The following is a 115,343-nucleotide window of genomic DNA, read 5'->3' on the forward strand; positions in this document are numbered from 1 at the left end:
TAGAAAAACAACTAATAGAATAAAATAATTTTATATTTTTAAACTACTTTTTAGACACCTTTTTGAGTTCATTTATACTGCTCACTTTTATCCAGAATTAGGTGCTCACTTTATCCAGAATATCCAGATATTGAATCTGTATAATCATATAAACTGAATAAACCTTGTTTTAAGAATGACTTTAGCAAGGTTTGTTTTTTGTGTATCTTTAATTCGAAAAGTTAAGTTTCTTTAACTGTAATAAATGGTAATTTTAAATAGAATCTTCTCAAAAGAATTATTTTGTATATTTGCTATGAGCTAACGGAAACACGTTGAAAAGCAAAGCAATAAGCACCGTTACCAAATCGTTACCTGACTTCTTTGATTATCTCTATAAAAGCTTAGTATTCAATCGATACGGCTTTTTCCTGAAAACTTTAAAATAAAAAAATAATATATGGCAAATTGTATACTCTGTTCTGCAGAATTAAAATTTATGAATACCCCAACATTCGGCTCTGGAAAATTAAATGATGGCAATATTGTTTGCATAAATTGTTTTAAAAAAATAAACGATGTAGATCCAAAAGTCGCATTTAAACTTAAAAATCATTCTTTAAATGATATTCAAAATTTATTTAATAAAAAGATAAATGAAAGTGAACAAACTTATTCGCGTCTTGATGATATTAAAAAGCAAATACAACAATTAAAAATAAGTAATTCTGTAAGCATTCTAGGTAGGAGAGAAATAAATGAGCTTCCAGAAATATTGGCACAAACTGAAATAATCGACAACATTGTACAAGGGACGTACAATAACGGTCAGGGTATTTTGGTATCAACAAATAGAAGATTAATATTTATTGATAAAGGAATTTTATACGGATTAAAAGTAGAAGATTTCCCTTTAGACAAAATCAGTACTATACAATATGAGACGGGTTTTCTGTTAGGAGGAATTAAAATTCATACATCCGGAAATATTGCTAAAATAGAAAATGTAGAAAAATCGATAGCAAGAAGCTTTTCTGAATTTGTCAGAGACAAACTCTCTCAGCAAAAAGAAATTTCAACTATTAGTATTTCAGAGCCTGATATTTTAGATCAAATTGAAAAACTAGCAAACTTGAAGAAAAAGGAATATTGTCTGAAGATGAATTTAATGAACAAAAGAAAAAACTTCTTGAAAAACTATGAATTTATTTTTAACAAATGATATTTAAACAAAAAGCTATAACCTGCCAATGGCGAAGTTTTTTATTTAATATTATTGCAAAATACGATTTACCTGTGAAAAGGTTCTTTGATAATAAGCTTCTTTCGTTGATGAAATCATAACTCCTCCGTGAGTGGAAGAATGAACAAATTTAATTTCTCCATCTGCTACTTCTACTACCATTCCAACATGATTGATTTGGCGTCGTCCGTTAGTTTTAAAGAAAATTAAATCTCCTTTTTGTGCTTCGTCAGTATCTACTTTAGTACCAATTCTGGATTGTTCGATAGAACTTCTTGGCAACTTAATGTCAAAATTGTTAAAGGTACAAATCATTAAACCTGAACAATCAAAACCGGCTTTTGTGGTTCCGCCTGATCTGTAACGCGTTCCTATATTCTCGGTTGCATTCATAATCAATTGATTGACTAATTCAGAATGATTGCTTACTCTAAATATTGTGGTTGTGTCTTTTCTAATTTCTGAATTATCGGCGACCTGAGTTGGCGATGATGAATTATTTTCTAATTGAGGAGTTGTGTTTAATACCTGTGCAGCATCAGCTTTTTCTTTTGATGTATTTATTTTCAATACATAACCTACCGGCAACTTTCCTTTTATAAATGGATTTTGTCGTTCCAGTTCGGCAACAGTTAGACCATATCTTTTAGCAATAGCAAATTTTGTTTCTTTTGGCTGCACTTCAACAACTATATCAACATTGTTGTTAGCGGATACTATTTCAGGTTTTAAATCACCGGTTGCAGTTGCATTTTCTGAAGTTACAACAGCTTTTTCAGCAATCTGAGTATTTAATGCTTGCGCTATATCTGCTTTTTCTTTTGAAGTTTTAATTTTCAAAACATATCCTACCGGTAACTTTCCTTTGATATACGGATTTTGACGCTCCAGTTCTGCAACTGTTATTCCGTATTTTTTAGCAATAAGATATTTTGTTTCTTTTGGTTTTACTTCAACTACAACCTCAACATCTGTTGAAGAAATTAGTTCTGGCTTTTCTATATTCTGATTTTTCGTTGTAGATTGAGTCGAGGCAATAGTATTAGAGGCAATATTAAGCTTCTGCCCTATTTTTAAACCATCATTTTCTAAAGCGGGGTTAGCTTTTTTTAAATCCTCAACAGTGACATTGTATTTTTTTGAAATGGACCAAAGTGTTTCTTTTTCCTGTACTTCGTGAATATCTGAATTTAATGTTGTTGCGGGAATTGTACTTGCAACTGCTTCAGTTTTTTTTGTTGTGGATTTTTTATTGGTATTCGGAATGAGTAAAACCGAATTTAATTTTAAAACTTTGGGAGCGTCGGGGTTGGCTTCCTCAATATCTTTGGTTTTTACGCCATATTTTTTAGCAATTACAGATAGGTTTTCTCCTTTTGATATTTTGTGCCTGATAAACTTTTCCTGAGAAAAAACGCCGACACTGAAAAAAAACAACACTATAATTAATCTGACAACCATACCTATTAAAGTTTTAATGAATACTTCTTTAAGTTTAAATAATATAACTTTTAGCCTGAATGATATAAACTAAAGAAATGTAAATATATTATATAAAAAGCGAATTTAACTTTTTTAAGTAAAAGACACACGTTTTTTAACAACTAATTTACCTCAACTTAACCAGGTCAATTTAAAAAACAACGCAAACACTTTGAAAATATGCATTTTAAGAATTAGTTTACTGGCTTTAAACAAAACTAACTTTAAACAGAAAAAGTATTGAAAATCATTTTTATTTTGAGTTTAAAAGAAAACAAATGTTGAAGTGGTCGAAAAATAATCTTGTAATGAAAACGATTGTCCTAGCCCAGATAGTAACGATATCCTTTTGTGGCGGGGTTCGCCATAAAAGATATAGTGTATAGCTGGATTAGCTTCTAATAAAAAACGCCCTGTTTTCACAGAGCGTTTTTAGTATAATCGAAATCTTAAAGATTAAGCTTTTCCTGCAGCAATTAAGTTTAATGCTGAACCTGCAACGAACCAGCCAATTTGTCCGGCGTTGTAAGTATGGTTTGCTAAAATAATATCTTTTGTACCATCTGCGTGAACGAACTCTAATGTTAATGGTTTTCCCGGAGCGAACTCGGTTAAATCAGTAAAATTAATGGTATCGTTTTCCTGAATTTTATCGTAATCTGATTCAGTAGCAAAAGTTAATCCTAAAAGACCTTGCTTTTTAAGGTTTGTTTCGTGGATACGAGCAAAAGATTTTACTAATACCGCTTTAACTCCTAAGAAACGTGGTTCCATTGCAGCATGCTCACGTGATGAACCTTCACCATAATTGTGATCTCCCACAACTATAGATGGAACTCCAGCCGCTTTGTATGCACGAGCTACAGCAGGAACTGCGTCGTAAGTGCCAGTTAATTGATTTTTAACAGAGTTTGTTTTTTGGTTGAATGCATTTACGGCACCAATCAACATATTGTTAGAAATATTATCTAAATGTCCGCGGAAACGCAACCATGGTCCTGCCATAGAAATGTGATCCGTTGTACATTTTCCGAATGCTTTGATTAATAATTTTGCATCTGTTATGTTTTTACCATCCCAAGCATCAAACGGAGCTAATAATTGCAAACGTTCTGATGCTGGATCTACAGCAACCTGAACTCCTGAACCATCTGCAGCCGGAGCCTGAAAGCCCGGATCTTCTGCATCGAAACCTTTTGGAGGCAATTCGTCTCCTGTTGGAGCATCTAACATTACTTCTTCTCCATCTTCGTTGATCAAAGTATCTGTTAACGGATTGAAACTTAAATCACCTGCAATAGCCATAGCTGTCACCAATTCCGGAGAACCTACAAAAGCTAAAGTATTTGGGTTACCATCTGCACGTTTTGAAAAGTTACGGTTAAAAGAGTGAACGATTGTATTTCTTTCTTCTTTTTCTGCTCCTTCTCTGTCCCACATACCAATACATGGTCCGCAGGCATTTGCAAAAACTGTAGCTCCAATTTTTTCAAAAGTATCAATAAATCCGTCTCTTTCAATTGTATAACGAACTACTTCAGAACCTGGAGTAATTGTAAACTGAGATTTAGTTTTTAAGTTTTTAGCGCTTACTTGTCTCGCTAAAGAGGCTGCACGAGCAATATCTTCGTAAGATGAGTTGGTACAAGAACCTATTAAACCTACCTGAATTTGTAATGGCCAGTTATTTTTGATTGCTTCTTCTTTCATTTTAGAAATTGGAGTAGCTAAATCCGGCGTAAAAGGACCGTTTAAATGTGGCTCTAATTCAGTTAAATTGATTTCGATTACTTGATCAAAATATTGTTCCGGATTTGCGTAAACTTCCGGATCTCCTGTTAAATAAGGAGCTACTTTATCAGCTGCATCAGCAACATCTGCTCTATTTGTAGAACGCAGGTAACGGCTCATTGAATCATCATAACCAAAAGTTGAAGTTGTTGCTCCAATTTCAGCACCCATGTTACAAATAGTTCCTTTACCGGTACATGACATTGAAGTTGCACCTTCGCCAAAATATTCAACAATTGCACCTGTACCACCTTTTACAGTAAGAATACCGGCAACTTTAAGGATAACATCTTTAGGAGCAGTCCAGCCTGATAATTTACCAGTTAGTTTTACTCCAATTAATTTAGGGAATTTTAATTCCCAAGCCATACCAGACATAACGTCTACAGCATCAGCTCCACCCACACCAATAGCGACCATTCCTAATCCACCTGCGTTTACAGTATGAGAATCGGTACCAATCATCATTCCTCCGGGAAATGCATAATTTTCAAGTACTACCTGATGAATAATTCCTGCTCCCGGTTTCCAGAAACCAATTCCGTATTTATTAGAAACTGATGACAAGAAGTCGAAAACTTCATTACTTTGTGTTTTTGCTCTCGCCAAATCGGTTACAGCATCTACTTTTGCCTGAATTAAGTGATCACAGTGTACCGTTGTAGGAACTGCAACTGTTTTTTTCCCAGCGTGCATAAATTGTAATAATGCCATTTGAGCTGTTGCATCCTGACATGCTACACGATCTGGTGCAAAATCAACATAATCAACTCCTCTTCCAAACGCCTTAGACGGATTTCCATCCCAAAGGTGATTGTACAAAATTTTCTCTGTTAAAGTAAGTGGACGACCAACAATCTCGCGTGCTTTATCAACACGACCAGGCATGTTTTCATACACTTTTTTAATCATTTCTATATCAAATGCCATATCTCTTAATTTAATTATTATACATTATAACTTGTTAGAAGCCTAATTAAAAAGTGCTTTCTAACAGTTTGTGAGAAGGTGCAAATCTGGTTAAATGAATTCCTTCTACTGCAGCTACATATTCCTCTATTGTAGGTGTTCTTCCAAGTATTGTAGATAATACTACAACCGGTGTAGAAGAAAGTAATGATTCTCCTTTTTTACCTTCTGTATCTTCTACAACTCTCCCTTGAAAAAGACGAGTTGAAGTTGCCATTACAGTATCTCCTTTTGCAGCTTTTTCCTGATTACCCATACAAAGGTTACATCCCGGACGCTCTAAATATAACATGTTTTCGTATTCTGTACGTGCTGCACCTTTTGGAGCATTATCGTCAAATTCGAAACCTGAGTATTTTTGTAAAACTTCCCAGTCACCTTCGGCTTTAAGTTCGTCAACGATGTTATAAGTTGGCGGCGCTACTACAAGCGGTGCTTTGAACACAACCTGACCTTGCTGATCTTCTATATTTTTAAGCATTTGAGCCAGAATTTTCATGTCGCCTTTGTGAACCATACATGAACCGATGAATCCAAGATCTACTTTTTTCTCTCCTCCATAAAAAGATAAAGGTCTTATGGTATCGTGAGTATATCTTTTAGAAACATCAGCATTGTTTACATCAGGGTCAGCAATCATAGGCTCAATAATCTGATCAAGATCAATAACTACTTCAGCATAATATTTAGCGTTTGAATCCGGAGTTAAAGCTGGTTTTTCAGCAGATTTAATCTCTGCAATTCTTTTATCTGCTTTATTAATTAATCCCTGAAGAACTTGTTTTTGATTGTCCATTCCTTTGTCGATCATGATCTGGATTCTGCCTTTTGCAATCTCCAATGATTCAATCAAAGTATCATCTTCAGAAATACAGATAGAAGCTTTTGCTTTCATTTCTGCAGTCCAGTCTGTAAACGTAAATGCCTGATCAGCAGTAAGAGTTCCAATGTGAACTTCAATAATTCTGCCCTGAAATACATTTTCTCCACCAAACTTTTTAAGCATTTGAGATTGTGTTGCGTGAACCACATCACGAAAATCCATATAGCTTTTCATTTCTCCTTTAAATGTCACTTTAACAGATTCAGGAATTGGCATTGAAGCTTCACCTGTAGCAAGTGCAAGAGCAACTGTTCCTGAGTCAGCACCAAAAGCAACACCTTTTGACATTCTTGTATGCGAGTCACCACCAATAATGATAGCCCACTCGTCTATTGTGATATCGTTTAAAACTTTGTGAATTACGTCTGTCATTGCATGATAAACTCCTTTAGGGTCACGTGCAGTGATTAGACCAAAGTTGTTCATGAAGTTCATTAATTTCGGAATATTTGCCTGAGCTTTTTTATCCCATACCGAAGCTGTGTGACAACCAGATTGGTATGCACCATCAACGATTGGCGATATTACTGTAGCAGCCATAGATTCTAATTCCTGAGCAGTCATAAGACCGGTCGTGTCTTGTGAACCTACGATGTTAACTTCTACACGAACATCTGAGCCAGCGTGTAATACTTTACCCGGAGCGATACCAACAGCATTTTTATTGAAGATTTTTTCTACTGCTGTAAGACCTTGCCCTTCAATAGTAATTTCTTTTGACGGAGCAAATACAAGAGGAGCTTCAATATCTAAAATTTTAGCTGCTAATGTTTGAAGTTTTTTACCAAATACAATTGCGTATGATCCGCCGGCTTTGATAAATTCCATTTTTTGAGGCGTGAAAGCTTTAGAAATATCTATTAGCTCCTGATCGCCATTATAAAGTTTTTTTGTCTTAGTATTTATTGTAAGTACAGTTCCTGTAGCAACAGAATATGTTTCTTCAAGGACAGGATCACCGCTTTCATTACGAATAACATTACCATCTGAATCCAGTTTTTTAACCCAGTTTTGAAGATCTAAACCAATACCACCTGTAACGTCAACAGTAGTTAGGAAAATTGGAGAAATACCGTTTGTACCTGCAACAATTGGAGCAATATTAACGAATGGAATATATGGGCTGGCTTGTTTACCAGACCAAAGAGCCACGTTATTTACTCCTGACATTCTTGAAGATCCAACTCCCATTGTACCTTTTTCTGCAATTAACATCACACTTTTGTCAGGATGTTGTACTTGCAGCATCTTGATTTCGTCTTGTGCTTTAGGCGTGATCATGCATTTACCGTGAAGTTCACGGTCAGAACGTGAGTGTGCCTGATTTCCCGGAGAAAGCAAATCTGTCGAAATGTCTCCTTCACCAGCGATATAAGTCACTACTTTAATTTCTTCAACAACATCCGGAAGTTTAGTAAAAAACTCCGCTTGTGCGTAACTTTCAATAATTTCTATAGCAACTGCATTACCATTTTTAAAGGCTTCTTTTAAACGGTCTGTATCTGCCTCATAAAGGTAAACCTGTGTTTTAAGAACCTCCCCTGCTTCTTTTGCAATAGCTGCATCTTCACCAAGAGCTAAATCTAGTAATACTTCAATTGAAGGTCCACCCTTCATATGTGATAATAACTCAAAAGCAAAAGCAGGTGTGATTTCACTTACTACTTGTGTTCCAAGTATAATTTCTTTTAAAAACTTAGCCTTTTCACCGGCAGCACTTGTCGTTCCCGGTATAGTATTGTAGATAAAGTACTTAATAGAATCTTCTCTATATTCGTTCTCTAAATCTTTAATTTGTTCAATAATTACGCTTAATAAATCAGCGCCATCAATAGGTTTTGGATGAAGTCCCTGAGCTTTACGTTCTTCAATCTCTTTAATATAATCTGCATAAATATTATTCATAATAGAAAGTCTTTTTTTTTAATGTTAAAAGCAGATTTAAGAAAGATCTTTTGTTCTGCCGTTTTTTGTTTACCAGTTTGCTTAAATTACAATAATGCCGTTAAGCCGTTACAATTTGAAATGCAACACGATCTGGAGCAAATTCAACATAATTTACACCTCTATTAAAAGTTTGAGAAGGCATTAAATGCCATAGGTGATTGTCTAAAAAATTTTCTATTAAAGCAAGTGAACGACGAATCAAATCGTGTGCTTTATCGACACGGGTTGTCTTATTTTCGTACACTTTTTTAATCATTTTGATATCAAAAGTCATAGCAATTAGGTATTTTATTTTTTTTGTACGCAAATTTACGTATTAATGCCGACAATTAAAAAAAATATAATAGAAGTCGCCTTTTCAAAAATTATTATTGTTAAAAAACGATTTTGACTGCTTGTTTTTGCCAAAATATCAGTTTTGTATTAAAAAAATGAATTATTAGTATTTTAAAATCTTTTCTTTAACAAAGTCGGAATTTGATGTTATAAATGAAGTCGGATTTTACTTCGTTTTTAACTAAGAACCTTTCTAAATTAGCTTCTATAACGTTATAGTTTATCAAATTTTACCTTATACGTTACAAAAAGCCATTTACGATTTCACTCTTATTTATAACATTTAAAATAAATGAAATAAAAAACTTGTAATTCATTTTTTCTTATAACTTTGCAATTCAAAGTACTTTTTAAATAAATTATAATCATGAAATACAAATCAGATTTTTTAGAATATTATATTCAAAAGCCCGGAGTTATATTTAGTTTTATAATAACGATCTTTAGCAGCATTTTGCTAGTTGGGACTCTTATCTCAAAAAAGCTTCACTTTGACTATTTTATATTTATTGCATTATTAGGTCTGATATTTGAATTTATTTATGGTGTTGGTCTTTCTTTTGTAATTCTTAGAAAAAAAGAAAAATACGTTCATTTAACTCCTTTCCTGATTACAAACTGGCTGATTGGGTGTTTCTGTTTAAATGCCTTTTTCCCCCTTTTTTATGATTTACCAATATGGGTTTATCTCGCAACTCTTGCCTTTTGTCTGTCTAATTTTCTGATCTACAGAAATTCAGATGAAAATCGCGAAACCAGTATTTCTTACTTTATTAACGGTTTGTCGTTTGCCATTATCGTGTATTTTACGATTTACTTACTCTCCCTTATGCCATTTTCATTTGTAGCAATTTTAGCCTTAGGATTGGGCTTTTATGGTTTAGTTCCCGCTCTTGTTCTGATAATTCATATCGTAACAATTATGAGACATTTGAACAGAAACAGAATCAATTACATTTCGTTTGGTGCAGGATTTTTGATGATAATAATTGGTCTGACCGTTTTTACAATTGGCCTAAGCATCGAAAGCAGAAAAATAGCTCAAAGTGTTAGAATACAATCATTTGATCACAATAATGAACTACCTAATTATATTGCAATTTCGCAGCGTTTAAAACCTAATTTTTTTAATGAAATTCTGCTAAAAAAAGATATCGTTTACATTCCGATTCATGATATACTTACATACAGAGGTTTTGACTCTTTTGGCAGTAAACAATACAATGAAAGAAAAATAAATAACCCTATTGTTTCTATTGCTTATTTATTTTGTCAGGATCTTAATTTAGATGATGATGATAGAATAAATATTTTAAAGTCAAACTTTGATAAACGATTAGAAGCCGAAGAACAATTATGGAGCGGTGAAAATTTGATTACCAAAAATATTAAGGAAGATGTAAAAGTATATCCGGAGGCGCGTTTGGCTTATACCGAAATCTCAATGAAAATTGAATGTACCGAAGATTCCCGAAGAGATCAGGAAGCTATTTACTCTTTTCAATTGCCAGAAGGTTCCGTTGCAACTTCACTCTCATTATGGGTGAACGGAATTGAACGAAAAGGTGTTTTGACTACCAAAGAAAAAGCCAAAGCGGCATACAAACAAATTGTTGGAGTCGAAAGCCGTGATCCATCATTAATGCAATGGAAAGAAGGAAACAAAGTCGTAGTAAGGGTTTTTCCTATAAACCGTGAGAATCCGCGAACATTTAAATGTGGTTTTACAACTCCGCTAAAAGTCGAAGACAATGAAATGAAATACCAAAGTCTCTCTATAAAAGGTCCTAACATTTCTAATGCTGAAACTATTTCAAGAATTCAGATGGCTGGAAACACAAACATTACAACCAGTAAAGATTTTGAGCTTAAAAAGAACTTTTACATCAATAAATCAAAAGGTTTAGACAATTGGGAAGCTATTATACCCTTAAACAAGGCGCTGCCATCAACATCATTTGCATGGAAAAATAAAGTTTATGAAGTTAAGGACATTCAAAAAATAATTATTCCGTTTACACCTTCAGAGATTATTTTAGATTTAAACAGCAGCTGGACGACCAAACAAATTGAATCTTTTGTCGAATTAAACAAACAAAACGTATTTGTTTATGTAAATGATGAGAAGAAGGAAATTAATAAAGAGAACTTCAGGGCTATTGAGCAGGAATTTGAAGATTTACATTATTCTTTATTACCGCTTTATAAGATCTCTGAAAATAGTTTGATAATTACAAAATGCGGAACGTTTTCTGCTAATTTTGAAGAACTTGAGGATTCTGATTATTTAAAAAACATTAAAGCAGAAACGAAACAAAGAAACTTAAAAGTGATTAATATTTCTTCAGATATAAATCCGTTCTGGCAAACTGCGAAGGAACAAAAATACATAACATATTTTCAGACGAGTTTAAAAAACAGTTTGAAATTGATTGAACAGAAGCGGTTTATTTTATTCAAAACCGATACGAATGCTGTAAATATTGAACCTGCAAATATTTCTATTGTAGAAAGTCCGCAAAACAATAGTTTAAAAAGTAATGGACCAAATCATATTTACAGAATGTACGCTTTTGGAAAAGTCCTTGAAGAGCAGGTTAAAATTCAAAATGATAGTTTATCCCAAAATCAATATGTTGAATTAGCAAAAGATGCCAATATTGTAACACCAATTTCATCATTAATCGTTCTTGAAACAGATGAAGACTATAAAAAGAACGGCATCGAAAAAAATGTAGATACTTTAGGGAATGCATCAATCAATAATGACGGCGCAGTTCCTGAACCACACGAATGGTTATTGATTATTTTGGGATCAACAATCCTTTTATTTTATTACAGAAAAAATAAAAATCAAACTAGTTAATGGAAAGATTTTTAACGCTGCATAAAAAAGCACTGATTTTGTTTGCTTTAGTTTGCCTATTGGCACTAAACTATCCTATTATAATAACAGCATTAGACAGTAATCTTTTCGGAATTATATTCTCAATAGTATTATTTATTATTGGGGGCAGAAAAACGAATCTTAAAATGAGTTATCCGCTTTTAGCAATATTGATTATTTTAGAATATATCAGCTTTCAACTACATACTAAATCGGTACATTTTTTGGCTTTATCAATATTAGTCTGTTTTGTTTATTATAGTTTTACCAGAAAGTTTTCGTTCATTGCTTTTATCTGCGTTATATTATTCTCTTCTATATTTAATACTTTTTTTAATTATTTAACGGTCGAAATTAAGCAGACACTCTGTTATGGTGTGTATTTAAGTTTAAAAAATTTCATTCCGATTACTAAAATTGAAGGCGTTAATTTTTATATCAATAATGCCAAAATTACGATCGATACTGCTTGTATGGGATTATCGATGTTTAAAACCGGATTACTTTTTGGAGCATTTTTATTAACATTCGAAGAACGAAAACAACAAAAGTATTTCAATATCAAACAAATTTCTTTATTCTGTATTTTGATAATTACATTGAATATTATTTCGAATTATTTCAGAATCATAACTTTAATATTATTTGATTGTACTAAAGAAAATACTTTACATTATACTATTGGATTACTTTGTTTTGTGTTTTATCAGATACTACCAATCTTATATTTAATTCGTTTTTTCAAACCAAAAAAAGAAGAATTAATAAACACTAATTCGTCAAAATTTGCCATTGTATCGATTATAACAGGATTTGCAATAGTATTGATGACAAGTTTCGAAATTAAAAAAGAACAACAACACAACTTACTTGAAAATCTGGATCACTCCTATAATATTCAGAAAGGAAGCTGGATCAATTCCGAAGTTTTTAAAATTGCAACACCAGAAAAACTTATCTATATTAAAACTCCTGCACACAATCCTTTGATTTGTTGGACTGGGACTGGTTATAAAATTATTGAATCAAAAATTATAAGCCGAAATAATGAAAAAATATCATTCGTGAAAATGGAAAAAAATGGCGTTCAATATTTCTCTTATTGGTGGTATGAATGTGATAATAAAAAATACACTTCGCTGGTTGAAGTTCTTTTGATAAAACTTTTTTACAATAAATCTGCCCGATTGATAAACGAAACAAGCAGAACAAAATTGACATAAAAAAAGCCTGATAATACAACATTATCAGGCTTTTTTTTCAATTCATTATTTTTTTACATCAGTTTCTGAATGATAATCTCTTCTGTGATTCCTTCAGCATCTGCTTTATAATTTTTAATAATTCTATGGCGTAAAATTCCGGTTGCAACTGCTTTAACATCTTCAATATCTGGTGAAAATTTACCATTGAAAGCGGCATGAGCTTTCGCAGCCAAAATTAAATTTTGTGATGCTCTTGGTCCCGCTCCCCAATCTAAATAATTCTTGACAAATTCATTAGACAATGCATTGTCCGGACGCGTTTTACTTACTAAAGTTACCGCATATTCAATCACATTATCTGCAACAGGAATTCTACGAATCAAATGCTGAAAATCGATAATTTCCTGCGCCGTAAACAGCGGATTAATAGTTGTTTTAACGTCTGACGTTGTTCGTTTCACCACCTGAACTTCTTCTTCAAATGTTGGATATTCCAGTTTAATGGCAAACATAAAACGGTCTAATTGTGCTTCCGGCAACGGATAAGTTCCCTCCTGCTCAATGGGGTTTTGGGTTGCTAATACAAAATAAGGTAAATCTAATTTATAGTTTTGTCCCGCAATTGTAACGGAACGTTCCTGCATTGCTTCAAGTAAAGCTGCTTGCGTTTTAGGCGGCGTTCTATTGATTTCATCAGCTAAAATAATGTTTGAAAAAATTGGTCCTTTGATGAATTTAAATTGTCTGTTTTCATCTAAAATCTCACTTCCTAAAATATCCGATGGCATTAAATCCGGTGTAAACTGAATTCTTTTAAAATCTAAACCTAAAGCAAGTGCAAGAGTATTTATCATTAAGGTTTTTGCCAAACCTGGAACACCTATTAAAAGTGCGTGTCCACCAGAAAAGATACAAAGTAAAATTTGGTCGACAACTTCATCCTGGCCTACAATGATTTTTGCTATTTCGGTTTTTAATTCATTTCTTTTTTGAACTAAATTATGAATTGCTGCTACGTCAGACATTTAGATATGTTTTTTAAATTGAAAAGAGTTAGCTTTATGAATTCATAAAACTAACTCTTTTTATTTATTTAATAAAAATTATTTTTTCAACCAGTTGTATACAAAATTACAATCTCTATACTCTCCAATAATTTTAATGTAAGTATCTTTTATTTTTGTATCAAACCATTTTGCAATTGTACTGATTTGTTTTTCTTTTAATGCTAATTCTTTAATTTTAGTATAATCTTTAGCATAATCAGCAGTATGTGAATCGATTCTATTGGTGATCGTAATTAACTTGTATGTTTTTTTACCTTTATCGTCAGTATTTAAAAGAGGCTGTGAAACTTCATTATCTGCAAGGTTTGATACTTGACTGTATAATGTCGGGTCCATTTTAGTCAACTCAAAACGTGTATCCTGAGTATTAGGATTTACTAAAGTTCCTCCGTTTGCTCTTGTTTCTTTTTCATCAGATTCTGTTCTTGCAGCTTCAGCAAAAGTTATTTCTTTGTTTACTATTTTATTTCTAATATTAATAATTCTTTCTTTAGCATCTTTCAATGCAGTTTCAGAAACTGTAGGTGCAATTAATATATGACGTAATTCTACTTCCTGACCTTTGATTTTTTCAACAATAATAATATGGTATCCAAAAGTAGTTTTAAAAGGTTCTGAAACTTCGCCTTCTCCTAAACTAAAAGCCACATCTTTAAACTCTTTTACAAAAGGAGTTTTTCTTGTCATTTTATAAAAACCTCCGTTTGGCGAAGATCCCGGATCTTGTGAATATAGTACTGCTTTTGTTGCAAAACTAGAGCCTTCAAGAACATCTTTTCTAATAGCGTTTAATCTGTCTTTTACCTTTTGTTCATCTTCTGCAGAAACTTTAGGCTCCACAACTATTTGCGCCACTTCCATTTCAGCTCCAAAAGTTGGCAATTCGTCTTTTGGTATTTTTTTAAAGAAATTACGAACTTCTTCCGGTGTAATTTCTACAGCATCAACAATTTTCTTAGTCATTTCTGATGCTAATTTTTGCTCTTTTAAGATATCGGCAAAATAAGTTTTAAACTCTTCTACTGAATTTTTTTTATAATAAGCAACTACTTTATTGATGTCTCCCACTTGCTGAATCATATAATTCAATCTGTCGTCCATCATACTTCTTACTTCGGCATCACTTACAACAATACTATCCTGAATTGCCTGGTGCGCATACAACTTATCTTCTAATAGCTTACCAAGCATCTGGCATCTTGTAATATCTTTTGTAGAACCTCCCTGAGCAGTAATTTCTAAATATCCTTTATCAATATCTGAATCTAAAACAATATAATCTCCAACTGTAGCAATAATACCATCAATTTTTTGCTTTTGACCTGAAGGAATTTCAACTGGTTTTTTAATCACAGTATCTTTAATAATTTCCTGAGCTGAGATAATTGAGGTGAAAAAAAATAAAAAACACATTGTTAACATTAACTTGTAATCAATTGTTTTTAACTGTAATTTTTTTAATAACATTATTTTAAATTTAATTTGAATGTAAAGATCTTGCTTTAGAATTTCGGTTTAAACTACAATCATTTTAAAATGCATTTTCAATTTATTTAATGGAAAATACTAAATAATTAAGATCTAGTTCTTTTTAACTTATAACGAACAAAAATAACAATTCAATTACATAATACAACTATCGTCTATACTATTAACAAAAAATTATATGGAACGCAGTTAAATTTATTGAAAGCGACCTAATTATAAGAGATTATCTTCTCTAAAAACATATGATTTCCTATTCAAAAAACTTTAACAGAGAAGAATTTGTGACTTTTCTAATTCAATTTCAAACCATTCACTTACAATCAAATAAAAAAAGTTATTAATACTACAACGTTTTCGTGATATAAATATTTTCTTATAAAAAACAATCAAATAAAAAATTACATACTTTCGATTAATAATTGATAATTTATTGGTGTTTAAATTGCGAATAGTTCTTTTTTAAATCAAATAAATATCAAATTATAAACTTTATTATCTAACCGTAAACCAAATCTAATTATGAAAAAACCTATTGTTAAGATTTTTCTGCTTGCAGCAATGACATCATTTATTTGTTCATGCTCCCAAAATGAATCAAACGAAGTAGATCCAAAAGCTGAAAGTCAGGAATTTAAAATCATTAATGTTACGAATCACGACGGAAAACCTTTTAGCACAGGAATTTCTAATTCATCAACAACAGGAAAATATGTTGACAATCCCGGCGGCGGCGTAATGATGCAAGCCTTTTATTGGGATGTTCCTGCCGGAGGAAATTGGTGGAATACTGTAAGCGGAAAAGTTACTGCATGGTCAAATGCGGGAATTGGATCGATATGGCTTCCTCCTGCTTCCAAAGCTCAAAATGGGGCATTTTCTATGGGATATGATCCAACAGATTATTTTGATTTTGGAGATTATAATCAAAATGGTTCTGTAGAAACCAGATTTGGTTCAAAAACCGAATTAGTTAGTTTAATTACAAATGCACACGCAGAAAACCTTAAAATATATGCTGATATTGTAATTAATCATAATAGCGGTGGACAATCAGAAGCGAATCCATTTACAGGAACAAGTACCTGGACTAATTTTACAGGAATAGCTTCGGGAAAATTCAAACGTACTTATAATGATTTCTATAAAAACAGCTACGGAAATAATGACGAGGGAGCTTTTGGAGGATTTCCGGATTTGTGCCATCAAGTTCCTAACGTACAAGATTGGTTGTGGTTAAGAGCTGACGGAGTTGGTAAATATTATAAAAATACAATGAAATTTGATGGCTGGAGATTTGACTACGTAAAAGGTTTTGCTCCGTGGGTTATAAATTCATGGAATGCAAATGTAGGCGGATTTTCGGTTGGGGAATATTGGGACGCTAATGTAAATACGCTTGAATGGTGGGCAAATAATGCTAATAGTTCTGTTTTTGATTTTGCTTGTTATTATAAAATGAATGATGCTTTTGATGGAAATAATCTTGCATTATTAAACGACGACATGATGTGGAAGAGAAATCCATATAAAGCGGTAACTTTTGTGACCAATCATGATACTGATGAAATCTCAAATAAATTATTGGCCTATTCTTATATTTTAACCCACGAAGGATATCCAACAATATTTTATAGAGATTATGAGGAATGGCTTGATAAAAACAAATTAAACAATTTGATTTGGATTCATAATAATAAAGCTACCGGAACAACTTCAATATTATATTCTGATAATGATGAATATGTAGCCAGAAGAAATGGATATAATGGAAATCCCGGATTGGTAGTTTACATCAACAATTCAAGTTCCTGGCAGGAAAGATGGGTGGAGACTAATTGGGCAAATACTCAAATTAAGGATTTTACAGGAAACTCAACTTGGGTTCCAATCACGCAAGGAGATAAATGGGTAAAAATTCAATGTCCGCCTAAAGGATATACTGTTTGGTCGATTAACCAATAATTACAAATTTTTATAAATTCTAAGGCTGTTCTAATAAAACAGCCTTTTTTTGATCTTAATCTAAATTTAATAAAACAAAAGAGTTCCTAATTTACGAAGTGAATATTTTTATTAAGCCGTAATTAATAGTACTTTTGCAACCTATTTATACGAAATATGAGCTTTTTAAAAGAAATACAACGCAGAAGAACATTTGGAATTATATCGCATCCCGATGCCGGTAAAACAACATTAACCGAAAAATTATTGTTGTTTGGAGGGGCTATTCAGGAAGCTGGTGCTGTAAAAAACAATAAAATTAAAAAAGGAGCAACAAGTGATTTCATGGAAATCGAACGCCAAAGGGGTATTTCGGTTTCAACATCTGTACTTGCTTTTAATTATCAGGATAAAAAAATCAATATTCTTGACACACCCGGTCACAAGGATTTTGCCGAAGATACTTTTAGAACTTTAACTGCTGTTGATAGTGTTATTGTTGTTATTGACGTTGCAAAAGGGGTCGAGGAACAAACGGAAAAATTAGTGGCAGTTTGTAGAATGAGAAACATTCCGATGATTGTTTTCATCAATAAATTAGACCGTGAAGGAAAAGATGCTTTTGACTTAATGGATGAAGTGGAACAAAAACTTGGATTAACAGTTACGCCTTTAAGTTTTCCTATTGGAATGGGTTATGACTTTCAGGGAATTTATAATCTTTGGGAACAAAACATCAATCTTTTTAGTGGAGACAGTCGCAAAAACATCGAAGAAACTATCGCTTTTTCAGATGTTAAAAGCCCTGAATTAGAAAAAATAATTGGTCAAAAACCAGCGGATAGATTACGTGAAGAATTAGAATTAATTGATGAAGTTTATCCAAAATTTGATCGTCAGGATTATTTAGACGGAAAATTACAACCCGTATTTTTTGGTTCGGCTTTAAATAATTTTGGAGTTCGTGAACTGTTAGATTGTTTCGTGAGCATTGCACCATCTCCAAGAGCTAAAGATTCTGAAACTCGTTTAGTTGATCCTACTGAAGAAAAAATGAGTGGTTTTGTATTTAAAATCCATGCTAATATGGATCCAAAACACCGGGACCGTTTAGCATTTATAAAAATTGTATCGGGAACTTTTGAAAGAAACAAACCATATTACCACGTTCGTCAAAAGAAAAACTTAAAATTTTCAAGTCCGAATGCATTCTTCGCTGAGAAAAAAGAAATCGTTGACATTTCTTATCCTGGTGATATTGTTGGTTTGCATGATACCGGAAATTTCAAAATTGGTGATACTTTAACCGAAGGAGAAATAATGAGTTTCAAAGGAATTCCAAGTTTCTCTCCGGAGCACTTTAGATACATTAATAATGCTGATCCTATGAAAGCCAAACAATTGGATAAGGGAATCGATCAGTTAATGGATGAAGGTGTAGCACAGTTATTTACTTTAGAAATGAATAACCGTAAAATCATCGGAACTGTTGGTGCGCTTCAATATGAGGTTATTCAATACCGATTAGAACATGAATATGGCGCAAAATGTACGTATGAGAACTTCCCTGTTCATAAAGCGTGTTGGGTAAAGCCTGACGATGCAAAAAATGAGCAATTCAAAGAATTCAGACGAATTAAACAAAAATTCTTAGCTCATGATAAATACGGTCAACTAGTTTTTCTAGCTGATTCTGACTTTACAATTCAAATGACACAAAGTAAATATCCAACTGTGAAGTTATTTTTTACTTCAGAATTTGATTAAAACTTTTAATAAAAAATGCCAGCTTTAAGTTGGCATTTTTGTTTAGAATACATCCTCATTATAAAAACAAACTGCAAAGAAATTGACTTTTAAATCATTCTCTTTGCAGTTTTAAATTTTCTTTATTTTTTAAAATTCAAAATAATTGAATTTTAATTTTTAATCAATTTTACAGTTTTCGACTGATTGTTTTCATTCGTTATCTTTAAAAGATAAATTCCGTTTGGAATACTTCCTAAATTTAATGCAGTCGTTCCTGAATTTACTTTTTGTGTCTGGATCGTTTTTCCTAATATATCAAATAATACAGCTGTTCCATTAGTATCACTATTGATAAAAAATGCACTGCTGGATGGATTAGGGTAAACTTTTAAACTTGAAGCGAATTCTTGATTATGGTCGCCAACACTAAGAGTTGTACAAGTACTTCCTGTTTGAATAATTGAACCAGTTATCCAGTTAGAAGTTCCTGCAGATAAATCAAAATCTGCTAATGCGCCGTCATTTCCATTTCCACTTGAATCTGTCAAGGTTGAAACTGCTGAATTATCTCCTCCTTGAACTCCTTGATTGAATTTATAATAATTTATTAATCCCGGTTGAGCTCCTGATAATTCGCAATTCATATTGTTCTGGATTTCAGCCAGAGTTAAAACTTTATTCCAAATACGAACTTCATCTATTGCACCATTAAATAAATTTTGTCCCGGATCAAATGCTCCAATCATTACCAGACTTCCTATAAAGGCAGGTACATTATTATTTTCATCAATAGCAACACCATTTTTATATAATATCATTGTAGTAGTGGCTAAATCATAAGTTACAGCAACATGATACCAAGTATCTGCATTTAATTGTTCACTATCTTCTACTGCTTTATAATTTCCATTATGTCCAGAAGACAATACACCACCAGGTACATAAATTGCATGTTCGCCATCTACGCTGCCACCTGAAATAATATTATTTACAGGTGAAAAATTATTTATTTTTATCCAGGCTTCTTTTGTATAAGTCGCAGGCATGCTATTAGGGAGTTCTACATAACCTCCCTGAAACTCTAAGGAAGTACCATTAAGATCAACAATATTTACCTCTACCTCAGTACGTAAGCTTTCACAAGATAAGGTTTGAGAAACATAATACAATCCCGTTGATAAAGGAGTTGTAACATCTAAAGGAGTACCACCAACAGCATCAGCGTACCATTTTATGTCAGTTCCTGTTGCTACCAAATCAGAAACTTTTGTATTGATATTTAATTTTTGAGGTGACGCTACTGAGGCTTCAGGAGTTACACATGGAATACCCACAGTACTTATAAGTTTAGGAATATTTAATGCGACAAGGACACCATCAATTCTAAAAGTATAGGTTACACCTGCTTTAATAAATGCAGTAGGCTTTAAGCTAAATTCTTGTTCAGTAAATTTACCCTGACTAGCAGGTAAACCTACAAAACTATTAGAATCTGCACTGAAAAATAGTCCAGGAACAAATGAGCCAGGATCTCCTGTTGCTAATTGCTGGGTAGTAGCGGTTTCATGAGCTACATCTGGACTAACTTCGAAAATAAATGGAGAATTTTGAATTGTAATGCCCTGCCAACTACTTCCGTTATTATCTGAAAATTGAATTTTCGAACTGAGGCCTAAAGTCGCTCCACTATTTCCAGTAGAAGTCTCCTCTACAGCTATTCTAATTCTTAAAGCATCAAAGTTAGTAATTTCTACTGGTGTGTTAAGTAGCGCTTTCCAGGTAGCTGTAGTTTCGGTACCATTATTATTTCGCCAACGGTAAGCTGTAATTCTAGTACTTGCATTAGCAAAAAAGAAATTAGCAAGCAGTAATGTAAAGAGTAAAGTTTTATTCATATTATAAATTTATAAATTGTTAAATTAATTATTGTTCTTAAAATTTTTCATTTATGTCCGTTCTTATAGTTTTAGGTTTTAAATAGGTTAGATAAAATAATATAAATAGTATAAGAAGTATATTAAACAAGAATGGATACTTCGTAAATAATGATAAATTGTTATTAGGTTGGATAGATCCAAAAACCAACGTAGTACTTGTATCTTTTTTTTCAGAAATAATAGAACCGCTACTATTTATTATGGCGTTAATACCGCAATTATTAGCAACGGCTATATCTTTACGATTTTCTACAGCTTGTAATCGTGCATAATATAAATGAAGATCTGAAATGTAATTATCTTTAAACCAACCATCATTACTGAAATTGAACAAAAAATTAGCACCATTTTTCACTTGTTCTAATCCGCAATTCTCAGAAACAACTTCATTGCAAATTAAATTCCCGGCTTTTCCAAAATTTGTTTGAACTGGCTTTTGATTTTTACCTTTTGATAAAACAAAACCTTCCTGACTTAAAAAAGGAACTAAATACTTTCCTAAAGGCTCTTCTATTCCTTTTAATAGAATCTGTTTGCTATAAATTCCATTTACTTTATTGTGTTTATCAATATAAAAAACTGAATTATAAAGTGCTTTATCTACGCTGCTTTCATTATTAATGCCAATAACATGAGTAATATTTTGGGTATTGCTTATCCTTATAATTTCTTTTAGTAAATCGTCATCAGGAGTATAAGTCCAAGGCAATGCAGTCTCAGGCCAAATAATAAAATCAGGTTGAAGATCTGTTGCATCTTTACATAACTGAAAATATTTATTGGCAAAAGCATTTCCGTTCTCACTATTCCATTTTGTTTCCGGATTCGTATTGTCTGAAACTATAGCAACTTTAAAAGATTTTCCTGCAAGCACAGGTGAGTAACTATAATAACAAATACTTCCTATTACAAACATTAAGGACAAAATAGATAAACTATATATGAGATAAAGTTTCTTTTTTTGCATGTAAAATTCGGCTAAGCAAAGGTTTATTAAAACTGTAAAAAAACTTAATAAAGCTAATCCACCCATACTTGATAGTTGAACAAAATAAATATTTGTAACGAAAGGAAAGCCAATTCTAAAATAATGTAGTGGAAAAGATTCCAAAGCAAATGCTAAACATGATTCTAAAACTGTCCATACTGCTGCTATGCAAAATCTATTTAAAAATAATGAATTACTTGATTTTGTGTTTTTTATATAAATAGTACTAGTAATAAAAGAAACTAATGAGAAATAAAGACCTAAAAAAATACTACTGATAAGATAAACAAAAATTCCATAAAGAAACCCGTTTCCTGTATAATGATTAATTCCCTTTATCATCCAAAAGAATAAGCCCAATCCAATTCCAAGACCGAACAAAAAGCCCATAGAAGCGGATCGTCTTTTTGAACTTTCATTTAGTAAAACAAATAAAGGAACGATGCTCAAGCATACTATTAAAATTGAAAGATGAGTATTGGCAAAACTAAGTGCCAGTCCAGAAAATAACAACACAATTGAAATTTTTAAGTTTTTTCCCATTTTTAATGATTTAACCGCAAAACAAACATTGACTTTAACATATATAAGAAAGTAAATATAATATTTTAACATGCAAAAAACGTTAGCGCGAGTTTAAGGATATGTAGTATAAAATCACTTTTGTAATACTAAAAAGACAATTCAAAAATGGTTACCTTCCCTAACTAAAACCACATTCAACTAATTAACAATCACTTAGAGAAAATCAATAAATAAAAAATCGCGAATTTATTATAAAATAATTAAATTAATATTTGCTAAAAGAACAAAGATTTTTAAGATGTAAAATAAACTTTACAAACAAAAAAGTTTATTTCTTTAGGTAATAATCAGATTCAGTGAAATAATTCTCTAATTCTGAACCAATATTAAATTAAAGTCATCATTAAGCAAATTGATCTTTATACAAGTATGTATCTAATTTTTTCTAAAGACCAAAAAAAGCGCTAATGATACATTAGCGCTTTTTTATAATTTGAATTAAACCAACCTTAACAAGTTATTATATTCCAAAAATTAATCCTATTTTATTAGGAGATAACAATTTAGAATAATAGATTGATAACAAAAAATTTAATCGACAAAAGTAAATTAAATCAGATGAATTGCAATTAGTTGTTTTTGTTAAATAAAAAAAGCCCCATTATAAATGGGGCTTTCTTATTTTTATGCTTGTCCTGCCGGACCAAAATTAAGCGGTATTGGTGCTTGTTCAGTCTCTTTGATTTCGCCATGAGCGGCTTCAAAACGATGAATGTTTTCTCCAATTGCTTTTAATAATCTTTTAGCATGTTGTGGTGTCAGGACAATTCTTGACTTTACCTTGGCTTTAGGAATACCTGGCATAATACTCACAAAATCTAAAACAAACTCTGATGATGAGTGGTTGATAATCGCAAGATTAGAATAAATTCCTTCTGCGATAGTTTCGTCTAACTCAATATTAATTTGCTCCTGTTGTTGTTTCGGATTACTCATAGTTTCCTAATTAATAGATATATTCTTCTTTATTAGCCATCATTTCATTGTAATCATCTTTCGATCCTACGATTGTATTATCGTATTCTCTCATACCAGTTCCCGCAGGAATTCTGTGTCCAACAATTACATTTTCTTTCAATCCTTCCAGATTATCTACTTTACCAGCTACTGCAGCTTCGTTAAGTACTTTTGTTGTTTCCTGGAATGAAGCAGCAGAGATGAATGATTTAGTTTGTAGCGAAGCTCTTGTAATACCTTGTAAAACTGGCGTTGCAGTTGCAGTAATTACATCTCTAGCTACAACTAGATTTTTATCATTACGTTTAAGTAATGAATTTTCATCACGTAAATCACGAGGCGAAATAATCTGACCTGGTTTCAATACCGCAGAATCTCCAGCGTCTTCAACTACTTTCATACCATATAATTTATCATTTTGAACGATAAAATCTTTAGTGTGAATTAATTGATCTTCTAGGAATAATGTATCTCCTGGATCTTGAACTCTTACTTTACGCATCATTTGACGAATAACTACCTCAAAGTGCTTGTCATTAATTTTTACCCCTTGTAAACGGTATACCTCTTGAATTTCATTTACCAAGTACTGTTGAACAGCAGCCGGACCTTGAATTCTTAAAATATCATCTGGTGTAATTGCACCGTCAGACAATGGTACTCCTGCTCTTACGAAGTCATTTTCCTGTACTAAGATTTGGCTTGAAAGTTTAACTAAATACTTTTTAATCTCACCAAATTTAGATTCGATAACAATTTCACGGTTACCTCTTTTGATTTTTCCAAAAGAAACAACACCGTCAATTTCAGAAACAACCGCTGGGTTTGAAGGGTTACGAGCCTCAAGCAACTCAGTAATTCTTGGTAAACCTCCTGTAATATCTCCTGCTTTAGAAGAACGACGTGGAATTTTAACCAATACTTTACCTGCTTTAATTTTCTCTCCATTCTCAACCATAAGGTGGGCTCCTACTGGTAAGTTATACGAACGAATCAATTCGCCTTCTTTACCGTAAACCAATAAAGTTGGAATTAATTTTTTATTTCTGGCTTCAGAAATTACTTTTTCCTGGAATCCTGTTTGCTCATCGATTTCAACCATGAACGATTGTCCTTGTTCTAAATCTTCGTAAGCAATCTTACCAGTAAATTCAGAAACAATTACACCATTATATGGATCCCATTTACAAATAGTAGATCCTTTAGTAACTATTTCACCATCCTTAACGAAAATACTAGATCCGTAAGGAATATTGTGTGTATTTAAAACGATTCCAGTTTTCTCGTCAACTAATTTTAATTCAGTTGAACGTGATACTACGATATCTACCGCATTACCTTCACTATCCTCACCTTTTACAGTTTTTAAATCTTCAATCTCAAGTCTACCGTTAAATCTTGTAACAATACTAGATTCTTCAGAAATACCTCCCGCAACCCCTCCAACGTGGAAAGTACGAAGTGTTAACTGTGTACCTGGCTCTCCAATAGATTGAGCTGCAATAACTCCTACAGCTTCACCTCTTTGTGTCATTTTTCCAGTAGCTAAGTTTCTACCGTAACATTTAGCACAGATACCTTTTAAAGCTTCACAAGTTAATGGAGATCTAACCTCTACTCTTTCAATCGGAGAAGCTTCAATAACTCTCATGATTGCTTCAGTAATTTGGTGACCTGATTGAACAAGAACTTCATTAGTAAGAGGATTAATAACATCTTGCAATGCAACACGTCCTAAAATTCTTTCTCCTAAAGATTCAACAATTTCCTCATTTTTCTTCAAAGCAGAAACTTCAACACCTCTAAGAGTACCACAATCTTCGATGTTTACAATAACATCTTGTGATACGTCATGAAGCCTTCTTGTCAAGTATCCGGCATCGGCAGTTTTAAGAGCCGTATCCGCAAGTCCTTTACGAGCACCGTGAGTAGAAATGAAATACTCAAGGATCGAAAGACCTTCCTTAAAGTTAGAAAGAATCGGGTTCTCAATAATTTCTCCACCACCGGCAGTAGATTTTTTAGGCTTAGCCATCAAACCACGCATACCAGTTAACTGACGAATCTGTTCCTTAGAACCCCTCGCTCCAGAGTCAAGCATCATATATACAGAGTTGAAACCTTGTTGGTCTTCTCTAATATTTTTCATTGCTAATTCTGTTAATTGAGCATTTGCCGAAGTCCATACATCAATAACTTGGTTGTAACGCTCGTTATTAGTAATAAGACCCATGTTATAATTCACAGAAATACCTTCAACTTGCTCTCTGGCATCTGCAATTAATTGTGTTTTTTGTTCTGGAATTCTAATATCACCTAAAGAGAATGATAAACCTCCTCTAAATGCAAATTTATAACCCATATCTTTCATATTATCCAAGAAAGCTGCCGTAGTAGGTACATTAGTTACACTTAAAATGTGTCCAATAATATCTCTAAGGTTTTTCTTAGTCAATACATCATTGATATATCCGGCTGCTTCAGGTACTACTTCGTTAAATAATACACGTCCTGCAGTTGTTTGAATAATTTTGTACACTAATTCTCCAGTCTCATTAAAATCTTTTGCTCTAATTTTCACACGAGCATTCAATTCTAATCTTCCTTCGTTTAATGCAATATTTACTTCTTCAGCAGAATAGAAAATTAAGTCTTGACCTAAGATTACATGTTCTGGAGTTGAGATACGTTCTTTGGTCATATAATATAGACCCAAGACCATATCCTGAGAAGGTACAGTAATTGGCGCACCATTTGCAGGGTTAAGGATATTGTGAGAAGCCAACATTAATAATTGTGCTTCTAAAATAGCCTCTGGTCCTAATGGTAAGTGAACCGCCATTTGATCCCCATCAAAATCGGCGTTGAAAGCCGTACATACTAATGGGTGCAATTGGATCGCTTTTCCTTCAATTAATTTTGGTTGGAAAGCTTGAATACCAAGTCTGTGTAAAGTAGGAGCACGGTTAAGTAATACTGGGTGACCTTTAATTACATTTTCAAGGATATCCCAAACTACAGGCTCTTTTTTGTCTATAATTTTCTTAGCAGATTTTACTGTTTTTACAATACCTCTTTCAATCAATTTACGGATAACGAAAGGCTTGTATAACTCAGATGCCATATCTTTTGGCAATCCGCATTCGAATAATTTTAATTCTGGACCAACAACAATTACCGAACGAGCAGAATAATCCACACGTTTTCCAAGTAAGTTTTGACGGAAACGTCCTTGCTTACCTTTTAAGGAATCAGATAATGATTTTAATGGTCTGTTAGATTCTGTTTTAACAGCAGAAGCTTTACGAGTGTTATCAAATAATGAATCTACAGATTCCTGCAACATACGTTTTTCGTTTCTCAAGATAACTTCTGGAGCTTTAATCTCCATTAATCTTTTCAAACGGTTGTTACGGATGATTACACGACGGTATAAATCATTTAAATCTGAAGTTGCAAAACGACCTCCATCAAGTGGTACAAGAGGACGTAATTCTGGTGGAATAACAGGAACCACTTTCATAATCATCCATTCTGGACGATTTTCGCGGTTTAAGTTAGACTCACGGAAAGACTCAACAACTTGTAATCTTTTTAAAGCTTCAGTTTTACGTTGTTTAGATGTTTCGTTATTAGCACTGTGTCTCAATTGGTAAGACAACTCATCTAAGTCGATACGAGCTAATAAATCCATAATACACTCTGCTCCCATTTTGGCAACAAATTTATTAGGATCCATATCATCTAAATATTGATTTTCTTGCGGAAGAGTATCTAAAATATTCAAATATTCTTCTTCAGTTAAGAAATCTAATCTTTGTAATGATTCTCCATCTGCATTTTTAGCGATACCAGCTTGAATTACTACATATCTTTCGTAGTAAATGATCATATCTAATTTCTTAGATGGAAGACCAAGGATATAACCAATTTTGTTTGGAAGAGAACGGAAATACCAGATGTGAGCAATAGGCACAACAAGGTTGATGTGTCCTACTCTGTCACGACGTACTTTTTTCTCAGTAACTTCAACACCACAACGGTCACAGATGATACCTTTGTAACGAATTCTTTTATATTTACCACAAGCACATTCAAAATCCTTAACAGGTCCGAAGATTCTTTCGCAAAAAAGTCCGTCACGTTCTGGTTTGTGAGTTCTGTAGTTGATAGTTTCTGGTTTCAAAACCTCTCCTCTTGACTCTTTTAAAATAGATTCAGGTGAAGCTAATCCTATCGAGATTTTGTTAAATCTTTTTATAGGATTTTTATCTTTATTATTATTTCTATTATTCATCATAGTTTTTACTATTGATTTATCTGCAATTAAAAAATTGATTTTCGTTTTAGTCTAAAGTCAAATGTCATAAAGTTTTTAAAGTCACGAATGACTTTGGACTTTGGACTTTCAAACTATTGACTTAACACTACCACGGATTACTTCTCTAAACTTCAATGTTAAAGTGCTAATTACAAAACCTTAAAGGTTTAAATAAAAAATCGGAACGGGTTACGGGTATAAATCCTAAAAACTTTTATTTTAATAAACAGCTTCAGTCTCAGCTTCCAGTGTTGAACTGAATACTGAGACTGTAACTGAAAACTTTATTTATTCTTCTAAACGAATGTCAAGTCCAAGACCTTTTAATTCATGCATTAATACATTGAATGATTCAGGTAATCCTGGTTCTGGCATAGACTCACCCTTAACGATAGCCTCGTAAGTTTTAGCTCTACCAATAACGTCATCCGACTTAACTGTCAAGATTTCACGCAGTGTACTTGATGCTCCATAAGCTTCAAGTGCCCAAACCTCCATCTCTCCAAAACGCTGACCTCCAAATTGAGCTTTACCTCCAAGTGGTTGTTGAGTAATCAACGAGTATGGTCCGATAGAACGTGCGTGCATCTTATCATCAACCATGTGTCCTAATTTAAGCATGTAAATTACACCCACAGTCGCTGCTTGATGGAAACGCTCTCCAGTACCACCATCATAAAGATAAGTATGTCCGAAACGTGGTACTCCAGCCTCATCAGTTAATTCATTAATTTGATCTAGTGAAGCACCATCAAAAATTGGAGTAGCAAATTTTCTACCTAAATTTTGTCCAGCCCATCCAAGAACAGTTTCATAAATCTGACCAATGTTCATACGTGAAGGTACCCCAAGTGGATTCAATACGATATCAACCGGTGTTCCGTCTTCAAGGAAAGGCATATCTTCATGACGAACGATTCTTGCAACAATACCTTTGTTACCGTGACGTCCTGCCATTTTATCCCCTACTTTCAACTTACGTTTTTTAGCAATATAAATTTTCGCCAATTTCAAGATTCCAGATGGTAATTCATCACCAACTGTAATAGTGAATTTTTCTCTTCTTAAAGATCCTTGTAAGTCGTTCAGCTTAATTTTATAGTTATGAATTAAATCATTAACCATTTTATTTGTAGCGTCATCAGCAACCCATTGACCTTTGCTTAAGTGAGCAAAATCTTCTACTGCGTAAAGCATTTTTTGAGTATATTTTTTACCTTTTGGTAAAACTTCTTCACCCAAATCATTCATTACACCTTGAGATGTTTTTCCGTTAACGATCAGGAACAATTTCTCAACCAATCTGTCTTTTAATTCAACAAATTTAGTTTCGAATTCCATTTCTAAAGCGCCTAAAGCATCTTTATCCTGAGTACGTTTACGTTTATCTTTTACGGCTCTTGCAAATAATTTTTTGTCAAGAACTACACCGTGTAAAGATGGAGAAGCTTTTAATGAAGCGTCTTTTACATCACCTGCTTTATCCCCGAAGATTGCACGAAGCAATTTCTCTTCCGGAGTAGGATCTGATTCTCCCTTTGGTGTAATTTTTCCGATTAGAATGTCGCCAGGTTTAACCTCTGCTCCAATTCTGATCATACCGTTTTCATCCAAATCTTTAGTAGCTTCTTCAGAAACGTTAGGAATATCGTTTGTTAACTCTTCATTTCCTAACTTAGTATCTCTAACCTCTAATGAATAATCATCAACGTGGATAGAAGTAAAAATATCATCACGAACTACTTTTTCAGAAATTACAATCGCATCCTCAAAGTTATACCCTTTCCATGGCATGAACGCAACTTTTAAGTTTCTACCTAAAGCTAATTCACCATTTTGAGTAGCATATCCTTCTGATAATACTTGTCCAAGAATTACTCTGTCACCTTTTCTTACGATTGGTTTCAGGTTAATACTTGTTCCTTGATTGGTTTTTCTAAATTTAATTAAGTTGTATGTTTTTTCATCAGCATCAAAACTAACCATTCTTTCTTCTTCAGTACGGTCGTATTTGATAGTAATGATGTTAGCATCAACATATTCTACAGTTCCATCTCCTTCAGCATTAATCAATACTCTCGAATCTGAAGCTACTTGACGCTCTAAACCTGTACCAACAATTGGTGCTTCCGGACGGATCAAAGGAACCGCCTGACGCATCATGTTAGATCCCATCAAGGCTCTATTCGCATCATCATGTTCCAGGAAAGGAATTAATGAAGCCGAAATCGAAGCAATCTGGTTAGGAGCAACGTCTGTATAATGTACTGCAGAAGGTTCAACAACCGGGAAGTCACCTTCCTCACGCGCAATTACATTACTAGCTGTAATTTTACCTGTTGCATCCATTTCAATGTTTGCCTGAGCAATCATTTTTCCTTCTTCTTCTTCAGCACTTAAATAGATAGGTGTACTTACTAAATCAACTACACCATCTGTAACTTTACGGTAAGGAGTTTCGATGAAACCCATTCCGTTAACTTTTGCATAAACACCAAGAGATGAAATCAAACCAATGTTTGGTCCCTCTGGAGTTTCAATCGGACATAAACGACCATAGTGTGTATAGTGAACGTCACGAACCTCAAAACCAGCTCTCTCTCTCGAAAGTCCACCAGGTCCAAGTGCAGATAATCTTCTCTTGTGTGTAATCTCAGCTAGTGGATTCGTTTGATCCATAAATTGAGATAACTGGTTAGTACCAAAGAAAGAGTTGATAACTGATGATAATGTTTTAGCATTAATCAAATCAATTGGTGTAAACACCTCGTTATCTCTAACGTTCATTCTCTCACGGATAGTTCTAGCCATACGTGCTAAACCAACACCGAATTGTTGAGACAATTGTTCTCCAACTGTTCTAACACGACGATTTGATAAGTGATCAATATCATCAATCTCAGCTTTAGAGTTAATTAATTCGATCAAATATTTTACAATGGTAATGATATCTTCTTTGGTAAGCACTTGCTTTTCCATTGGGATATCTAAACCAAGTTTTTTGTTCATTCTATAACGACCAACTTCACCTAAGTTATAACGTTGATCAGAGAAGAACAATTTATCTATAATACCACGAGCAGTTTCCTCATCAGGCGGTTCAGCGTTACGCAACTGACGGTAAATATGCTCTACAGCTTCTTTTTCAGAGTTTGTTGGATCTTTTTGTAACGTATTGTGAATAATACCATAGTCTGCCTGGTTATTATCTTCTTTATGTAACAAAATAGATTTAACGTTTGAATCGATGATTTCTTCAACATTATCTTTGTCGATAATTGTATCTCTATCAAGGATGATTTCGTTACGTTCGATAGAAACTACTTCACCAGTATCTTCATCAACGAAATCCTCGTGCCAAGTGTTCAATACACGTGCAGCAAGTCTTCTTCCAATATATTTTTTAATACCAGTTTTGGAAACTTTAATTTCTTCAGCAAGATCAAAAATCTCAAGGATATCCTTATCTCTTTCGAATCCAATTGCACGGAATAAAGTTGTAACCGGTAATTTTTTCTTTCTATCGATATAAGCATACATTACGCTGTTGATATCTGTAGAAAATTCTATCCAGGATCCTTTAAAAGGAATTACTCTGGCAGAATAAAGTTTTGTTCCATTTGCGTGGAATGATTGTCCAAAGAAAACCCCAGGAGAACGGTGTAGTTGAGATACTACCACACGCTCAGCACCATTGATAACAAAAGTACCGCTTGGAGTCATATAAGGTATTGTTCCAAGATATACATCTTGTACAATAGTTTCAAAATCTTCGTGTTCTGGATCTGTACAGTATAGTTTTAACCTGGCTTTTAAAGGCACACTATAAGTAAGACCTCTCTCTATACATTCTTGAATTGTATAACGTGGTGGATCAACAAAATAATCTAGGAACTCCAATACAAAGTTATTTCTTGTATCTGTAATTGGAAAGTTTTCCATGAAGGTGTTGTACAACCCTTCGTTGCCTCTTTCGTCAGATTTAGTTTCTAATTGAAAAAAATCTTTAAAAGATTTAACCTGAACATCTAGAAAATCCGGATAGTCAGGAATATTTTTTGTAGAGGCAAAATTCAATCTTTCAGTCTGATTTGTTATCATCAATGGACAAAATTTTGATTAAAAAAAAGTAGTTTTTTGTGTAAAAACACATTGTCTAATTTATACCTTCTTTTTATAATCAATACATCTTTAAAAATAACCGGGTAAAATTGGTCAATTTTTTTTCTTCGTATTGATCAAAAACTTTTTCGTATTTTAAACTATTTGATAATAAAACTTGATATATTTTATTATACGAAAAATGGTTTAGGTCATGAGTTACCTCAAGACCTAAACCTAGTTCTTAAAACTGATTAAACTTATTTAAGTTCAACTACAGCTCCAGCTTCTTCTAATGATTTTTTAAGACCTTCAGCCTCTTCTTTAGAAACACCTTCTTTAACGTTACTTGGAGCACCGTCAACTACATCTTTAGCTTCTTTCAAACCTAAACCTGTAAGTTCTTTAACTAATTTTACAACTGCTAATTTAGAAGCACCAGCTTCTTTTAATACAACTGTAAATTCAGTTTGTGCTTCTTCAGCAGCACCTTCTCCACCACCAGCAGCAACTACAACAGCTGCAGCAGCAGGCTCGATACCATACTCGTCTTTTAATATTGTTGCTAATTCGTTAACTTCTTTAACTGTTAAGTTAACTAATTGTTCTGCGAATTGTTTCAAATCTGCCATTTTTTCTATCGTTTAAAATGATTTGTAAAATATAATTTATTTATTGTGCGCTATTTAAGCAGCAAGGAAATAAAATTCCCTGCATTTGTTATTATGCTTCAGTCTCAGCCTCTTCGCTTTTTGCGAATTGGTTTTGTAAAGCAGAGATAACTCTTTGTGCTGGTGATTGCAATAATCCAATAAGTTCTCCAAGAAGTTCTTCTTTAGATTTAATAGTTGCTAATGCATCTAATTGATCATCTCCAATATAAATTTCAGAATTAATGTAAGCTCCTTTTAATACAGGTTTAGCCGATTTTTTTCTGAAATCTTTAATTATTTTTCCAGGTGCATTTGCAACATCTGAAATAAATATAGCACTATTACCAGTCAATACTGAAGGTAAATCACCATAGTCATTAGCAGAAGCTTCCATTGCTTTTGCAAGCAAAGTATTTTTTACAACCTCTAATTTAATACCTGCTTTGTAACAAGCTCTTCTCAAGTTTGAAGTCGTTTCTGCGTTTAATCCAGAAATATCAGATACATAAATAATATTTGTACCAGCTAACTGTGCAGTTAAATCTTCAATCGCGATTGATTTTTCTTCTCTAGTCATACTAAAAATTATTAACTACCAATTATACTGCTTTAGGGTCCAATGCAATTGCAGGACTCATAGTGCTTGTAAGGTGAATACCTTTAATGTAGGTACCTTTAGCAGCAGTTGGTTTAAGTTTGATTAATGTTTGAATAATTTCGTGTGCATTGTCATAAATTTGCTCAGCTCCAAAAGAAACTTTACCAATTCCTGCATGTACGATACCAGTTTTATCAACTTTAAAGTCAATTTTACCAGCTTTAACCTCTGCAACAGCTTTTGCAACATCCATAGTTACAGTACCTGTCTTAGGGTTTGGCATTAAACCTCTAGGTCCTAAAATACGACCTAATGGACCTAATTTACCCATAACAGCTGGCATAGTGATGATAACATCAACATCTGTCCAACCATCTTTAATTTTTTGTAAGTAATCGTCAAGACCTACATAATCAGCTCCAGCAGCTAAAGCTTCTGCTTCTTTATCTGGAGTAACTAATGCTAATACTTTAACGTCTTTACCTGTTCCGTGAGGTAATGTAACCACACCTCTAACCATTTGATTCGCTTTTCTTGGATCTACACCCAAACGAACTGCGATATCAACAGACTCATCAAATTTTGCAGAAGCTATAACTTTAATTAATGCAGCTGCATCTTTTAAAGAGTATAGTTTATTCTTTTCAATTTTTGAAGCAGCCTCTTTTTGCTTTTTTGTTAATTTTGCCATTTCTTTCTCTTAATTAAAAAGGAGCATCTCCTGATACAGTTATACCCATAGATCTAGCAGTTCCAGCGATCATGCTCATTGCAGATTCGATTGTGAATGCATTTAAATCTACCATTTTATCTTCAGCAATTGCTTTGATAACGTCCCAAGTAACGCTAGCTACTTTTTTACGATTTGGTTCACCTGATCCAGACTTTAGCTTTGCAGCTTCCAATAATTGGACAGCAGCCGGAGGAGTTTTTACAACAAAATCAAATGATTTGTCTTTATACACAGTAATTTGCACTGGGCATATTTTGCCAGGTTTATCTTGTGTTCTAGCATTGAACTGCTTACAGAACTCCATGATATTAACCCCAGCAGCTCCTAAAGCAGGTCCAACCGGTGGCGATGGATTCGCAGCACCTCCCTTAACTTGTAGTTTAACTACCTTACTAATTTCTTTAGCCATTTTTTAAAAAATTTAACACCATAATCATTGGAAGCGATTATAGTGGTTATTATAGATGTAACAAAAATTATACTTTTTCAACTTGCATAAAACTCAATTCTAATGGAGTTTTTCTTCCGAAAATCTTAACCATTACTTCAAGTTTACGCTTTTCATCATTGATTTTTTCAACCGTTCCGTTAAAACCATTAAAAGGACCGTCGATCACTTTTATAGTTTCACCTAAACTGAAAGGAATAGCACGAGTATCAGTATTAACAGCTAACTCATCCACTTTACCTAACATACGATTTACTTCAGAAAGTCTCAAAGGAACAGGTTCCCCACCTTTGATCTCCCCCAAAAATCCAATTACACTAGTAATTGATTTAATAATATGAGGTATCTCACCAACCAAGTTAGCTTCGATCATAACATATCCAGGGAAATAAACTTTATCCTTAGACATTTTCTTTCCTTCTTTTACAGTAACTACTTTTTCTGTAGGCACTAAAACTTGGGAAACGTAATCACCCATACCTAGTCTGGCAATCTCAGTTTCGATGTAAGCTTTGACTTTATTCTCTTGTCCGCTTACAGCTCTAACTACGTACCATTTTTTCACATTATTATCTGCCATCACAAAAAATTTATCCTTTTAACCAGTTAAAAAATCCAGCCAAAGCTTTTGCAAAAAATTCGTCTACTCCCCATGTTGCCAAGGCGAATAAAACTGAAAATACAGCCACAACAATTGTCAATTTTTGAACCTCAGCCCAAGCAGGCCAAGTAACATTTGACTTTAACTCTTCGAAAGCCTCTGATAAATAATTCGTAACTTTTGTCATTTGATATATTTTTTATTGCACGGGCGGAGGGATTCGAACCCCCATCAACGGTTTTGGAGACCGCTATTCTACCCTTGAACTACGCCCGTAATTAAAGCCAGTGATTTCAGTTAAGAAAACCAACTGGCTTTTATAATTTTTATAGGATTATCCTACGATTTCAGTCACCTGACCTGCTCCTACTGTTCTACCACCTTCACGGATAGCGAAACGTAAACCTACGCTCATTGCGATTGGGCTTAATAAAGCAACATTGATAGTCAAGTTATCTCCTGGCATTACCATCTCTACTCCTTCTGGTAAAGTAATAACCCCTGTTACGTCAGTTGTACGTACGTAGAACTGTGGACGGTAGTTATTATGGAATGGAGTATGACGTCCACCTTCTTCTTTTTTCAAGATATAAACCTCAGCTTTGAAAGTAGCGTGTGGTTTTACTGATCCTGGCTTAATGATAACCATTCCTCTTTTGATAGATTCTTTATCAACACCTCTTAACAACAAACCTACGTTATCTCCAGCTTCTCCTCTGTCAAGGATTTTACGGAACATCTCAACTCCTGTAATAGTAGAAGTTAATTTATCAGCTCCCATACCAATAATTTCAACAGCATCACCTGTATTAGCAATACCAGTTTCGATACGACCTGTAGCAACAGTTCCACGACCAGTAATTGTAAATACATCCTCAACTGGCATCAAGAATGGTTTTGCAGTATCACGAACTGGCTCTTCGATCCAAGAATCTACAGCTTCCATCAATTCAATAATTTTAGGAACCCAAGCAGGATCATTATTCAATCCTCCTAAAGCAGAACCTTGAACAACAGGACCATTATCTCCATCATATTCGTAGAAAGATAACAAATCTCTAATTTCCATTTCAACAAGCTCTAATAACTCAGCGTCATCAACCATGTCAACTTTGTTCATGAAAACTACCATTCTAGGAATACCAACCTGGCGACCTAAAAGGATGTGCTCACGAGTTTGTGGCATTGGACCATCTGTAGCAGCAACTACTAAGATAGCTCCATCCATTTGAGCAGCACCAGTAACCATGTTCTTTACGTAATCCGCGTGACCTGGACAGTCAACGTGAGCGTAATGACGATTAGCTGTTTCATACTCTACGTGTGATGTATTAATAGTAATACCTCTTTCTTTCTCCTCTGGAGCGTTATCGATTTGATCAAAAGATTTTGCTTGACAGTAACCAGCATCAGACAATACTTTTGTAATTGCTGCAGTTAATGTAGTTTTTCCGTGATCCACGTGTCCAATTGTACCTATGTTTAAGTGCGGTTTGGAACGATTAAAATTCTCCTTTGCCATTTTACTTAATTTTTAATCTTAGTTATATATTAATTTTCAATTTCCTACTTACTTGAGCCAACTACGGGAATTGAACCCGTGACCTCTTCCTTACCAAGGAAGCACTCTACCTCTGAGCTAAGTCGGCAGAGAGTTCTGATTTAGATTGCATTTATAGATTTAGATTTAAAACCTGAAATCTACGCCCTAACCTTAACTTCTTTTTTTTTGTGGGGAGAGCAGGATTCGAACCTGCGAAGTTCACACAGCAGATTTACAGTCTGCCCTCGTTGGCCGCTTGAGTATCTCCCCTTTTTTATCAATAATTGCATGAACAATTTCAAATCGCATTTGAAATATTTAGAGCCGGCGGAGGGACTCGAACCCACGACCTGCTGATTACAAATCAGCTGCTCTAGCCAACTGAGCTACGCTGGCAATATCAATAAAAAAGTCCGCTATTTCTAACGGACTGCAAATGTAGCTATTTTATCTTTGAATCAAAACATTTTTTTAAAAAAATTTTCAATTATATGTGTGCTCTTATTTTTTCTTTCCTTTTCACCAATACACGCTCTAAAGATTCTGCCGAAAGCTCAATAGCCTCTTCAAATGTTTTACATTGTTTTTTAACCAAAAAATCATCTCCAGGAACATTAATCTTTATCTCTACTGCCTTATTCTCCTTATCACTTGTTCTTTCGACTTTTAAAAAAATGTCGGCCGAGACAACCCGATCGTAATATTTTTCTAATTTATCCATTCTTTCCTGAATAAAATCTACCAATTTTCGGTCAACAGTAAAGTTAACTGCATGAACATCTACCTTCATAATACAAATTTTAGGGTTAAACATTTCAGAATTATTATTTATTTCTAGGATGCGCATTTGTATATACTTTTTTAAGCTCTGCTAAACTATTATGGGTATAAACTTGCGTAGACGCCAAACTTGAATGTCCTAATAATTCTTTAACTGAATTTAAATCTGCTCCTTTATTTAATAAGTGGGTCGCAAAAGTATGCCTGAGCACATGCGGACTTTTTTTTACTTTTTCAGAGACTTTACTAAAGTAAGAATTTATTAATCGATACACAAAAGATTCACTCAATTTTAACCCTTTTACAGAAATAAAAAAATAATCTTCATCAACTATCTTTTCAACAGAAGCTCTTTCCTTAAGATATAAATTAAATTGATCAGTAACAATTGGCAGAACTGGAATAATACGCTCTTTATTTCTTTTCCCTAACACCTTAACAACATTTGACGACAAATCTACATTATACTTCATTAAATGTATTAACTCTGCCCTACGCATCCCTGTAGTGTAAAATAAATCTACAATTAACTTATTTCTTACTTCTTCAAAACCCGATGGATTCTCAAACTCCTGCATTAAATCTGTCAATTCTTTTTCTGAAAATGGAATCTGTACAATTTTAGGCGTTTTCAATGCCTTATGTTTCAACATTGGACTAACTTCAATTTGCTTTGTTTTTAATAGAAATTTATAAAATGCTTTTAAAGAAGACATTTTTCTATTTATAGAAACATTGGAAATATCCTGATCAACAAGCGAAACAATCCAACTTCTAATCTGACTATAGTTTGCCATCTCTATATTTTCCTGTTCAAAATTATCCTTATTGAATATTTCGAAGAATAAAATATCATTTAAATAAGCATTAACTGTATGTGCTGAATATTTTTTTTCGAGCTGAAGATAATCACGAAATGCTTCTTTATTTGATTTCATAAGAATAAGTAATTTCTATTCTGCCTAATAGAGAATATTATTTACCTCAAAATTAAGCATAAAAAAACCGTTAGTGTCAAATTTTGACAACTAACGGTAATTATTTTTGACAAGCTATATACTAACTTTCTAAACCATCTTTCATGTTTTGAATGTAAGCTGCTTTTTGAATTTTGATTCTATTTTTAACAGAAGGCTTAATAAAAGCAGTACGCGCTCTTAGTTGACGAACAGTTCCTGTTTTATCAAATTTTCTTTTATAGCGCTTTAATGCTCTATCGATATTTTCTCCGTCTTTAATTGGTATAATTAACATAATATAGACACCCCCTTTCGTTAAGGGTGCAAAAGTATGTATAAATTATGAATTATGAGTTATGAATTATGAATTATTTTTGAGGAAAGAAAAAAGAATGTAGAAAAAAGAGCTAAGACCTTATTTTACAACTAACTTTGATCGTAAACCTACTCTTATCACTACCTCTTTATTTAAAAAAACTTATTCATTCAATAAACCTAATATCATAACCAAGAGTGCGTGCGGGATTGAAACGAAAATTATTTTTAGTTTTCTTTAAAAATAAAAAGATTACTTCACTTAATATTTATTTTAATTGGAGTTCAGTGAGCTTCGTTTGGAGAGAAAAGCCCGGCCGTAAAATAAAAGCCACTTAACGTTTGCTAAATGGCTGTTGTTTTTATGGGCACGCCCAATATATTATTTTACTCCTTTAGCAGATTTCTGGAAATAACTAACTTTTGAATCTCGGTAGTTCCTTCGCCTATTGTACACAACTTAGAATCTCTGTAGAATTTCTCTACGGGATAATCTTTTGTGTAGCCGTAACCACCGTGAATTTGCACGGCTTCGTTTGCTACTTTTACACATACTTCTGAAGCATACATTTTTGCCATCGCGCCAAGTGTTGTAACTGGTTTATGCTGTTGCTTTAAAAATGCAGCCTTGTGAAGCAATAATTCTGAAGCTTCAATTTCAGTAGCCATATCAGCTAATTTAAATGAAATTCCCTGGAAGCTACTAATTGGCTGTCCAAACTGATGTCTTTCTTTTGAATACTTTAGTGCAGCTTCATAAGCACCTTTTGCAATTCCTAATGACAAAGCGCCAATTGAAATTCGACCTCCGTCTAATATTTTCATCGCCTGCACAAATCCTTGTCCAACTTCTCCTAATCTATTTGCGTCAGGTACACGGCAATTATCAAAGACTAATTCTGCAGTTTCACTGGCACGCATTCCTAGTTTATTTTCTTTTTTACCTGAGGTAAATCCTTTCATTCCTTTTTCAAATACAAAAGCTGTCATTCCTTTAGAATCTCCTTTTTCTCCGGTACGCACAATTACCACAGCAATATCTCCGGAAATAGCATGTGTGATAAAGTTTTTAGCTCCGTTTACAATCCACTCATCACCATCTTTAACCGCTGTTGTATTCATACCGCCTGCATCAGAACCTGTATTGTGCTCGGTTAAGCCCCAAGCTCCAATATGTTCGGCTGTGGCTAATTTTGGCAACCATTTTTTCTTTTGTTCTTCATTTCCAAAAGTTAAAATATGATTGGTACATAATGAATTATGAGCTGCAACAGATAAGCCAATTGATGGATCTACTTTTGAAATCTCTTCAACAACGGTAATATATTCATGATAACCTAATCCTGAACCTCCATATTCTTCAGGAACCAAAACTCCCATAAATCCCATTTCGCCTAATTTCTTAAATAGGTCAACTGGAAAAATTTGAGCCTCATCCCATTCCATTATATTAGGTCTGATATTTTTTTCGGCAAAATCTTTTATAGATTGTGCAATCATCGACTGCGTTTCGTTATAATCAAAATTCATTGTTAACTGCTTTTGTTTTAGAACTCCAAATATAAACTAATTATTTTTGCTTTATCAACAGGAAAACCTTTAATTTTTGACAAATCCTCAATATTATTAATATTTCCATTCATGCTTCTATAAATTACAATTTGTTTTGCCAGCGCATATCTGAAATATGAAAACTGCGATAACTCTTTTAAAGGGGCCTCATTTATGGCTATTTTTTTAAAGGTTGAAGGTATTACAGCCTTAAAATGTGTATTTAATTCATAAATAACTTCTGGCGAAAGTCCCCAAACATCGTTCATTTGTTCCATTGAAACAAAACATCCTAAAATTTCTTTTTGCTTTAGAATTCTTATTGATAAAGCTTCTCCAATTCCATAAATTTTCACTAAATCTTCCTGACTTGCCTGATTGATATCTAAAACTACAATTTTTTCCTTTTTAGCAAATTCTTTCTTAACAAATTCTTTTCTTTCCGTTTTAAAGCCTGATTTATTCTGAACCCAATCCGGAAATTTAAAAAGTGGTGAAATAGCATTTAGTAAAGAATCTGAAATTTTTGTTATTTCCTGAAATTCTTTTGCGGAGCTCACATATTTATTTTCTTTTCTAAAAGACAATAAACGATCTATCTCCTGAAGTGACATTCCTAATTTATATCCTTTATAATCAGTAATAAAATTTGGATTGAAAGAATAGACCTTTGGTTTTTCATTTGATTTTGTAAATTTCATTGCATCTATTTCTGACTGCAACGACATCCATTGTTCATTTTCCGGAAATGATTTTTCAAGTAAAGTAAAATCGACAAAGAAGTAAACGGCTTGTAATATGATTATAGTCCCAAAAAGTAAAAAAATTCCTGTACGCTGGTGATTTGTAAACTTCAAATATTTTGTAAATGCTTTAAAATTCATTTTATGTTTAATTTTCCGTTTTTAATTAAATGACAAAATTACAGGAAAAACATTAATTTATTAAGATTAATATTATAAATATATAAATTTCAAAAATTGCATATTTCATTAATAAAGCACTATTAATTTAATGAATGTAAGGCGCTAGAGAACGATTACCTCCTGTTTTATCATAAATTTTAATATTTTGTAACTTAAAAAGAGATAATTGTTTTTATTTTTTACAAAAAACGATACATTTGGAGCTTAATAACAATAAACCAATATAATAATATGTCAATTTGGAAAAGAAAACCATTAGCACAGCTTTTAGCAGAAGCTGCTGATTCTGAAAAAGGATTAAAAAGAACATTAACCGCCTGGTCATTAATCGCCTTAGGTATTGGCGCCATCATTGGTGCAGGATTATTTGTTAGAACTGCAACTGCTGCGGCACAAAATGCCGGTCCATCTGTAACCATTGCCTTTATAATAGCGGCTATTGGTTGTGCATTAGCCGGATTATGTTATGCAGAACTTTCATCTTCAATTCCAATTTCAGGTAGCGCATATACATATACTTATGCTACAATGGGTGAATTTTTAGCTTGGATTATTGGTTGGGATTTAATACTTGAGTATGCTGTAGGTGCTGCAACAGTAGGAATTGCATGGAGTGAATATCTCAACAATTTACTGGTCAATGTCCTCCATATGAGTCCAATTCCATTTGAATTTTCTCACTCTCCATTTCAAAAAATAGTTGATCCGGTAACACAACAAGTGACACATGGAATTATAAATCTTCCTGCACTTTTTATTGTTAGTGTTATTAGTTTATTATTGATTAAAGGGATTCAGGAATCGGCTTTTGTAAACGGAATCATTGTAATCGTCAAAGTAGCTATTGTTATCTTAATAATTGTAATTGGCTGGAACTTTATAAATCCTGCAAACCATTCACCTTATATTCCGCCAGCATCTATCTTTACTGATGAACATGGAGTTGGACATAGTTATGGTGGTATTATGGGAATATTAGGAGCTGCAGGAACTGTTTTCTTCGCTTTTATTGGTTTCGACGCTGTAAGTACAGCTGCTCAGGAAACAAAAAACCCTAAAAAAGCAATGCCAATTGGTATCTTAGGATCATTAGCTGTATGTACACTTTTATACATTCTTTTTGCGCACGTGTTAACTGGTGTTGCAACTGTTGAAGATTTTAGAACAGGTGGTAAAGAAGCTTCTGTTGCTTTTGCTATCAATAAATATATGATTGGATACGAATGGCTAGGACAATTAGTAACTGTTGCTATTCTTGCAGGTTTTTCTTCTGTAATTTTAGTGATGTTATTAGGACAATCAAGAGTATTTTACGCAATGGGTAAAGATGGTTTATTACCTAAAGCTTTCAGTGATGTTCACCCTAAATACAAAACTCCATATAAAGCAAACCTTGCAATTTTAGTAATTGTTGGTGCATTTGCAGCTTTTATTCCTGGAGATATTGTAGGAGATATGACTAGTATAGGTACTTTGTTTGCCTTTGTGCTTGTATGTATTTCTGTTATAATTCTACGAAAAAAAGAACCAAATATGGTTCGAGAATTTAAAACTCCATTCGTTCCATTTGTTCCTATTTTAGGAGTTGTTGTATGTTGTGCAATGATGTACGGTTTAGGATGGACAAACTGGTTAAGACTTTTTGTATGGATGGCTCTGGGTGTTATATTTTACTTTACTTATGGTAAGAAAAATAGCAAACTGAATAATCCGGAAAAATAGTTTTTCTATATAAAATTAAAAAGGATCATAGAGTAATTACTTTATGATCTTTTTTTTGTTTTAAAATTTGGTTATAAATCAAAAACTGATGTTCTTTTTGCACGGATTAAATCCTTTAAACGAATCCAAAATGCTAACGTTAGATATACTCCAAAACCTAAACCTGCAGTAACAAAAGAAATGTAAATAAAAAATAGCCTTACGCTTGTTACTCGCATTCCCAACTTATCTGCAAGTCGTGACGAAACATGAAATCCATATTTCTCAAAGAAAAACTTAAGCTTTAAAATTGCTGACATATTTTAGATTTTTGATTTATCCTTTGCATTCACTCAGGATAACAAAAGTACAAAATTATCTGACTAGGACATCTTCTAATTTTCTAATTACTTTTAAGCAATTCCATTCCTAATGCGCATTTTAGGCAAGACTTATGATTGCAATATTCATTTTTAAGCTCTAATAATGTTTGTGTATCAAATGCACTTTTAGAAGAAATTCCAAAAGATTTAAATTTATCAATAATGGCATTTTTTTCCGGCGTAAGTTCGTTCATAAAAGTAATTAAATCTTCAGAAACAGATTCTCCCATTATGCTTGAATAGGCAAATTGCATAGGAATTATCGTATTTATGATAATTAAATCCAGGAAAGAATTTGATAATGATTTCGTCTTTTTTACGCTTTCTTTGTCAAACAGATAATGATTTTGCCAATATAAACTAGCAGAAACGCCTAATAAATTATAAACATCTTTAACTGATTTAAGAGCAATTATTCTTGAAAATAAATTTTGGTGTTTCTGATATAAATTTGCTAATTGCGAAAGACGAATCGTTGGAAAATTATCTGGTCTATGCTTAAAAAACTGCACTGAATCTACATGACATTTTTCTAATTGATACTTATTTAAAAGATAATAATACCTGATTTTCAAGTCTGTAAAATAGACATCTTCTTTTTCATCATCCAGTAATCCTGATGTGCCCAAAAGTAATGCTTCAAGGTTTTCCACTTCAAAGCTTTCTTTCCTAATTACTGAAAACGGGATAGATTTTGCAATTTGAAAAAAAGCATTATTATTAGTATTCAAACCAAAATTCTTTGCTAATAATAAAAATAAAACAGCTTCCCAATCTTGATTTGTTTCTTCCAAAAGATCATAAATAAATTTTGATTTGCGTTCTAAACGATCAAAAAACAATCTTTCCTGCCAATTTTTAAATATAAAACTATCGATGTAGCTAATGCTTTTCTCACAAAATATCCATGATTTAGGCGATACTAATGAATTATAGTTGGCTAAAATCTCTGAAGTGACATAATTTGCAAGAACTAATACTGGAATTTCTACATTATTTTTACCAAATATTTCTGTATCATGTTCCCATACTACATGCAAAATTACGTTTTCGTACGCAGAATCATTCTCATGTCCATGTACATACCAATCTGAAGATTTTAAATGAATTTCAACATTTCCTGCCCATTTTTGAGCATCTATAATAATTTGAGCATTAAAAAAATCCGGGCCAGCAAGTTCAAGGTAATCTCCGGTTTTAACAATAGTAATTTGCTGATTTTGGGCAGTTTGTAGATTCAAAGTGTCAAACTTTTTGAATCTCCAGAGATAGTGAAGAAAATCTTCTTTCATTTTGGCTTTTACTTTAATTTATAAAAGCCTAAAATTAAATAAAAAATAATACTAATCTTACAAATGTATTGAATTTTATCTCAACATATATAATTTAGCACACGCTCTTGCATCAGATAATGCTTCATGATGCGTTAACTGAATCTTCATTTCACGACAGCAATCACTTAATTTAGTAGGTTTTAAACCTTTTGCCTTATATATTTTAACGGTACATTCCCAACGAGTTGCAATGTTCAAATCTTCATATTGCAATCCGTAAAGCTCCATTGATTTGCTTAAAACATTACGATCAAAACTTTCATTATGCGCAACGACTACTCTATTTTTCAATCTTTTTTCTATTTCCGGATAAACTTGTAAAAAGGATTTTGCATTTACAGTATCCCTTGGATAAATTCCGTGAACACGAATTGTAAATGGATTGTATTCGTTTTTCGGAGGCTTAATTAGAGTCACAAACTCATCTACAATTATTCCATTTTCTACGGTAACAATTCCAACAGAGCACGGATGATAACTAGTTGCAGTTTCAAAATCTATTGCAGTAAAATTCATTTTTAAATATATTAAACTATAAAAAATCCATAAATCCAGTCGTTAAACTAGATTTATGGATTTATATAGTTATTAAAATTCTCTTATTTTATTGACCCAATAATATCATACTTTGTAATAATATGATGATTTCCATTTCCAAGATCTACTAAAACAGCATCATTTTCCTTTGTAAATAATTTAGACACTTCTTCTATCGGAGTTCCTAATTTTACAATTGGAAAAGGTTTTCCCATTACTTCTTTAATTGGTTTTTCGGCAACATTTTTATCCGCAACATAACTTCTAAACAAATCCGTTTCATCAACAGAACCTACAAATCCGTTAATATCTACAACCGGAATTTGCGATATTTTATATTTACGCATACGTTCAATTGCATGTGAAACTAATTCTTCTGTGCGAACAACAATCAATTCTTTATCAATATGATCTTTGATAACATCTTCGGCTTTTGTTATATTTTCTTCAAGGAATCCACGCTCACGCATCCAGTCGTCATTAAACATTTTACCAACATAACGACTTCCAGAATCGTGAAAAAGTACTACCACAACGTCTTCCGGTTTAAAATGCTCTTTAAGTTGTAACAATCCTTTGATACAAGCTCCTGCAGAATTCCCAACAAAAATAGCTTCTTCAAGAGCAATTTTTCTGGTGTAAACTGCAGCATCTTTATCGGTTACTTTTGTAAATCCGTCAATTAAAGAAAAATCAACGTTTTTAGGTAAAATATCTTCTCCAATACCTTCTGTAATATAAGAATAGATTTCATTTTCATCAAAAATACCAGTTTCATGATATTTCTTAAAAACTGAGCCATAGGTATCAATTCCCCAAATTTTAATATTTGGGTTTTGCTCTTTTAAGTATTTTCCAACTCCGGAAATAGTTCCTCCTGTTCCTACTCCAACTACAAAATGAGTAATCTTCCCATCAGTTTGTTTCCAGATTTCCGGTCCTGTTTGTTCATAATGCGCTAATGAATTAGACATATTATCGTACTGATTTACATACCATGAATTTGGCGTTTCTTCAGCTAAACGCTTTGAAACTGAATAATAAGAACGTGGATCTGTTGGTTCAACATCAGTAGGACAAACTACAACTTTAGCCCCAACTGCACGTAAAATATCCATTTTTTCTTTAGACTGTTTGTCAGATATTACACAAATCAGTTTGTAACCTTTAATAATTGCTACAAGCGCTAATCCCATTCCGGTATTTCCAGAAGTACCTTCAATAATGGTTCCTCCAGGTTGTAGTCTGCCATCTGCCTCTGCATCTGCAATCATTTTTACCGCCATTCTGTCTTTTACAGAATTTCCAGGATTAAAAGTCTCGACCTTTGCTAATACCAACGCATCAATTTCAGCAACAATTTTGTTGAGTTTTACTAATGGTGTATTACCAATTGTTTCTAAAATGTTATTTGAAAAGTCCATTTTCTATTTAAATTTAATATTTGGTGTTTAAGTAATAAAGTTCTTTTTTTATTGGAAGAAATTCCAAACCAAACCAAATCGAATAACAAAGTCACGATAAGGATTGTTAGGTGCCGAATAATAATCGCTTTTAGAAAACAGAGCATTTATATGTTCTGCTTTTAAATAAAATCGAGTCTGACGAATTCTGGCGTTTACAAAAAGATCAAATAATGGATAACCTCCAATTTTTTTGTCTTTTTGAACAAAAAATTCTCCAATTACCGGATTGTAATCATTCCCGTAATATTTTGTAAAATAATTAAAAACAATTCCGGTTTGCATAAACAATGCTTTCTTAAAAAAGTGACCTGAATAGTAAAATGTATTTCTTGTGACAAAATCTGGTACATTTAAAATCAAATCTGATTGATCTACTTTTTGATATAATAATGTGTTGTCTAAAGCAAAAGGACCAAATTTAAATTCTCGGCTCGCTTTTATTTCTAAATAATTAATTGCATTTCCGTATTGCGCCGGATTTACAATTTGTGTATTTGCTGCAATTTGTGCCGGAGAAGAAACATCTGCAAAATACAAATGATCTTTTAAAACCGTATATTGAACTTCGGCATTTAACCAAGGCGTAAGAACACTGGCACTTAATGAATTAATTTTTTCGTTTTTAAAACTATTTGACCAATTATATTGTACGTAACTACTTTGATATAAGTTATAATTATTATTTGGCAATTTATTAATGTTGCGATATCTAAAATCAAATTGAACCTTTTCATTCCAATCATATCTCAGCTTAGCATCTAAATTTGACAATGATTGACTTGTAATTGATCTTGAATATAAAAAACGTCCGTTCCATTTGTTTTTTTGATATTCATATTGTCCGCCTACATTATTAATTTGAAGAAATAAATTATCCGGTATTACTGTTTTACCACTGTCTTTTATGATAATTCTTCCGTATTCATAATTGGATCTGTAATCATCTACAAAAAAATTAAATTTACCTAAAAGAGAATTTTCATAGGCCACTCCTACTTTATTGTATAATCTTTCATAATGTGTCTGATCATTTATTCCCTGAGTAACATATGATTCTCCAAATCTTTGTACGGGTGTAGAACTACCAACCGTTGACAAGACAGTAGCTTGATTGTATTCAAAAAATTTATTTTCGTAATTAAATTGATGTGTTACGTATAGATTATTACTTCCATCCGTTGGATTTATTCTAAAAGCATGATCAAAAAATAAACGTCTTCCTTTTAAAAATGATTTTGCATCTGTTAAGTACACTTGTAATCTCTGACGGTTTTTATAATCCTTATTATCACTTTCAAAATCCGAAGGCGTGGTTATTCCACCGTTTTCTTCGTTCGAAATATCCTGATAGGTATAATGTGCATTTATAGCATATCTTCTGTTTGTTGTAGCATAACTTGTTGTAAACCTAAAATTTCCTGCACTAACTAATTGATTAATATAATCTCCCTCTGAACGTAATCCTTTATAAGCTATAGAAAAATTAAGATTTTTAGATGTATTTAATGTTATAAATGAATCAACGTTTTGACCTTTATTAATAGTTGTATTAAAGAATAACTCTGTCAATGGAGTGGCTACAGAATAATAATTGATTTGATCAGCCTCCATATAATTAAAATGTTTACCACTAAAACCAATTTCAGGATAAGGAGAAAAATTAGTCAGACTGTATTGTAAAATATTAAAAGTTTGCCCGATGTTTGAAAAAGCCAAAAGTCCAAAATCATCTTTACGAAGGTGGTTTTGTTTATAAGCACTTTTTAGTGTTAGCGAAGTATCAACATAAGTTGTGTCATGCTCCAGCGTAATAATCTGATATTGATCTATTGTTGCAATTTTTGCTTTTTTCTTTTTTAGAGTATCTGTTATACTTGAATATTTTGTATTCATATCCAAATTATTTTTAGGAGTAGTTTTTTCCTGAGAAAACAATAAAGTTGGTACAACTAATAGATATAGAAAAAAGAGTATTCTCATTTGATGGCTTTATATGTAATTATTTCGGTAAAATTTGTCAAGCAAAGGTAAAAGATAAAAACGTATAAAAAAACAAATCATTGTTATTGAGAGTTTTTTTCAAAACATCATATATAAGCAAAAACCCCCAACCATAAAAGTGGTTGAGGGTTTTCAAAAAAATCAAAATATTTATTTTTACACTACCAGATTGGATTTTGTCCTAAACCTGGATTAGTATTCAATTCAATTTGTGGTATTGGCCATAAAAATTTATAGTCATCACCTTTAATAGCAGCAATAGAAGTCGTAACAACAAAACTATTTGTTAGTACATATGCAGCAACAGCAGGAGTAGCACTAGCATATTTTGCAGGAATTCCATCGATAGCAACTGATACTATTGGATCTCCTTGCAATCTATGAATATCTGTCCATCTACGTCCTTCTTGTAAAAATTCAATTCTTCTTTCTTTAAGAATAGCAGCAACCAAAGCAGCATCTGTAGTAAAAGAAGCAGCAGTATAAGCCTGCCCGATTGGATTAGTAGGAGTTGCTATTGGATTAGCTAAAGATCTGTTTCTTACAGAGTTTAACAAAGTTAAAGCAGTTGTTGGATTTGATAAGCGAGCCTGAGCCTCAGCCATATTCAAAACTACTTCAGCATATCTAACAACTGGAGCAGCATCTGTCTGGTTAGTAATATCTGTGTACTTATTAGTATATTTAATACCAGCCGCAGTATAGATAAATTTTCCATCTTCTCTTCGTTTATCATCAGCTAACCATTCCTTATCTCTCCAAAGAATTGGACTAATACAAACTAAAGCTCTATTTTTTAATACACTAGGCAAAGAAGCATTTACTCCTGGATTAGCTGTAGCAGAATGTTGAATAGAAAAAATAGACTCTGAGTTACTAGGTACAACACTTGTAGTATTTTGAAACGGAGCATATGGATCAGCAGTTAATGCAAAAGCTCCAGTTAATTTGTTTCCTTCAAAAATTACATTTGCCCAATCTCTCTTTTGAAGATAAAGTCTGGTTTTGAAAGCGATTGCAGCCCATTTAGATGCTCTTCCAACAACTCTTGAAGCAAATGCAGTTGAACTACCAGTAGTAATTAGAGTTTCAGCAGAGTTTAAATCAGCCAAAACTTTTGCATAAACTTCACCAACAGTATTTCTTGGTTTTGCAGATTCTGTTGCAATTTCCTCACTTGTATTAACCCCTACTTCTCTATAAGGAATACCAGGATGAGTAGCACCAGCTGTATAATTATACGGTCTTGCAAAATAAGTAAGTAATTCTAAATGTGTAATAGCTCTTAAAAATTTAGCTTGTCCAATATAATCATTAGCAACAGCCTGAGTAATTACACCTTTAGCAGCTGCCTCTGTTGTTCCCTCGATCATGATATTACATCTGTTGATCAATCTGTAACCATCAACCCAGTAGTAAACGTTATTAGGAGTTGTTGGATCATAAGTTGCCTTGTATGTTAACTCGTAAAAAGTCGCCATATTTACAACATCTTCACCTCTTGTTTCACCTTGTTCTACAAACGCAGCTCCCCAAACGTAACCTCTACCACCATTTGGACTAGTTGGTGCAGCGTTATATTGTCCGATAGCTGCAGCGTTGTAAACTCCATTCATGTATGTTGCAATCAACGTAGGAGTTGTAAAAGCATCAGGACTTAGAATATTGTTTACTGGTTTTAAATCCAATATTTTTTCTTCTGTACATGAGCTCATCCCGAGTACAACTACAGAAAGTAGAATTGTTTTTATTATATTTTTCATATATTTTTATTATAAACTTACATTTAATCCAACTGATATCACTTTAGCACGTGGTGTACCATTAACATCTACTCCAGATGTTTCCATTTCAGGGTTTATACCTTTATAGTCTGAAATCAACCAGATATTTTGTGCCTGAACAAAAAGTCTAAAAGTATCAACTCCAATTTTATCCATCAACATTTTAGGCAATGTATAACCAATACTAATATTATCAAGTGAAATAAAATCACCTTTTTCAACAAAACGAGTACTAGCACTTCCTGAAAGATTTGTAAATGTATTTGAACTTGCCATTAATTTTGGTGTCCATCCATCTCCAGGATTATCAGCACTTTGCCATCTTCCTAAAATCTCAGTACCGTTATTATTAAAGTTTTGGTTCATTAACTCTCTTCTTGTTGAGTTAAAAATTTTATTTCCTCCACTAAATCTAAACATAAAACCAAAGTCAAGATTTTTGTATTTCATGCTAGAAGTAAATGACCCATAATATGTTGGCAATGAATTTCCTAAAATTTTCTTATCTGCAGTTCCTAAAGAAGAAGAAGTTAAAGGATCATTAGCAACTAATGCCATCCCAGGATTATTTTGGTCATATTTAAAATAAGTACCTGTATTAAGGTTACCCTGTACTAAACTACCATCTGCTTTGTAATAAACTGGATTACCGTTTGCTTTATTAACTCCCCAATATTCAAAACCATATAAAGAGTTGATTGATTCTCCCTCTTTAATAATAATATTAGGTGCAATATTTATATCTGTAGATGAACCACCTACGATTGGTTGCCCACCATATAAAGCAGTAACCTTATTTTTAGTAAGTGTTACATTAGTAGAAACATCCCATGTAAAGTTTGTATTGTTAATTGCTTTAAAACTAGCAGCAAACTCATATCCTTCGTTGTACATTTTACCAACGTTTTGGTTAATTGTATTATTTGGAATACCGATAGAAGGAGGAGTTGGCGCAGCCAAAACTAAATTATCAATATCATTTTTATAATAATCAAAAGCTAAAGTCAATCTGTTGTTAAACAAACCTAAATCTACTCCGTAGTCAATTTTAGTTGAAGTTTCCCATTGTAACAAAGGATTTCCAAATTGATAATAACCAATTCCATTAGAACCAGCGTATGGCGAACCAATTGTCAAATCTTTTGAAGGATAAGCAGCTTGGTTTAATACATCAACGTTACCAACTTCAGAATAAGATCCTCTGAATTTCAAATCAGAAACTACATTGCTAATCCCTTCCATGAAGCTTTCTTTAGAAACTGTCCAACCAGCAGAAACTCCTGGGAAATTATGATATCTAACATCCGATTCAAACTGAGAAATTCCATCACGTCTAATAGATCCCTGAATAAAATATTTCTCTTTATAGTTGTATGTCGCACGACCTAAGTATGATATAATTCCTTTTTCAGAAATACCACCGCCCGTATCTTTAGTATTAAAACTATTATTTACTAAATTTTTATCGAAGAAATCACTTATAATATCACTTCCCTGACCCCATAATGTTTTGTCTTTTGATTTTTGATATTCAGCAACACCTGTTACACCAATATTATGGTCCTCAGCAAAAGTATGCTTATAGTTCAAAATATTTTGCCAGTTCCATCTCAAAAGATTTCTATTTTCCTGGTACAAAATTCCGTTTGATCCACGTCCGTCTCCATGAACAGGGTTCCAATATTGAAAACCATCTGTTGAAGCATTATCTGCACTAACTTGTAATTTATAACTTAAATCAGAAGTAATTTTTGCATTTGCAAATACACTTGCAATAATTCTCGTTGTAGTTGATTGATATTTATTATGATCAAGAACATACAGAATATTTGTAATATTATCTCCCGCAGGAGCTAAATTCTCCCATTGACCAACTGTTGCATTGTTTGAAGAAAGATTATAACCTGTTGGATCAAGAGCATCATAAATAGGTGTATTTGGCAATTGTCTGATTGTATTAAAAATATTACCTGACAAACCACTTGCATTACTATTCAATCCATTATACTCTGTTCTGTTTACATTTAAATTTGTACCAATACTTAACCATCTGTTAATGTCCTGATCAATATTAGCTCTAACAGAATATTTTTTCATACTATTAGATAAATTGATACCATCTAAATCTGTAATTCCTAAAGATAAATAGTATTTCGTTTTCTCAGAACCTCCACTAAAATTAAGATTATGAGTAGTTTGGGGAGCATTTCTTAAAACAGCACTTTGCCAGTCTGTATTATAAGTATTACCTACAGCCCAAGGAGTACCAGCTGGAGTTAAATTTGATCTTTTCTCATTAGAAATAGTAATAAAATCAGGTGTTTGTAATAAATCATATTTTTTAGTTGCACTAGCAACACCAAAAACACTTGAATAACTTACTTTTAAAGAACCTTTTTTTCCACTTTTAGTAGTAATCAAGATTACACCATTAGCAGCTCTAGAACCATAAATAGCCGTTGCAGCACCATCTTTTAAAATATCAAAAGATTCAATATCTTCAGGGTTGATATCTGCCAAACCATTTGTAGCTGACACACCACCAATATCACCTGAATAGATAGGAATACCATCTACTACAATTAAAGGCTCTGTACTTCCAGAAATAGATCCAATACCTCTAATTCTAATTTTTGGAGCAGCTCCAATAAGACCTGTATTAGTTAATACCTGAACTCCTGTTGCTCTACCGGCTAAAACACCCTCGAAACTTGGAGTCACTAAGTTAGCAATGTCTTTTCCAGCAATTTTAGAAATAGAACCGGTTACTTCTTTTCTCTTTTGTACACCGTAACCAACAACCACAACCTCATTCATTAATTGGGCCTCAGACTCCAATTCAACATTTACCGTGTTTGAAGTACCAACAGTAATTTGTTTGTTATTCATACCTACATATGAAAAAACTAACACATCACCAGTTTTTGCTTTAACAGAATAACTTCCGTCAAAATCTGTTTGAGTAGTTGCCTTTGATCCTTTCACAGCAACATTTACTCCTGGAATTACTCCTGTCTTATCAGAGACTTTCCCAGTAACAGTTCTCTCCTGAGCGAAAGAAAACTGCATAGACAACGCTATTAGTAGCGTACAAATCCATTGTAATTTTAATTTCATTTTAATTTATTTTGAATTAGTATGTGGCAAACATCTTAATTATTTCTTAAAACACCAAATCATTTTAACTTAATTTTAATCTAAATTATTAAACATCTATTAACATCATTCATAAAAAGCATAAGTTTCTTCATTTTTAATAGTTATATTCTTTAAAATTTATCAAAAATTCAATTTTACCAAAACTATTTCATTAACATAATTTTAACAACAAGCAATGCTAATTGATTAACTTAGTAAAAAAGAGAGGAATCTTTTATTAAGATCACTAAAACGATAGTCTTTTTTGGTTTTTTGATAATTCCTAAGCAATTATCAAAAACAACAAAACATATTTTTTATAATATTTTGTCAATAAAATCATGTTTTTAAAAAAATTGTCAGATTTATTCTTAAAAACATAAAAAAAATAGGCTGAACCTCCATGTTTAACTCAATATTTAAATATTTTTTCATTTCATCAGAAGTAGAAATCCTTATTTGAAATATAAAATCAAATATAATCTTAAGAAAAATTTGCAGCAATAAATATTTTTCACTGAAATATGTTTGATTCCATTCGATAATTTTTTTACCCTTCCTAAAAAATAATGTAGACTATAAATATGGTTTCTGATTTTTTTCGATTTAATATTTTGCTAAGCAAAAGTCAACTTAGTTAAAAATTAAATTTTCAGTAAAAATTTTAGCCGAACAACAGAAAATTTCATAATATTTGCGAAAAAAAAATGCTTGCTAAAAATTTTTCAGGTTTTATTCTGGAAACAGGAACAGATGAAGCTGGTCGTGGTTGTCTTGCCGGGCCTGTAACCGCTGCTGCCGTAATTTTACCCGCTGATTTTGACAATCATATTTTAAATGACAGTAAACAGTTGTCTGAAAAAACAAGAGAATTATTAAAACCAATTATAGAACAACATGCAGTTTGTTATTCAGTAACGCATTTGCATGCTGAGGAAATTGATGAAATCAATATATTAAATGCTTCTATGAAAGGAATGCACGAATGTATTTTAAAATTAAATCAAATTCCTGAATTTGTTATCGTAGATGGCAATCGCGCTCTAAACTCCAAATTAGGTTTGAAAAATAGTTTTGGGAAGCAATTTTCTCTAACAGAAATAGAATTACTGAAATCTATACCTAATCAATGTATAATAAAAGGTGATGCCAAATTTTTAAGCATTGCCGCAGCTTCAGTTTTAGCAAAAACATATCGCGATGAATATATGGATAAAATTCATGAAGAATTCCCGATGTACAATTGGAAACAAAATAAAGGTTATCCAACTAAACAACATCGGGAAGCCATTAAAAAATACGGAACTACAAAATACCACCGAATGAGTTTTAGACTCTTGCCGGAGCAACTGGAATTAGAATTTTAAATTATGAGTTGATTTTGTTTTAAAACCGAAATCAATTCGTTTTCCCATTCCAATACATTTTCCTCAGAAGCTTTATCAGCTTTGTCAAAATAAAAATGCTTTTCAATTTCTAATCCACAATAAGTAAAAATTCCTGTGTCTGAAGTTAAGACTAAAGCTTTATTCATTCCTATTGCTACATATTCCGCATTTGATTTTCCGTGCGAATTGACAATGATTGTTTGTTTTCCTGTCAATAATCCTTTTTGAACACCTTGATCATATCTGTAAGCAAATCCATAACTGAATACACGATCGATATAACCTTTCATAATCGCAGGCATTCCAGTCCACCAAATTGGGTAAATAAAAATAATTCGATCCGCCCAAGTAATAAAATCTTGTTCTGTTTTAACATCATTAGCAATTTGCCCCATTCTTTGTCCGTGCATATCATCAAGAGATAAAACCGGATTAAAATTAATTTGATTTAAATCACGTACGACAATTTCTTGTCCGGATTTCTGAAGACTTTCAAAGACAGTTTGTTTGAAGAAATGATTTAAACTTGCCGGATTTGGATGTGCGTATACAATTAAATTTTTCATGTTTTCTATTTTTAAAGATTAACATGACAAATGTAGAACGCAAGGTTTGAGTACAATTGTAAGAAAACGAAATGAGAGTTTTTACATTGCTCTTGAACCGCAAATATCATTCTGAAATTTCAAAAATTTTGTTGGAGAAATATTCATATAATATTTAAAGTCATGTATCAACTGACTTTGATCATAATAACCACATTGATCCACTATAAAAATCCAATCGGTTTTTTCTGCAACAGCCGCACTTTTTTGGACTAACTCAACCGCTTTTAAAAATCTTTCATAACGATTGATTTCTTTCATGGTGTGGCCAAAAAACTTTTTCTGATTGAGCTGAATATTTCTTTCACTCTGATTCATTTTTGAAGCTATTGTTTTAATTGGATCTAAAGCTTCTTCTTTAAAATTAGCTAAAAGTGTAGTGACTAAATTTTGTTCCCCTAAATAAGGTTTACAAAATTCTAATATATAATCGACTCGTTGTTTTATGTTTGAAATTATTTTCAATTCTTCCCATAAAGTGGCAAAACAATTTTCAGTAATTGATGCGTCAGGATGAATGGGCAAAGAATGAGTGAGAAGTGCATTACCAAAGAATCTGTAAAAAGCATCTTTTTTAAAATTGGCAACTAAAATCTGCGAATTGGGTTCTAGAGTATAGTCAAAAGCTTGTTTTATGGGACCTAATACAATACATTTTTCAACTTGTAAAATTGTATTCTGACTTGATTTTAAAGTAGGTTTTGTTCCAAAATTAAAAACCAGAATGGTTTGAAAACTCGGTAACAAGGTTTTTGTTATGGGAAAAGCCGTTTTATTTTCGGCGAAATAGAAATGAGAAAAAACAGTTTCAAATGCTGAAGGAACGGCAATTCTATAATTGTTATTTTCTTCAGCATTTTTCATTCTCTTTTATGTTTTAGGAAATTTTCTTAAACAAATTCTGCTTCGAACAAGTGAGTCAAATGTTTCACAATTTTGGCTTTTACTTCAGCTTCATCAACTTTTTCCACGCCAAGTTCAACTTGTAATGAAGTAACACCTTTCCCGCGTATTCCACACGGAATTATATTATCAAAGTAACCCAAATCTACATTTACATTCAGAGCAAATCCATGCATGGTTACCCAACGCGAAGCACGTACACCAAGTGCGCAAATTTTACGTGCAAAGGGAGTTCCTGCATCCAGCCAAACTCCTGTTTCACCTTCGCTCCTACCGCATTTTAAACCGTATTCTTCCAGAGTCAGAATAATAGCTTCCTCCAGAAAACGTAAGTATTTGTGAATATCCGTAAAGAAATTTTCAAGGTCCAAAATTGGATAACCTACAATTTGTCCGGGTCCGTGATACGTGATATCTCCACCACGATTGATTTTATAAAAAGTTGCTCCTTTGGCTTCGAGCTGTTTTTCGTTTAATAATAAATTTTCGAGATCGCCACTTTTCCCTAATGTGTAAACGTGCGGATGTTCTACAAAAAGTAAATAATTTGGTGTTTCTAAATCAAGTTCTTCTCTTCTGTTTTTGATTTTTAAGTCGACTATATCCTTAAAAATTTCTTCCTGATATTCCCAGGTCGATTTATAATCTTTACTTCCTAAATCCTGAAGTTGAATTTTTTTATTCATTTTAATTATTTTTCAAACTCAACATCAAAGTTCAGTTTGTCAGGATTCTCCATATAATCCGTGAAAGGGTATTGAATTGTAATTGTTTTTCGATCTTCACTAAATAAAGCACTTGGATTGGATACTTTTTTTACTTTTTTAGGAAAATGATATTTTATAGTATAACTGGAAGAAGCAAAAATCATTTTAGACATATCCGCCGAAGAATCTTTTGCTTTTTCTGCTAGTTTTTGTTTGTCAATTAATGCTTTACGTGTAAATTTCTTTCCATCATAAGAATAGCTTAAATTACTATTATTATTTCCGAGACCATTCCCAAAAGGTGTTGCAGGACTCCCCGCTCCTTCTAATTTTTGTAATGCACTCAAAGATTGCAATACATCATGCAATTCGTTTACATTTTTAAAATCAGTTGAAAATGCCATTAAAAATTCTTTTTTCTCTCCGTTCATTTTAGTATTTACGGTATAGTTTTCCAGTTTTTTAAGTTCTTTTTGAGATTCAGGAGATAATTTTGCAATACTGTCTTTTTTCTCTTCAAATAATTGTTTGAAGGTAAAAGTAGAATCTATATTTTTTTTAGCGTCGGCTCCCATTTGATCACCAAGCTGATCTCCAGCCATTGCCATTAATGATGAACCATCAATATCTACAGAAAATTTTCCGTTTCCATTATCATTTACGTACATATTTTCGGTTACTGTACAACTTGTTAATGTTGCAATTAAAAAAGAAAAACTAAGTAATTTGTATAATTTCATATGACTAATTTTTATCAAAGATACGAACTCTATTTCAAAAAATTATTGTCTTTAACTTAGGCTTAATTTTCAAATATTACTTTGAATCCTAACTCATCATCCTTAGGAAAATCTTTCATTGAAATTTCCGTAGTAAAACTTTTTTTATCGTCTGATAATATTGCGTTTTTTAAGGAAACCGTTTTTATTCTTTTTGGAAAATGATATTCTATTGAATATTTACATTCCTTTAAAATCTCATCCATTTTTTTACTAAAGTCATTATCAGGATTTTTATCTTTTTCCTTCTTTTTATTTGATTTCTTAGAATTATCAGCAATCAGGATCTTTTTCTCGAAGACTTTTCCATCATAACTATAAGAAAACATGGGCTTTTTATTTTCTTTTTCCGGAACGGGACTTAAACCTCCTAACTTTTTACCAGGTCCCAGTTTTGGCATTGCTTCAAGACTTTCAAAAGGCGAAACCATATTTTTAAGACTATCTATCGACGGAAAGTTATATTCCATGTCAAATTTTAATTGTTTTTCGGCTTCATTTGCTTTTACACTAACTTTAAATTTTTCAAGTATCTTTATTTTTTGTTTTTCAGTCTCCGGTAATTTTGCAATGCTGTCTTTTAGTTTTGCAAAAACCTCTTTGAAAGTAAAAACAGTATCTAATGGTTTTTGTCTTTTTAGAGAGTCACTATTTTTAAAACCAAATTTATATATCCCTGACAAATCAAATCCATATAAAAAAGTTCCTGAACCATCCTCATTAATTACCATTTTCTCCTTCATAGTACAGGATGAAACCGCTAAAACAATCAACAAACAAATTAAAATTTTCTTCATTCTCTTTTTTTACCTATTTTATATTAAATCTATTATTCTAAAACCACTTCTAAACTTGTCATATCTGGATTTTCGAAACAATCAACAAGTCTAAATTCTAATGTAAGAGACTTTTTATCGGAACTTATAATAGCATTTGAATTTGAAAACCATTTTATTTTTCTGGGAAAATTATATTGTAAAGTATAGGACTGTGCCAATTTAGGATTATGAAGTGCTCTTTCCCGATATTCGTATTGTTTTTTTAGTCTGTCAAATTTTTCCTGATCGACAATTGTTACCTCTCTTTTAAAAGTAGATCCGTCAAAAACATATTTTATTTTAAAAAACTGATTTATAAGTTTATTATTTTCTTTTAGAGAGTTTGACAAGCTAAAAGTTTCAATAAGATCTGGTATTTCTTCTACTTTCTTAAAATCAAACGTAGTAAAATAAAAATGTTCTCTATGAACCGGATCTACTTTTATACGTAGCTTAACATTGGCATGTTTAAGTAATATTTCCTGGTCAGACTTACTGAATTTTACAAAATTTTTGTGATACATGTTAATATAATCCTGAAACACAAACATCGTATCTCTAAATTTTTCCGGTTTAGGATTTTCCGGTCTTCCTAATTGATCAATACTATTTTCATCACGAATATGAGAAAGTTCGATATGGCCGCTTCCGTCTTCATTAAGAGTAATGGTTTCTGTAAGATGACAACTTGTAAAAAGAATTAGTAAAATTAGTATTGAAATATATTTCATTTTTGAAGGTTTTAAAATTCTGAGAGGCTAATATATAAGTTTTGTTGGTTTCATCTTATATCAAATAACATTATATTCCTGTAATGTCATTCTATGAAACAGTCTGTTTTTTCTACTCTAAAACAACTTCTAAACTTGTCATTTCAGGATTTTGCATACAATCTGAAAGACGAAATTCTACAGTTACTGTTTTTTTATCTGAACTGAGAATTGCTTTTTCATTTGAAACTGATTTTATTTTCCCGACAAAATGATATCGTAAAACATAGGATTGTGTTAGTTTTAATGGATCATATTTAGCTCCTAACTTTTTAAATTCCTCTTTTTCTTTTTGAAGTTGGCTTTGATTTGTAATCGAAACTAAACGTTTAAAAACTTTTCCATCAAAGGAATATTCTATTTTAAAATAATCATTTTCTGCTGTTAAGGCATAATTGTTTTTTAAATCACTTGCATAACGTTCTGTTTTATACAAATCAGGAATATCTGAAACTTTACTGAAATTTTGAGTAAATGTATTTCGGAATTCTTTCTCGAAAGAGCTTTTTTTGATATGTGCTTTTACATTCGAATAGCTTTTAAATAATTGTTGTTCTAACGGAGTATATTTTAAAAATGTCTCATTATACTTTGTGATATATTCCTGAAAAACATACGTTGTATTCTGAAAAGTTTCTTCTCTGGAATAGTTTTCTCCAGCCATTTGCATGTAACTATTTTCATTCCGAAGCTGATCAATTTCAATACTTCCGCTTCCGTCTTCATTTATGTTTATGGTTTCTGTAATTTGGCAACTTATAGAAACAATTAGTAAAATTAATATTAAAATGTATTTCATTCTTTTTGAAGGTTCTGAGGTTTTGAGTGGCTAAGATACTGAGGTTTTTGTTTGTTTTTTTACATATAATATTATCATCCTGTGCGTCATTTCGATTCTATAATAAACCCATTTTTTTTTCAAGGAGCTAATCCCGATTCCCGATAGGCATCGCGACGTTTCAATCTTTTGTGGCGAACCCCGCCACAAAAGGATTTTCACTTCTATCGGGGCTATGGCAATCATTTTCATAAGAATGTTTTCGTTTAGTATGTCAATTTCTACGAAGGAGACCCGAGCGATAACGAACAGATGAAGTAAATCACACTCGTAACTCGACAAAGATTGACGATTTTCTTTGCGGGATTCTTAGTGCGATTTCTCCTTCGTCGAAGTGACAAAAAAGCTGCATAATGACAAATCGCCCCAACCAAAACCACTTTTAAAAACAGAAACTCCTAATCTAGCCCCGATAGCAGCGGTATCCTTTTTTGCTTTTTCTGCAAAAAAGATACAAGCGAATAGCGGGACAAAAGGGAATTGAAAACACGAAAATTAATGCTGCAAAAAATCTAAAAACTGCATTCAAAAGTGTACATTCTTTTCTTTATCTTTGCACACTTAAAAAAGAGCACAAAATGGCATTATCAGAACAAGAAATCATCAGAAGAGAAAAACTTCAAAACTTACGCAACTTAGGAATCAATCCTTATCCCGCTAATCTTTTTCCTGTAAATCACACTTCAAAGCAGATAAAGGAATCTTTTGAAGAAGGTAAGAAGGTTATTGTTGCAGGACGTTTGATGAGCGTGAGAGATCAGGGGAAAGCTTGTTTTGCTGAATTGCAGGATAGTGAAGGACGTTTGCAATTGTACGTTAATCGCGATGTTTTGTGTGTTGGTGATGATAAAACTTTGTACAACACCGTATTTAAAAAACTGACTGATTTAGGTGACTTTATTGGTATCGAGGGTGAATTATTCACCACTAAAGTTGGCGCGCAATGTATTCGTGTTGACGGATTTACTTTTTTGAGTAAAACTTTACGTCCGCTTCCTTTGCCTAAAGTTGATGAAGATGGAAACGTTCACGATGCTTTTAATGATCCTGAATTACGTTACAGAATGCGTTATGTAGATTTAACAGTGAATCCACAAGTTAAAGAAAACTTTATCAAACGTACCAAGTTATTCACTGCTATGCGTGGTTATTTTAACGATGCAGGATATCTTGAAGTGGAAACTCCGGTTTTACAACCAATTCCGGGTGGTGCAGCGGCAAGACCTTTTACTACGCACCATAATTCGCTTGATATTCCGCTTTACATGCGTATCGCAAACGAATTGTATTTGAAAAGATTAATTGTTGGTGGTTTTGAAGGTGTTTATGAATTCTCGAAAAACTTTAGAAATGAAGGTATGGACAGAACGCATAATCCTGAATTTACCGCTATGGAAATATATGTAGCCTACAAAGACTACAACTGGATGATGGAATTTGCTGAAGGTTTACTTGAGCATTGTGCAATCGCTGTAAACGGAACGAGCGAAGTTACTTTTGGCGAGCACCAAATTAACTTTAAAGCGCCTTACGCTCGTGTTACAATGACGGATTCTATCAAACATTTTACTGGTTTTGATATCTCAGGAAAAAATGAAGATGAGTTGTTTGAAGCTGCCAGAGGAATGGGAATTGAAGTTAATAAAACAATGGGGAAAGGAAAACTGATTGATGAAATTTTTGGTGCTAAATGCGAAGGAAATTATATTCAGCCAACTTTCATTACTGATTATCCAAAAGAAATGTCGCCTTTATGTAAAGAACACCGTGATAATCCTGAACTTACAGAACGTTTTGAATTAATGGTTTGTGGTAAAGAAATTGCAAATGCGTATTCTGAATTAAATGACCCAATTGATCAACGTGAGCGTTTTGAAGATCAAATGCGTTTGTCTGAAAAAGGTGATGATGAAGCAAATGGTATTATCGACGAAGACTTTTTAAGAGCGCTTGAATACGGTATGCCTCCAACATCCGGAATGGGAATTGGTATGGATCGTTTGATTATGTATTTAACTAATAACGCGTCTATTCAGGAAGTTTTATTGTTCCCGCAAATGCGTCCTGAGAAAAAACAAGCGTCAATAGAACTTTCTGACGAGGAGAAATTTATCGTAGATCTATTAAAAGGAAATGAAAATAAAATGGATCTTCAGCAATTAAAAATTACTGCTAATTTAAGCGGTAAAAAATGGGATGCGTCTATGAAAAACTTATCTAAACATGGCTTGACTAAAGTTGCTGTTGAAGGTGAGTTTAAGTTTGTTGAATTGGTGGAATAGATTTGTCTTATCCTATTATAAATACAACCCGATAGGCTTAAAACTTATCGGGTTTTTCATTTTATTTGCATAACTTTGACTATTATAAATCACCCTATTATGAGTACTTTAGAAATTAAATTGGAAATATTTGATAAACTCAAAAACATTGAAGATATTAGCTTACTTGAAAAAATAAGAAGTCTCATAAAAAATGAAGATACTTCTAAAGTTTATCAATTTGAACAATACGAATTAGATATGCTTAGAGAAAGTGAAGAAGATATAAAATACGGAAGAGTTATTTCTCAGGAAGATTTAGACAAAGAAGATTTAGAATGGCTATCAAAATAGTTTGGACTAGTAGTGCTGTTATTCAAAGAAGAAAAATATTGACTTACTGGAATAAAAGAAATAAATCAAAAACTTATTCACAAAAACTAGTATCCGAAATCGCTCAAAGAGTTCATTTTATAGTTAGCAATACTGAAATTTATGTTAAAACTGAATTTTCAGATATTCGTGCCTCAACGTTAGGACATTACAACATCTTTTATAAAATAACTACTGATGAATTAATTGTCATCGCATTTTGGGATAATCGTCGAAATCCTCAAACACTTTCTAAAATACTAAAAAGATAACCATACAAACCCGATAAATTTTTAAAAATTTGTTGGGTTTTTTATTTAAATTTAATGACTTACAAACAATTATGTCAAAAATTAATAATTACTTTCTTTATACTTTATTTATTTTATTAACAATACTTGGTGCGTATTTATTTATTGATTCATTTACAAATCAAGAATTAGACTTTTCGAAAGCTGTTGCAGTTAAAAAAAGAATGGAATATGTCAATTTTATTCTTTTCTTCGGAGGTTTAGGCTACATCTATTATCTTATAAAAGAAAAGAAAATTGACACAAATAAAAATACGTTTAAAACGAATATTGCCATGTTTTTTGGATGCCTGATATTTATTTTGAATTGCTTGTTTCTCATTCTATATCCTGAAGAATTTAAAAGAGGAAATAAATTAATCAAAACAATTATTGGATACACTGGAATATTATTTTTTGGAGCTGGTCTACTTATGGCGCTATATAGATCAATAAAAAATATCTCTAAGATAAATTTATAAATAAACCCCACAGTTCCAAAGCTTCGGGACTATGGGGTTTTCTATTTTAAAACGAATACTCCACTAATTTCTTCCCTTGAATATCCAAAACCTTCGAACTCTCTTTAGGAACTTCACCTTTCCAAACTTCCTGAACCGATGGATTTGAAGCATATTTACCGTTCTTCATTTTTATAAGATGAAATTTTCCTCCGGTCTCAAATATAAGATCATAAAATTTATCGGATACTGAAGTTGTCACTAAAATCGGGAAATCAGTTACAGTAAACTTGTTGATTAAACTACCATCATTGTTTAGAATATATCCCGAGCAACCTCCGCTTCCGCAGAAATAAGGATTAGAGAAACCTACGAAATATTCGTCTTTTTTATCGTTGTTTAAATCAAAAGCTTCGTAGTAAAAAAATCTGTCTTCTTTTGTCATTGCCGGCAAATCTTTCTTTAATAAGACCTGTAATTCTTTACGGATTAGTTCTACAGCTTTATCTCTCGTTCGAGGTGCATCGCTAACATCCGCAGTTCCTGCCACTGTTTTAGACAACGTATCTTCGGCAATGGTTTTAATGATACTTTTTTCGTCTTTTTTATCTTTGTTCTGACACGAAAATAGTACCAAAATTGCAAATACTATTAAAATTTTACTTTTCATAATTTCTCTTTTTAAAATTCTTAATATTACGTTTTTAAACCTGAAAGTCCCGAAGACTCGAGATAAAACCTGTCGGGTTTGCCAATCCAATTCAATTTTAAGCCAACAAAGCTGCTTTATTCTCAATATCATTTTTAGCCAATAAAGACTTTATATTGTTAAAAGTTACCAACGCAATCTGAGTTAAGGCTTCATTGGTAAAAAATGCCTGATGCGCTGTAACCAAAACATTCGGAAAACTCATTAAACGCTGAATATTATCATCCTGAATTATGTCAGCTGAAAGATCCCTGAAAAATAACTTTTCTTCTTGTTCGTAAACATCAATTCCCAGATAGCCAATTTTGCCTTCTTTTAAACTTTCAATTACACAGGCCGTTTCAATTAATCCGCCACGACTTGTATTAATAATCATCACGCTATCTTTCATCAAGGCAATTGATTCTTTATTAATTATATGCTTCGTCTGATCGTTTAAAGGACAATGCAGTGAAATAATGTCGCTCGACTTAAATATTTCTTCTAAAGGCACGAATTGCACTCCGTCTTTTTCCATTTCTGGATTTGTAACAATATCATAAGCCAATACTTTACAACCAAATCCTAATGCGATTTTGGCAAAAGCTTTTCCGATATTTCCCGTTCCAATAATTCCGATTGTTTTTCCGAATAAATCAAAACCTAACAATCCATTTAGAGAAAAATTTTGTTCTCGAACTCTGTTATAAGCTTTATGAGTTTTTCTATTCAACGTTAAAATCATCGCCATTGCGTGTTCTGCAACTGCTTGCGGAGAATACGCCGGAACACGACAAACTTTTATATTGTATTTTTTTGCAGCTTCTAAATCGACATTATTAAAACCTGCACAACGCAAAGCAATAATTTTGACGCCTTTTTCTGCTAATTGTTTTATGACCAATTCGTTTACAATATCGTTTACAAACACGCAGACAATTGACGCATTTTCAATTAAAATTACGGTTTGAGGATTCAGTTGTGTTTCAAAAAAATCCAATTCAAAACCAAACTCATTATTATACTTATTAAAGAAAGCTTTATCGTAAGGTTGTGTCGAAAAAAAGGCAATTTTATTGTTTGATTTGGTATCTAAACTCATAATTATTTTTATATTTCACTTCATGTTCTACTAAATTACGCAATTATTTTTGAAGTAAATTTCTGATCATAAAAAAAAAGAGTTCACAATGGAACTCTTTTAACATAAACATCATAATTTATTCTCTAAATTTCAAATGATCTGTACTAAAAAGCAATCCGATTCCGCTATAAGGATCTCTTTTCAAATCATAAAAATTATTTGCACCTTCCAAATCTTTATATAAAGCTGCAATTATTGATGATTGCTGAAATCCATCAATTGTATGATTTATTATAGTATCTGCAAGACAGGTTAATTCTTTTGTAGCATTTGTAATTCCTATATTATTTCCCGTTTCCCAATCCCAAATAACCCAATCCCAACTGAGTTTTTTATGTACACAATCCATCCATAAATAAGATAGATTCTGGATTTTTATCTTTCCTAAATCTTTCTTTTTCCAATATTCAATACTTTCTATTATAGCTTGTATTGCATGATCAGTTTGATCAAAAATAAAGTCTGGATTTGAGATTTGAATAATCTTTATTGCGTCTGATATTTTAGTATTAATAGCTTTAAATTCCTTTTCATTCGGTTTTCTTAAAAAAGCAAACTCAATATCAAGTCGTTCAAAAATGTTTCCTCCTGATTTTACAAGCATTTCCTGAGGAATACATTTTGTATTAGAATTTTCATCAAGAAATTCATTCTTTGGATCAAAAGAAAAATTTTCATCCTGATAATAACCTGAACAATATTTTTCCTCGATTTCTTTTACGAGTTTATAACTTTCATGGTTAAGATTCTCTTTAATTTCATCTTCAGTTTTAAACTGACAGAAATAATCGGGCTGCAACATCCAGTACAAGCAAAGCGCTGTTCCTTTATCCAGGTATTTTTGCTTAATTATCCACTTAAACGGTTCAATTCCGTCATCATAATTCCAATGCTGAACAAATTGATGCAATTCCGGAGCAGTTAATTTTTGATAAGACATCTCACTATTTACTGCTTTAAGAACTCTGTTTTTATTTTTCTTATCAAATAAATGTTCCATATTTTTTTGCTGATATTATATTCTAATTGCTGTTGTTAAAGCAAATTTAAAAAACCAATTCCAGCAAAAGCATTATAAATATTGATAAATTCAGGAAATTGAAAGCATTTTAAATTTTACGGATCAACTTGTTCATTCGTTAAAAAATTTATAATTCTGATAATCAGATTAAACCTATTGAATTTGATAATGTCTAAATGGTATAACAATTAAAAAACTTACATCATGAAAAAATTATTTATCGCAGCCTTGTTATTCGTTGGAGTAGCAAGTTTTGCACAAGACGCAGATCAAAAACCTGCACGTGAACCAAGAGAAAAATTAACTCCGGAACAACGTAACGAAAAGCATTTACAAAAACTGACTACTGACTTAAATTTAGATGCGAACCAACAAGTGCAGGTAAAACAACTTTTAGCGGAAAAAAGCGCTAAAGCAGAAAGAAAAGATCGAAAAGATAGCAATGTAAAACCAACTGCTGCTGAAAGAGAAGCTTTTAAAACCCAAATGATTGCTGAAAAAGAGGCAAATGATGCTAAAATGAAAGGGATTTTAAATGCCGATCAATACAAAAAATGGACGTCTATTCAAGAAGAGAATAAAGACAAGGCCAAAGAGAAAATGAGAATACAAAAAAGAAAACAACTAAATACAGTATATAAAAAGAGGCTAAATCGCCTCTTTTTTGTTTCAAATTATATTATGTTTTCATTAATAGTTTCTGTTAATTAAAAGATAAATCTGACAATGTGATTAAACTTAGCAGAGTTCTTGAAGTCTAATCGATATAAACCTTTTAAAAAAAACGAATTATGAAAAAATTATTTATCGCAGCTTTATTATTCGTTGGAGTAGTAAGTTTTGCACAAGACATCAATCAGAAATCAACACGTGATCAAAAAGAAAAATTAACTCCGGAACAACGTAATGAAAAACATTTACAAAAGTTAACTTCTGAATTGAGTTTAGATAAAAAGCAACAAGAACAAGTAAAACAGCTTTTAGCAGAGAGAAGTACAAAAGCAGAAAAATTTAGAGATACTAAAAAAGATCCTAAAGTAAAACCTACTGCCGCAGAAAAAGAAGCTTTCAGAAAACAAATGGAAACTGAAAAAGCTGCAAATGATGCTAAAATGAAAGCAATTTTAAACGCCGACCAATACACAAAATGGACTGCACTTAAAAAAGATCATGAAAAGGATCATCACCGTAAAGGCGATCACAAAGGAAAAAGAGATATGAAATCTCCACAAGAACGCGATCAGGCACATTTGCAAAAGTTAACAACTGACCTAAACTTAAATGCTGATCAGCAAAAAAAGGTAAGTGAACTTTTATCTGACAGAAGTACAAAAATGGCAATGCTTAAAAAAAGCAGAGGAGATAAAAAACCTACCGACGCTGAAAAAGAAGCCATGAAAAAACAAATGGAAGAAGATCACAAAGCTAATGATGCTAAAATGAAATCTATTTTAACTGCTGAACAATACACAAAATGGACAGCGATTCAAAAAGAACATAAAGACAAAATGAAAGATCACCGAAAAGATAAAATGTAATTGAGATCAAAAAAAGAGGCTTTTTAAAAGCCTCTTTTTGTTTCTATATATTTCCTATTTTGGATTAAGAATTAAATCAATTCTTTTAATACAATCCTCATAATGGTATTTTGTTTCTGTATTTACAGGTCTTGCTTTTGCCACTATAAGAGTACTTTTTAAAGCCGTTAATTCTCCACGAACCAAAGCCTGAACATCAGATTGTGCTACATTATAATAAATAGTTGATCTGTCTGTAGGTTTAATTTCTTCGGTCATTAAAGCGCCCATTCTGTCAATATAACCACGTTGCAAATTTCTTCTATATATTGTTACATTGCCTGGCGTTGCAGCTTCTTTCCAGATTCCTTTTCGGGTATCTCTTAATAAATCCAAAGCTTTGTAAGTATCTGCACCAAGAATTTCATTATCCATTAATCGTCCAATTCGACCAATGCTTAATAAATTATTCAAATGGCGAACCTGTAAATTTCTAAACCTTTCTGAATAACCTGCAAAATCGGTATTTTTCAACGTATTTACATTTACAATCCAGGTTGGCGAAGCAAAAGCATTTGCCTGAAGCCAGTTCATCGCTTCTATTTGTTTTGCTTTTGGCACCACTTCATAAACATTTCCTGCCTGATTTGGTCTTTTCGTATTTTCATAAACACCGCCAACATTGGTGACAACATGACCTACATATCTACTCCAGACATCCAGCATTTCTTTATACAATTCGTCTAAATCAGTATAATCATTGGTAACATTACTGGTCCATTCATTTAAATGACTGGCTACATATTCCAGATTTTTCATTCCGTAAGTACTGGCTTTCATCGAATTATTTCCAATGTCTTCCGTTTGTGTTGTAGGATCAAAAGCACTGCTTTGTTTTCCGAATTTATACAACGGATTTCCAGCTTTCTCCATAATCCATTTGTCTAAAGTTGCCGTTTCATCCTGAGGAGATTTTGCATTCGGGATCACTCTGTAACCCCAATTTACCGCATATTGATCATAAGCCCCCATTTTTCGTACAAAACGGATATTTTTATCTCCGGGCTGCGCTATATAATTATAACGCGCATAATCCATTATACTTGCCGAAATTCCGTTTTGCTGCGTGAAATCACCATTTCGGTAACTTTCTACATCATAAGCGCAACTTGCACCCATATTGTGCGGAAATCCTAACGCATGTCCTACTTCGTGGGCAATTACCATACGCATCATTTCGCCCATTTCCTCATCGCCGGTTTGTAATGTTCTCGCTAATGGATTCGCAGCTCCGGTTTCTAACATATAACGGTTTCTGTAAGAACGTAAATGGTTGTGATACCAGATAACATCACTTTCGATAATTTCGCCTGTTCTAGGGTCAGAAACGCTTGGTCCAACTGCATTTCGCGTAGTACTTGCAACATAACGAATTACTGAATACCGAATATCTTCAGGGCTAAAATCAGGATCTTCCTCTTTAGTTGGCGAATCTTTTGCAATAATAGCATTTTTAAAACCTGCCGCTTCAAAAGGTTTTTGCCATTCTTCAATTCCTTGTTTAATATATTTTCGCAGCTTTTCCGGCGTTGCAGGATCTAAATAATAAACAATTGGTTTTATTGGCTCTACTAATTCTCCCCTGTTATATGCTTCAGGATCTTTAGGTTCTAATCTCCAACGGCGGATATAAGTTTTAAGGTCAGATTTTAATTCGTTGCTTCCGTAATCGTATTGACTTACTGTAAACCAACCTACTCTTGAATCTGCTAATCTTGGTTTCATAGGCACTTCCGGCAATAAAACCATCGATTGATTCATCTGGATGCTTATTGATTCTGTATCTTCAAGCATCGATGGTTTTGATGCATTGTAAGTCATATCCTGAATGACTTCGATATTCATTGGGAAACTTTTAATGGTATTAATAAAGCTTCTTGAATCGTCAAGTCCTTTTACTTTATAAGTTTCACGCATTTGTGCAGATATTCCGCTGATTGCTTTCACATCTGTATTATAAAATTTAGTCACGTCAATCACTGTATTTGCTGAATCTTTGCTAAAGGCCACGATATCAAAAGCAAATAATGTAGGGTCATAATTGTTTGATTTTACAGATATACTAATAGGCAAACTATCATTTGCAACAGCATTATATGATTTTGATTTGATGAGAATTTTATCCTGAAAACGCTGCCAAACTATTAATTGTTCGTTAGTTTCAGATCCTGCGTTTACATATCCTCCACCTAAATTAGAAGGAAGTTTAGCTAATCTGCTTACTAAAAGCATATCCTTGTTCAAGTATTTATTCGGGATTTCGAAGTAATATTTTTTATCGACTTTATGAACCTTAAAAAGTCCATCATCAGAAACAGCATCTTTAGTAATTACTTTACTATATTCTTTAATTGCAGATTCTGATTTTTTTTCTGGTGGCGCAATTACGGATTCGTCTTTTTTAGATTTTTTCTTATTCGATTGGGCAAATTGTGTAGTAGAAAACAGCATAAAAAATGCCATTGCAGTAAAAATGAAAAATTTCTTCATTTATTGTAGGTTTAATGGTTATTCAACAAACAAAAATAATTTTTATTCTAAATATATGCAGAAAATCAAACATATTAACTTTTCATTAACTAATGCAATTATGAATTTTAATCCATAAAAAAAAGGTTCAGCTAATTAAAAAAAGCTGAACCTTAAATTGAAAAATATATTTTATTTTCTAAAATTAAAATGTTTTTGAAACCTTATCAATTGCATTAATCGTAAAATCTAAATCTTCATAAGTCAATGCATCCGTAATAAACCAGGTTTCATAAGCAGATGGAGCAATATAAATTCCTTCGTTTAATAAACCATGAAAGAATTTCTTGAACGTTTCATTGTCTCCTTTTGCAGCCGTTTGAAAATCAACCACCGGATTTGCATCAAAATGTACAGAGATCATAGAACCAACTCTATTGATTGTAAAAGCAACATTATTTGCTTTTAAAACCCTATCAATTCCAGCTTCTAAATAAGCCGTTTTTTCGTCTAAACGAGTAAAAATAGCGCGATCATTATCAAGAGATTGCAACATTGCTAATCCTGCCGCCATTGCTAACGGATTTCCGGATAATGTTCCTGCCTGATAAACCGGACCAAGCGGAGCCAGATAATTCATGATTTCTTCGCGCGCAGCAAAAGCACCAACCGGTAAACCTCCGCCAATTACTTTCCCAAAAGTCACAATATCAGCATTTATATTATACAATTCCTGAACGCCACCACGAGCTAAACGGAAACCTGTCATTACCTCATCAAAAATCAATAAAATTCCGTTTGCCGTGCATAAATCTCTTAAACCTTGCAAAAATCCTTTTTGAGGCGGAATACATCCCATATTTCCTGCAACCGGTTCAATAATAATTGCTGCAATTTCATTTTTATTGGCTTCGATTAGAGTTTTTACATTCTCTAAATCATTGTATTTTGCCAGTAAAGTATCTTTTGCAGTTCCTTCTGTAACTCCCGGACTATTTGGAGATCCAAAAGTTACGGCTCCACTTCCGGCCTGAATCAAAAATGAATCTGAATGTCCGTGGTAACAACCTGCAAATTTTATTATTTTATCTCTTTTGGTAAATCCGCGAGCCAGACGAATCGCACTCATACAAGCTTCTGTACCTGAATTTACAAATCTTATTTTATCAATATTCGGAACCATCGAAACCGCTAAAGCTGCAATTTGAGTTTCCAGTTCTGTTGGCATTCCAAAAGAAGTCCCTAATTTTGCCTTTTCAATTACAGCATGAACAACAGGCTGGTACGCATGACCCAAAACCATTGGTCCCCATGAATTAATGTAATCTATTAGTTTATTTCCATCCTCATCATACAAATAAGCGCCTTTGGCACTTTTTACAAAAATAGGAGTTCCCCCAACCGCTTTAAAGGCTCTAACTGGTGAATTTACTCCTCCCGGAATTACTTTTTCTGCTTCAGCAAAAAGCTGACTACTTCTTTTATATATCATTTTTTGATTTTAGATTTTAGAGTTCTGATTTTAGATTAAAAACAGAAAACTCTATTTTAAAATTTGATTTTAGATTGATTTCAAACTGAAAACCGAGACTGAGACTGAGACTGAAAACTAAAAACCTATTTCACTTTCAATCGCTGCCCAATAGAAATTGCATTGTCTGAAAGATTATTTTTTCGTTTTAAGTCATCAACCAAAACGTTGAATTTTTTTGAAATTGAGTATAGAGTATCTCCTTGTTGTACTTCGTATAAATTGGGATCGTTTGAATTTGCATTTGAAGAACTTTTAGCCGGAGTTGAAGAATTTTTAACTGTACTTGATTTCTCAAAAGGTTTGTAATTTCTTCCCGTTACCTGACAATCATATTGATGCAGATTGTAACGCTCGATATAACTGATTAATTTATCCGGATAATTAGGATCTGTAGCATAACCCGCAGCTCTTAAACCTTTTGCCCAGGATTTATAATCGTCTTTTTCGTAAGTGAATAAAGTGGCATATCTCTTTTTTCCAACCAAAAATAAAGCGTGATCTCTATAGGATTCTGCAGCTAAAGGATATTTTCTAAAACATTCCTGAGCCGAATCATCGTCATGGCGAACACTTTCTCCAAGCCAGTCGTTATGGCATTTAATCCCGAAATGATTATTTGCTTCAATCGCTAAATCACCTCTTCCCGCGCCTGATTCTAAAATTCCCTGTGCCAGAATAATACTCGCCGGAATACCGTATTTAGTCATATTTCCCATTGCAATATCTTTAAATTGCAATACATAATTATTGATTAAATCGCTGGTGACAACAGTTTTTGAAGTCGATTGAATAACTTCTGTGGTTACATTTGTAGAAGGATAACTTTTAACAGTTGGTTTTACAGGAGTTTGCTTTTTGGTCGCTGCCACTCTTGGTTTCTGAACCGCTGCTGCTTTTCTGGTCGTCGCAATTGCTGGTTTACTGGAAGAACAACTTACTATAGTTGCCAATATTAAGAATGCTATTATTTTTTTAACCATTGCTTTTGAGTATTGGTAATTTTTTCTGCTTCAATTTTATATTCATTCCTTCAATACCCTGCAATCCGCCGGTATGAACTAATAATATCTTTGAATGTTGAGGAAAATAGTTTTTATTTATTAGATCTATAACGCCAAAAACCATCTTTCCTGTATAAATTGGATCCAAGGGTATTTTATTATCTTCAAAAAAAGCATTGATAAATTCAATTAATTCTAAATTTATCTTTCCGTAACCTCCAAAATGATAGTCAGAAATTAAATTCCAGTTATCTTTTTTTGCAAAAATACGAATTTCATCGGTTAAAAAGTCACCTTTTAACGCCGGAAACCCTAAAATTTTCTGATGTGGCAAGGCGCTGTTGATTAATCCGGAAATTGTTCCGCCCGTTCCAACCGCGCAACAAACGTAATTAAACACAGCATCTTCATCCGTCAAAATCTCTTCACAACCTTTTACCGCAAGTTCATTTGTTCCGCCTTCGGGCACTAAATAAAAGTCGCCAAACTTGTCCTTTAATTTTTCTATAAACGAAATTTCGCTTTTATTCCGATATTCCTCTCTCGTCACAAACTCAAATTCCATTCCGTTTTCCTGAGCGAATTTTAATGTTGGATTTTCATTTATTTTATCAAAAAGTTCATCGCCGCGAATAATTCCAATCGTTTTAAAACCTTGCTCTTTTCCGGCATGCGCTACCGCCGCAATATGATTTGAAAAAGCACCGCCAAAAGTTAAGAGAGTTCCTTTATTTTCAGCTTTCGCCTGAACTAAATTGTATTTTAATTTCCTTAATTTATTCCCCGAAATAAAGGGATGATTTAAGTCCTCCCGCTTTATTGTCAATGAAATGTCATTGGAAAAGTTGATATGAATTTCCTGATTCAAAATCTGTTTTATTTTAAAATTATGTAATTCAAAAAGCAAAAAAAAGATCGGTTTTTCAAATAATTTAAATTGGTTTCATTGGCGTAAGCTTCTCTTTCAAAACTTATATTCCGGTATGCCAAATCTTTGTTTTTATATTGAATTAACCGAATTAAATATTCTGAAAAATAGAAAAAATAAAACGGAAAAATCAATAATTCCAGTTGTTGCCGCAAATGAATTTTTTCATGATTGATAAAAATGGGATTCACTTTATCTCCATCATATTTTAAAATCACAAACGGAAACACGGTCATTCCGCGATATCCTTTCGGAATTAAATATTTGGCAACAATCAGAAACATTAGCTGTAAAATTTATAAATTTGTAGATAAAAATTGTTCAATTTCATTAAAATCACAATCAATTCAATTCATTTGATTTTAAGAAAACAGGAACATCAACCCAATGCAGATTTATGAAAGAGCAAAGTAATGAAAATAAATTAATCGAAGGCGAAGATTTTTACTATACGCCCGAAGGTTATAAATGCTTTACTGAAAAACACCATTTGAAACGTGGTTATTGCTGCAAAAGCGGCTGTCGCCATTGTCCTTACGGATTTGATAAAAAAACAGGCAGGATTAGGAAATAATCTAATTAGAAAATGTGGCAATTTGAAAATTAGATAATTTCTTAATTTGTCAATTTAAAAAATCAACAACTAACAATTAACCATCAATAATTATAAATGGATATTCGCTCAAGAAAATTTAGGATTAAAATCCACAAATCCTATCACAGGTCGGATATTCGTTATCCATAGTTTTTTAATTAGAAAATGTGTCAATTTGATAATTTGAATTATTTTGAAACGAATTTTGATCGATAAATATTTCGCTCCGATGGAGCTTTTGTAACGTATTTATTTGATTTTCTAAAAATATAACGCCTTTCCAAGGCTTAAAATAAGTCCGTTAGGATTGACATATTTGTGGCAAAATATTAACGAATTATAAACTCTGGAGGAGTGCTATATTTATAGCAAAATATTTATGGCAATTTAATTAACGTTATTGTTTCAGCTCCAGCAGAGCGACATAAATTAAAACACAAATTAATTAGACATTTGATTATTTGGATTCAAAAAAATCTAAAATCAACAATCTAATCCCGATAGCTATCGGGACTAAAAAAAATTAAAAAAATGACTTTCAAAGAACAAATACAACAAGGAATTCCTTCAATATTACCTCCAAAAAAAGAATACGATTTAGCGATTAATCATGCGCCTAAACGAAAAGATATTCTTTCGGCAGAAGAAAAAAAACTCGCTTTAAAAAATGCTTTGCGTTATTTTGAAGCCAAACATCACGCCGAATTAATTAAAGAATTTTCAGAAGAATTAGACACTTACGGTCGGATCTATATGTACCGTTTACGTCCGGATTACAGAATGTACGCGAGACCAATTGACGAATATCCGGGAAAATCAATACAGGCAAAAGCAATTATGCACATGATCCAGAACAATCTGGATTATGCTGTGGCACAACATCCACATGAATTAATTACTTATGGTGGAAACGGAGCCGTGTTCCAAAACTGGGCGCAATATTTATTAACGATGCAATATTTGTCTGAAATGACAAACGAGCAGACTTTAACGATGTATTCCGGACATCCTATGGGACTATTTCCTTCGCATTCTGAAGCACCAAGAGTTGTGGTTACCAACGGAATGGTGATCCCAAATTATTCTAAACCGGACGATTGGGAAAAAATGAATGCTTTGGGCGTTTCGCAATACGGACAAATGACAGCGGGAAGTTATATGTATATTGGTCCGCAAGGAATTGTACACGGAACGACAATTACGGTTTTGAATGGTTTCAGAAAAATAAAACAAAACCCTGAAGGCAATTTATTCGTAACTTCAGGTTTAGGCGGAATGTCCGGCGCGCAGCCAAAAGCGGGAAATATTGCAGGTTGTATCACGGTCTGCGCCGAAGTAAACCCAAAAATCACCAAAATTCGTCACGAACAAGGCTGGATTAATGAAATCGTAACTTCGACAGAAGAATTGGTCAAGAGAGTGACTTTGGCGAAAGCCAATAAAGAAGTCGTTTCGATTGCTTATTTAGGAAATGTGGTGGATGTTTGGGAATGTTTCGATAAAGAAAATATCAAAATTGATTTAGGATCAGATCAGACTTCGCTTCATAATCCGTGGGCTGGAGGATATTATCCAGTTGGAATTTCGTTTGAAGATGCGAACGAAATGATGGCGAATAATCCTGATTTATTCAAAGAAAAAGTTCAGGAATCTTTACGCAGACAAGCCAGAGCAATTAACAAACATACCGAAAAAGGAACGTACTTTTTTGATTACGGAAATGCATTTTTACTTGAAGCTTCCCGCGCCGGAGCAGATGTAATGGCGGAGAATAATATCGATTTTAAATATCCAAGTTACGTTCAGGATATTATGGGACCTATGTGTTTTGATTACGGTTTTGGCCCTTTTAGATGGGTTTGTACATCGGGTAAACCGGAAGATTTACAAAAAACAGATAATATTGCCAGTGCAGTTTTAGAAGAACTGGCGAAAACGGCTCCAAATGAAATTCAGCAGCAAATGCAGGATAATATCAAATGGATTAAAGGCGCACAGGAAAACAAACTGGTTGTGGGTTCTCAGGCAAGAATTCTTTACGCTGATGCGGAAGGAAGAATTAAAATTGCCGAAGCTTTTAATCAGGCAATTGCCAAAGGCGAAATTGGGACTGTTGTTTTAGGGCGCGATCATCATGACGTTTCGGGAACTGATTCGCCTTACAGAGAAACTTCTAACATCTATGACGGATCTCGTTTTACAGCCGATATGGCGATTCAAAACGTGATTGGCGACAGCTTTAGAGGAGCAACCTGGGTTTCAATTCATAACGGTGGCGGAGTTGGCTGGGGAGAGGTTATAAACGGTGGCTTTGGTATGGTTCTTGATGGTTCTAAAGAGGCCTCAAAACGTTTAGCATCAATGCTTTTTTGGGATGTTAACAACGGAATTTCAAGACGAAGCTGGGCTCGAAATGACGAAGCTATTTTTGCAATAAAAAGAGCAATGGAAGTTCAGCCTTTATTAAAAGTAACTTTACCTAATATTGTAGATGAAAATCTATTTTAGAGAAAGTTTCGTATTTATTTAAAAAACATAAATCCTTAAATATATGAAAACATTCAAATTAGTACCCGTTTTTTTGCTTTTAATATTAGCCTCCTGCAGCACTGTTAGTGTTTATTCTGATTACGATAAAAACGTAGATTTTGCACCTTATAAAACCTATGCTTTTTTTAAGCCGGGAATTGATAAGGTCGAAATTTCTGATTTGGATAAAAGAAGAATCCTGCATGCCATAGAGGAAGAAATGCAAGCCAAAGGTTTTACAAAAAGTGACAATCCTGATTTATTAGTAAATATTTTTACAAAATCAAGAGAACAAGTTAATGTAAACCAATTTAGCGCCGGTTATGGTTACGGCTGGGGTTGGGGATGGAATCCTTACATGATGTATGGCGGAAACCAAACTACAGTATCAACATCTACAGAAGGAACTTTATTCATTGATTTAATCGATGCTAAAAAGAAAGAAATGATCTGGCAAGGTGAAGGAGTTGGAACTTTAACTAAAAACATCGATAAAAAAGATGCAAAAGTAAAAGAAATTGTATCGAAAGTTTTAGCGCAATATCCTCCGGTTAAGAAATAATTTTTCGTCGCAGTTTTCAGTTTTTTAAAAAAACTAAATAAAGTTGATAAATACTTCCCAAAATAATTAATACATTTGCGATTCAAATATCTGAAATGAAAAACTTAAATATCATTATTATCTTTATTAATATTATCGCAATTCAGCGATAATGGCGAGGTATGATATAAATAAGTAAACAATATACAATTTATTAAACCTCCCAAATCGGGAGGTTTTTTTTATTTAAAAAATTTAAAATAGCCACGAATTTCACGAATGTTCACGAATTTTTTTTCCAACTTTGAGTAACTAAATTAGTGGAAATTCGTGCAATTCATGGCGAAAAACAAACATGATGAATCTATTTAACGAAGTACTTGCTGCTCAAAAGCAACTTGAAAACGTGGTTGCCGCTACTCCACTCACACAAAATTTAAATCTTTCGGACGAATTTAAATCGACTATTTTATTGAAACGGGAAGATTTACAAATTGTGCGGTCGTATAAAATCAGAGGCGCTTATAATAAGATTTCTTCATTGAACGAAAAAGAAAAAGCAATTGGAATTGTGTGTGCAAGTGCCGGAAATCATGCGCAAGGCGTGGCCTATTCCTGTCATCTTTTGCAGATAAAAGGCAAAATTTATATGCCAAAAACAACTCCGAAACAAAAAGTAAAACAAGTTCAGTTATTTGGGAAATCGTTTGTTGAAATTGTACTTACGGGAGACACTTTTGATGATGCATATGCTTCGGCAACAGCAGATGCCATCAAAAATCATAAAATCTTTATTCATCCTTTTGATGATAAAAAAGTAATTGCCGGTCAGGGAACTGTAGGACTTGAAATTCTGGAAAGCTATAAAAAACCTATAGATTATGTTTTTGTACCAATTGGCGGTGGAGGATTAGCTTCTGGTCTATCTGAGGTTTTTAAAAATTTGAGCCCAAATACTAAAATTATTGGCGTTGAACCCAAAGGCGCTCCTTCGATGAAAACTTCTATTACAGAAAATAAAAATACAGCTTTAACCACAATTGATAAATTTGTGGATGGCGCTGCCGTAAAACAAGTTGGCGATAAAACTTTTGAAATCTGCCGTCAAAATTTAGCTGATATTATTCTCGTTCCCGAAGGAAAAGTCTGCACGACAATTTTACGTTTGTACAATGAAGAAGCTATGGTTGTAGAACCTGCCGGAGCATTGACAATTGCTGCTTTAGATTTTTATAAGGAAGAAATAAAAGGAAAAACTGTCGTTTGCGTGGTTAGCGGAAGCAATAATGACATAGAAAGAACCGCCGAAATCAAGGAGCGTTCTTTACTTTACGAAGGTTTGATGCATTATTTTATGATTCAGTTTCCACAACGTCCGGGGGCTCTAAAAGAGTTTGTAAATAATATTTTAGGTCCGGATGATGACATTACTTATTTTCAGTTTGCGAAGAAAAATAGTCGTGAAGTGGGCTCTGTAGTCGTAGGTTTAGAATTGAAAAACAAAAAAGATATTAAGGCAATTAAATTGAATATGACTCAATATGGTTTTGAGTTTCATTACTTAAATGATAATCAGGATTTGTTCACGCAATTAATAGGATAAAACCAAAAAGGCTGCCTGAATTGAAATCAGACAGCCTTTTAAAATCAAAAATAAAATTACTAATTAAATTCCCGACTGTTTATTATTGCTTCAGCACTTTTTTAGAATAAGATCGTTTGCTATCATTTACTCTAACTACATAAAGTCCTTTTGGTAATTTTGAAATTTCAATTTCAGCTTCATTTCCACTTACAAAATTGATGGCTCTTTTTTGTAAACGCTGACCGTTAGCAGAGTAAATTTCTACTTCGCCTGAACCTGAATTTGGCGTATTGATTTTTAAATAATCATTTGTTGAATTGATATAAAGAGAAAAATCAGACTCAGCATTTACTTCCTCGATTGCAACTTTCTTAGCCGCCGAAGCCTCAACCTGAACCAATTGCCATTGTTGATTCAAACCTCCTGTATAGGCCCAAACCTGAAGATTTGCGCCGTTTGCTGTCGAAACATTTTCAACATCTAATGATTTTCCGCTATTTACATTGATAATTTTGTAGTAACCTCCGCCAAGACTTGTAACCGTCCACTTGAATTCATTTGAAGTTGACGCTGTTCTTTGCTGTACTTTTATTCCATCTGCAGTACTATTATTTTCGGTTGCCAAATACATTCCTGTCGATTTTACAATAATGTAATAATTGCCACTTCCGTCAGCAACAAATTTCCAGCGTTGGTTATTTCCTCCACCATTTGTAATATCATATTGCTGAATTCTGCCTCCACTTACAGTCGAATTATCTGCAACATCTAATCCTTTATTACTGTGTCTTGAAATGATATTATAATATCCGGGTAATCCCGTTGCTGGCGGTGTTCCTGCGCCCCAGGTAAATGTTACTGCTGATGATGCCGGAACAGCATAATTAAATGCTGATGATCCTGCAACAACTTTGATTGTATTTGCACCTCCGGAATTGTAAATTACAAGTGCAATCGATCCGTCAGGGTTTTTAAATCCAGCCGAAACAATACTTCCGTTTGTACTTGATGATGAAACTCTTAAAGCTCCGGGTTTTACATATTTTGAGATTTGTCCAATAATATAATACGCAACATTTTTAGTATAACTGGTACTATTATTTACCGTAATTGCGCCTAAACAAGTATTGCATCCGCCCGGAGTTCTTGGTCCAAGACTTGAATTATTTGCCGCGTTCCATTCTAAAACTGTTTTTGCCCAGTTGTTTGTACTGCCAATAACAACATTTTGCATGTGCCAGCCAAAATCTCCGCCAAAGCTTCCGCCTGATCCTGTGTATTGTTCTGTAAAATAAACGTTTTTGTTTGTTGCGTTGCGAACGGTTGACATTGCCGAAATATTTCCTAAATATAAATGGAACGCTGCGCCATCAACATAACTGCTATTGTTTAAAACATCAATAGGATATGCTGTATTGTCACAATTATGATCAAAAGCTATGATTTTTATATTCCCGTAACCTGCCGTTGCCATTTGTGGACCAAGTTGTTGATTAATAAAATTCTTTTGTTCTGTAGAATTCATTAACATACTTGGTTCATTATTTGGATTTTCAGGTTCGTTTTGAGGCGTGATTCCCCAAATCGATATTCCCTGCGCCTGCATGGCTGCAAAATACTTTACAAAATATCTTGCGTAAGCTGCATAATATTGTGTTTGTAAACTTCCGCCAACCCACGAATTATTGGTTTTCATCCATCTTGGCGCTGACCAAGGAGTTGCCAGAATTTTTATATTCGGATTAATAAGCAGAATCTTTTTTATGATCGGAATTAAATAAGTCAAATCTGGTCCGTTCAGGCTAAAGTTATTCATATTTACATCTCCCGAAGTTTCATTATAACTGTACGAAGAACTACTCAAATCTGATGCTGCAATACTAATACGAACTACATTTGCGTTTAAACCTGTTACAGGATTGTACAAATCGTTTAGTAATTGGTTTTGTTGCGTGGCAGCCATTCCGCTAATTACTTCGCAACTTCCTTCGGTTAATGTGTAACCAAATCCGTCCATAGTTTGATATGTTGTTCCTGCATTAACTGTTATAGTTGAAGCATTAGTTCCTGAATTTGCAGCAAAATTTACAGTAGATTGTTGTTGCAGCAATTTCGTTTGATCTCCGCTCGTAATCCACGGAGTAACCGTTTGAGCATTCATCTTAATAGTAGATGAAATTAAAATAATGATAAACATCATTATCTTTAAATTCATTAAATAAGGTAGTTTTTGGGTAGTTTTTTTCATTTTTATTGAGTTTTTAATAATTAAATTTTTCTTATTTTTTAAGATTAATATTATTAATTCATATCAATATTAAGATAAAATTAATTAAATCTGTATTTTCTTAACTTTACAAATACACATCATGTCAAAATTTCACCTTTACAAAAACCTATCTATTTATTTTTTAATTAGTTGATTTATAGCATTTTAAAAAATAAAAAGTTACTAAAAATCTTACGCCGAATATTTGGTCATTTTAAAATCAATGAATTTGAAACTTTAAATAACAAAACTCATCTATAAAGCTATAATTAAAAAGAAGAAATAGCAGGAAATGATAAATATCAGTAAATAAAAAGCTGGTTAAATCGTACTTTTGTAATTGATTTAAAAACGAGAAAAACATGACTCTTCAGGATATTTCTAATTTGGACGATATTAAACTTTTAGTAAATACATTTTACGATAAAGTGCAGAAAGACGATTTAATTGGTCCAATATTCAATGAAAGAATACTGGGAAGATGGCCTGAGCATTTAGAGAAAATGTATCGTTTTTGGCAGACTATCTTGTTAGAAGTGCATACTTATTCCGGAACTCCTTTTCCTCCGCACAAACACTTACCAACCAATCAATCTCATTTTGATCGTTGGATGGAAATTTTTACTTCAACTGTTGACGGGCTTTTTGTTGGAAAGTTAGCCGAAGAAGCTAAGGTTCGAGCGGCAAATATGGCGTATATGTTCAATTATAAAATTGAGTATTTTAGAAATCTTGAGAATCATTAAATTTTATTTTGCCACAAATTTTCACGAATTGTTTTTACTTGAAATTTTTAAAATTCATTATGAAAAGCTTCATTCCAAGCGTGCTTATAAATGAATATTTCTAAGTATCATTACTCTTTATCTCTATAAATTTAAAAAAATAGTTCTTTTGAAAAGGTGAGCCCTAGCCCTGATGGAAGCGGCATCCTTTTTGTTTTTTCTTTAAAAGAATTAATAAAAAGCAAAAATAGGCAAAACGGTGAAAACCGTTACTATAAAGTGGTTTATATAATTGTGGTCTAAAGTTGGAAGGCTGTGTACTTTAGTTTTTGGGATTGAAATGACAAGGTTAAGTTACTAAATCGTTACTGATTACGATTTAACGTAGTAATTTTAAATGGCTATATTTCAGTTGTTTGCGTTATTTTTCATATTTACTTGTAACTCAATGAAAGTTAATTTTAAACATTAAATTTTTGAGTTATGGAGAAGACAAAAAAGTCCACGTTCAAACTACTTTTCTACCTAAAGAAAAATGAACCGAAGAAGAATGGAACAGTTGCAATTATGGGGCGTATTACCATTGACGGTAAACCAGCCTGTTTCAGTACCAAATTAGAGATAAATTCTAATACCTGGGATTTAAAACACGGTAGGCTTTTGGGCAAGAGTGCCCAAGCATTGGCAATCAACATTAAACTAGATAAAATTAGATTACGTATAGACCATCATTATGATGAAATCCTTAAAGAGGAAGGTTTCGTTACGGCACAAAAATTAAAAATGGCCTTTTTTGGGATAGGTGTTATGACTGATACTATACTCACTGTTTTTGCAGACCACAATGGAGACTTTAAAAAAATGGTTGATAAAGAACAGCGTTCTACAAGCACTTATAGGAAATATGATATTGTTTATAGACACTTAAGTGAGTTTATCCAACTGCGATATTACAGACCCGATATGGCTTTTAGAGAACTTACACCAGATTTTATTCGTGAGTTCGACTTCTTTCTGCGTATAGATAAGGAATGTACACATAATACGCTATGTGTTTATACAATGCCAGTAATCCGAATGGTAGAGCTTGCTATTAAGAAAGGACTAATCAGAAAAAATCCTTTCGAAGATTACGAGATTACGATGAATGAGAAAGACCGTGGCTATCTGCTTAAAGAAGATGTTGAGAAGATTTTGGTTCATAATGCAAATAAAAGGTTTGAGTTAGTCCGGGATTTATTTGTGTTCAGTTGCTTTACTGGTTTATCGTACGCAGATATTAAGAAGTTAAAACGAAGCAATATCCAGTCATTCTTTGACGGTCATCAATGGATTATCAGCAGACGTAAAAAAACAGATAATGCATCAAATGTCCGCTTGCTTGAAATACCTAAAAGAATAATTGAGAAATATGTGGGTGTTATGCGGAATGAACTTGTTTTTCCGACACCTTCTAATCCTACCTGCAATACCCACATCCGTAAGATTATTGAACAGGCAGAGATTTTTTCTGAAAATAAAATCGGCTTCCATACAGCCAGACATACTTTCGGTACTATGTTCCTAACAGAAGGAGTTCCTCTTGAAAGTCTTAGTAAAATGATGGGGCATAAAAACATTTCCACAACACAGATTTATGCAAAAATTACCAGTCAGAAAATCAGTAAGGATATGGATTTGGTGTCAGGTAAATTTAATTCTATGGAGCTTACATTTATAGCTGCAGAAAAAGAACTTACTCTTTAATAATTTTATAGTCTTTTAGGAGAGATTTTAGAAGCAGAACTTAAAGGTTCTGCTTTTTTATGCCCACACTTTTTATACCCAAAGCACATTTATCTCCTTTCCTCATTCCCTTTCAATAAAAGAGCTTTGGCTGAAAAATACTGAAAAGCATATCGGAAAATTCAGAACAAATCCCCACAATATTTTCCAATATCCTTTTGGTGGCTTTCTTAGCCACATACCTAAAAACGTTTAAAAATTCTGATGGATAAATGCCCATTTTCTAATCACATAGACCATTTCCCAAATGCCTTTTCCATTGGCTTCCACATACGCTTTTATCCAAGAAGCCAGTATGCTGTTTTGTCCCATTTCAAGAGCAAAGGTATTTACGTGTTCTTAACGCAGGAACAAGGTCAAGCCCTTCGGGTTTGCAAAAAAATCTCCACCTATTCAGGTTGTATTTTTTTGACAAAACCTTGTTCCTCCTAAACACGAACCTTTTATGCTCGTGAAACGAAACAAAGCATACTCCGGCTCTTTAGACGAATAAAAAAAATGTCAGAAATGAAAAAATATAGCATTGGAAACGGTAAAAAAGTGAAACGAAACTTCAGCACCACCTCTCATTGCCGAATAAATTAAATCAAAAAAAATCAAACAGAAATTTCACAACGTAAAAATCAAAAATTATGAACATCACAGGAAGACTGACAAAGTTATGTAAAGCTTTACATAATGCTGTTTATGGCATATATGGGTAAAAAAAAAGCAGTACCTTTTGAGTACTGCTTTGTAATTACTGTTTTAATTTGGTTAAAGGTATGAGTAAAGAGCGTAAATTAATTCGATAAGTGCATTTTTAGAGTCTGTCCAAAAGAGGTCTTTGGTAGATTCTCCATTTTGAAAAATTGGGTATTGGTTTTCATCACGATTTATTTTATTCAAAAAAAAGGCATACAAAATCTGTATGCCTTTTGCTATCTATATATAAAAATTAATGATTATTCAGTATAATAATAGATTCAATTCGTCCCATTAAAGCTGTAGGCAATTCATTTTTTTGAATAGGTAATACACCGAATAATTATTAAATTTTTACAAAACTGATATTGAAAAAGTAACTTCAAAATCAGTTGAGCCAGCCGCATTGGTTATATCACCAGCTGCAACATTAACCCCACTTTTATTAGGTTCGTGTCTTAAAGTAATTGTTAAATTTCCAGAAGCCACTTCGGTAGTAGTAAAAACAGATTGTAACCCTACTGGTTTTCCATTTTTATCAAAATTATTAGAGGCTGTTGCGTAAGTAAAAGCATTCAATGTCCCTGTCTTTTGATAGAAAAGTTGGTGATCAACTCCTTCCTCAATAATTTCGGTTGTTATATCTTCAGCAGGATTTACCGATTCATTCTTAACAGTAACGGCGCCATTGTATGTTTTGTTTTTTGCAAAAGGACCAGAAACAGTGGTCACTGGAGCATTTGGGCCATCGCCATCTAAATCTCGATACAGTAAAGTAATAGCAGTTCCTCCACCTACAGGGGTGTAACTAGCAGTAACAGTCGTGATTACCTCTTCCTCATTTACCGGTTCAGGTTCATTTTCGTCATCTTTACTACAAGAGGAGAACGTAAGTGCTGCGATAAGGGCAATTGCTCCCATTTTTAAATGTTTGCTTGCAGGTTTGTTGAATTGTTGTTTTGTTGATTTCATTTTGTTTGTGTTTAAATTAAATTGATACATGTTAAAATTGATTTGCATTATATAAAGTTTTTAATAATTGAATTTGAGCTGAATCTGAAAACTTCTACCGATATCATCCGCAAAAAAACGTTGACGGTTTAAATAATCTCGATAGGAAACGTTTAAAATATTTTGAATTGCAAACACTACTGTTGTAGTCGCTTTTGCGAAAGTTTGGATTTTCATTTCCGAATAAAAATGCAATAAATGATAGGCTGGCGGCGGTGTACTTACATCTACTACAACGGATACAAAAGCGCCGTCTTGTATAATGTTAGTATTAAAATTATTGTCCGGATATTGATTTTGTTTGAATACTATTTCACTTTTTAATTCCAGAATAAGGTCTTTCCATTCTTTTTTAGAAAAACGAATTTTGTTATTGATGTTCAATGGAGGCATATCAATTAAGGGTTCATTATTACTACTATCTTCTCCATTTACATATCCTAATGAAAAAAGATGCTGCCATTGCTTGGTAATGTCCCAATGCGTTTGAACGTCTACGCCAATTAATCGGGCATTGGTTTGGTGGTATTCCCAAACAGGGAAGGCACCGCGAATGGTTGTTTCAAAACCAACAGGTTTTAAAAAAATATAATCACGAATGCTATTGATGTACGGATTTACATCAATAGAAAAACGATTGTATTTTTTCTGAATAGTTACAGACAACTTAGTCGATTGTTCTTTGTTTAGATTCAAATCCCCCAACTCAATTACGCCAGTCGAATGATGCAACCCATCGCTAAAAAGTTCTGAGGGATTTGGGTTTCTGGATGCGATACTGATATTAGTGAACAACTGCAAATTATCGTCAAATTCTTTATGAAAACCAATACTGACCGAAATATTATGATACGTAAAACTTGGTTTTGTAAGCCATTGTGTCCCATAATCACCTACTATAAAATCTGAAAATTCTGAATCATAACCTCTTTCTTCCCACCTTGATTTTTGATAAAATTTAGTAGCATCGATTTTAGAAAAGTCATATCGCAACCCACTATCCATTGTAAAAGTATTCGAAAAATGATGACTTGCTATGGCGTAAACACCTAAATCTATTTTATCATAATTTGGAATTAAAGGCCGAATTCCAGTTGCGGGATTGGCATAATTATTTTGTGTCATTGCTCGAATACCCGATTTAAAATTCCAATCGTGTTCGTTTTTGGTATAATCAATGCTTAAAGAATTGGTTTTTAAATTCAAGTCTAAAGCGGCTAAATTGTTATAATTACCGCGACGTACATCATATTCTAATCTCTTATTCTGTTGAAAATCATATTGGAATGATATAAATTCTAATTCATTGAAATAGTAATTGAAGTTGAATTTAGCAATCTGATGTTCAACATCTTGCTTAGGATTTTTAATCGTATAGGTAAAATCATTGACTATTGAAGGTACTTTGTCCGTTATAGAGTGGTACAAATCATTTACATTTCCGGTATGCGATGCGCTCAAGATTCCAATTAAAGACTTGTAGTAACTATAAAAAACAGCGGTGTTGTATTTTTTTGCAGTGTATTTGATATCTCCCGTAAAATTGGCATTTCGGTTTCCAGTATTCGATAACACATAATCGGGAGCTTCTTTATCGCCCATGTATTTGAAAGTGCCCAATGCATTCCAACTAAAACCGAGATTATTTCCTTTGTGAATGCTTGAAGTTACAGAACCGCCTTTTCCATTTGTATCATAGTTGATGATTGTTTTGCCAAATAAAGTATCTTTTTTTACGTTGAAAGGCTCTAAAATGACTAAGCCACCAATAGCATCTCCACTGTATTGTAAGCCCGAAGATCCTTTAATTACAGTGATTTTTGCAGCTGCATTCACATCAATATTAGGTGCGTGTTCCGATCCCCATTCTTGATCTTCTAATTTTACATTGTTGTTAATGACAGGAACTCTGCTCCCATACAAACCGTTTATTATAGGTTTTACAACTGCATTACCCGTTTTTAGGCTTGAAACTCCTGCAATTTCTTTCAAAGCATCGCCCAGTGTTTGATTGCTGTATTTTTCAATCGTTTCGGTTTTTAGTTGTTGTTCTGCAACCGATTTAGTACTGTTATTGGCTTTTTGCTGAATTATAACTTCTTGAAGCAAGGTTGTATTTGGTTTCAATTTAAAATCAAGTTTTAAATTGCTTTTGAGATCAACAATAGTATCAATGGGTTGATATCCAATAAAGGATACATTGATTTTTATAGTGCCAAAAGGTAAACTAGCAGCACTGTAATTGCCTGAGTCATCACTGCGAATGATTTTTTCATCAATATGAATATGGATACCAGAGAAGCTAATTGGCTCTTGGCATATTATTTTTCCGCTTATTGAATTTTGCGAATACATGCTATTGCAAAAAAGAATAAGACAGAAAAACACGAATTTTTTCTTCAACATTAGTATAATTTAAAATATTTAAAAGCGGATCATTCTATGATTTAGAATGATTTGTTTTTTAGCATTTTAAAATATCGGAGGTGCCCGAAGTGAAAAAAGACATCCTTTAAAAAATGAAGATTTTTTTTTGAAGTGAAATAAAGGTAAATATGCTACAAGGCTGTTTTTATTGAGTTGAAATTCATAAAAATCAGTAGTAGTAAATGAGCTAAAGCTAAAATCACAGGTAAAACATTTTTCAGCAATGCTGTGGCTGTGTGTTACTTGGGTTTCATTTTTAGAATAATTATGATGGCAAGTTTTTTTGGCAAGTTTTTCAGAATGATGTTCATAAGAATGTATCGACTGTAACAGTATTGAGAACAATACCGCCATTGACAGAAGAACACTGATTATGATATGCTTTTTTTTCATTCTTGAAATGGCTAAAATTAATTAGCTTAATAGTAAATTGCTATTTAATTAATGCAATTGTGTTGCAAATATAGCTGACTTATCCATAAATACAACATTGTTGCGTTATTTATTTTGATAAAGAATTGCATAATTAATAATTACGAATTTAGAGAGAACCCAGAGGATCAGGTTTTAAATCTTTCTGAGTAAAATAGTTTTTTTTCGTCCTTCTACTGCAAGGCTTTTTTAGACTTGTAGTTGTTCTCATTTAAAAAAATAACCCGCCTTAAAAACGGGTTATCCACCTACAATCAACCAAACTCCAGGATTTACAAAAAATGCAAAAATATTAAAAACAACATTCAATTATAAATCATAAAACACCGCTGTGCTTTCGTTTGCGCTAATTTGTTTTGGAATCGGAAATAGATCCGTACTTGGAAAAAAACCATCTTGCAAATCCATAATGTCATCGGGTGCACAAAGGCATAACTCTAGTTGACTGCGAATTTCGGCTTCATTCATTTTGATGCCAATAAGAACCAATTCGTTCAATCGATCGCCAAAATTAACATCCCAACGTTCTTCAATTACTTCTTGAAAATCTACAAAATTTTGAAATTTAATGCGTTCCCCAAAAGACATACTTGCCCACCAAACGCCTGCACCTTCGGCCTTCATCGAACCACCTGCCTGACTCCAATTAATGGCTTCGGCTGGGCGGGAAGCAATCCAAAATAATCCCTTACTTCTAATAACAGTTTGCGGAAAAGCATCGGTAATAAACTCATAAAATCGCTTGGGATGAAAAGGGCGATGGTCTCTAAACACAAAACTTGTTATGCCGTACTCTTCGGTTTCGGGAGTGTGTTCGCCCTCTAATTCTCGCATCCAACCTGCAGAGGCTTCGGCTTCTTCAAAATTAAAAAGGCCTGTATTGATGATGGCTTTCAAATCTACTTTTCCGTATTCGGAAGTTAAAATTTCGGCCAGTGGATTCAATTTTTTAATCGAAGCTTTTAAAATATCGAGTTCCGATTTTGTGATTAAATCCGTTTTATTCAAAATGATTACATTCGCAAATTCTACTTGATCTACCAATAAATTGACAATCGTTCGACTGTCATTTTCGATATTAGTAGCCTTTATGTCTTCAAGCGTTTTGGCCGAACCAAAATCTTTAAAAAAGTTAAACCCATCGACCACCGTAACCATTGTATCCACATAGCTAAAACGGGACAAATCAATATTTTCATCTTCGTTGACAAACGAAAAAGTTTGTGCCACAGGAATGGGTTCGCTAATTCCGGTACTTTCGATTAGTAAATAATCAAAACGATTTTCTTTGGCAAGTTTTTCGACTTCTATCATCAAATCTTCACGCAAAGTGCAACAAATACAGCCGTTACTCATTTCGACCAATTTTTCTTCGGTACGTGAAAGTGTCATTTCGTTTTTGACTAATTGGGCATCAATGTTTACTTCGCTCATATCATTGACAATTACGGCCACTTTCAAACCTTCTTTATTGTGAAGAATGTGGTTGAGCAAAGTAGTTTTTCCTGCACCAAGGAATCCTGATAGTACAGTTACGGGGAGTTTTTTCATTATTTTAGGTATTAAATTGTGGTGTTTTCGAAACTATTTTTTTGTTTTTTGATAGCATTTTAAAATAAATAGTTCTTGTATCGATTTTGAAACTGTCATAAAAAACACCCTCTTTTATATCCAACTTTTGTATAATTGGAGTCAATTTCAAGAAACGAAGCATTTTGTATTCTTCATCGACGGTATAAACTTCAAAAGCAGTTTCGACAGAGCGACCATTTCCTGATTTCATCATTCTAATGATGTCTTTTGGGACATTTTGACTTGATGAAATTAATGAATGTAGCAGAAGCGAAAGGATGAGGAGTGTTTTCATTTGAAATGAATTTTTATTAATGCAATTTTGTTGCAAATATAAAACAATATTCAAATAACGCAACTATGTTGCGTTAAATTAAAATTGTTTCAGGAAACTAATTTTTGCGATAGTTTGATCCTGTTTAAAATCATTGGTTTTGTTTTCATTAAAAACCAAATACACAAAAGATTGTGGTTTATATTCCCAACTTAATCTTGAATTCCATCGGCTGCGATTATCAACAGTATTATACTGATAGAAAACATTGAGTTGCAAACGAGGATTCAACGCCAAACGAATATTTGGAGTAACTAATCTGGTAGTCAAATCTTGTTTATCAATTCCTAAACCGACAATTTCATTTTGTTCATAACTCAACGTTGTAGCAAAATACGGAATTGGCGCATATCGAATTCCTGCAACATAAGTTGTATTTTTTCCGTTATAAAATCCACCATAAGTAAAATCGGCAGTTATGGATAATTTACTGCTTTGATCAGAACGATAATTGAAGTTTACAGCCTGATATTTGTAATTTCCTGCTTGAATTTCGATTCCCAATGGACTAAAATTTTCGGTAAGTGTTTGCCAATTGAGCTGATAAGTACCTACAATTTTACTGCCATTATTGAATTGAAAAAAAATGGGGTAAATTCCAATGTAACCTTCTTGAAGTTTAAAATCATTTCGATTCTGATAGAAATCAAAACTAACTCCTGGTTCCCAACTGCGAATAAATTTTGGAAACCACGATAATTTTCTTTTGTTTAAATAAACATCCAAGTAATTTTTAAAAAAATCATTACGGCTCACAAATCCGAGTTGCGGATTGTATTTTTCAGAAATCAAACCCGTATTCCAAACCAATCCCATATCGTTAGAAGTGTAATTTAAACTCGTGTTTGCTGCATAACCATCATCTTTGTTTTCTCCATTGGTTTTTGTCCCACTTATGCTGAAATCAATATTTAGGTTGTCCGTTATTCTGTTAAACCCTGTAATTGTTGCCGATGAATTGGAAAATGAATTTATAACACCATTAGTTTCACTGTATTTATTGGTTACTAAAAATCCTAAATTGTTTTGTTTTCCATAATTTTTTTTAAATAGTAATACCGAATTACTAGATGCTTGCGCCCTTTCAGTCTCTTGCTGATGTACGTAAATTGCTCCTAAACTATAGCTATTAGTTTTTTGTGTAAATCGAGCACCTGCATCAATGGGGATTGGATTTCCGAAATCATCTAATCCAATTTTTCGACTAAAAAACGGGATATAAATATTCTGATTTCCTGCCGTAAACAAACCGGCATTTTCTAAAAAAAATTGTCTTCTTTCTGGGAAAAAAACCGAAAACCGGCTTAAATTATTTACTTGCCTATCAGCATCAGCTTGAGCAAAATCAGTGTTAAATGTCAAATCGAGCGTGCTTTGGGCATTTGGACTCCATTTTATTTCTCCCCCAAATTTGGTTTTATATTCACTTTCGGATGGATTTCCGTTTTGCGTATTGCGATCTATTTGTGAAATCAAGTATGGATTTATTTGAATGTTGGTATTTGATTTTGGCGGTTCAATTCCTTTTAGCTCTACTGCATAATTCATCCTGTAGGTATCAAAACTTCTAGGAAAACCGGGGTATGCTGTAGTTTCATTTTCACGACGGGCAACTCTAACAAAATTGATTCCCCAACTAATAGTATCTTTTACATTTTTAGGATAGCGTAACGTTTTCCAGGGAATTGCTATTTCGCAAGACCATCCATTTTCGTTGATAACACTTCGGGTTTGCCATAACGCATCCCAATCAACATCATAAACATTATCATCAAATACTTGTAAATCTCGTTGGGCACTATATGGGTTAGTCTGGAATGCGGTTGCATTTCTCTTATTGTTATAGGTGTCAAGTGCAATACCAAAAAGATCGTTTTGATAATAATCAAAATCTCTTCTGAAATCCTGTACCCGAACTCCTTTTCTTCCTAAACTATCCAAACAAATAGCACCTATATAAAGGTTTTGTTTGTCATAAAGTATTTTTACAATGGTTTTAAATTTTGGTTTTTCGCCTTGGTTGGGTTCTACTTGTATAAAATTTGAAATTGCAGGAGCTTCTTCCCAATCACTTTCCGAAAGGTTCCCATCTATTTTTATAGCTGTATTCGTTTTTTTGGTATAAATCGATATTTGTTTTGTATCCTGTTTTACAGTGTCTTTTGTTATTATTTGAGCAAATGCATTTGTAGATAAAACAAGTAATACATTGATAAATAGTGTTTTCATTTCTGTTTTATGGTTTGTGTCTGTATATTTTATTTCGTTTGAAAAATTTTTCAAAAATAGGTTTTTATTAATTAACGCAACAATATTGCTTTATAAAATATTTTTCTATATTTGCAACATTATTGCATTAGTATAAAAATGAATAATTATACTTTTCAGATGCTCAAACTATAAAACTGTTTCTATATGGCTGTATTACAAGCAAAAAAATTAAGCAAAGTTTACAATGGTATTTATGCCTTAAAAGATTTGAATTTATCTATTGAAAAAGGCGAAATATTTTGTCTATTGGGTCAGAATGGGGCTGGTAAAACGACAACAATCAATTTGTTTTTAGGGTTCATAAATGCAACAAGTGGTGTGGCAAGCATTGATGATGAAGAGGTAAAACCAAATGACACTGCTACAAAAAAAAACGTAGCTTATATCCCCGAAGTAGTTCAGCTCTACGGTAGCTTAACTGGAATAGAAAATTTAGCTTTTTTTAGTCGTTTGGCAGGTTTTAATTATTCAGATGAAGAGTTAAGTAGTTTTTTAACTAGGGCCAATCTGCAAATTGCTTCTCATAATTTAAAATTAGGCAACTATTCAAAAGGGATGAGGCAAAAAGTAGGCATTGCCATTGCTATCGCCAAAGAAGCAAAAGTTATTTTGATGGACGAACCAACCTCCGGACTTGATCCCAAAGCCACTGCCGAGTTTACCAAAATATGCAAAGAATTAGCCGCCGATGGTAAGACCATTTTTATGACCACGCACGATATTTTTAATGCTGTAAATGTGGGAACTAAAATTGGTATTATGAAAGAAGGAACATTGATTCATACTCTAAGTACAAGTGATATAAATGCCAATGAATTACAAAAATTGTATTTGGAAACCATCTAAAAATCAATTTTTGAATCTCCTTTTTCGAAGAATGAACTATGAAAATATATACAATTATAATAGGATTTTGCTTTTTATGTTCAAACGTATTTTCCCAAACAGATACTTTAAAAACAAAACCGAAAGAAACGACACATATTTTGAAAGCTGTAGAAATAACAGCTAGCAAAAGCAAAATCATTAAGCAACAGCCTGTTAATGTTTCTGTCATTGAGGCAAAACCATTTTATAATACTAATGTCACAGGATTAGATCTAATGAGGCAGGTTTCTGGAATAAAAATAAAACAAGACGGAGGTTTTGGAGCAAAAACGGAGATTTTTATTAATGGCAGTACAGGAAAACAGATTAAATATTTTATTGACGGTCTGCCACAGGATAATATGGGCGAAACGCAATTACTGAACATTTATCCTGTAGAACAAATGGAACGAATAGAAGTTTATAAAGGGGTTCTGCCTGTAGATTTGGGTGCAGATGCCCTCGGTGCCGCAATCAATATCATAACCCGAAAAGAAAAAGAAGACTATTATGATGCGTCCTATTCCATAGGGTCATTTAATACACACCGACTGAATTTTTCGGCAAAAAAACAGCTGTCCAATCACTTTTTTGCTGCCATACAAGCCAATGCCAATTATGCACAAAATGATTACCGGATTGATGCCGATGTGCCTAACGAATTTGGTAATAATGAGAAAAAAAATGTAAAACGATTTCACGATTTATACAAGAATTATAACCTAAAAGTACAAACGGGAGTTACCGATATTCGTTTTGCAGACCAATTGAATTTGAGCATTATACAAACAGGAACTTATGACGAAATACAAAACAACTTAACACAAACACAGCCTTACGGACAAGCATTTTACAAAGAAAATCTATTGAGTGGAATTCTTAAATACCAAAAAAATAATATTTTCAAAAACATTCATCTTTCGGGATTGCTGTCTTACAACAAATTGAACGGACTTTTTACAGATACATCCCAAAATGTGTACAATTGGGAAGGCGTTGTTGTTGATAAAAAAATGGGCGGTGGCGAAATTTCTTCTTCGGGCAATTTATTAAACATTTACACCAATGTTTTTAACGGGAAGATCACAAGTACGTATGCAGTTGCTCCCAATTTTAAATTCGTTTTTAGCAACACCCTGCAAGATTATAAACGAACAGGGAAGGATACTGTGGCTCAAAAATTTTATGGGGGAATTGATTATTTTGGTACTCCTTCTGCGATGTTGAAAAATATAGCCGGATTAGGATTTGAAGGAAATCTATTTAAATCAAGATTGAAATTTTCAACAGCTTTTAAAGATTATTATGCGAATCTTTCAGGATATACCATAGAGTGGACAACTCAAACAATAATTAAGCAATCACTTCACGCCACAGCCTACAACCTAGCATTAGCCTACAATCTCAATGACAATGCTCAAATTAAAACCTCCTATGAACATGCTGCACGCCTACCCGAAGTAGAGGAAGCTTTTGGAGATTTAATGTTGATAAAAGCCAATCCAAATATAAATATTGAGACAAGCGAAAACATAAATGTGAATTTCTTGTATAATTCCAATAAAATTGAAACCGAGGTAAGTGGTTTTTACAGAGACGTTGACAATATTATTTATCTGCGTACCTCTCAATTTAGCGGTCAGTATCAAAATCTTTTGAGTGCAAGGGTATTGGGTGCAGAGGGCAGTATAAAATATATTCCTGTTGACGATATACATTTAAACGCCAACATTACTTATCAGGATTTAAGAAACCAATCTGTTATAGAGAATAGCGGTATAAATAACGAACGCTATAAAAACGCAAGGCTTCCAAACATCCCTTATCTTTTTGCAAATGCAGGAATTTTGTATAAAAATGAATCGCTGTTTAACAAAAAAAATCCCCTGCACGTTTGGCTCAATGCGACTTACACCCACGAATACTTCCTGTATTGGGAAGTGGATGGAGCCAAAGAATTAAAAAACAGAATCCCCACACAGTTTTTACAAAATACAGGAGTTTCATACGCCATTGCAGATAAAGGACTCTCGTTTTCCTTTGAAGTAACCAACTTGACTAACTCAAAAACCTACGACAACTTTAAAGTACAATTGCCTGGAAGAGCATTCAGTTTTAAAATACGAATCTATAAATCTAATACTAAACAAAAATGAAAATGAAAAATTTATCAATGCTTCTTGTAACCGCTGTTGCATTAGTTAGTCTATCCTCTTGTGAAAAAGACTCAGAACCGGCAAATCCAAATAAAGTAAATTATGCGCTATCCACAACGGGTGGAACAGGTTCCAACCAAACCACCTATTTATTTGGAACCAATGAGTTTCCTACTGGAACGTTGGGTACTTCAATGGCAGCCGAGTTGGCCAGTTCAGGAATGATGTACAAATACGGTTCCGATGTATATATATCAACATTTGGCGCACCAGCTACTTTGCGAAAGTTTGTTTTTGATGAAAGTGGTAAACCTAAAGAAATAGCCAATTTTTCTGTACCAGGTCTAAAAACTTTTGGAGCAGTAGAATTTGTAAGTGCTACCGAAGCTTATGCGACTCCGGTTGGTGTTGCTGGTGTACCCAAATTAATAAAATTTAATCCAACCAATATGCAGATAATCACAACCATTGATTTAACTGGCTTGCAAAAAACAGATGCAACCGATGTTTTTTATCAGGGTATGGTTATTCGAGACAATTTTATTTATATAGGTATTAATTATCAAGGTGCAGGCTTTATAAACCTAGAAGACAAAGTTTTTGTGGGTATCATTAATCGTACAACTAATAAAGTCGAAAAATTAATTGAAGATGATCGTAGTAGTGAGATGTGGGTTGGAGGAACAACATCATCGTTTATAGCCAATTCATTAATTAAAGACGCCAACAATGATATTTACGTGGCTGGATTTGCAAACAATGGGAAACCGAGTGGAGTGGTAAGAATCAAGAGTGGCACAACTGAATTTGATCCAACGTATTTCTTCAATCTTGATACAGCAACGGGAAAACCTTGTGCGGGATTATTTCATTTCGATAACGGAATGACTTTTACAGTCCGTTATTCCGACGAAGCAGCTTACCCATTTGATTTTTCAAATGACAAGCCTGCTGCCACAGCAGAAATTTATAAAATAGATTTGGCAACCAAAACTACTTCAGGAAATATTTCATCAACATTGCCAAAAATATTTGGTAGCCCTGCATTTATGACCAAATGGGATAATGATAAAATCTATTTTAATGTTCCGGCAGCAAATAATAATTCTGTTTATTCGTATAAAATTAATGGAGGTGCAGTTGCCAAAGAATTTGATTTAAGCTCAGGAGTTTGTAATGGTTTTACAAAAATTAACTAACACACAATTGTAGAGTAATTGGAAATAAAAACAATTAAATAGTGAAAAAAAAATGAAAAACTTAATTTATAGAGTAAATAAAATAGCACAAATAGTCTGTGTGTCATTACTAACAATAGTAATGTCGTGTGGTGTTGAAGAGGCAAGTATTGAGAAAGATTCATCTCAATATTCTTCAAATAATAATATGGCGAATCAGGTTGAATTCGGTAAAATTCTAGCAATAGCTGTAGAAGATGTTAATGTTAGAAATTTTATTAAAGAAGAAGCAAGTGTTCAATTTGATAATGACTATGACATACTTGTAGCTTTAGTAAAGAATAAGCAAGTTTATAATGGTAAAACTTTTCTGGAAATACTGAGTAAGTATGACCCTGAAAACAAACTTGATAAAATTTTAGAAGAATCTCCGCTTTTAACAATTTTTGTTCCTGATCTACAAAAATTCTCAATTATTAATTGGGATATTAATAAAGATGCAATTCCGTTAGTTGCCATTAGAAATGTGAATGATAAAAAAAGCACGATTGCCTTTTATGATAGTAAAGGCAATAAAAATAATGTACGATTTGATAAGGAACCCGATTTTCCAGTTTTAGTAATAAAGGAAAACGAAAGAGTTGTTAATAAGGATAATGCAACTGCCAAAAATGCTATTAGTAATGTTGGAGGTAAAATCAAAAGCGGAAAGGTTAATTTTGAGTTTATAAGCGAATCATTTAATCCCTCCATTGAAAATGAAGTAAAACCGAAAGGTATGAATGCTAGAACAACTATAAAAGGAGAAGGGGTTGATGCTAAGGTCTGGGACGCATACAAGTTTTCTACTCTTAATAGTAATTGTCCAACTTGTTATCATAGAGATTATATATATTATGATATAAATCAGTACTTAGGAAAACTAGAAGGGCCTCTTAATTCTACATACGAGGAAGCAATTACAGCAATTAAATTTAATACTGTTCAAGGTATTCAAGCAGCAACAGACGATTGGATGGAGGGTAACTTAGAACTATACATATACATATTTTTTTCAGGTTCATCTTCATCAGGTGAATTGGATAAGTTATTAAAAGTGGTAAACATCCCTAGAAGTTCGTTAAGTACTAATAATGTAACTCAAGAATACAAATTCAATCCTCCAATAAATATTGTAACTTGGAATATGCAAAAATATGGAGATAGATGGAAGTTTTGGGTTTATGAAAATGATCCATCAGGTACAGTATCTCAAACGATTTCACACAGCACCACAAGAGGAGTAAACTATAAGGCATCTGCTTCAGGGGATTTATTCGGTCTGATTAAATTAGGAGGTGAATTTGGAGGTAGTACAACGACTACAAATAGCAGTTCAACAACAGTTACATATACTACAGGTTCAGATAATTTAGGAGAAGCTATTTTAGAGTGGACTGATCCAATTGTAACTGGATTTAAGTTTATACCATTTAATGGTGGAGGAGGAGAAAGACCTGTGCCATCAACCACGTACGAAGAAAATACGGGATCAGTTCTATTATCTATTGAAACCGTAAAGAAATAACTGTGTCTAATTTTTTATGTTAAATGGAAAATACCAAATACTTTTCACAAAAACAATAAAGATAATTCCCTTTAAAAATCGTAACTAATTGATAATATAATAAGCAATGATATCTAATTTAATACAAAATGAATGGTTACAATGGCGACGAAATAGCCAAGTAAGATGGCTTACGCTGTTTTTGATACTCATTAGTCTCATTGCCCTTGTGCATCAGTTAAGCTATCAATCGCATTTGTTGGATACACGATTAAAAGCACAAGAAGATTCCAGAAAAGAGTGGCTTTCGCAGGAACTAAAGCATCCTCATATGGCTGCCCATTTTGGTAATTATGCCTATAAAAAACCCACGTCGCTACAATGTCTGGATCCAGGTTTAACCATATACACGGGAACATCCGTGTATATGGAACCGCATAGGCAAAATGATTTTTTGTTTAGCAAAAGCCAAGAAAGCGATACGGGATTGCGATTTGGCTGGTTAAGTCCTGCGCTAATCTGTCAATTGATTTTGCCTTTGTTCATCATTTTATTTACTTTCAATAGCGTAAACGGAGAGTTTGAGAAAGGGACATTGCAATTGCTTTTGGCTCAGGGAGTATCCTTTAGAAAAGTACTTTTCTCGAAAATGTTGGCAACTTTTATCCTTTTCGCAAGTTTTCTTATTCCTTATTTCCTGCTTACCGCAATCCTTTCTTATATATTGTTTGATGGAGACTTAAATCTGGGATCACTGCTATATCTCCTTGTGATTTATTCTATTTATTGCATTATTTGGTGTTTGTTGGGGGTTTTGGTTTCGGCACATATAAAAAAAATTGGAACTTCTATTGCCTTTTTGTTACTCATTTGGATGTTTACCAACATTATTATGCCTAGAATGTCGGCCAATTTAGCCGAAAATATTTATCCATTAATTACTAATTATGAATTAAAAAAAGGAATAAAGGAATCGATAGACAATGGTCTGGACGGACACGACCCCAAAAGTGACAGAGCCTTAAAAATTGAAAAGGATTTATTAGTAAAGTATAAAGTAGATAGTGTGCAGCAATTGCCATTTAATTTTGAAGGGTTTATTATGCAGCAAAGTGAAGATTACTCTAGTAAAGCTTACGATTTACATTTCAAAAAAATATTTTCGACCCTGGAAAATCAAAAGAAGGTACAAACTTGGATGGGGATTGCTAGTCCATTTATTGTGATACGGAATTTATCGATGTCTACCTGTAATGCAGGACTGGAATCCGAAATTGATTTTCAGACCCAATCCGAAAATTACCGCAGGTCATTTGTTCAAAATATGAACAATGATATGAAGGACAATTCTGCTTACAATACATTCGATACCTATCGGGTAAAAAAAGGAAAATACAACGCAATTTCAGATTTACATATTGAAAACAAATCACTTATTTGGTTGCTGCAATCGGTAATTATAGAAAATATTTGGTTGCTCGTTTGGAGCATTTCATTATTTATTTTAATGTTCAGAAGCCGAATTAATCTAATTTATAGTTAAAATAAAGATGAAAAATAGTAATACAGTGTACTCGAAAATTTCATTAAAAACCCAATTTTGGCTTTTCAAAAAACACTCCATAAATAGCGTGATTCTTTTTGCGTTTTTAGCAGTAGGAATGTATGGTTTGTACCAAGGTTTTGTTTTCAAAAGCAAACAAATAGAGACAATTGAAAACTTTAAAACCGAAAAAGAAAGGGATTTAGCAGTACTTATTCGGGGTTTTGATGCAGATACCACCACAGCAAAGGGAAAAGAGGACTATGAAAATGTTACAGGATTATTATCGTCCAATCGGAATATTACTTTGCCAGTATTCAAAACCCCATCAAGTACTTCTCTATTTTGCATTGGTCAAGCCGATGTGTTTCCGTACTATTATACGGTTAAGGTCGAGAGCTTTTTTATGCAATTATTCAAACAAGGAGAAATAGCCAATCCGTTGCGGTCATTAGCAGGGCACTTTGATACCAGTTTTTGGATTATTTATTTACTGCCATTACTGATAATCATCCTTTGTTTCAATTCGCTATCCAACGAGTTAGACAATGGCAATTGGCGGTTGATAAACAGTCAGGGGATTTCGAAGAAAGAATGGCTAAAATCTAAATTTTTGCTAGTAGGTTTGATTATTGAATTGATGGTTGTTTTTATCGTAGTTATAGGATTGATCGTAAATTATTGTTGTTTCAATCAAAATCCGACAATAAACGATTTTTTGTTTTTTGTGGGAGCTAATTTATATTTTGTCTTTTGGTTATCCGTGGTATATTGTATCAATTCGATGGGTAAAACCACTAGTACTAATGCTTTATATTGTGGAATAATGTGGACTATGACCTGTATTGTTATTCCAACTTTATCTACTGCCTTGATAGAGAAAATAATTCCTGTAGATAACACAGCGATTAGTAGAATGTCGAGAAGACCACAAGGCTCGAAGTTTGATGATCCCACTTATGGAATAAAACTGATTAAACAATTTGGTAAAATCTATCCTGAATATAAAAACGCCAACATAAATCCAGAAACCAATGCGTTTTCATTTGCAGTTTATCTAGGTTATCATCGACTTTTGGATGATGCTAATACGGTAAAAGTCAAAAAATATTTTGAAAATATTGAACAAAGACAAGAATTGATAAACTCTAGTTGTGTAGTTAATCCTACTGCAGCAATAGATGGTATTTTTACCTCTTTGGCTAGTAATGATGCGCTTGCTAATCATTCGTTTGTATGGCAGACAAAGACGCTGCACGATAGCCTAAATGCTATTTATTATCCAGCATTATTTTTTGACAGAACCGTAACAAAGAAAGATTATGATGCCTTTCCTGTTTTTAAATATAAAAATACAGCCTCCATTTCGATAACTATTCTAGTATGTTACGCCTTAATGGGATTATTATCTGCTTTTATTTTTGCTATGAGCAACAGAATGTTAAGAAGGATTTAGAATTTATTTAATCTGATAAAAACCCATCTACGGTATATCCGGGATGGGTTTTTTATTTTGTGAAAAAATGTTTTTTAAGATATTTTTTTTGACACAATATGAAACACGTGCCAATTTTTTTCTTTCCCATCAATTGATTTGCCTGCTTTTTCTACTTCTTCAAAATATTCCAGTTCAAATCCGGCAAAAAGATTTAAAATTTGTTCTTTACTGTGAAAGGTTTTCTCCGGATCACTTGCCCACGAATCATTAACTCCAAAAAAATGCCCTGCAAATCGACCATTTGGCAAAATAGATTGTATAATTTTTTGCCATAGAACATTAAAATTTTCAGGATGACAAAAAGGGAGTGAGAAACAAGCATTTACCAGCAACACATTGGGAAGTGTAATGACTTCAAAATCGGCTTTAATTAAAATCAATTTAGAACTGTATTCTACTGGAATGCCATTTCTTAATTCTTCTATTGCCTGTTTTTGGTTATCAATAGCAATTACTTCCCATCCCTTTTCGATAAGTGCAATAGTATCTATTCCTGTACCACAACCTAAATCGCAGGCCATTGGCAAATCTACTTTTTCTTTATCAAATAAAGCAATGGCTTTTACAAGAGTTGCAGAAGCTGACAGCTTTTTTTCCTGAATTTTTTGGTAATGCTTTTTCCAACTACTATTCATTTTTTCCAGATTTTATTATCCTACAGCCAAGGCATTTACTCTTAATTTTTTAAACTCATAAGAGGTTAATAAGAATAGTATAGTCAGGTATAAAAAGTTTTCGATAACGATACTATAATAGATTCCACTTGTGCCATAATAAAAGGGTAAAATAAGTATAAGGGGTATAAATAAAATTAATTCCCTTCCAATGGATATAAAACTAGATTTCTTGCCTTTTCCAATAGCCTGAAAAAAGATAATACCACTTGTTCCAATCGGGAAAAAAGGGATGATAAACAATATGGTTCTGAAGTATTCAATTTCCTGTGCAGAGAGCACTTGGTCAGGAAGCATTATAGAAACAATTGAGGAAGGAAACAGCGTTAATGGTATCCATATAAGCAAAAGAAATAAAATGCCCCCAGTCCTGAATACCCCAACGGCTTTTACACATCTTTCATAATTACCAGCTCCATAATTAATACCTACAACCGGCTGTAATACTTGCAATAGTCCAAAAACTGGCATAACGGAGAAAGTAAATATTCTGAAAACGGTTGAAAAAAAAGCCAAGTCCCAATCAGTGCCATAGTGCGCCACAGTTTTAAAAATAAAGACCTGACGAATAAAATTGGTTCCCTGAATAAAAAAAGCAGACAACCCAATTGTAAAAACATTCTTTAGCATTTCAGTATCAATCTTAAACCTGATTTTACCTGTTTCGAAAGAGGCTTTTCCAGATAAAAAATATCGAAGAGTAAGAAACGCATATACTGTCATTGCTATAATACTGGCAAGAGCAGCGCCTTTTATTCCAAAATTTGCGTAATGAATTAATATGGGAGCAAGAACAATATTCAATACCACCGAAATAATAGAAAAACGCATCGCTTGTTTTATTTTTCCTTCGGCCCGAATAAGGCCATTTGCAGAAAGACCAAAAATAGTAAAGAAAATACCGAAAGACCATATCTTATAAAAATCAGACCCATATCGCAACACTTTTCCTTTTCCTCCCATCAATGATAATAATTCATCAGAGAACAAAAATCCGATTGGCATAAGCAAAGCCGAAGCAATAACAGACATTGTAAATAGATTACTCAATACTTTTTGTTGAATAACTTTATTATCAGATCCAATAGCCCGACTCAAAACCGATGCAGATCCAGAGGCAATCATAACCATAACCGCTGTGATTAATATCGTTAAAGGAATAACCAAAGAAATTCCGGCAAGCGCATCGGCTCCAATAAAATAACCAATATAAAGGGAATCTATGAAAGTGTTGAGTGAAATGACAATTGTAGCAATAATACCTGGCAGAGACATAGTCCACATCAGTTTCCACAGATTATCATTTTTTATATCCAAGGGCTTGCTCATAATTTTATTTCTTGTATCAAACCACTTTGTACTAATTCCTGATAGGCATCCTTATATACTTGATCGTTTTCAAATAGTTCTTTAGTATTGAGACCATCTGCTTTTAACCATATTTCTTTTGAAATAGTATCGAGCTTAAAAGTTTCATCAGTATCTTTTGGAATCACATAAATTACTTTTCCAAAATCTTCTTTTTTAGAAAGCGAAAGCAATTGTTGATTTCGAAGGCTTATTATTCCTGAGCCTTCTGTCAGTGGAATAATTTCGCGCTCTTCATTATAAAGTAAAAATGTTTTTTCAGAATGATAGGTAATCGGAAATTCAGTATTTGCAGGTATTTCAAATACTTGTAATTGAGTAGATAAGTCGTCTCCGTTCTCTATGCATTCTACAATTTTTACAGGAATAGGTTCTGTAGAAAGATTTTTAACAATGACGATAAAGCCTTCAGATTGTTTTTTGATTTCTTTTATCTCTAATTTTTCGACAAAGAAAAAATCATCGGAAGCTGTTTTAGAATATCGAATTTCCCCATTACTATGCACTTCGGATATCAATTCATATTTTCCTATAGGTGCATCGTCGGGAATGTTATAATAAAAATAATAGTGTCGCCCAGATTGAATGGCTGTTAATATATCAACAAGAACCTCACGTTTAGCTTGTCCAGATAGATAATCTGCCAAAACCAGAAGTGGTGTGTTCTTATTGAGGTATTTGTATTTGGGAGTTTTGTTTTCTGAAAACTGTTCTTTTGAGTCAGGTAAAGCAAGAATGTTGCCTTCATAAAGCATTGTAACTACTCCATCGGGTCTTTTTACGCCAATACGTACAAAAGGAAATATATGAATCCCTTTTAAATGAGCAGTATTGAAATTCCAATGAATAGTTACTCCTTTGTTTAGAAGCGTTCGTTTAGGAAAAATGCTCATTCTTTTCTTAGTTTTTTAATACTTTCTTTGCTGTATTTTACAGGATACACGGTAAACCATTTTATTACAGTTTCTTCACCCAGGTAGTCATAAGCAGTACTTATAAGATGCTCCATCTTCTGAAGATATTCTTTCATTGCTCCATCAGGATCTGTCTCGTTTTTTATTTTGTGATCCTCTTTTTCTTTTTTCGATGCAGGAAGATGATGAAAATATCTGCCAAAATGCTTGTTACAAAATGAGTGGTACTCTTTTGTAAACAAAATAAAGTTGTGCCACATCTCATCAAGAATCAACAAATCATCGGGAATAAATATTCCTTTTAACTGGCAAATAAAAAGGAATTTACGGGTTTCCTTAAATAAATCCTCAGCTTCATCTTCATTCACATTATACATATCCCTAAATCTGGAAATTATGTCTGGATTAGAATATAAAAGCATATTATCAAGCTGAGATTGGTCAATATCAACTATTTCTTTGTAATTTTGCTGCTCCATTTTTTTCAAGTATTAATGGTAAAACAAAACGGGAGAAGCAGCTCGAACTGCAACTCCCGTTCTTTGAATTAAAGTGTAGCTGTACAGTGACCGCATTTGCTACAGTGTGTTCCTCCAACGCTTTTTGCAGAAAGAATTGCTGCAATTAAAGCTTTTTTTGAATTTACCATCTTTTCAAGTATTAATTGTTATGTCTACTCTTTTTTGGGTTTTCGACTTCTCCCATTTATTATAATACAAGTGTAAATATATGAATTATTTTATTATCGCAACAATGTTGCTTTAATTTTTTAATATCCTTTCAACAACTCTCTTCGGATTTTTTCTTTTTCATCGTCTGTTTTATGCTCATAATTGTAGAGTGCACTTACCCATTCGCCATAAGTCGCATTGGGCAAAACAATGAATTTTTTGCCCCATAGTTCTTGCTCTGCATCGGTGGCAAGAAAGCGGTTGGCAATTGTTTTTTTCTCGAAAGTGTCTTTAAAATCATTTAGATTGTCGCCTAAGAGCATCACAATATTGTACTCCTTGGCTATTGTCAATCTGCGCACTTCTTTAGAGGAAGTATTGCTCTTAAAAAGACAATGTTGTGCATCGGCATTGGGCAAACCTAAATTTTTTAAATCTATCAGCGTACTTTTTACCGAAGCCGTATCTCTATTGGAAACATAAAAAATAGTGATTCCTTTTTTGCTTGCTTCCTGCAAAAAAGCTAATGCTCCTGGGACTGCGGTAGATTTGGATGCTGCAGTCCATCGGTTCCATTCGGCATCGGTCATTTGCTTGTTTTCTTTAATGAGTTGCGCTCCCACATAACTATTGTCGAGTATGGTTTCGTCTAAATCTGTGATGATGGCGAGATTCCCTTTTTTGATTTCTTTTTTTGGAATTTCATTCAATCTCAAAGTCGCAAAATTAAAAGCTTGGTAACACAAGGCTCTATATTCTGCCGATGTTTGTTGCCATAAGACAGGGAAGATAGTTACTTGACTTTCTTTATTGTAAATGGTTGATTCTTGTGCAATTATTTCTTTGGAATTAAACAAAAAGAGCATAAAGAGAACTGCTGTAGAATAAATTTTAAATTTTGTTTTCATTTGTTGATTTTTAGAGAAAAATAATTGTTAGTTAAGAATGTATATGCGATTTAAAATTTAAAAAATGACCTATAATCATACCTATTCCTCCAACGAAAATTAATCCGCTATGAATGTCAAAGGCAATCTCTAATAGTACACTTATCACGATTATCACTATCGATAATCCTAAAATTATTTTGACAGTGCTTGTAGCATTACTCATCAAAATTTTTGATACTACGAGCATTCCGATGCAGGCAAAGAAGGTATCTACAATGTAATCATCCGAAAAGCCGAAGGGAATCAGGGCAAACAATGGAAATATAATACAATGAATTAAGCATAATGTAGCACTCGAAATGCCTAAAATATCGTAGGGAGTTGTCGTTTTTTTAACTTCTGAATTTTTCATTTAAAATGGTTTTAATACAAATATATATTTATTGGATTTAATGCAGTGTTGTTGCGTTAAAGTTAATCACTTATTTCCACATAATTTTTATTAGTTTCAAAAAGGGTTATTCCCAATTGATGTTCTTGTGGAAGTAAGGGTTTTAAAATCGAAAAAATAACCAAAGCAAAGTTTTCTGTAGAGGCAATTTTGTCTACAAATTCGGGACAATCAAGATTAAGATTTTTATGGTCAAAACGGTCTTCTATTTCGGTTTTTATCAAATCAGCCAAGACTTTCATATCCATAACATAACCCGTTTCGGGGTTTATTTGCCCTGTTAGTTTTACAATCAATTCAAAATTATGCCCGTGATAATTGGGATTGTTGCACACGCCAAACACGGCTTTGTTTTTAGCATCACTCCAATTCGGGTTGTGCATTCTGTGGCAGGCGTTAAAATGAGCCTTTCTACAAATGGTAATTTTCATTTTGTTTTTATTAAATTATTCCAAAACTTCCTCGTATTCTGTTACAACAAGACCTTCGATGGGATGAAAATTCAGTTCTATTTTCTGACTTTTGAAAGCAATCCAAAAAGTAGTACTCAAAAAATGTCCTTTCTCTCTAATGGCTGTTATTTCCTGAAAAGAATTCGGCAATGCAAATTTCCAGATTGCTAATGTTGTAGCTTCTACTTTTTGAAGTCGTATTTGCTGTAAAAATTCGGTTTGCAAACTTGCTTTGTATTTCTCAAATTCAAATTCGGAGGTAATTGCTATTCCAGTATCCTCATCATTCAATTTAAAAATCAAAGAAGAATTGTCATCAAAAACAAATTCAATAACATCTATAAAACTATAATGTTCGTCGGGATTTGATGCGTTTATCCAATAATAATAGAAAACCGAAAGGATTTTGTTTTTGGTATTAAAGTGTTTGAGTAGTTGAATTTCTTCGGGTTTTAGATGGGTTATTTTTTGCATTACTATTTTTTATTTTACTTGGATGTTTTACAAATCTTTAAAAGCGGGTGTTTCTAAAATCGAAATATCAAAAGGCTCATCATCAATCTCATTGGTATTGATGAGCTGAAAATTTCGCACATCGACCATATCGTTGAGCTCTGGCGATGTATTGATAATGATGCCTCCCAATAAAAAAATACGCTTACAGGGAAATTCTTTTTTAGACATTTTTACTAACACTTGTATCTTTTTATGAATCTCTTCGTAGAAAACTTCGGTAATTTCTTTTTTGGGATTTTTAGCTTCCAATATTCTTTGTTTATAAGGCATTACGGTTCGTTCGAGCAATATCTGTTGGTAATCCATTTCGGAATTGATGGGAACATATACCTCACTTTGTTGTTGCAGACGTTCGAGTCCAAGCATCAAAGCACCGCAACTGTTGGTCAATCGGGATTGTCCGGGACGTCTCATTTTTCCTAATTCGCCTTCATCCGTAATTCCAATGTGGGGTGCATAAAAAATAAAAGCATCGCCACCGTCTGGAATATGATGTGCAAAAGCCACCATTCCTGTAAATCCTGAATACGGCAAACCTCCTAAACCACCCATCGAAAACGGACGTGAAAGTACTTTCCTAAAATCGGTAGAAACATTGACGTCGTCAGAGCAAAGTGAAGTGGCAAATAACATTTTGGACAAATCAGCACCATATTCTTTTTCTAAAAAGGTTAGGTATTTATCGGTTACAGCTGTGCCTGTTTCGGCATTGGGATATTCGTTTAATACAAATGGATTCATAGTGTTTCGGGGTTTTTATTTTGACAGTTTTCACAAGTGCCTTCAATTAAAAGGTTCATCGTTTCCATTTTATTATTACCCAATAATTGAAGGTATTCGGTGGGTAAATTCGGGAGGGAAACAACGGTTTCGCAATCCTTGCATTTAAAATGAGATTTGCCATTGCAATCAGGTTTATGACGGTTTAAGGTATAAATCGCTGTTCCAGTTGCGTTACAAAATTTCTCTAAAATTCCTTTCTCATAATAGGTTTGCAAACTTCTAAAAAGACTGGATCGATCGTGTTTTAAACTAAATATTTTTTCTAAATCTAATAAGGTAAAAGCCTTTTCAGAACCTAAAAAAACACACAAAACATCCAATCTGTTTTGGGTAATTTTGAGTCCGTTTTCTTTTAGTAATGTTGTGGCTTCTTGTATCATTTTAAATCATCTTAAAAAAATCATTTCGCACTTGGTCGTCTTCAAATTTCCCACCAAATTCCAATGTTGTCGTTTTGCTCGATTTGTCATTGACACCACGGGTAGAAACGCACAAATGCTCGGCTTCGACTACTACAATGACATCATTGGTTTGAAGAGCATTTTTCAATTCATTAAAAATTTGAATCGTCATTCGTTCCTGCACTTGTGGTCGTCTGCCGTAATATTCCACAATCCGATTCATTTTGGATAGCCCAATTACTTTTCCTGACGAAATGTAGCCAATGTGTGCTTTGCCAATGATGGGCAAAAAATGATGTTCGCAAGAGGAATTAAAGGTTATTTGACTCTCAACCAGCATTTTATTGTATTGGTATTTATTGTCAAAAACTGAAATTTTCGGTTTGTTTTTGGGATCTAAACCCGAGAAAAGTTCTTTCACATACATTTTTGCTACACGATAGGGCGTACCACTCAAGCTGTCATCGGTTAAATCCAAACCTAATTCTTCCATTATTTTTTGATAATGAAATGAAATAGATTCTATTTTTTGATCGTCTGTTTTGGCAAAAGCATCTGCACGCAATGGTGTTTCTGCCGATGTGCCGATGTGGTTGTCGCCAATAGTATCTGCTTTATTTTGTTGCTCTTGTTTCATTTTGATTTTTGTCTTAAAAGATTTATTTTTCGATAAAAACAGGCTTTTCTGTTTTCTCCTTTTTGGTTAAAGGTGTGACAGACACCACCGTTTTCTAAAGTAACCTGATATACCAAAGAATCTTGGTCGCAATCAATCAGTATGTTGTCAATTTTCAAAGTATTTCCAGAGGTTAATCCTTTTGTCCATATTTGTTTTCTTGAGGTGCTGTAAAAGGTAGCTTTGAGTGTTTTTAAACTAATTTCAAAAGCTTCTTTGTTTACCGTAGCCAGCATCAATAGTTGTCCTGTTTTTGTTTCTTGAACAGCAACAGGAAGCAAACCGCCACGTTTCTCAAATTGCAAATTCAGGTTTTCGGTTTCTTCTAATTCTTTTTTACCAATTGTCATTTTCAAAATCTTTAAATAAATAACTCGGTTGAATGCTATCGTTTTTTTGATACTTTCCGCTTGAGTAAGTTTCAAATTCCCCTTCGATAGTGTGGTAATAAAGTTGGCAAACATCAATATTAGGATAAATAATCAATGGCTGAATGACAAAGATTTCCAATGTCCAATAGCCCTCAAAACCCACATCGCCAAAACCTGCCGTAACGTGTATGAACATTCCCAAACGACCAATACTGCTTCTGCCTTCTAGCATTGGTACATAATTATAGGTTTTAGTATATTCTACCGTTCTGCCCAAATAGAGTTTGTTGGGTTCTAATAATAAACCCGATTTTGGAATGCGAATCATCGATGCTTTATTCTCCATTTTCATATCCAAAATGGTGTTGTCATAAACCAATAATTCTTCGTGCAATTTCAAATTATAGCTATTGGGATTGAGTTGTTTCGCATCGAATGGTTCAATCGAAAGATCTGTTCCGAGATTTTTTTCTATTTCTTTTCCGCTTAAAATCATTTAGATTATTTTAAGTTCTCTTCTAAAATTTTCTATGAATTCCGAAACTGAAACGATTCCTTTATCCCCCTCGCCGTGTACCCGAATCGAAACTTTGTTTTCCTGACTTTCTTTTTCGCCCACGATAAGCATATAGGGGATTTTCTGAGTTTCGGCATCCCTGATTTTGCGTCCAATTTTTTCCTCACGTTCATAGACTTCAATTTGCAAATCGAATTCCTCGTTAATTTGATTAGCAATTTCCTGACAATACGGAATATATTTGGATGCAATAGGCAACATAATTACTTTGGTTGGAGCAAGCCAAACAGGGAAATTACCACCCGTATGTTCGATTAAAAGCGCAATAAAGCGTTCCATAGAACCAAACAACGCCCGATGAATCATTACAGGACGCTGATTTTGATTGTCACTGCCCATATATTTCAAATCAAAATTTTCGGGCATCATATAATCGACCTGAATCGTGCCAATTTGCCATTTTCTACCAATAGCATCACGCACCATAAAATCGAGTTTTGGACCATAAAAAGCCGCTTCGCCTTCTTTGGTAGTGGTTTTCATTCCACGTTCTTGGGTGGCTTCTATAATGGCGTTTTCGGCTAAATTCCACATTTCGTCTGTACCTAAATACTTTTCTTTATTGGTAGTATCACGCAACGAAATTTGGGTCTGAAAATCGGTAAAACCTAATTTCCCATATACCAAATTCACTAAATCGACGACTTTCAAAAATTCATCTTTCAGTTGGTCCGGTCGGCAGTATATATGCGCATCGTCTTGGGTAAATCCTCTCACGCGAGTCAATCCGTGCAATTCGCCACTTTGTTCGTAGCGATATACCGTGCCAAATTCGGCATATTTTATAGGGAGTTCTTTATAGCTTCGGGGTTTGGTAGCGTATATTTTGCAATGATGCGGGCAGTTCATTGGTTTCAAAAAGAATTCCTCATTCTCGGCAGGTGTTTTTATAGGTTGAAAAGCATCTTGACCGTATTTGGCATAATGTCCCGAGGTAACATACAATTCTTTCTTTCCAATATGAGGTGTTGCCACGTGTTGATAGCCTGCACGCATTTGAATTTTTCGCAAAAAACCAATTAAATTTTGTCGCAATGCTTCTCCTTTGGGAGCCCACAACGGCAAGCCCATTCCTACTTCTTCATCAAAATAAAAAAGTTCTAATTCCTTGCCTAACTTCCGGTGGTCGCGCTGTTTTGCTTTCTCTAAAGCTTCAAGATATAAATCAAGTTCCGCTTTTTTGGGAAATGAAATTCCATAAACACGAGTCAGCATTTTGTTTTTTTCGTTGGCACGCCAATAAGCGCCCGCAATAGCAGTAAGTTTTACTGCCTTTATAAATGAAGTATTCGGAATATGAGGGCCCGCACACAAATCGGTAAAATTTCCAGTTTCGTAAAACGTAATTGTTCCGTCGGGCAAACCTTCAATTAATTCTAACTTATAGCCATCGTAATGTTGCAGAAAAAACGCAGAAGCCACACTTTTTGAAACTTCTCTTCGAATGTTCAATGATTTTTTCTGGGCTAATTCGAGCATTTTATTTTCGACTTTGGTAAAATCGGCATCAGTAAATTTGTGTTCGCCAAAATCAACATCATAATAAAATCCGTTTTCTATAGCTGGACCAATGCCGAGTTGTACGCCAGGATATAATTCTTGCAACGCCGCCCCAAGCAAATGAGAAGTCGTGTGCCAAAATGCATTTTTGCCCTCGTCGTCTTTCCAAGTTAGTAAATTGACTTTAGCCTCATTTGGAATAGCATAATTTAAGTCAACAATTTGACCGTTTGCATTGGCCACAAGGACTTCTTTGGCTAAAGAATTGCTTATAGATTCCGCAACATCTTGAATAGAAACTGATTCTTGATGAAATGTTTTTTGAATATTTGAAGGTAATGTTATCGTAATCATACTTATTTTTTAGGTCTAAAAATTTGGATTTTTTCTGGATTGCAAATCATAAATGGGCCTTCGAGCAAATCGATACAATAGGGTATGGCTGGAAAAATGGCTTTCAGGCAAGTTTCTATTGCACTAGGTTTTCCGGGTAAATTCACAATTAAAGTTTGGTTCCTGATTCCTGCCGTTTGTCTTGATAAAATTGCCGTGGGAACATACGCAAGACTTGCTGCACGCATCAATTCGCCAAAACCCGGCAGCATTTTTTGACAGCCTTTTTCGGTGGCTTCGGGGGTTACATCTCGTAATGCAGGCCCTGTTCCGCCGGTGGTAAAAATCAAACTGCATTTTTCGATATCCGATAAATGAATTAATTTTTCAAGTATCAGCTCTTCCTCATCAGGCACTATCAAATAGGCAAAATCACAGCTGTCATTGGTGTAATTATCAACTACTTTTCTAATTTCAAGTCCTGAAATATCTTCATAAATTCCTTGACTGGCTCGGTCAGACACGGTCAGAATTCCTATTTTTATTTTTTTCATTAGAATAGTTGTAGTTTTTTATTTTTAACAATAGCACTTTTGAGTAAACGCTCTATGGTTTTTAACTCTAATTCTTTTCCAATAAAAACCAGTTGGCTTTTTAAAATCAATTGGTTTTCGACTGGAGAAATGACCACTGTTTTTCCAGTGGTTTGTACCAAGAAAACTTCATTTTCTGCATTTAAAACATATCCTTTTATCCTGTAAATCTGATGGTAATACAAATAGAGGTTCTTAAAAAGTTCGTATTTCAATTTTTGAATATCAAAAAAATCATCTGTTTCATAGAGCATTGTTTTGATTTTATGAACACTTTCAGATTTATAAATTGTGGCAGGAGTTAGCGGTTTTTGACTGTTTTCTATCTCCAAATTCATTCTATCTAACGAACCATCATTTGATAAAATAATAGTTGTATATGGGTTTATGGCTTGTATAAAATCTTTTATATCTGTAATAATTTCGGAGGCAACCAAGGCTGATTTATTAATAATCACAGTGCCCGCAGCTACAATTTGTTTTGTCACTTCAATATTAGAATCTTTATAGAAAAGTATATTTTCAGCATCAACAACAGTTATGATTTTCTTTAAATCGAAAGCTTCTGCGACATAAAGAGCTGTAAAATTTGCCGCAATTTCGCCTGCATCGGCAATCCCCGTTGTTTCTATAAACAAATTATCGGGTTGGTTCTCTAAAGTATGAATTCGGGTCAGGGTTTCTAATAATTGGTTGTTTATCGAACAACAAATACAGCCATTTGTGAGTTCATAAACAAATTCGAAAGTTCCGTTTATTAATGTTGCATCAATATTAATTTTGCCAAATTCGTTTTCGATTACTACATTTTTTTCGGTAGAAAATTGCTTTAACAAATTGTTCAGCACAGTTGTTTTTCCAGAGCCTAGAAATCCTGTGATGATGTAAACGTTTATTTTTTTGGGCTGTTCCATTTTAAGCTTTTTTCGAATGTTATTTAAAATTCTTCTTCAATTATTTCTCTACTTGCCATTACACCTGCTAAAGTTCCCATTGCAACAGCATTTGATATCGCTCTTAGCATTGTGGTATTATCTCCACAAACAAATATTCCTTCTTGGGTAGTTTTTTGAAAAAGGTCCGTTTTTATAAGGTTATGTTCCGTCAATTCGCAACCTAATTGTTCTGGGATATTGCAATGTTGTACAAATTTTGGTTTTGCATATAAAGCAGTTATTTTTAGGGAAGTTTTGTCTTTAAATTCAATACTTTCTAATCGTCCTTTTGTATGGTGTAAAGAATCAATTTCGGTTTCTATTATTTTTATGTTGTGTTTTTCAAGTTTTTCAGTCTGTTCGATTGTCAATGTCGATTTTCCATTCGTGAATACGGTTAAATAATTTGTCCAATTTTGAATCATTTTTGCTGTTTCAAATGCCATATCTCCGTTTGCAAGAATTCCTGTTTTTTCATTCTTGTATTCATAACCGTGGCAGTATGGGCAATGGATAACCGAAATCCCCCAACATTCTGAGAATCCATTTATATCAGGTATTTGATCCTTAACACCTGTTGCAAATATCAATTTCTTAGCAGTAAATTTGTCGTTTATTTGCGTAGTAATTTCAAAGCCGTTCGTTGTTTTCTTTCCACTTGTTGCAAGTCCATTATAAAATTTTACAGTTTCATATTGCTCCACTTGTTGTTTGGCAAGAGTTGCGACCTCTTTTGGTTTTTTCCCATCTTGGGTGATGAAGTTATGAGAATGTGGGGTTTCAATATTGCAAGGTTTTCCACTGTCTATAATTAATACATTTTTCAAAGCTCTTCCCAAAGACATTCCTGCTGAAAGACCTGCATAACTTCCGCCTATAATTATTACATCAAAATTGGTATTGCTTGTCATATTTTAAAAATTTAAAAATGCTTTTAATGAAAATGGCAAGGCTAATTAGCTATAAACCACTATTGATTCTTTCTTAATTTTCTTGTACATTTGCTTAATGCAATTTGGTTGCAAATATACTTGGTATTTTATTAATCGCAACAATGTTGCGTTATATATTTTGGTAATTATGAAAACTATACGAAACACCGCCTCCAAAACGGCTATTTTAGAATTAATAACTCATTCTGAAGTTGCATTGTCACATGTTGAGATTCAAAAATTGACAGGAGATTTATGTGATAGAGTTACTATTTACAGAGTTTTAGAACGTTTGATCAATGAAGATCTGATTCATAAAATTGCCACTCCGGACGGAACGGTTAAATATGCAAGTTGCCATCACCATCACGATAACCACCATCACATTCATAATCACGTACATTTTAGTTGTGAAAAATGCCTTTCGGTAACTTGCTTGGATTCGGTTGAACCTTCTTATAAAATCCCCGATAATTATTTGGTAAAAGAGGTAAATTTTACACTTTCTGGGTTGTGTCCAAAATGTATATAAAGATTTACAATGATTTTGTAGTTCAAATAAATGGTGATTAAAAAAAACTTCTTGAAATCCCACAAAGAATAAAGATAAGTTTCAAAAAAAATCCAGCTAATTCTAGTTTTCAATCTACAAATCACAAATATTATATGATACTAATTCCTGAAAAAACACCTTTTTCAAATCAATATTTCAAATAAAAGACTAAATTATGTTGCAAAAATTAATAAATACAGATAATTCAAAAACAACTATTTTAATCCGTTTGATGGTTGGAGTAGTATTTTTATCAGAAGGAATACAAAAGTTTTTATTTCCTGATACTTTAGGAGCAGGAAGATTTGCTAAAATTGGTTTGCCATCACCTGAATTTTTAGGAA

The 115,343-nt window shown here is 33.1% G+C and carries 96 protein-coding genes and 4 tRNA genes (1 of these 100 running past the window's edge); 27 read left to right on the plus strand and 73 right to left on the minus strand.

Annotated features, from left to right (window positions below; translation table 11 throughout):
- The first annotated feature begins 478 nt into the window (after nucleotides 1-478).
- Complete coding sequence (locus KHA90_RS15110; RefSeq protein ID WP_213302099.1) at nucleotides 479-1,201, plus strand: PH domain-containing protein; 723 nt, start codon at nucleotides 479-481, stop codon at nucleotides 1,199-1,201.
- 51 nt (nucleotides 1,202-1,252) lie between these two features.
- On the opposite strand, the gene KHA90_RS15115 is transcribed toward KHA90_RS15110, so the two are convergent.
- The 4 genes from KHA90_RS15115 to KHA90_RS15130 all read right to left on the minus strand — a co-directional run bounded on the left by KHA90_RS15115 (nucleotide 1,253) and on the right by KHA90_RS15130 (nucleotide 8,568).
- Entirely contained in the window at nucleotides 1,253-2,683 is a 1,431-nt protein-coding gene (locus tag KHA90_RS15115; protein WP_213302102.1) for a peptidoglycan endopeptidase, read from the minus strand.
- Between the two features lie 477 nt (nucleotides 2,684-3,160).
- Nucleotides 3,161-5,425, minus strand: a complete 2,265-nt coding sequence (locus KHA90_RS15120) for an aconitate hydratase (RefSeq protein WP_213302105.1) — start codon at nucleotides 5,423-5,425, stop codon at nucleotides 3,161-3,163.
- Between the two features lie 46 nt (nucleotides 5,426-5,471).
- A complete protein-coding gene (locus tag KHA90_RS15125) occupies nucleotides 5,472-8,252 on the minus strand; it encodes a bifunctional aconitate hydratase 2/2-methylisocitrate dehydratase (protein ID WP_213302108.1) in 2,781 nt (926 codons plus the stop codon).
- Between the two features lie 100 nt (nucleotides 8,253-8,352).
- On the minus strand, nucleotides 8,353-8,568 hold the full coding sequence (locus KHA90_RS15130) for a hypothetical protein (RefSeq protein ID WP_213302112.1): 216 nt from the start codon (nucleotides 8,566-8,568) through the stop codon (nucleotides 8,353-8,355).
- 429 nt (nucleotides 8,569-8,997) lie between these two features.
- On the opposite strand from KHA90_RS15130, the gene KHA90_RS15135 reads away from it, so the two are divergent.
- Nucleotides 8,998-11,496 (plus strand): XrtN system VIT domain-containing protein, encoded by a 2,499-nt coding sequence (locus KHA90_RS15135; protein WP_213302114.1) that lies wholly within the window; start codon nucleotides 8,998-9,000, stop codon nucleotides 11,494-11,496.
- A complete protein-coding gene (xrtN, locus tag KHA90_RS15140; RefSeq protein WP_213302116.1) occupies nucleotides 11,496-12,740 on the plus strand; it encodes an exosortase N in 1,245 nt (414 codons plus the stop codon). Before KHA90_RS15135 ends, xrtN begins: the two co-directional genes overlap by 1 nt.
- 53 nt (nucleotides 12,741-12,793) lie before the next feature.
- On the opposite strand, the gene KHA90_RS15145 is transcribed toward xrtN, so the two are convergent.
- The gene (locus KHA90_RS15145; protein ID WP_213302119.1) at nucleotides 12,794-13,747 is read right to left on the minus strand and encodes an AAA family ATPase; all 954 of its coding nucleotides are present in this window, start codon (nucleotides 13,745-13,747) and stop codon (nucleotides 12,794-12,796) included.
- Nucleotides 13,748-13,825: 78 nt separating this feature from the next.
- Complete coding sequence (locus KHA90_RS15150; protein WP_213302122.1) at nucleotides 13,826-15,256, minus strand: peptidylprolyl isomerase; 1,431 nt, start codon at nucleotides 15,254-15,256, stop codon at nucleotides 13,826-13,828.
- Nucleotides 15,257-15,796: 540 nt separating this feature from the next.
- Between KHA90_RS15150 and KHA90_RS15155 the strand changes: the two genes are divergently transcribed.
- The gene (locus tag KHA90_RS15155) at nucleotides 15,797-17,239 is read left to right on the plus strand and encodes an alpha-amylase (RefSeq protein ID WP_213302125.1); all 1,443 of its coding nucleotides are present in this window, start codon (nucleotides 15,797-15,799) and stop codon (nucleotides 17,237-17,239) included.
- A gap of 156 nt (nucleotides 17,240-17,395) precedes the next feature.
- Nucleotides 17,396-18,985, plus strand: a complete 1,590-nt coding sequence (locus tag KHA90_RS15160) for a peptide chain release factor 3 (protein ID WP_213302128.1) — start codon at nucleotides 17,396-17,398, stop codon at nucleotides 18,983-18,985.
- 152 nt (nucleotides 18,986-19,137) lie between these two features.
- Here KHA90_RS15160 and KHA90_RS15165 read toward each other — a convergent pair whose 3' ends face one another.
- The 21 genes from KHA90_RS15165 to KHA90_RS15265 form a co-directional block, all read right to left on the minus strand.
- Nucleotides 19,138-20,862: a LamG-like jellyroll fold domain-containing protein gene (locus KHA90_RS15165; RefSeq protein ID WP_213302131.1), complete on the minus strand. Its 1,725-nt coding sequence runs from the start codon at nucleotides 20,860-20,862 to the stop codon at nucleotides 19,138-19,140.
- Between the two features lie 37 nt (nucleotides 20,863-20,899).
- A complete protein-coding gene (gene lnt, locus KHA90_RS15170) occupies nucleotides 20,900-22,435 on the minus strand; it encodes an apolipoprotein N-acyltransferase (RefSeq protein WP_213302134.1) in 1,536 nt (511 codons plus the stop codon).
- Nucleotides 22,436-23,101: 666 nt separating this feature from the next.
- Entirely contained in the window at nucleotides 23,102-23,413 is a 312-nt protein-coding gene (locus tag KHA90_RS15175; RefSeq protein ID WP_072959407.1) for a DUF3467 domain-containing protein, read from the minus strand.
- 10 nt (nucleotides 23,414-23,423) lie between these two features.
- The gene (gene rpoC / locus KHA90_RS15180) at nucleotides 23,424-27,734 is read right to left on the minus strand and encodes a DNA-directed RNA polymerase subunit beta' (protein ID WP_213302137.1); all 4,311 of its coding nucleotides are present in this window, start codon (nucleotides 27,732-27,734) and stop codon (nucleotides 23,424-23,426) included.
- A 309-nt stretch (nucleotides 27,735-28,043) separates the two neighbouring features.
- The gene (gene rpoB / locus KHA90_RS15185; RefSeq protein ID WP_213302140.1) at nucleotides 28,044-31,856 is read right to left on the minus strand and encodes a DNA-directed RNA polymerase subunit beta; all 3,813 of its coding nucleotides are present in this window, start codon (nucleotides 31,854-31,856) and stop codon (nucleotides 28,044-28,046) included.
- A gap of 260 nt (nucleotides 31,857-32,116) precedes the next feature.
- On the minus strand, nucleotides 32,117-32,488 hold the full coding sequence (rplL, locus tag KHA90_RS15190; protein ID WP_007807437.1) for a 50S ribosomal protein L7/L12: 372 nt from the start codon (nucleotides 32,486-32,488) through the stop codon (nucleotides 32,117-32,119).
- A gap of 91 nt (nucleotides 32,489-32,579) precedes the next feature.
- Nucleotides 32,580-33,086 carry a 50S ribosomal protein L10 gene (rplJ, locus tag KHA90_RS15195; RefSeq protein WP_140509145.1) on the minus strand — a complete coding sequence of 169 codons (507 nt, stop codon included), beginning with the start codon at nucleotides 33,084-33,086 and terminating at the stop codon, nucleotides 32,580-32,582.
- Nucleotides 33,087-33,108: 22 nt separating this feature from the next.
- On the minus strand, nucleotides 33,109-33,798 hold the full coding sequence (rplA, locus tag KHA90_RS15200) for a 50S ribosomal protein L1 (protein WP_072944426.1): 690 nt from the start codon (nucleotides 33,796-33,798) through the stop codon (nucleotides 33,109-33,111).
- A 13-nt stretch (nucleotides 33,799-33,811) separates the two neighbouring features.
- Nucleotides 33,812-34,249 carry a 50S ribosomal protein L11 gene (gene rplK, locus KHA90_RS15205; protein ID WP_007807442.1) on the minus strand — a complete coding sequence of 146 codons (438 nt, stop codon included), beginning with the start codon at nucleotides 34,247-34,249 and terminating at the stop codon, nucleotides 33,812-33,814.
- 67 nt (nucleotides 34,250-34,316) lie between these two features.
- Complete coding sequence (gene nusG / locus KHA90_RS15210; protein WP_213302144.1) at nucleotides 34,317-34,868, minus strand: transcription termination/antitermination protein NusG; 552 nt, start codon at nucleotides 34,866-34,868, stop codon at nucleotides 34,317-34,319.
- A gap of 10 nt (nucleotides 34,869-34,878) precedes the next feature.
- Nucleotides 34,879-35,076 carry a preprotein translocase subunit SecE gene (secE, locus tag KHA90_RS15215; protein WP_041517377.1) on the minus strand — a complete coding sequence of 66 codons (198 nt, stop codon included), beginning with the start codon at nucleotides 35,074-35,076 and terminating at the stop codon, nucleotides 34,879-34,881.
- An 18-nt stretch (nucleotides 35,077-35,094) separates the two neighbouring features.
- Nucleotides 35,095-35,165, minus strand: a tRNA-Trp gene (locus KHA90_RS15220).
- A gap of 58 nt (nucleotides 35,166-35,223) precedes the next feature.
- Nucleotides 35,224-36,411 carry an elongation factor Tu gene (tuf, locus tag KHA90_RS15225; protein ID WP_089481524.1) on the minus strand — a complete coding sequence of 396 codons (1,188 nt, stop codon included), beginning with the start codon at nucleotides 36,409-36,411 and terminating at the stop codon, nucleotides 35,224-35,226.
- 55 nt (nucleotides 36,412-36,466) lie between these two features.
- Nucleotides 36,467-36,538 (minus strand) — tRNA-Thr (locus KHA90_RS15230).
- A gap of 83 nt (nucleotides 36,539-36,621) precedes the next feature.
- Nucleotides 36,622-36,702: transfer RNA gene (locus KHA90_RS15235), tRNA-Tyr, on the minus strand.
- 52 nt (nucleotides 36,703-36,754) lie between these two features.
- Nucleotides 36,755-36,828: transfer RNA gene (locus KHA90_RS15240), tRNA-Thr, on the minus strand.
- A 91-nt stretch (nucleotides 36,829-36,919) separates the two neighbouring features.
- The gene (gene hpf, locus KHA90_RS15245) at nucleotides 36,920-37,222 is read right to left on the minus strand and encodes a ribosome hibernation-promoting factor, HPF/YfiA family (protein ID WP_213302146.1); all 303 of its coding nucleotides are present in this window, start codon (nucleotides 37,220-37,222) and stop codon (nucleotides 36,920-36,922) included.
- A gap of 34 nt (nucleotides 37,223-37,256) precedes the next feature.
- Nucleotides 37,257-38,150: a tyrosine-type recombinase/integrase gene (locus KHA90_RS15250; protein WP_213302149.1), complete on the minus strand. Its 894-nt coding sequence runs from the start codon at nucleotides 38,148-38,150 to the stop codon at nucleotides 37,257-37,259.
- 121 nt (nucleotides 38,151-38,271) lie between these two features.
- Nucleotides 38,272-38,466 carry a 30S ribosomal protein S21 gene (rpsU, locus tag KHA90_RS15255; RefSeq protein ID WP_072959426.1) on the minus strand — a complete coding sequence of 65 codons (195 nt, stop codon included), beginning with the start codon at nucleotides 38,464-38,466 and terminating at the stop codon, nucleotides 38,272-38,274.
- Nucleotides 38,467-38,873: 407 nt separating this feature from the next.
- Entirely contained in the window at nucleotides 38,874-40,016 is a 1,143-nt protein-coding gene (locus KHA90_RS15260) for an acyl-CoA dehydrogenase family protein (protein WP_213302152.1), read from the minus strand.
- A gap of 17 nt (nucleotides 40,017-40,033) precedes the next feature.
- Nucleotides 40,034-40,921, minus strand: coding sequence for a ComEA family DNA-binding protein (locus tag KHA90_RS15265; protein ID WP_213302155.1), 888 nt, complete (start codon nucleotides 40,919-40,921; stop codon nucleotides 40,034-40,036).
- 273 nt (nucleotides 40,922-41,194) lie between these two features.
- Here KHA90_RS15265 and KHA90_RS15270 point away from each other — a divergent pair, with 273 nt between their 5' ends.
- Nucleotides 41,195-42,685, plus strand: coding sequence for an amino acid permease (locus tag KHA90_RS15270; RefSeq protein ID WP_213302158.1), 1,491 nt, complete (start codon nucleotides 41,195-41,197; stop codon nucleotides 42,683-42,685).
- A 71-nt stretch (nucleotides 42,686-42,756) separates the two neighbouring features.
- Here KHA90_RS15270 and KHA90_RS15275 read toward each other — a convergent pair whose 3' ends face one another.
- The 7 genes from KHA90_RS15275 to KHA90_RS15305 form a co-directional block, all read right to left on the minus strand.
- Nucleotides 42,757-42,984: a PspC family transcriptional regulator gene (locus KHA90_RS15275; RefSeq protein WP_007810860.1), complete on the minus strand. Its 228-nt coding sequence runs from the start codon at nucleotides 42,982-42,984 to the stop codon at nucleotides 42,757-42,759.
- Between the two features lie 83 nt (nucleotides 42,985-43,067).
- Nucleotides 43,068-44,339 carry a DUF2851 family protein gene (locus tag KHA90_RS15280; RefSeq protein ID WP_213302161.1) on the minus strand — a complete coding sequence of 424 codons (1,272 nt, stop codon included), beginning with the start codon at nucleotides 44,337-44,339 and terminating at the stop codon, nucleotides 43,068-43,070.
- 75 nt (nucleotides 44,340-44,414) lie between these two features.
- Nucleotides 44,415-44,897, minus strand: coding sequence for a 3'-5' exonuclease (locus KHA90_RS15285; RefSeq protein WP_213302164.1), 483 nt, complete (start codon nucleotides 44,895-44,897; stop codon nucleotides 44,415-44,417).
- 83 nt (nucleotides 44,898-44,980) lie between these two features.
- The gene (locus KHA90_RS15290; protein ID WP_213302167.1) at nucleotides 44,981-46,342 is read right to left on the minus strand and encodes a pyridoxal-phosphate dependent enzyme; all 1,362 of its coding nucleotides are present in this window, start codon (nucleotides 46,340-46,342) and stop codon (nucleotides 44,981-44,983) included.
- A gap of 48 nt (nucleotides 46,343-46,390) precedes the next feature.
- Nucleotides 46,391-48,364, minus strand: coding sequence for a putative porin (locus tag KHA90_RS15295; protein WP_213302170.1), 1,974 nt, complete (start codon nucleotides 48,362-48,364; stop codon nucleotides 46,391-46,393).
- 182 nt (nucleotides 48,365-48,546) lie between these two features.
- Nucleotides 48,547-50,148 (minus strand): RagB/SusD family nutrient uptake outer membrane protein, encoded by a 1,602-nt coding sequence (locus KHA90_RS15300; protein ID WP_213302174.1) that lies wholly within the window; start codon nucleotides 50,146-50,148, stop codon nucleotides 48,547-48,549.
- 9 nt (nucleotides 50,149-50,157) lie between these two features.
- On the minus strand, nucleotides 50,158-53,286 hold the full coding sequence (locus KHA90_RS15305; protein ID WP_213302177.1) for a SusC/RagA family TonB-linked outer membrane protein: 3,129 nt from the start codon (nucleotides 53,284-53,286) through the stop codon (nucleotides 50,158-50,160).
- 728 nt (nucleotides 53,287-54,014) lie between these two features.
- Between KHA90_RS15305 and KHA90_RS15310 the strand changes: the two genes are divergently transcribed.
- The gene (locus tag KHA90_RS15310; RefSeq protein WP_213302180.1) at nucleotides 54,015-54,674 is read left to right on the plus strand and encodes a ribonuclease HII; all 660 of its coding nucleotides are present in this window, start codon (nucleotides 54,015-54,017) and stop codon (nucleotides 54,672-54,674) included.
- On the opposite strand, the gene KHA90_RS15315 is transcribed toward KHA90_RS15310, so the two are convergent.
- The 7 genes from KHA90_RS15315 to KHA90_RS15345 form a co-directional block, all read right to left on the minus strand.
- Entirely contained in the window at nucleotides 54,671-55,261 is a 591-nt protein-coding gene (locus KHA90_RS15315) for an NAD(P)H-dependent oxidoreductase (RefSeq protein ID WP_213302183.1), read from the minus strand. The two genes, KHA90_RS15310 and KHA90_RS15315, sit on opposite strands and share 4 nt — an antisense overlap.
- 81 nt (nucleotides 55,262-55,342) lie before the next feature.
- Nucleotides 55,343-56,164 carry a helix-turn-helix transcriptional regulator gene (locus KHA90_RS15320; RefSeq protein ID WP_213302186.1) on the minus strand — a complete coding sequence of 274 codons (822 nt, stop codon included), beginning with the start codon at nucleotides 56,162-56,164 and terminating at the stop codon, nucleotides 55,343-55,345.
- A gap of 26 nt (nucleotides 56,165-56,190) precedes the next feature.
- Nucleotides 56,191-56,889 carry a lipoyl(octanoyl) transferase LipB gene (gene lipB / locus KHA90_RS15325; protein ID WP_213302189.1) on the minus strand — a complete coding sequence of 233 codons (699 nt, stop codon included), beginning with the start codon at nucleotides 56,887-56,889 and terminating at the stop codon, nucleotides 56,191-56,193.
- A 5-nt stretch (nucleotides 56,890-56,894) separates the two neighbouring features.
- The gene (locus tag KHA90_RS15330) at nucleotides 56,895-57,650 is read right to left on the minus strand and encodes a hypothetical protein (RefSeq protein ID WP_213302192.1); all 756 of its coding nucleotides are present in this window, start codon (nucleotides 57,648-57,650) and stop codon (nucleotides 56,895-56,897) included.
- A 62-nt stretch (nucleotides 57,651-57,712) separates the two neighbouring features.
- Nucleotides 57,713-58,486 (minus strand): hypothetical protein, encoded by a 774-nt coding sequence (locus KHA90_RS15335; protein ID WP_213302195.1) that lies wholly within the window; start codon nucleotides 58,484-58,486, stop codon nucleotides 57,713-57,715.
- A gap of 32 nt (nucleotides 58,487-58,518) precedes the next feature.
- The gene (locus tag KHA90_RS15340; protein WP_213302198.1) at nucleotides 58,519-59,238 is read right to left on the minus strand and encodes a hypothetical protein; all 720 of its coding nucleotides are present in this window, start codon (nucleotides 59,236-59,238) and stop codon (nucleotides 58,519-58,521) included.
- 112 nt (nucleotides 59,239-59,350) lie between these two features.
- Nucleotides 59,351-60,076 (minus strand): hypothetical protein, encoded by a 726-nt coding sequence (locus tag KHA90_RS15345; protein ID WP_213302200.1) that lies wholly within the window; start codon nucleotides 60,074-60,076, stop codon nucleotides 59,351-59,353.
- 617 nt (nucleotides 60,077-60,693) lie between these two features.
- Between KHA90_RS15345 and lysS the strand changes: the two genes are divergently transcribed.
- From lysS to KHA90_RS15365, 4 genes are all read left to right on the plus strand, one after another.
- A complete protein-coding gene (gene lysS, locus KHA90_RS15350) occupies nucleotides 60,694-62,397 on the plus strand; it encodes a lysine--tRNA ligase (RefSeq protein ID WP_213302203.1) in 1,704 nt (567 codons plus the stop codon).
- 99 nt (nucleotides 62,398-62,496) lie between these two features.
- Nucleotides 62,497-62,730, plus strand: coding sequence for a hypothetical protein (locus KHA90_RS15355; protein WP_213302206.1), 234 nt, complete (start codon nucleotides 62,497-62,499; stop codon nucleotides 62,728-62,730).
- Entirely contained in the window at nucleotides 62,715-63,020 is a 306-nt protein-coding gene (locus KHA90_RS15360) for a type II toxin-antitoxin system RelE/ParE family toxin (RefSeq protein ID WP_213302208.1), read from the plus strand. The genes KHA90_RS15355 and KHA90_RS15360 overlap by 16 nt, the downstream gene beginning before the upstream one ends.
- Nucleotides 63,021-63,091: 71 nt before the next feature.
- Entirely contained in the window at nucleotides 63,092-63,520 is a 429-nt protein-coding gene (locus KHA90_RS15365; protein WP_213302212.1) for a hypothetical protein, read from the plus strand.
- 46 nt (nucleotides 63,521-63,566) lie between these two features.
- Here KHA90_RS15365 and KHA90_RS15370 read toward each other — a convergent pair whose 3' ends face one another.
- From KHA90_RS15370 to KHA90_RS15380, 3 genes are all read right to left on the minus strand, one after another.
- Nucleotides 63,567-64,169, minus strand: a complete 603-nt coding sequence (locus KHA90_RS15370) for a hypothetical protein (RefSeq protein WP_213302215.1) — start codon at nucleotides 64,167-64,169, stop codon at nucleotides 63,567-63,569.
- A gap of 97 nt (nucleotides 64,170-64,266) precedes the next feature.
- On the minus strand, nucleotides 64,267-65,289 hold the full coding sequence (locus tag KHA90_RS15375) for a 2-hydroxyacid dehydrogenase (protein ID WP_213302217.1): 1,023 nt from the start codon (nucleotides 65,287-65,289) through the stop codon (nucleotides 64,267-64,269).
- Nucleotides 65,290-65,407: 118 nt separating this feature from the next.
- Entirely contained in the window at nucleotides 65,408-66,331 is a 924-nt protein-coding gene (locus tag KHA90_RS15380) for a DUF4274 domain-containing protein (RefSeq protein WP_213302220.1), read from the minus strand.
- 225 nt (nucleotides 66,332-66,556) lie between these two features.
- Here KHA90_RS15380 and KHA90_RS15385 point away from each other — a divergent pair, with 225 nt between their 5' ends.
- Together KHA90_RS15385 and KHA90_RS25405 are read left to right on the plus strand one after the other, a co-directional pair.
- Nucleotides 66,557-67,063: a hypothetical protein gene (locus KHA90_RS15385; protein WP_244860371.1), complete on the plus strand. Its 507-nt coding sequence runs from the start codon at nucleotides 66,557-66,559 to the stop codon at nucleotides 67,061-67,063.
- 80 nt (nucleotides 67,064-67,143) lie between these two features.
- Nucleotides 67,144-67,890, plus strand: coding sequence for a hypothetical protein (locus KHA90_RS25405; RefSeq protein ID WP_244860373.1), 747 nt, complete (start codon nucleotides 67,144-67,146; stop codon nucleotides 67,888-67,890).
- 54 nt (nucleotides 67,891-67,944) lie between these two features.
- Here the strand turns inward: KHA90_RS25405 and KHA90_RS15395 are convergent, their stop codons facing one another.
- The 5 genes from KHA90_RS15395 to KHA90_RS15415 form a co-directional block, all read right to left on the minus strand.
- Nucleotides 67,945-70,419: a zinc-dependent metalloprotease gene (locus KHA90_RS15395; RefSeq protein WP_213302223.1), complete on the minus strand. Its 2,475-nt coding sequence runs from the start codon at nucleotides 70,417-70,419 to the stop codon at nucleotides 67,945-67,947.
- Between the two features lie 184 nt (nucleotides 70,420-70,603).
- The gene (gene hemL, locus KHA90_RS15400) at nucleotides 70,604-71,890 is read right to left on the minus strand and encodes a glutamate-1-semialdehyde 2,1-aminomutase (protein WP_213302226.1); all 1,287 of its coding nucleotides are present in this window, start codon (nucleotides 71,888-71,890) and stop codon (nucleotides 70,604-70,606) included.
- Between the two features lie 125 nt (nucleotides 71,891-72,015).
- The gene (locus KHA90_RS15405; RefSeq protein ID WP_213302229.1) at nucleotides 72,016-72,912 is read right to left on the minus strand and encodes a glucosaminidase domain-containing protein; all 897 of its coding nucleotides are present in this window, start codon (nucleotides 72,910-72,912) and stop codon (nucleotides 72,016-72,018) included.
- The gene (locus tag KHA90_RS15410) at nucleotides 72,905-73,801 is read right to left on the minus strand and encodes a 1-aminocyclopropane-1-carboxylate deaminase/D-cysteine desulfhydrase (protein WP_244860375.1); all 897 of its coding nucleotides are present in this window, start codon (nucleotides 73,799-73,801) and stop codon (nucleotides 72,905-72,907) included. Before KHA90_RS15410 ends, KHA90_RS15405 begins: the two co-directional genes overlap by 8 nt.
- Before the next feature lie 8 nt (nucleotides 73,802-73,809).
- A complete protein-coding gene (locus KHA90_RS15415) occupies nucleotides 73,810-74,145 on the minus strand; it encodes a hypothetical protein (RefSeq protein ID WP_213302232.1) in 336 nt (111 codons plus the stop codon).
- A gap of 113 nt (nucleotides 74,146-74,258) precedes the next feature.
- On the opposite strand from KHA90_RS15415, the gene KHA90_RS15420 reads away from it, so the two are divergent.
- From KHA90_RS15420 to ilvA, 4 genes are all read left to right on the plus strand, one after another.
- On the plus strand, nucleotides 74,259-74,435 hold the full coding sequence (locus KHA90_RS15420) for a DUF5522 domain-containing protein (RefSeq protein WP_162789336.1): 177 nt from the start codon (nucleotides 74,259-74,261) through the stop codon (nucleotides 74,433-74,435).
- Nucleotides 74,436-74,987: 552 nt separating this feature from the next.
- Entirely contained in the window at nucleotides 74,988-76,964 is a 1,977-nt protein-coding gene (locus KHA90_RS15425; protein WP_213302235.1) for a urocanate hydratase, read from the plus strand.
- Between the two features lie 43 nt (nucleotides 76,965-77,007).
- Nucleotides 77,008-77,547 carry a DUF4136 domain-containing protein gene (locus KHA90_RS15430; protein ID WP_213302238.1) on the plus strand — a complete coding sequence of 180 codons (540 nt, stop codon included), beginning with the start codon at nucleotides 77,008-77,010 and terminating at the stop codon, nucleotides 77,545-77,547.
- A gap of 337 nt (nucleotides 77,548-77,884) precedes the next feature.
- Nucleotides 77,885-79,129: a threonine ammonia-lyase IlvA gene (gene ilvA, locus KHA90_RS15435; protein WP_213302493.1), complete on the plus strand. Its 1,245-nt coding sequence runs from the start codon at nucleotides 77,885-77,887 to the stop codon at nucleotides 79,127-79,129.
- An 82-nt stretch (nucleotides 79,130-79,211) separates the two neighbouring features.
- Here the strand turns inward: ilvA and KHA90_RS15440 are convergent, their stop codons facing one another.
- The gene (locus KHA90_RS15440; RefSeq protein ID WP_213302241.1) at nucleotides 79,212-81,359 is read right to left on the minus strand and encodes an RICIN domain-containing protein; all 2,148 of its coding nucleotides are present in this window, start codon (nucleotides 81,357-81,359) and stop codon (nucleotides 79,212-79,214) included.
- Nucleotides 81,360-81,742: 383 nt separating this feature from the next.
- Here KHA90_RS15440 and KHA90_RS15445 point away from each other — a divergent pair, with 383 nt between their 5' ends.
- The gene (locus KHA90_RS15445; RefSeq protein WP_213302243.1) at nucleotides 81,743-82,126 is read left to right on the plus strand and encodes a group III truncated hemoglobin; all 384 of its coding nucleotides are present in this window, start codon (nucleotides 81,743-81,745) and stop codon (nucleotides 82,124-82,126) included.
- Between the two features lie 462 nt (nucleotides 82,127-82,588).
- Nucleotides 82,589-83,851, plus strand: coding sequence for a site-specific integrase (locus tag KHA90_RS15450; protein WP_213302246.1), 1,263 nt, complete (start codon nucleotides 82,589-82,591; stop codon nucleotides 83,849-83,851).
- 795 nt (nucleotides 83,852-84,646) lie between these two features.
- On the opposite strand, the gene KHA90_RS15455 is transcribed toward KHA90_RS15450, so the two are convergent.
- The 6 genes from KHA90_RS15455 to KHA90_RS15480 all read right to left on the minus strand — a co-directional run bounded on the left by KHA90_RS15455 (nucleotide 84,647) and on the right by KHA90_RS15480 (nucleotide 92,579).
- Complete coding sequence (locus KHA90_RS15455) at nucleotides 84,647-84,793, minus strand: RteC domain-containing protein (RefSeq protein WP_262899367.1); 147 nt, start codon at nucleotides 84,791-84,793, stop codon at nucleotides 84,647-84,649.
- A 135-nt stretch (nucleotides 84,794-84,928) separates the two neighbouring features.
- A complete protein-coding gene (locus tag KHA90_RS15460) occupies nucleotides 84,929-85,546 on the minus strand; it encodes a type 1 periplasmic binding fold superfamily protein (RefSeq protein WP_244860380.1) in 618 nt (205 codons plus the stop codon).
- Nucleotides 85,547-85,606: 60 nt separating this feature from the next.
- Nucleotides 85,607-87,940 (minus strand): TonB-dependent receptor, encoded by a 2,334-nt coding sequence (locus tag KHA90_RS15465; protein WP_213302249.1) that lies wholly within the window; start codon nucleotides 87,938-87,940, stop codon nucleotides 85,607-85,609.
- An 813-nt stretch (nucleotides 87,941-88,753) separates the two neighbouring features.
- A complete protein-coding gene (locus tag KHA90_RS15470) occupies nucleotides 88,754-89,995 on the minus strand; it encodes a GTP-binding protein (RefSeq protein WP_213302252.1) in 1,242 nt (413 codons plus the stop codon).
- A gap of 4 nt (nucleotides 89,996-89,999) precedes the next feature.
- Nucleotides 90,000-90,311 (minus strand): hypothetical protein, encoded by a 312-nt coding sequence (locus KHA90_RS15475; protein ID WP_213302255.1) that lies wholly within the window; start codon nucleotides 90,309-90,311, stop codon nucleotides 90,000-90,002.
- A 78-nt stretch (nucleotides 90,312-90,389) separates the two neighbouring features.
- Entirely contained in the window at nucleotides 90,390-92,579 is a 2,190-nt protein-coding gene (locus KHA90_RS15480; protein WP_213302258.1) for a carbohydrate binding family 9 domain-containing protein, read from the minus strand.
- A gap of 186 nt (nucleotides 92,580-92,765) precedes the next feature.
- On the opposite strand from KHA90_RS15480, the gene KHA90_RS15485 reads away from it, so the two are divergent.
- From KHA90_RS15485 to KHA90_RS15510, 6 genes are all read left to right on the plus strand, one after another.
- Entirely contained in the window at nucleotides 92,766-93,467 is a 702-nt protein-coding gene (locus KHA90_RS15485; RefSeq protein WP_213302260.1) for an ABC transporter ATP-binding protein, read from the plus strand.
- Nucleotides 93,468-93,505: 38 nt separating this feature from the next.
- Nucleotides 93,506-95,644: a TonB-dependent receptor domain-containing protein gene (locus KHA90_RS15490; protein WP_213302263.1), complete on the plus strand. Its 2,139-nt coding sequence runs from the start codon at nucleotides 93,506-93,508 to the stop codon at nucleotides 95,642-95,644.
- 2 nt (nucleotides 95,645-95,646) lie between these two features.
- Nucleotides 95,647-96,843 carry a DUF4374 domain-containing protein gene (locus KHA90_RS15495; RefSeq protein ID WP_213302266.1) on the plus strand — a complete coding sequence of 399 codons (1,197 nt, stop codon included), beginning with the start codon at nucleotides 95,647-95,649 and terminating at the stop codon, nucleotides 96,841-96,843.
- A 52-nt stretch (nucleotides 96,844-96,895) separates the two neighbouring features.
- Entirely contained in the window at nucleotides 96,896-98,389 is a 1,494-nt protein-coding gene (locus KHA90_RS15500; protein WP_213302269.1) for a hypothetical protein, read from the plus strand.
- Nucleotides 98,390-98,495: 106 nt separating this feature from the next.
- Entirely contained in the window at nucleotides 98,496-99,911 is a 1,416-nt protein-coding gene (locus tag KHA90_RS15505; RefSeq protein WP_213302272.1) for a DUF3526 domain-containing protein, read from the plus strand.
- 7 nt (nucleotides 99,912-99,918) lie between these two features.
- Complete coding sequence (locus KHA90_RS15510; protein ID WP_213302275.1) at nucleotides 99,919-101,367, plus strand: DUF3526 domain-containing protein; 1,449 nt, start codon at nucleotides 99,919-99,921, stop codon at nucleotides 101,365-101,367.
- Nucleotides 101,368-101,441: 74 nt separating this feature from the next.
- Here KHA90_RS15510 and KHA90_RS15515 read toward each other — a convergent pair whose 3' ends face one another.
- From KHA90_RS15515 to KHA90_RS15595, 17 genes are all read right to left on the minus strand, one after another.
- Nucleotides 101,442-102,044: a class I SAM-dependent methyltransferase gene (locus tag KHA90_RS15515; protein ID WP_213302278.1), complete on the minus strand. Its 603-nt coding sequence runs from the start codon at nucleotides 102,042-102,044 to the stop codon at nucleotides 101,442-101,444.
- A gap of 15 nt (nucleotides 102,045-102,059) precedes the next feature.
- Nucleotides 102,060-103,412 (minus strand): MATE family efflux transporter, encoded by a 1,353-nt coding sequence (locus tag KHA90_RS15520; protein WP_213302280.1) that lies wholly within the window; start codon nucleotides 103,410-103,412, stop codon nucleotides 102,060-102,062.
- Complete coding sequence (locus KHA90_RS15525) at nucleotides 103,409-104,344, minus strand: hypothetical protein (protein ID WP_213302284.1); 936 nt, start codon at nucleotides 104,342-104,344, stop codon at nucleotides 103,409-103,411. The genes KHA90_RS15520 and KHA90_RS15525 overlap by 4 nt, the downstream gene beginning before the upstream one ends.
- On the minus strand, nucleotides 104,341-104,844 hold the full coding sequence (locus KHA90_RS15530; protein WP_213302286.1) for a glycine-rich domain-containing protein: 504 nt from the start codon (nucleotides 104,842-104,844) through the stop codon (nucleotides 104,341-104,343). The genes KHA90_RS15525 and KHA90_RS15530 overlap by 4 nt, the downstream gene beginning before the upstream one ends.
- 290 nt (nucleotides 104,845-105,134) lie before the next feature.
- Entirely contained in the window at nucleotides 105,135-105,944 is an 810-nt protein-coding gene (locus KHA90_RS15535; protein WP_213302294.1) for a 5'-nucleotidase, lipoprotein e(P4) family, read from the minus strand.
- A gap of 31 nt (nucleotides 105,945-105,975) precedes the next feature.
- A complete protein-coding gene (locus KHA90_RS15540; protein ID WP_213302296.1) occupies nucleotides 105,976-106,338 on the minus strand; it encodes a MerC domain-containing protein in 363 nt (120 codons plus the stop codon).
- Between the two features lie 62 nt (nucleotides 106,339-106,400).
- Nucleotides 106,401-106,808 (minus strand): 6-carboxytetrahydropterin synthase, encoded by a 408-nt coding sequence (locus tag KHA90_RS15545; RefSeq protein WP_213302298.1) that lies wholly within the window; start codon nucleotides 106,806-106,808, stop codon nucleotides 106,401-106,403.
- A gap of 15 nt (nucleotides 106,809-106,823) precedes the next feature.
- A complete protein-coding gene (locus KHA90_RS15550) occupies nucleotides 106,824-107,303 on the minus strand; it encodes a hypothetical protein (RefSeq protein WP_213302300.1) in 480 nt (159 codons plus the stop codon).
- A gap of 27 nt (nucleotides 107,304-107,330) precedes the next feature.
- The gene (locus KHA90_RS15555; RefSeq protein ID WP_213302302.1) at nucleotides 107,331-108,086 is read right to left on the minus strand and encodes a hypothetical protein; all 756 of its coding nucleotides are present in this window, start codon (nucleotides 108,084-108,086) and stop codon (nucleotides 107,331-107,333) included.
- Nucleotides 108,083-108,508: a Fur family transcriptional regulator gene (locus tag KHA90_RS15560; RefSeq protein ID WP_213302305.1), complete on the minus strand. Its 426-nt coding sequence runs from the start codon at nucleotides 108,506-108,508 to the stop codon at nucleotides 108,083-108,085. The genes KHA90_RS15555 and KHA90_RS15560 overlap by 4 nt, the downstream gene beginning before the upstream one ends.
- A gap of 1 nt (nucleotide 108,509) precedes the next feature.
- Complete coding sequence (gene folE, locus KHA90_RS15565) at nucleotides 108,510-109,166, minus strand: GTP cyclohydrolase I FolE (RefSeq protein WP_213302319.1); 657 nt, start codon at nucleotides 109,164-109,166, stop codon at nucleotides 108,510-108,512.
- Entirely contained in the window at nucleotides 109,163-109,555 is a 393-nt protein-coding gene (locus tag KHA90_RS15570; RefSeq protein WP_213302323.1) for a phosphoribosyl-AMP cyclohydrolase, read from the minus strand. The genes folE and KHA90_RS15570 overlap by 4 nt, the downstream gene beginning before the upstream one ends.
- Nucleotides 109,542-110,072 (minus strand): dCTP deaminase, encoded by a 531-nt coding sequence (gene dcd / locus KHA90_RS15575; protein WP_213302326.1) that lies wholly within the window; start codon nucleotides 110,070-110,072, stop codon nucleotides 109,542-109,544. The genes KHA90_RS15570 and dcd overlap by 14 nt, the downstream gene beginning before the upstream one ends.
- Nucleotides 110,073-112,007, minus strand: a complete 1,935-nt coding sequence (gene thrS, locus KHA90_RS15580; RefSeq protein ID WP_213302329.1) for a threonine--tRNA ligase — start codon at nucleotides 112,005-112,007, stop codon at nucleotides 110,073-110,075.
- A gap of 2 nt (nucleotides 112,008-112,009) precedes the next feature.
- A complete protein-coding gene (mog, locus tag KHA90_RS15585; RefSeq protein WP_213302332.1) occupies nucleotides 112,010-112,540 on the minus strand; it encodes a molybdopterin adenylyltransferase in 531 nt (176 codons plus the stop codon).
- Nucleotides 112,540-113,493, minus strand: a complete 954-nt coding sequence (locus KHA90_RS15590) for a CobW family GTP-binding protein (RefSeq protein ID WP_213302335.1) — start codon at nucleotides 113,491-113,493, stop codon at nucleotides 112,540-112,542. Before KHA90_RS15590 ends, mog begins: the two co-directional genes overlap by 1 nt.
- Nucleotides 113,494-113,516: 23 nt before the next feature.
- Nucleotides 113,517-114,425: an NAD(P)/FAD-dependent oxidoreductase gene (locus tag KHA90_RS15595; protein ID WP_213302338.1), complete on the minus strand. Its 909-nt coding sequence runs from the start codon at nucleotides 114,423-114,425 to the stop codon at nucleotides 113,517-113,519.
- Nucleotides 114,426-114,594: 169 nt separating this feature from the next.
- Between KHA90_RS15595 and KHA90_RS15600 the strand changes: the two genes are divergently transcribed.
- Nucleotides 114,595-114,978 carry a Fur family transcriptional regulator gene (locus tag KHA90_RS15600; protein WP_213302341.1) on the plus strand — a complete coding sequence of 128 codons (384 nt, stop codon included), beginning with the start codon at nucleotides 114,595-114,597 and terminating at the stop codon, nucleotides 114,976-114,978.
- A 196-nt stretch (nucleotides 114,979-115,174) separates the two neighbouring features.
- Nucleotides 115,175-115,343: the start of a DoxX family protein gene (locus KHA90_RS15605; RefSeq protein WP_213302344.1), read on the plus strand. It continues 269 nt past the right edge of the window; only the first 169 of its 438 coding nucleotides appear in the window; the start codon lies at nucleotides 115,175-115,177; the stop codon falls past the right edge of the window.

This window comes from Flavobacterium psychroterrae (assembly GCF_018380615.1).
GTDB lineage: Bacteria > Bacteroidota > Bacteroidia > Flavobacteriales > Flavobacteriaceae > Flavobacterium > Flavobacterium psychroterrae.

Bases quoted from the DNA above. Each gene is read 5' to 3' on its own strand.
- rpsU (WP_072959426.1), bottom strand. From the start codon at position 38,466: ATGTTAATTATACCAATTAAAGACGGAGAAAATATCGATAGAGCATTA.
- rplA (WP_072944426.1), bottom strand. From the start codon at position 33,798: ATGGCAAAATTAACAAAAAAGCAAAAAGAGGCTGCTTCAAAAATTGAA.
- KHA90_RS15495 (WP_213302266.1), top strand. From the start codon at position 95,647: ATGAAAAATTTATCAATGCTTCTTGTAACCGCTGTTGCATTAGTTAGT.
- KHA90_RS15590 (WP_213302335.1), bottom strand. From the start codon at position 113,493: ATGGAACAGCCCAAAAAAATAAACGTTTACATCATCACAGGATTTCTA.
- KHA90_RS15130 (WP_213302112.1), bottom strand. From the start codon at position 8,568: ATGACTTTTGATATCAAAATGATTAAAAAAGTGTACGAAAATAAGACA.
- KHA90_RS15145 (WP_213302119.1), bottom strand. From the start codon at position 13,747: ATGTCTGACGTAGCAGCAATTCATAATTTAGTTCAAAAAAGAAATGAA.
- KHA90_RS15320 (WP_213302186.1), bottom strand. From the start codon at position 56,164: ATGAAAAATGCTGAAGAAAATAACAATTATAGAATTGCCGTTCCTTCA.
- KHA90_RS15165 (WP_213302131.1), bottom strand. From the start codon at position 20,862: ATGAATAAAACTTTACTCTTTACATTACTGCTTGCTAATTTCTTTTTT.
- KHA90_RS15535 (WP_213302294.1), bottom strand. From the start codon at position 105,944: ATGAAAACAAAATTTAAAATTTATTCTACAGCAGTTCTCTTTATGCTC.
- KHA90_RS15125 (WP_213302108.1), bottom strand. From the start codon at position 8,252: ATGAATAATATTTATGCAGATTATATTAAAGAGATTGAAGAACGTAAA.
- KHA90_RS15280 (WP_213302161.1), bottom strand. From the start codon at position 44,339: ATGAAAGAAGATTTTCTTCACTATCTCTGGAGATTCAAAAAGTTTGAC.
- KHA90_RS15445 (WP_213302243.1), top strand. From the start codon at position 81,743: ATGACTCTTCAGGATATTTCTAATTTGGACGATATTAAACTTTTAGTA.
- KHA90_RS15555 (WP_213302302.1), bottom strand. From the start codon at position 108,086: ATGAATCCATTTGTATTAAACGAATATCCCAATGCCGAAACAGGCACA.
- KHA90_RS15300 (WP_213302174.1), bottom strand. From the start codon at position 50,148: ATGAAAAATATAATAAAAACAATTCTACTTTCTGTAGTTGTACTCGGG.
- KHA90_RS15355 (WP_213302206.1), top strand. From the start codon at position 62,497: ATGAGTACTTTAGAAATTAAATTGGAAATATTTGATAAACTCAAAAAC.
- KHA90_RS15460 (WP_244860380.1), bottom strand. From the start codon at position 85,546: ATGAAATCAACAAAACAACAATTCAACAAACCTGCAAGCAAACATTTA.
- KHA90_RS15310 (WP_213302180.1), top strand. From the start codon at position 54,015: ATGCTTGCTAAAAATTTTTCAGGTTTTATTCTGGAAACAGGAACAGAT.
- KHA90_RS15305 (WP_213302177.1), bottom strand. From the start codon at position 53,286: ATGAAATTAAAATTACAATGGATTTGTACGCTACTAATAGCGTTGTCT.
- KHA90_RS15425 (WP_213302235.1), top strand. From the start codon at position 74,988: ATGACTTTCAAAGAACAAATACAACAAGGAATTCCTTCAATATTACCT.
- KHA90_RS15465 (WP_213302249.1), bottom strand. From the start codon at position 87,940: ATGTATTCGCAAAATTCAATAAGCGGAAAAATAATATGCCAAGAGCCA.
- KHA90_RS15430 (WP_213302238.1), top strand. From the start codon at position 77,008: ATGAAAACATTCAAATTAGTACCCGTTTTTTTGCTTTTAATATTAGCC.
- KHA90_RS15365 (WP_213302212.1), top strand. From the start codon at position 63,092: ATGTCAAAAATTAATAATTACTTTCTTTATACTTTATTTATTTTATTA.
- rplJ (WP_140509145.1), bottom strand. From the start codon at position 33,086: ATGACTAGAGAAGAAAAATCAATCGCGATTGAAGATTTAACTGCACAG.
- KHA90_RS15395 (WP_213302223.1), bottom strand. From the start codon at position 70,419: ATGAAGAAATTTTTCATTTTTACTGCAATGGCATTTTTTATGCTGTTT.
- KHA90_RS15385 (WP_244860371.1), top strand. From the start codon at position 66,557: ATGAAAAAATTATTTATCGCAGCCTTGTTATTCGTTGGAGTAGCAAGT.
- KHA90_RS15345 (WP_213302200.1), bottom strand. From the start codon at position 60,076: ATGAAATACATTTTAATATTAATTTTACTAATTGTTTCTATAAGTTGC.
- ilvA (WP_213302493.1), top strand. From the start codon at position 77,885: ATGAATCTATTTAACGAAGTACTTGCTGCTCAAAAGCAACTTGAAAAC.
- KHA90_RS15595 (WP_213302338.1), bottom strand. From the start codon at position 114,425: ATGACAAGCAATACCAATTTTGATGTAATAATTATAGGCGGAAGTTAT.
- KHA90_RS15250 (WP_213302149.1), bottom strand. From the start codon at position 38,150: ATGAAATCAAATAAAGAAGCATTTCGTGATTATCTTCAGCTCGAAAAA.
- KHA90_RS15375 (WP_213302217.1), bottom strand. From the start codon at position 65,289: ATGAGTTTAGATACCAAATCAAACAATAAAATTGCCTTTTTTTCGACA.
- KHA90_RS15505 (WP_213302272.1), top strand. From the start codon at position 98,496: ATGATATCTAATTTAATACAAAATGAATGGTTACAATGGCGACGAAAT.
- folE (WP_213302319.1), bottom strand. From the start codon at position 109,166: ATGAAACAAGAGCAACAAAATAAAGCAGATACTATTGGCGACAACCAC.
- KHA90_RS15500 (WP_213302269.1), top strand. From the start codon at position 96,896: ATGAAAAACTTAATTTATAGAGTAAATAAAATAGCACAAATAGTCTGT.
- KHA90_RS15405 (WP_213302229.1), bottom strand. From the start codon at position 72,912: ATGGTTAAAAAAATAATAGCATTCTTAATATTGGCAACTATAGTAAGT.
- KHA90_RS15330 (WP_213302192.1), bottom strand. From the start codon at position 57,650: ATGAAATTATACAAATTACTTAGTTTTTCTTTTTTAATTGCAACATTA.
- thrS (WP_213302329.1), bottom strand. From the start codon at position 112,007: ATGATTACGATAACATTACCTTCAAATATTCAAAAAACATTTCATCAA.
- KHA90_RS15490 (WP_213302263.1), top strand. From the start codon at position 93,506: ATGAAAATATATACAATTATAATAGGATTTTGCTTTTTATGTTCAAAC.
- KHA90_RS15285 (WP_213302164.1), bottom strand. From the start codon at position 44,897: ATGAATTTTACTGCAATAGATTTTGAAACTGCAACTAGTTATCATCCG.
- KHA90_RS15275 (WP_007810860.1), bottom strand. From the start codon at position 42,984: ATGTCAGCAATTTTAAAGCTTAAGTTTTTCTTTGAGAAATATGGATTT.
- KHA90_RS15440 (WP_213302241.1), bottom strand. From the start codon at position 81,359: ATGAAAAAAACTACCCAAAAACTACCTTATTTAATGAATTTAAAGATA.
- KHA90_RS15110 (WP_213302099.1), top strand. From the start codon at position 479: ATGAATACCCCAACATTCGGCTCTGGAAAATTAAATGATGGCAATATT.
- rplL (WP_007807437.1), bottom strand. From the start codon at position 32,488: ATGGCAGATTTGAAACAATTCGCAGAACAATTAGTTAACTTAACAGTT.
- KHA90_RS15150 (WP_213302122.1), bottom strand. From the start codon at position 15,256: ATGTTATTAAAAAAATTACAGTTAAAAACAATTGATTACAAGTTAATG.
- KHA90_RS15450 (WP_213302246.1), top strand. From the start codon at position 82,589: ATGGAGAAGACAAAAAAGTCCACGTTCAAACTACTTTTCTACCTAAAG.
- KHA90_RS15550 (WP_213302300.1), bottom strand. From the start codon at position 107,303: ATGCAAAAAATAACCCATCTAAAACCCGAAGAAATTCAACTACTCAAA.
- xrtN (WP_213302116.1), top strand. From the start codon at position 11,496: ATGGAAAGATTTTTAACGCTGCATAAAAAAGCACTGATTTTGTTTGCT.
- hemL (WP_213302226.1), bottom strand. From the start codon at position 71,890: ATGATATATAAAAGAAGTAGTCAGCTTTTTGCTGAAGCAGAAAAAGTA.
- KHA90_RS15115 (WP_213302102.1), bottom strand. From the start codon at position 2,683: ATGGTTGTCAGATTAATTATAGTGTTGTTTTTTTTCAGTGTCGGCGTT.
- KHA90_RS15570 (WP_213302323.1), bottom strand. From the start codon at position 109,555: ATGACAATTGGTAAAAAAGAATTAGAAGAAACCGAAAACCTGAATTTG.
- KHA90_RS15135 (WP_213302114.1), top strand. From the start codon at position 8,998: ATGAAATACAAATCAGATTTTTTAGAATATTATATTCAAAAGCCCGGA.
- KHA90_RS15335 (WP_213302195.1), bottom strand. From the start codon at position 58,486: ATGAAGAAAATTTTAATTTGTTTGTTGATTGTTTTAGCGGTTTCATCC.
- KHA90_RS15510 (WP_213302275.1), top strand. From the start codon at position 99,919: ATGAAAAATAGTAATACAGTGTACTCGAAAATTTCATTAAAAACCCAA.
- KHA90_RS15480 (WP_213302258.1), bottom strand. From the start codon at position 92,579: ATGAAAACACTATTTATCAATGTATTACTTGTTTTATCTACAAATGCA.
- rpoC (WP_213302137.1), bottom strand. From the start codon at position 27,734: ATGATGAATAATAGAAATAATAATAAAGATAAAAATCCTATAAAAAGA.
- lnt (WP_213302134.1), bottom strand. From the start codon at position 22,435: ATGGGAAAAAACTTAAAAATTTCAATTGTGTTGTTATTTTCTGGACTG.
- KHA90_RS15530 (WP_213302286.1), bottom strand. From the start codon at position 104,844: ATGGAGCAGCAAAATTACAAAGAAATAGTTGATATTGACCAATCTCAG.
- secE (WP_041517377.1), bottom strand. From the start codon at position 35,076: ATGACAAAAGTTACGAATTATTTATCAGAGGCTTTCGAAGAGTTAAAG.
- KHA90_RS15540 (WP_213302296.1), bottom strand. From the start codon at position 106,338: ATGAAAAATTCAGAAGTTAAAAAAACGACAACTCCCTACGATATTTTA.
- KHA90_RS15415 (WP_213302232.1), bottom strand. From the start codon at position 74,145: ATGTTTCTGATTGTTGCCAAATATTTAATTCCGAAAGGATATCGCGGA.
- KHA90_RS15360 (WP_213302208.1), top strand. From the start codon at position 62,715: ATGGCTATCAAAATAGTTTGGACTAGTAGTGCTGTTATTCAAAGAAGA.
- KHA90_RS15340 (WP_213302198.1), bottom strand. From the start codon at position 59,238: ATGAAATATATTTCAATACTAATTTTACTAATTCTTTTTACAAGTTGT.
- KHA90_RS15295 (WP_213302170.1), bottom strand. From the start codon at position 48,364: ATGAGAATACTCTTTTTTCTATATCTATTAGTTGTACCAACTTTATTG.
- KHA90_RS15470 (WP_213302252.1), bottom strand. From the start codon at position 89,995: ATGAAAAAACTCCCCGTAACTGTACTATCAGGATTCCTTGGTGCAGGA.
- lysS (WP_213302203.1), top strand. From the start codon at position 60,694: ATGGCATTATCAGAACAAGAAATCATCAGAAGAGAAAAACTTCAAAAC.
- KHA90_RS15270 (WP_213302158.1), top strand. From the start codon at position 41,195: ATGTCAATTTGGAAAAGAAAACCATTAGCACAGCTTTTAGCAGAAGCT.
- mog (WP_213302332.1), bottom strand. From the start codon at position 112,540: ATGAAAAAAATAAAAATAGGAATTCTGACCGTGTCTGACCGAGCCAGT.
- KHA90_RS15520 (WP_213302280.1), bottom strand. From the start codon at position 103,412: ATGAGCAAGCCCTTGGATATAAAAAATGATAATCTGTGGAAACTGATG.
- KHA90_RS15370 (WP_213302215.1), bottom strand. From the start codon at position 64,169: ATGAAAAGTAAAATTTTAATAGTATTTGCAATTTTGGTACTATTTTCG.
- KHA90_RS25405 (WP_244860373.1), top strand. From the start codon at position 67,144: ATGAAAAAATTATTTATCGCAGCTTTATTATTCGTTGGAGTAGTAAGT.
- KHA90_RS15515 (WP_213302278.1), bottom strand. From the start codon at position 102,044: ATGAATAGTAGTTGGAAAAAGCATTACCAAAAAATTCAGGAAAAAAAG.
- KHA90_RS15380 (WP_213302220.1), bottom strand. From the start codon at position 66,331: ATGGAACATTTATTTGATAAGAAAAATAAAAACAGAGTTCTTAAAGCA.
- KHA90_RS15545 (WP_213302298.1), bottom strand. From the start codon at position 106,808: ATGAAAATTACCATTTGTAGAAAGGCTCATTTTAACGCCTGCCACAGA.
- rplK (WP_007807442.1), bottom strand. From the start codon at position 34,249: ATGGCTAAAGAAATTAGTAAGGTAGTTAAACTACAAGTTAAGGGAGGT.
- KHA90_RS15290 (WP_213302167.1), bottom strand. From the start codon at position 46,342: ATGGACTTTTCAAATAACATTTTAGAAACAATTGGTAATACACCATTA.
- dcd (WP_213302326.1), bottom strand. From the start codon at position 110,072: ATGATTTTAAGCGGAAAAGAAATAGAAAAAAATCTCGGAACAGATCTT.
- KHA90_RS15265 (WP_213302155.1), bottom strand. From the start codon at position 40,921: ATGAATTTTAAAGCATTTACAAAATATTTGAAGTTTACAAATCACCAG.
- KHA90_RS15315 (WP_213302183.1), bottom strand. From the start codon at position 55,261: ATGAAAAATTTAATTGTATACGCACATCCAAATCCGGCAAGTTTAAAT.
- KHA90_RS15120 (WP_213302105.1), bottom strand. From the start codon at position 5,425: ATGGCATTTGATATAGAAATGATTAAAAAAGTGTATGAAAACATGCCT.
- KHA90_RS15475 (WP_213302255.1), bottom strand. From the start codon at position 90,311: ATGAAAACACTCCTCATCCTTTCGCTTCTGCTACATTCATTAATTTCA.
- lipB (WP_213302189.1), bottom strand. From the start codon at position 56,889: ATGAATAAAAAAATTCAACTTCAGGATTTAGGAAGTAAAGATTATAAA.
- KHA90_RS15485 (WP_213302260.1), top strand. From the start codon at position 92,766: ATGGCTGTATTACAAGCAAAAAAATTAAGCAAAGTTTACAATGGTATT.
- KHA90_RS15420 (WP_162789336.1), top strand. From the start codon at position 74,259: ATGAAAGAGCAAAGTAATGAAAATAAATTAATCGAAGGCGAAGATTTT.
- KHA90_RS15155 (WP_213302125.1), top strand. From the start codon at position 15,797: ATGAAAAAACCTATTGTTAAGATTTTTCTGCTTGCAGCAATGACATCA.
- nusG (WP_213302144.1), bottom strand. From the start codon at position 34,868: ATGGCAGATAATAATGTGAAAAAATGGTACGTAGTTAGAGCTGTAAGC.
- KHA90_RS15525 (WP_213302284.1), bottom strand. From the start codon at position 104,344: ATGAGCATTTTTCCTAAACGAACGCTTCTAAACAAAGGAGTAACTATT.
- KHA90_RS15560 (WP_213302305.1), bottom strand. From the start codon at position 108,508: ATGATACAAGAAGCCACAACATTACTAAAAGAAAACGGACTCAAAATT.
- KHA90_RS15160 (WP_213302128.1), top strand. From the start codon at position 17,396: ATGAGCTTTTTAAAAGAAATACAACGCAGAAGAACATTTGGAATTATA.
- rpoB (WP_213302140.1), bottom strand. From the start codon at position 31,856: ATGATAACAAATCAGACTGAAAGATTGAATTTTGCCTCTACAAAAAAT.
- hpf (WP_213302146.1), bottom strand. From the start codon at position 37,222: ATGAAGGTAGATGTTCATGCAGTTAACTTTACTGTTGACCGAAAATTG.
- tuf (WP_089481524.1), bottom strand. From the start codon at position 36,411: ATGGCAAAGGAGAATTTTAATCGTTCCAAACCGCACTTAAACATAGGT.
- KHA90_RS15600 (WP_213302341.1), top strand. From the start codon at position 114,595: ATGAAAACTATACGAAACACCGCCTCCAAAACGGCTATTTTAGAATTA.
- KHA90_RS15260 (WP_213302152.1), bottom strand. From the start codon at position 40,016: ATGAATTTTGATTATAACGAAACGCAGTCGATGATTGCACAATCTATA.
- KHA90_RS15175 (WP_072959407.1), bottom strand. From the start codon at position 23,413: ATGAGTAATCCGAAACAACAACAGGAGCAAATTAATATTGAGTTAGAC.